Here is a 115,343-nt window from a genome sequence, read left to right as displayed (position 1 = left end):
CATACTTCGAACTTGGTTGAAAATCATCATTTGGACCATCAAGGAAAATTAAGAATTCTATTTACGGATGCATTTGACGAGTCATTTGAAGAAGGTCAAACCATTTTCACATTGGAGTTCGATGGATTCTTGTCTGACAAAGTGTTAGAGCAATTAAGTTTTAATACTGAAAGTGCAGAGGTGGCTCGAGAAAATGGAGAGACCCTTAGCATAGAGATCAGAAATGAAGAAAGGGAACCTGTAGTAACCATTGGTCAAAATGTTCCCAATCCCTGGAGCAATATGACCATTTTCGATATTTCGGTTCCTGACCCAGAAAAAGCTTATTTGCGAATTATGGATCTTTCAGGCAAGGTGGTGCACCAGAGGACATTAGATCTGAGCTCGGGACTTAACAAAGTGGAAATCGAGAATCGCCAACTGCCAGTGATAGGAGGTATGTACATTTACGAAGTAAGTACATCACTTGGAGTATTTGCTAAGAAGATGATGCTTTTAAGAAACTGAGTTTATTGATAAATACATCATAGCGAAACAAATCGAAGTAGAAGAGATTCGGATTTTCAGAATGAAGATTCTTGAGCATTTGATCTTTTCTACTTCTTATGATTATTTTTAAGAGGCTGTTAAAACCAATTTTTTTTATGTTTTCGTGGAAGGCTATCATCCGGGTATTATTTAATGCTTCTGAATGATAGAGAATTGCCAGGTTTTCAGCAGCAAGTTTAGACTTGCGCAGAAAGTCTTGAGTATCCTCCACACCTTTATGAATGAGGGGATTTTCAATGTGCTTAATGTTTATTCCCTCATTTTCTAAGGTTGCTGCAAACAGAGAATCTTCATAACCATAAGTGGAAATCTTTTCCTCAAAAGGAAACTTCATCATTAAATCTCGTGAAATCATAAAGTTATTAGAGTGGAAATATCTATATGGATTTTCACTTCTTTTTTTAACCGAAAGTGATTCTCTACGAGTGCCGTAGTACCAATGGAGCATTTTGGATTTTTCAGATGGTTTCTCCTGTGCATATTTCCTACCACCAGCAATAACCTTCCTTAACTCAATGGACTCAATGTACTTCCTAATAAATAAGGCATTATCTATTTCGCTGTCGCAATCTATGAAAAGTAATTGCTCATACCTTGCATTCTGCGCCAACATGTTTCTGATTTTGGATCTACCTTTATTCTCTCCGAGCTCGATGTATGAAACACCGAATTCTGCGTCGAGTTTGCGATTTTTTAACCTGAATTCCTCAACTGAAAAATCATCATAACAGACAATCTCGTACGGGATATTTGCTTCCTGGCACTGGTTGTTTAGCTGTCGAACTAGATCAACTACAACAAAATTATAAGTGGGAATTAAAATCGATAGCATAACTCTCTAATAACTTTCCGGTACTTTTCATTTTCTAGCCTAAAAATCCACGCAATATTCTATGATGAAGATAGTTTTGAAAATACGACTAGTGCTCTAATAAGATTTTCAAATAAAATATTACTTTTACAAAACTATTCCATTTTATTTGTTAGCACCTTATTTAAGTCAAATTATATCGCATAAAAGACTGGTATGTCTATGAAGGTAGTTGGTATTGGAGCTTCTGCAGGTGGAGTAGATGCTTTAAAAAAATTTCTCGACCATTTAGAACCTGATCTGGGAGCGGCATATGTTATTATACAACATCTATCGCCTAATTATAAAAGTGTGATGGAAGATCTTCTTCGAAACCACACTTCAATGCCAATACATCAAATTCAGGAAGATCAATTTATTGAGCCAAATCATGTTTATTTGATGCCTCCCAATAAAACGCTAACCTATCAATATGGCTTATTAAAATTACATGATCGCGACGAGACTGAGAAACTCAATTTGCCTATTGATAAATTCTTTCATTCACTTGGTCGTGGATTGAAAAAGAATGCAGTCGCGATTATTCTTTCCGGTTCTGGAACTGACGGAAGTCGAGGTGCACGCACCGTAAAAGAGAATGACGGAGTAGTAATGGTCCAGTCACCTGAAACTAGTGAATTTGATGGTATGCCAAAAGCCCTCTTAAATCTTGGAATTGTAGATATACAAATGGCTCCAGGAGACCTAGCTAAAAAACTTAAGAACGTACTGGAGTTAAGTAAATTTGATGATCAAAATACCCAAGATTACACTAGTGGAGAGAAAACCAAAGATGAACAATATGAAAGAATTGTACAATTAGCTAGTATAAAGTCTGACATTCCCTTTAAATCTTACAAAAGGCCAACATTGTACCGAAGAATTGAAAAGCAAAGAGTTTTTCATGAAATGGACAATCTTGAAGCCTATCATGAATTTTTGCTTGATAATGATGACCAACTAGAACTTTTGGCTAGAGAATTTTTAATCAATGTCACTAAGTTTTTTAGAGACTCAGAAGTTTTCGACACGATTGCATCTGACGTTCTAAAGAAAATTTTTGACAACCTTCAACCAGATGAAATTTGTAGAGTTTGGGTGGTTGCGTGTTCTACGGGAGAAGAAGCATATTCACTTGCGATCTTAATTTTAGAGTTTATTGAAGCGAACAACATTAAGAATGATTTTAAAATTTTCGCTTCAGATGTCAATAGTAAAGGAATTGATTTTGCCACTGTGGGATGCTACAATTCAAGTATTTCCTCAGATGTCCCGGCGAAATACTTGAATAAGTATTTCATTGAGGACGAAGGAAATTTTTATGTCAAACCCATACTTAGGGAGAAGGTGATATTTGCTATTCATGATGCAATAGTTGACCCACCATTTATCAATATGGACTTGATCACTTGTAGAAACTTCCTGATTTATCTTGAATCCGTTACACAGCAAAAGATTCTCAAAACATTTTATTTTTCACTGAAATCTGAGCGATTTTTAGTCTTAGGGCCAAGTGAATCTTTAGGCGAATTCGATACGGTATTCCATCCTGAAGATAGCGACCTAAACATTTTTGTTAAGCAAAATGTAAATTTTAAGAGTTCTAGTAGGGAGATTATAAAAGGAAAATCAACTTGGAAAAGGGTTGTAAATCGAAGCTTGCATTCACGTCAAAATTACTCTGCTACAACTGATCAGCTTGTAGAAGATGTCGTTGAACCATTTTCTAAGAATTTAATAGAAGAATATTCTCCTAGAACTGTCTTTCTAGATGAGGATCTTACGATTCTCTATCTAAAAGGCTCTTTTCAGGATATATTTAGTTTACCCAGAAATACCAGCGAGATAACATTACATAGTATGTTGCCACCATCGCAGGCGCTTCTTATTAGAGATGGTGTAAGGCTTGCAATTGAATCTGGGATTAAACAGGTATTCAAGGATGTGATTTTTAAAAGATCAGATCAGAAAATACGCACCGATATTACTTTTCAAAAATTTGAGTTTAAAGAGCTCAAAGATCCAGTCGTTAGGATGACTTTTAAGGATGAGAATTTTGATGAAATTGATTCGGGCAAAAGCATCATTATTGAAATTGATGAAGCCAACTATATATCTGAGAGATTGATTCGGTCTGAGAAGGTTATCGATGAAAAAAAACAAGAGTTAAAAGAATTAAAACTCAAATTAGAAGATTTAGCAGAAAAACTTCACAGCTCTAATCAAGAGCTTTTGGCCAGTAATGAAGAATTACAAAGCTCCAATGAAGAGCTTCAATCATTGAATGAGGAACTGCACACTGTAAATCAAGAATTGCAATATAAGAATAAGGAACTTTCGAATTCAAACAACGACATGAACAATCTGCTTACGAGTACTCAGATTGCCACTATTTTTTTAGATAGTGATTGTAGAATTAGGAAGTTCACGCCTGCAATTACAAAACAATTTCAAATAGAGAAAACCGATATTAATAGGCCTATTTCTACATTTTCTTCAAAATTGGTAGGGGTTGATATTATGGAAGTGTCGAAGCAAGTTATGCGAACTGAAAAGGAGTATGAACAAGAGATCTTAGACGATAGTGGCACCAGTTTTATTTTGAAGGTTATCCCTTATATTAAGGATATTGATATTGTCGACGGTGTAGTGGTAACTCTTGTTGATGTGGACAAAATCGTGAAAGCAAAAAATGAGGCTAATGAATTAGGTGTGTTCTTTAAGAAATATTTAGACATGCAAGTCTTGCCCTATTTACTTATTAAAGATTCTGGAAGGATTATATTTTCTAATTCTGCTTTTGAAAATAATCTGGCATCATTGGAAAGTAATGAGAATATTATTCGAATTTTCGACGAGCCATCTATTGAAAAAATTGAGAATGCTATTCAAGGCATAAAGAAAAGTAAAAAATCAAAAATACTTAAGAATGTTGAAATTAATATACAGGACCAACACGAGACCTTCAACTTGCATCTCGAACCCTTGTTTGAAGATGATTTAAATAAGTTAAAATTAATCCTCTTATCCTTCCATAAACTATAAACCATAAACCATAAACCATAAACCATAAAGCAAAAATCAAATCAACAGTAATTATTAATTATGTCGGAATATTCTAAAGATCCATTCAGTAATTATATTATTAATAGATATCCTACCAGCTTCTTTGTAAACGCTGAACTAGATGTGTTATATATGGTTGGAGAATTAGATACCATACTAAGTTTACCTTCATCTTTAGCAAATTTTAACTTAGAGAAAATGTTGGAGTCTTCTCAGGTAAGTTTTTTTAGGGAAGCTATCGCTAAAGCATTTAAAGAGGACAAGATTTTTCGCTATTCTAATGTCGTTTTTAAAAATGAACGTAAAAGCGCATTTGTTGATATGACATTTGAAAAAGTTGATATTGCTAGCATACAAAATGGAGTAATTGAATGCCGAGTATTCTTTAATGAAGTTAGACCCTTCAAACTAGGGGTTAATGTCAAGGAAACTGAGGACCTGAGTGTAATAAGCGCTGATGAAAGAATAGCCATGTTAGAAACAGAACTAGCAAAATATAAAGTGTCTCTACGTAAGTTGCAGAAAGATCAGAAAATGAGAGTGGATGAGATCAATGCACAGAATAGGGAAATGATGACTAATAATGAAGAATTACAGAGTACGAATGAAGAATTACAATCTGTCAATGAAGAATTACACACTGTTAATTCAGAATTACAATATAAAAACAAAGAATTAACTATAGCAAATAACGATATTAACAATCTATTGAAGTCGACGGATATAGGCACCATCTTTTTAGATAAGGACTTGAGAATCAGAAGATTTACACCTGCGATTAAAAGACAATTTGACCTGATCAAAGCTGATGAAGGAAGATTAATCTCGGCTTTCGCTAATCAATTTAATGAAGAAAAAATAGAGGATAGTTGCGAAGAAGTACTACAGACAGAAAAGCCTGTTAGAAAACTTATAAAGAATTTGGATGGTGAGGAGTTCATGATGAGGATTTCACCTTATAGAACAAGTGACAAAAGAGTTGAAGGAGTAGTCATTACATTTGTAGATTTAAGTAGGACGAAGTCTATGCTACAAGAATTTGACGAGTCCATACAGCAGACAGCTCATAGATTAAACGCTATATATGAAAACTCTAGAAATCCACTATTATTTATATCCCCATCATATATCGTTACGGATGCGAATCGAAAATGGGGTAAAACTAGTAAGCAAGAATTGATTGGAACTAAGTTAACTCAATTAGTTGATGAAGAGTATCAGCATTTACTTACTGCAAAGTTAGATGTTTTATTTGGTGACTATGAGCCACAGATGATAAATGTTAAAATTGATCAAGGTAAAGCTAATTACCAACTTATTTTAATCCCAATTCAAGATACTAAGAATGAAAGTAGAGTGGGCTCGGCATGTGTCATAGCTTTGGAGAATACCAAACAAGTTGCTTACCTAGAATCTCTTGAGCGAACTAAGGAAACCTATATGAGCTTCATGGAAAATGCTCAACATCAAATGGTTTTGCTTGATAAAAATGGAATCATCATAAATATTAATAACACGAGAAATTCCCCTTATACCAGGGATGAACTAATAGGCACTGTGATATATGACCAATTACCACCTTCTGAAGTGAAACAATATAAAAGTAATATTGAAAAAATTTTTAAGGGTGGGTCACAAAGTAAAATTAGCTTCAAATATGTGGGGGTAGATCAAATAGAGGTTGAAGCTACCGTTATCGCTTCACCCGTGCTAGTAGGAGATCAAATAGCATACGTTGCCCTTGTAGGTAATCCTATTTAATTTCTGGTGATTTCAAATTTTCTCATTTTACTGAATAGTGTTTGATCTTTTAACCCTAACAAACGAGCAGCTCCATGATCTCCACTAATTCTCCACTTCGTTTTCTCCAGGGCATCAATTATGTGAACTTTCTGTATCTCATCTAATGTCATTATATCATGATCTTCCTTATCACCATTAGCTAAATTTGGACTCCAAAAATCTAAATTTAACTCACGACCTTGAGTTAATATGACCGAACGCTCAATAATATTCTCTAATTCTCTAATATTTCCAGGAAAGTGATAAGATCGAAGTCGATTTAGATCATCAGGTTTAAGTGTTGTGATGGTTTTCTTCAGCTTTATACTATATTTCTTTATAAAATGATTAGCCAGTATTTCGATATCCTCTTTTCTTTCCCTAAGTGGGATATTAATGATAGGAAAAACATTGAGCCTGTAATATAGGTCTTTTCTAAATTTTTTCTCTTCCACCATTTCGAATAGACTTTGATTGGTGGCTGCTATGATCCGAGTATTTATTTTGATGGTTTTCTCGCTACCAATTTTTTCAACTTCCCCCTCTTGAAGCACTCTTAATAATCTGGTCTGCAGATCTAATGGTAGTTCTCCTATTTCATCAAGGAAAATGGTGCTATTATCCGCTAATTCAAATTTTCCTTTTTTACTCTGTAGGGCACCTGTAAAAGCACCCTTTGTGTGTCCGAATAATTCGCTCTCAATCAAATCGCGTGGAAGACTGCCACAATTAACAACTATGAGGGGATTTTTAGATCTTTGACTGCGGTTATGAATTGCCCTTGCAATTAATTCCTTTCCGGTGCCTGTCTCACCTTCAATTAACACTGTGGCATCAGTATTAGAAACTTGATCAATTTGGTGTAAGATTGGCTTATAACTTTTACTCACACTGATTATATCTTTAAATGCCTTCGAGTGTGTGGCCTCTTCTAACAAATACGACTTATCCTGTAAGAGTCTTCTCGATGTCAATTCTTTGTGTGCTAAGGAAGCATTTAATTGACTTTGTTGAATTCTTTCACTTGAAATGTCCCGAGCCCGCAGATACAATGATTTTGCATCCGATTCTTCATGTAAAATCACTTCAATCTCCAAAGGCAATATCTTATGATTTTTTCTGATAAAAATAGTTGTAAAGTTTGATCTAGTCAATTCATCATCTTGAGTCATTTGCTGATCGTAAAATTGCCTGGTATGTTCAATGTCAAAATCCATGATGTTCATTCCTTCTGCAAATTCTGACTTTGAGAAACCTAGTTTGGATACGGCTGCTAAATTTGCATAGCTAATGTTGAGCTCTTCATTTAAAATCAACACTAAATCTTGGGTTTTTTCAATTGCGTTTCGAATTACAGATTGAGGTTTTTCAGGAGCATTTTTGAATTTTTTAATAATGCCTTCGAAGCCTGATACTTTTTCACCAAGAAGCGTAGGCGCGGCATTTAACTTATATTGTTGCCCCTTAAATTGCCAGGTGAATTGCAAAGGACTTTTATTTCTTTTTGCCTTACTAATACTATTTTGAAGAGATAAAATTTCAGTTGTACTTAAAATTGGACTTAAGGCTTGTGAAATATTTGCCGGAAATGTATCTGAACTATTGGTGGGTATTGATAGAATTGTAGCGAAGTTTTTAGAAATAATCAATTGACCATTAATAAAATTCCAGTACCAATACGCGGAATCATTGGACTTCTCTAAAAATCTAGCAAACTTTGAATTTTGCCATGGGAGTATCTGTAGAAATAAGTAGGAGTTGTATTTTTCTGTAGCTTTGGCAGTAATATTGACTTTATATTCAACACTATCAAGGTAGATGTAAGTGTTCCATTTAATTTGACCTTTATTTAAGACATTTTGTCGTATTTTTTGAAGAATGGGTTTGTTTAAGCTTACATCTATCTCTAACCAGTTGAGTTTGCCAATCTTTTGAAGCTCCAAATTATAGGAATTCTTAAAGGATTCATTATAAGATACCACATTTCCATCAATGTCAATACAGACTACCGGGGATTCAAAGAGTAGGCCGGATATTGATTTCATATTGATTTGAGTAAGCATATAAACTGTATGTAAATATTTATTAAATTTAATAAAAATTCAAGAAATGGGGGTTTATTTCATTCAATTTCAAACAGCGTAGAATTCTAATTCAGAAAAAAGTACAATTAATGGTCTGTATTAATTCCTATCAGGATAAAACTTCTTGGCAAATATTATTAAATATAGAGAAAATTATTAAATAAAATAATTGTATGAATAGACATCTTTCATAAACGATTGATAACCAATCATGTATAAATTGGCTTGCTTTTGGCATAATAGTAATTAACCCCCGGTAAGGAACAGATGTTTCTATCAAGAAATGCCATGGAATAAAGAATAAATTACACCTTTTTAAAAGTATACTTGGTATACCGTAAAGCGTGAAGTCAACTCCTTTACACCTTAGTTGCTTCACGCTTCTTTTTATTCGCTTACACTACTAACTTATACTATGATACATCATGTCTCCTCCCATTCTCTCACCATACCTGATGATCCTGAAAATTTAATGCATAGATATTCTAATCTCGTTAGAAAAGTTTTAATTGACGATCAGTATATAATTTACATGATAGATGAAGAAAAGGTTACAGCAAAATTGGAAATGTTTCTGGAGCTAATGAATAGATTAAACAATAGGTTGTAATCAATTAAGTTTCGCAATGGTGTAAAAGGAATAGTACACCATGACAATAAGCAATATCCATAATGATGGATATTGCTTTTTTATATATTGTGCCTATGAATAAAGAAATCTTCATCATCAGACATGGTAGAACTGAATATAATAAACTGGGAATTTGGCAAGGAAGTGGAGTGGATTCTGTTCTGGACTCAGTTGGCCTTCATCAAGCTCAGCTCTTCTATAAAAACTATCAGAATTTTGGTTTTGACCTCATCATTCACTCCACTTTGCAAAGGTCTAAGCAAACGATTCAAAAGTTTATAGAACAGGGGATTGACAGTTTGGAAGTCCCTGAATTAAATGAAATATCCTGGGGAGTTTATGAAGGTAAACCGCATACAGAAAGCAGTTTGGCAGAGTATAAAAAAGTAACAGGTGAGTGGGCTATTGAAAATTATCACGTAGGATTTACAGGTGGTGAAAGTGCACAAGAACTGGCTGAAAGAATTAGGAAGTTTTGTGTTTTTCTCAAAAACCTGAATTATGACAAGGTTCTGATTTGTAGCCATGGCAGAACCATTCGTGCTCTATTATGCATCATGCAGAATGAACCATTGAAAGAAATGGAAAAATATGAGCACGCTAATACGGGATTATTTATAGCCAGGCAGATAGGTTCTAAGTTTATGATCGATGAGCTCAACAACACAGATCACTTAACCTCTTCGGTATAACCTTCGTCTTCAGGTAGTAAAAAATGCTGTTCGTTTTGACCGGGCAAGAGGTTGCTAAATTTACTTTGATTTTCTCTTATGTCAGCACTTAGAAGCATGGAAATAGCTCTGGTTTCGTCAAATTGCTCCAATATTATACGGGCTACTGATATCAATGGTAATGATAGAATAATGCCACCAATACCCCAGAAGGAGCCAAAGAACACCAAAGACAAGATAGCAACCAATGGATTAATATTGATCTTGCTACCAATCACATTTGGTGTGATAAAGTTTCCTTCAATCTGTTGGATAGAAGTGTAATAAATCAAAATGGCAACAGGCTGCCAGGTGGTGTCTGTAGTAGATAGCGCATATAAAAAGGGCAATAAGCCACCTAAAATAGAACCGATGTAAGGTATGATGGCAAGCATACCTCCTAAAGCACCCCAGAAAATGGGATATTTGATTCCTATAAAATATAATCCAATGCTATTCAGAACAGTCAAAATTAGTATGACGATTCCAAGACCTGTTATATATCCTTGTACTGTTTTTTTAATCTGAAGCAGTGTATCCTTTATGTCATTCCTTTTGTATCTCTTAAACTGATATATGATAAAGTTCTTAAAACTGTTTTTATAATACAGCAGAAAGTAAGTATACAGAAAAGTGAGTGACATCGATAGGATTAGCTCTGAAGACGTTAGAAGTCCGGAACCTATACTTTGTATGGGTCCTTTCGCAATATTGTCGATATTTTCATTAATCAGTTCCGAGGCTTTAAATTGCTTAAAAGGATTCAATGACTCTAACGTAACTATAATCTTCGCTACCCCAGCTTCTACCTGATTAGCAATTGAAGGTAAATTTTCTATCATCTCGACCAATTGAAAAGAGAAGAGTAACAGAATCCCAGAAAGAGGTATTAGTATTGTTAGAAAAGCCAATAGGATACTGACCCACAAGAACTTGATTCTCTTCTTATAAAATTTAGTCAGAGGCATCAAAAAAATAGCAAACAGGCAGGAAAATAGTAGGGGTAAGATTAATGACTTACCTATGTAAAGCAACCATCCGCAACCTATGATAATGATGGTCCAATAGGTCATATTGCGGAGGGTTGATCTATTTATCATCTGGTCTTGCTAGATCTTTTCATGGACTGCATGAGTATGAAGCTCATAACGCCTCCAAATACAAAAATTTCGAAAAGCAGAATGACGGATACGGTCAAAAAGTTTGCACCAGTCTCTGGTATGATCGCATATTTGCTAAAGGACAAATCCTTAGATATTAAAAACAGTATCAAATTAAAAATCAAAACACTAATCGCAGCAATCAAACTGAGTTTTAAACCGGTCGAAACACCAGAAGGAAAAACACTTTTTCCTAACGATTTAATCTTATTAAATGCTAAGGCGATGCATACTGCCAATGGAATCATAGCACTTATTTTCAAAACTGGTTCAAAATCACTTCCTGCCAATTGGAATAATAATAAAATAATACTGATACTAACACCAGCAATCACTCCATATCTTGTAGAGATATTTTTGGAGTCAATGATTTCATTGTTTTCTTGTTCTTTCATATCGTTTATCTGTTTAACCAAGCATCTAGCATCCAGCTATTCTTCTCTATCGATGCTAAGAATCCAGCTGTCATATCTATAGTACCTTCATCCTCAGCCTTAGCAGCTTTTTCAATTACGGCTCTTAAATTAGCAATAATTTTTTTATGGTCGTCTAATATATTGGCCACCATTTTCTTCGGATCGTCTGTTGACCGCTCCTTTACATCAGCTTGTTCGAGGTATTCCTTTAAAGTGGAAATGGGTTTTTTGCGTAAAGTTAAAATTCGCTCAGCAACCTCGTCAATATTAATTTTGGCTTCATTATACAATTCTTCAAATTTAACATGAAGATCAAAGAAATGCTCCCCGGATATATTCCAATGATAATTTCTTAAATTTTGATAGTAAATCTGATAATTGCACAAAAGCTTATTTAATTGCTCGCTCGTACTATTTACCGTTTCCGGCTTAAATCCTAAGTAGTTCATTAATTCTGATTGTTTGAAATAAAAAAGTCAACAACTTCCTTATATAAAAGTTGTTGACTCTGTTCGATGAATGGTGTATTTTTTAAATGCTGTCAATAAAGTCTTTTACCTCAGCTTTTGTTTTACCAGTTTTTTTCTGAATTTTTCCTAATAATTCATCTTCCTTACCTTCTTCGTAAGTTAAATCATCATCTGTTAATTCTCCATATTGTTGCTTAAGTTCACCTTTAACAATGTTCCAGTTCCCTTTCAACTTGTCTTGTAATGCGCTCATAATTATTATTTATTTAATTAGTAATTTTATTGCTCTTTTTATAAAAGATAAGTATCTGAATGTTCTTCTCACTATATTCCCACGCGATAAAATAGTTCTACTTACTAAATCACCACCAGTAATTACTTTCCCGGGATTTTCAGTTAAACCCTTCATGAAACCTGGTAATGTCCCGCTACCTGTTATCAGATCTGTCAATTTGAAATTTTCCAGATTGTTAATCAGCAACTTTTTTGCAGCGTGATTTTCCAATTTAATTTTTTTTCTTCTCTCATCGTACAATGACGTCATTTTTTCCTTTTTGATTCGTATCTATTAAACATGGCATATGCAATAGGTTCAAAAAATAGTTTTCTTCTAAATATTATAATTAGAAACACTGCGATCGCGAGAATTAAAGTCGTGATTAAAACACCTAATACAGCCGAATTCAATAAACTGGAAAGATAAATGGCCAATGTTATCAAGAGACCAACAAGCACTAGCAATGAACCTAATAGAATTAAGACAGCTAATGCTACAAAACCCAGAACCTTCGCTGTTGTTTCAGAAGCATTTATCTTAACCAACTCTATTTCATTACTTACGATCGTACGTACATATTCGTAGTTTTCACCAAGTTCTGTCAGAATGCTTTCGTTATTTTCCACTTGTATGTTTCATGTTAAAAAAATACCTATGTCACAGAAGTAACATAGGTATTTATTCTTTAGCCGATATTTATGTTGTGCTATTTAATTTCGTTTTTGCTTTTTTAACACCACTTTTCACTTGAGAGGCCTTTGTTTCTGCAACATCTTCAATATGGTCTGCCGTATCATCAACAGTGTTAATAAATCTTGATTTTACGCTATCAATTGTGCTGTTTGCAGAATCAAGTGCGGATCGAGCTGAATCTTTTACTGATTCAATCGTTCTATTGGCGCCTTGTAACACTGACTGTCCTGTTTCCTTTGCTGTATTAGCAAATTCATTTGCTCTCTCAGAGACATTGGTTTTTACTTCGTCTGCTTTTTCTACAATAGCATTTCTTACTTTACGCCCATGTGGTGTATTAAAGTAAATAGTCGCCGCTGCTCCCGTTATTACTCCCGCAATAAAGAGAAACTTATTCGTATTATTATTTCTGTCGTCGCTCATAATTTTAATTTTTAAGATTTACAAATATTCTGATAATAATCTTACTTCGAACCATCATAAATGTTCGAAAATTGTGACTATGCCGCTAATTTTTCAACTACTGACATATTTTGCTTCAGTTTTGTCCGCGCAAAATTAATACGAGACTTCACTGTTCCAATTGGAATATTTAAAATTTCGGAGATTTCATTGTATTGATATCCCTCTACAAACATTAAGAAAGGAAGTTTACTCTTGTAGCTTAATTCCTCAATAGAAGCTTCGAGCTCTTTAAACCTCATTTTAGATACAGCATCGTTTCGCACTGAATATTTGTTTTCTAATGCAAAAGTAAAATCTTCGATAGGGTTGTTAACTACATTCCTTCTTTTCTTACGATTGTATTTACTAATAAAAGTATTTTTCAGAATGGTAAACGCCCAACTTTTGAAGCTCGTACCATCTTTAAAAGTGTGTAAGGCCCTAAATGCTTTAATTGCAGTTTCCTGGACTAAGTCTTCAGAATCAACCTTGTTTCGTGTCAATTTTCTAGCAAAGTTGTGTAAGGCATCATTATACTCATTATACTTTTCTACAAATTGTGACTCTGTCATGTTAATACTTTTTATTGATTAGTTAATTCGTTAATTATAACAACAAATATAAGGCATATATTGCACAATAGCAAATATTTTCACAAAACAATGTGAAAAATAATAACATTATGGTCTTAATTAGCTGATAGTCAATGACATATATCGGTTAATTTTTATAAAATGATAAATATATGATTAAAAAGTAGCGACTTTTATGAGATAGAATGTGATGGGATAGATGTAAAAAGGGAATTTTAATAACAAAAAAAACACCTACCTGGATAGTAAATGCTGATAAAATGCTACAAAATTTAAGAAATGGTGTTTCAGTTACTCGATAGTGGTGCTTGAATTTGACATGGCTTTAATCACATTTTCATTATAGTTGAGCAGATGCTCCATTAATTGAATGAAATTGTCGATGTCAAATATGATTTTCTCTTTCTCGGGGCTATCTGCCTCTATGCCATTTTTTCTAAAATTATAAAATGCTTTGAAGCCCTCTAAAACTTTTCTGATTTTAATGGATTTTTCTATAAAATCTTGCAACTCCCCATTCTCCCTTATATCAAGATTTAACTCAGTTTCAGAAGGTGTGTTGGTAGTATTAAAAGGCTTGTAGGCACTATCTGGTGTTAATCTAATTTCGATTAGTGTAGCTACATCGATGTCGAAAATTTTGGCTATTTCCATAATGATTCTAAGTCGGGGCTCTACATTTTTACTCTCGTATGCGGCAATATTCGATCGCTTGATATCAAGAAGGTTAGATAGTTCCTCTTGGCTTAAGTTGCGTTCTTTGCGAAGAAATCTTATGTTATGTGCTAATGTAGACTTTTCTATTGCCATTGGTGCTGCTTAATTTTAATCACATTTCCTACTCAACTTAAAAAATATTCAGTATGTTCGTTTTGTTGACATTATCTCCATAAAGACGTGTATTGTTTAAAATATGATATAGTCAACATCCACTTTATAGAAATTATTCACAAAAATATAAATATTTCTTCCATTTATGGTGAAGAAAAAGAAAAATATTCCCAAACCTACAAATTTTGGAGCCAATCTGAAATTTTTGAGGAGGTTGAATGGGATTAGCCAAGGAGGTTTCGCTGAAAGAATTGGTATCAGTAGGAACAGTATTGCGTCGTATGAGAACGGAATGGTAGAACCCAATGCTGAAAATTTTCTTAAAATATGTGAATACTTCGGTGAGAAGCCACTTTCTATGATGGTAGAGGACTTGAGTGTTAGGTCCAATGGACAGTCAAAAAATAAACCTAACAATCTCAAAAAATACGTTTTTGAATCTTTTAGTGAATTTCTTTCCCAAACTAATGAGATCACCAAGGTTTTTGAAGGCTATAGTGCTTTTTACGAGATGCGAAAGACTAATAGTGATAGTGAAGATCATAAAGAATTGTACATGATCCTGGATGATCTGTTTGTTCTCCTTAAATCCCTCATTAAGGAGAATTGGAATCTCATACAAAACGTGTACCCACATTATGCCAGCGATGAGTTAACAGATGAAGAAGCCGCTGAGCTAGATTAATCATCGAACATCTTAAGCATTTATTCTCTATGTCAATAGATACTAAATTCTACCATTAAATTTTATCACATGGATATTGCTAAAATAAAAACAGCGCTACAGGATTTGATTACCAGGTTGAAAGACGCTGAAGACGGTTTTGATACCATTGCAGATCATACAGAAGACAAAACATTGGCTAAATGGTGTCGATCTTTTGCTGCAGACAGACATAATATGCACCTGGAACTGCAGGAACTCTCTGAGTCTCTTGGAGGTGATCCAGAGGTAAGCAGTACCGTTTTAGGCCAAATGCATAAGATGTTTATTAATTTCAAACTCAATTTTGTGGATAGTGACATTCCGGGATTGGTCGAGGAGATCGAGCGGGGCGCCAAAGTTCTAATCAAAGACTATGAAAAAGCACTAAAAGATGTCGAAATGCCTACTAATATCGTATCCAAACTTATTAGTCAGAAAACCACCGTTGAAGTAGAGTTACAAAGATTGCTTGATTTAAAGAAAGAATATACAAGACCTAAAACTTAATATTTATATATGGAAGTACTGAATGATTTACAGGAACAAATTGTAGGATACTATGATCAATTTATTGTTCTGTTGCCAAAGGTTGCGCTTGCGATTGTTGTATGTGCCCTACTATTTGTCATCCTGGGTTTTTTTAGAAGAAGAATTATCAAATATGCCCGTCTGAAGGCAGAGGACCAGCTGCTCATCAATTTCTTTGATGGTGCGATCAACATTGCCATAGTTATCCTTATTTTTCTGGTCTTCCTCTATATCATAGGCATGGCCGCTATCGCTGGTTCAGCACTTGGAGCGGTAGGTGTATCGACCTTCATTATTGGTTTTGCATTTAAAGATATCGCTGAAAATTTTCTGGCAGGAGTCATTATGGCTTTTAAAAGACCATTCAGAATAGGGGACTATATTAAAAGCAATGACGTGGAAGGTTCTATTTTAGAAATGAATTTAAGAGATACCCACATCAAAACCGTTGATGGTAAAGATGTCTATGTTCCTAACGGTCAAATTTTAAAAAATCCGTTATATAATTACACCATCGATGGATATTTACGCGGTAGCTTTATCGTTGGAGTGGACTATGAATCTGATATTGAAGAGGCTCGAGAAATCATTCTTAGAGAAATCATGAATATAGAAGGTATCCTTAAAGAGGATAAGCTCCCTCGCACACATGTGAAAAATTTAAACACATCTACGGTAGACATTGAGGTTTTTTATTGGATCAACACATTTGACGATAAGTTCAGTGGCTTGGAATTGAAATCTATCGCACAATCCAAGGTAGTCGCTGCACTAACTGAAGCCAACATTGGCATGCCTGCGGATATCGTTGAATTGAAAAATTATGACGATGGATTATCGCTTAAGGAAAGAAAAATGCTTGAAAATTGAGTAAAATAATCACATTAAATCCGGCCACGGAAGAACAATTAAAGGTCTACAAGGAATTTACCTTAAATGAAATTGAAAAGACCATCAACGATGCGCATGAAACTTTTCTGGTTTGGAAATCAACTACTTTCGGGAAGCGAGCGGAATTGATGCATAAAGCTGCTGATATTCTTGATGAAGATATAGGAGAGCTGGCAAGCATGATTACGACCGAAATGGGGAAGACCCTTCAATCAGCAAAAGCAGAAATAGAAAAATGTGCCTGGGTATGTCGGTACTATGCAGACCATGCAGAACGTTTTTTAGAAGAAGAAATCATCGATACCGATGCCAGTAAGAGTAAAATATGTTTCAGACCATTGGGCGTGGTGTTGGCCGTTATGCCCTGGAATTATCCCTTTTGGCAAGTCTTTAGATTTGCCGCACCTGCATTGATGGCTGGAAATGTAGGTCTGCTAAAACATGCCAGCAATGTGACAGGTTGTGCCTTAAAGATCCAAGAAGTTTTTAAAAAAGCCGGGTTTCCAGAACATGCTTTTCAATCTTTGATCATATCCAGCTCGAAAGTTGAAAAAATCATCAATCATAACTATGTTCAGGCTGCTACGCTGACAGGAAGTGAACCGGCAGGTGCAGCCGTGGCTTCAGAATCGGGAAGCAATATAAAGAAAACGGTTCTGGAACTTGGAGGGAGTGATCCTTACATTGTATTAAAGGATGCCAATCTAGATTTAGCGGTGGACCAATGCACTCAATCACGATTATTGAATTCAGGACAAAGTTGTATCGGAGCAAAACGCTTCATTGTTGTGAAAGATATTTACAATCAGTTTTTAGAGCAATTTATTAAAAAGATGGCTTCTGCATCCGTTGGTGACCCTATGGATAATGTTGATTTAGGGCCAATGGCAAGAAAAGATCTACGAGATCAAGTGCACCAACAAGTCACTGATAGTGTCAAGAAAGGAGCAAGGCTTGAATTAGGAGGACAGATTCCCAATCGTCCAGGCGCCTATTACCCTCCAACAATACTGACCAAGGTGGCACCTGGTATGCCGGCGTATGAAGAAGAAATATTCGGACCTGTCGCATCAGTCATCAAAGTAAAAGATGAGAAGGAGGCTATCCGAATTGCCAATGACACTAAGTTTGGGTTAGGTGCATGTGTTTTTACAGAAGATTTGGAAAAGGGAGAAAGAATAGCAGAGTACGAATTAGAGGCGGGCTGTTGTTTTGTGAATCAGTATGTAAAATCAGATCCCAGATTACCTTTCGGAGGAATAAAAACCAGTGGCTATGGGAGGGAATTGAGCTATTTTGGCATTAGGGAGTTTACAAACGTTAAAACTGTCTACATCAAATAGACTGCTTACTTCTCAGGCTCTTTAAAACCTGCCCCCTCGATTTAGAAGATTTGATTCTTAAGCGATCGGTCATACTTAGCTTTCGAATCATAAACTTGCCCTCATTTTTCAGAGCGTGTTTTTTGCCTTTTATGGTTCTATACTTTCTCATCGGAGACGCATTCTTTATTTAGGGACATGAAACTCGACATTAACTGGATAATGATCAGATCCGATATCTTCTAGCACTTTAAAATCTATCAGTTCTAATCCCGGAGAGCAAAATACGTGATCTAATGGAATTTTAATAGGAAACCAGGTAGGAAAAGTAGAATAGAAGCCACGACCCACCCTTGGATCCTTCATTCCAGATGCTTTCTTATAGTATAGAGACGCTCTTGACCAAGCAACATCGTTTAGGTCTCCTATCAGAATTTGATGGTCATCTTCTTTTTGAGCTTTAAAGTATCGTGCGGCCTGAGCTAGCTCGCGATCTTTATAATGAGTGGTTTCAGCCTCACCCGGGAATGGTGGCTTTGGATGCAAACCCAGAATCCTTACTTTAACACCCTCGATGTTAAGTAATGCTTCTGCTGAGGGAATGGTCGGTTTGACCAGATAGTTGATTCCTCCTTCTAAGAGTTCTCTCTTCGTAAAGAACATCAAACCGTAGGTATTCTCTCTAATCTCGTCAAAATGGTAAGGAAAATGTTTCTTCAATGCATTTACCCCTTTAGCCCAATCTGTATTGGTCTCGATTAGGAAAACAACATCAGGATCAATTCTCAAAACAAGGTCTACTAGGTTTTGATATTGATCATTAAATTGATATACATTGAAAACAAGGATATTCAAACTGTTTTTTGCATCCTTCTTATCTTTAAAAGGAACTTCGATTGAATTTAAAGGAGTAAATGGTAAAACTGAAATGAGGCAAGCAACAATGGCGGCCACTAGCAAAAGGATAGCAGCAATCGTGAGCCATGTAAAGGGAAGAAATATCAAGGTGATAACCAGTAATAATGCGTTTAGGCCAAGATACACCGCCCTAAAGTAGGACTGTCCTCTGACGATCCAGTGAGAGCAGTCTAAATAAGGCAGAAATGTGCCCACGACTGAAAAAAGGATAAAGCAATAAACAATTATAGTCATTGGATTCATGAGATATGGTTACCTTACGTAAGAATCGAACATATGTTCGCGTCGATATGTATTAGTTGAAATTTAATTTTTTCAATCAAAATAAAACAAAAATGAACAAAGCAGTTGGTGGAATTTTAATCGTACTTGCCATCGTACTAGGATACATGGGTTACAACAAAGTTTCAGAAAGCACGGCTTCAGCTGAAATTCTGGGTTTAGAGGTTTCTGCTTCTGATGAGAGTGGAAAAACATCAGGTTATATCATGTTGGGTTTAGGTGTGGCATGTTTAGTAGGTGGAGTAGTGATGCTGGGAAGAAAATCGTGATTTTTATATATTAGCAAAGTGGATGGCAATAACTTACTTTATTGGATAGCGCTAATTTGCTTTGCTAATTTCTTATCTGCCCAGAAGGTTGAGACTGGCCGGGCTAACTATGATATCGAGGTAAGCTTAGACACCAGGAAAAAAAAGCTAACTGCTAATTCTATGATCACATGGACTAACCCATCTGACCAAGCAGTATCCGAATTGCAATTTCACCTTTATTACAATGCCTTCAAAAATACATCCTCCACTTTTATGCAGGAAAGTGGGCGATTTAGTTTATTGACTAAATCCTTGAAGGAAGAGTGTCATTGGGCTTTTTCAGAAATACTGGAATTAAAAGATGAGGCAGGAAATATCCTAACAGGTGAATTCATTGCGCCTGATGATGGTAATGAAGCAGATCAAACGGTTTACCGTGTTGCTCTGATGCAGCCGGTTCCTCCTGGAGGAACAAGCAAGTATTTTATGAAGTGGGAAGCGAAAATTCCCAAAAGCATGGTTCGCACTGGATATAATCAGGATTACTACTTCTTCGCTCAGTGGTTTCCCAAGTTGGGTGTCTATGAGCCCGCAGGAATGAGATATGAAAGACAGGGAGCATGGTCGTGTCATCAATATCATGCACTTGGTGAGTATTATGGTGAATTTGGCGATTACAAAGTCACCATTGAAATTCCGGATACTTACATTGTCGGTGCCAGCGGTCAAAAGGTGGAGGAGGTAATCAGAAACGGGCGTAAGGCTGTCACCTTTGAAGTTAAAAATGTAATTGATTTTGCTTGGACTTGTTCACCTCACTTTCAGACCCATGAAGAAAAATGGCAGGATGTGGATATCAAATTGTTTTACTATCCTTCACATGCAAAATTTGTGGACAGATATTTTACTGCTGTAAAGCAAGCGTTGACTTATATGCAGGAATATGTGGGAAATTATCCATATTCCAGTTTAACGATGGTCGATTCTCCTATTCACGGCTTGTTCGCGGGTGGAATGGAATATCCCACATTGTTCTCTTCATTGAGTTCCAATTTACTTCCTTCAGGATTTAAGGCTCCAGAAACTCTGGTCGTACATGAGTTTGTTCATCAATATTTCATGCAGATGGTCGCTACCAATGAACAAGAGGAGCCTTGGATGGATGAAGGCATCACCACCTATTACGAAGGGAGAATTATGGATCATTACTACGGGGAAGAGCAATCGTTATTTCAGATGGCTGGTATTCAAATGGGCAATCAGGAATATAATCGATATGAGTTTTGGTCCAGCGATAATCCCCAGGTGGCTGACAATAGTTTCATGGCCAGAGAATTTGTCCATGGAGGATATGGGCCTATAGCTTATAACAAGACAGCCATGATGCTTAGAACATTAGAAGGAATTCTTAGTCGGTCCAAGTTTGATGAAATCATGAAGATTTATTTCGAAACCTGGAAGTTTCATCATCCGTGTGGTCTAGATTTCATACAGATTTTCCAGGATAATATCAGCAATGAATATCTGAAGGAACTACAATTTGATTTAAATTTATTTTTTGAACAAGCCCTTTATGGCACTGCAATTTGTGATTATAGGGTTACAAGTATAGAAAATGAAAACCAGCTTATTACCGGTGGTTTAAGTGAAAACCTTGATGACTGCGAGCCTTTTTCGGTTGAAAAAAATAAAAACTACTACAATGCCTCTTTTGTCCTTGAAAGATTAGGAGATATGATTCTACCAGTTGAAGTGAAGGTAGAGTTTGAGAGTGGAAGGCAGGAATTCATAGTCTGGGGAGGAAAAGAGCGCAGTAAAGCATTTAGTTTCTCAGGTACTGGTAAAATTAGCAAGGTACAGTTGGACCCCAATCGTAAATTAATTCTTGAGAAAAATTTCATCGACAACACCTTAAGCTTAGAGCAAAACAAGTCATATAGAAAATATACTTCCAGATTTAAGGTAGGGATACAGAACCTTCTGGATTTTCTAAATTTTTTAAGTTAAATGAAGGCCCTGAAAATATACGCTAGGGCATGGCAAGGCGTCTTAAAGTACAGATGGCCTATCCTTTTTTTGTATGTGGCTAATCTGGCGACCACCTTCATTGTCACTTCACCGATCACGTTTTATTTTAAAAGTAAGTTTGAAAGATCAGATGTGCTAAACCAAAAAGAGGGCTTTGATGTAAGTATGGTCTTGGAATTCTTAAATAATTATGGTTCTGCTTTGGGTCCAATGTTATACTTGTTAATCATCGTCATAGTATTCAGTTATATATTCAGCATCTATACAAGTTCTGCCATTCTTTATGCTGTAGTGAGTAACAATCAATATATCGTTCTAAGATCATTTTGGAACGGAGGATTAAATTATTTTTGGAGAATACTTCGGTTAAGTTTGTACTATCTGATTACCATAATGATCATAGGATTCGTATCTTATCGTTTTTCCTTATTCATGGGTATAAATATTCTGGAGGTTCATAGTGATTGGGAATTTATTCAGAAATTGTCCATCAGCGCTATCCTTTTTGTGCTGCTTGCATTTTTAGTATTAATGGTTAAACAGTATGCGAAGCTTCAAATTGCAGCTTACAACCAGCCTTTTATTACTGGCGCTGTGATGAAGGGGAGCGGATTTGTATTTAAAAATCTAATATCTGCTGGTTTATTATCGGGATTGAACATTGTACTTATGATCGTTGCAGTCTTCATCCTGATTCAATTGAGAAATGTGATTCCAACCCATCTGTGGGCATTGACCTTCCTAATTGCCCAGGTGATATTGATCCTAAAAATAGCTGCCAGAATTATTCATCTAGACAGCTGTTTTAAACTTTACCTTGACCTGGAAGGAAGGCAGCGTACTGACTAATGGTAAAGATTATACTCTATCTCAGTTCTCTACGTATGACCAGTTTCAAAGCAGACCATTGAGGACTAACAGAGCAAACTTTAATATCGACTAATTTTAAGGCCAATGCCGTACTTCTTATGATATCTTCATCGAGTTCAGAAGGGAGTTTAGCGCTTTTCTTGTACCATGACACCCAGATCATACCATTCGGAACTATGCTATTTTGTAATTGCGGTAGTTGTGATTCTAAATCTTCTATGTCATTGGTAAAAAAATGGATGAAATCTAATGGCTCATTTTGAAATGCTAAATTTTCAGGTAAAGGCTCACCCAGCCATTGAAAGTAATCTTTTGGTTCATTGATAAATCTTACATTCATTCCTGCTTTAATCCCTAATTTCTCCAGCAGTGTACGAGACATCAGTTCATGTACTTCTGAAGTTTTTGTAGCAATTCATTTTCTGGTAGCTTTCCTTCTATATGGTTTTGAACGGATAAAATAAGATCGTCTGTCATTTGCTGCCTGAATCCAAGACGGAACCCCATCTTTTGAACCAGTTTTTTTTCTTCCTCGGTGACTTGACGATCGATCTTCATGCAAAAGAGGAGGTAATAAAGAACAGTCATTCGTTCCTGCTCATTTTGTGGAGGACGAAATTGATAGGCATCCAAATTTAGTTGTATTTCCCTCATTTCTTCGGCAGAGATATCCATTGCCGCACAGACTTGTAGTATAAAGGAAAATTCTTTTTCATCCAGTTGTCCGTCTTTTCGCGCTAATTTGATGAGTAGTGCAACGATCTCTCGGCTTAAATTTTCTTTATTGGTGTCGTAATTCATAAATCTAAAATAAAGATTTATTTCCCACAATGCTCATCGAAATTCATAAAAACAACTAAAAAGGGAAGTAGCTGTCATTAAGAATTCATAAATTAAGGATTCTTAAATGGAACTGTATGTATTCAACGAAAATAGCGGGCATAGGAAAGTATGTGCCTGACAAAGAAGTGACGAATCATGACCTGGAAAAAGTCATGGATACCTCCGATGAATGGATTCAAGAGAGAACAGGAATCAAATCCAGAAGGTATGGCGAAAAGCACAAAGAGACCACTACAACCATGGGTGCCAGGGCGTCAGAAATTGCCATAGAAAGAGCGGGTGTAAGCAAAGAAGATATCGACTTTATTATTTTCGCAACACTTAGTCCTGATTACTATTTTCCGGGTTGTGGTGTTTTGCTTCAAAGAGAACTGGGCATTACGGGGACCGAAATCGGTGCACTTGATATCCGAAATCAGTGCTCAGGCTTTGTATATGGATTAACAGTTGCAGATCAATTTATTAAATCCGGTATGTACAAGAATATTTTACTTGTGGGAGCAGAAATGCATAGCATGGGTTTAGATTTTAGCACAGAGGGTAGGGGAGTAACAGTGATTTTTGGTGATGGGGCCGGTGCTGTAGTGCTGCAGAGAGGTCCTGAGGGGCATGAAGGAATCCTTGCATCTCACTTACATTCCGATGGTACGCATGCTGAAGAATTGGCTATGATTAACCCGGGTTCGCATGGTGGATACCATCTGGGAAAGGAGAATTTCGGATACCCTGAGGATAAAGAGTACGGTGGCATTTTTCTGACAGATAAAATGGTGGAAGAGGGAATGATCTTTCCTAATATGACGGGACAGTTGGTCTTTAAAAAAGCAGTCCAGAAATTCCCTGAAGTCATTTTAGAAGCGCTTCAAACTGCAGGTCTTAAAACTAAGGACATTAAGATTTTAATTCCTCATCAGGCGAACCTTCGTATTGCGCAGTTTGTTCAGAAAATATTAAAGTTGGAAGATCGACAAGTATATAATAACATTGACAAATTCGGAAACACCACAGCAGCATCTATTCCGATCGCACTTTGCGAGGCCTGGGAAGATGGAAGGATTGACAATGGAGATCTGGTCTGTCTGGCAGCCTTTGGAAGTGGATTTACTTGGGGAAGTGTTTTATTAAAATGGTAAGAGACAAATGGAGGTAGATATTTTAGCGATTGGCGTTCATCCGGATGATGTCGAACTGAGTTGTTCTGGTACTTTACTGGAACAAATAGAGAATGGGTATTCAGTAGGATTAGTGGATTTGACCCAGGGAGAATTAGGGACTCGAGGTACTCCTGAAATAAGAATGAAAGAGGCTCAAGATGCAGCAGCATTAATGGGAGCTGAATTCAGGGTTAATCTTAATATGAAAGACGGACTTTTTTCAATTACTGAAGAGAATCTGATTAAGGTTATTGAAGTCATAAGAACCTATCGGCCTAAAATTGTATTGGCCAATGCCATTCAAGATCGCCATCCTGATCACGGTCGTGCTGCACAATTGGTGCATCAGGCCTGTTTTCTTTCCGGGCTAAGGAAAATTAAAACGTCTAAAGACGGTGAGGTACAAGAAGCATGGAGACCTAAAAATGTTTATCACTACATACAGGACAGAGCACTTGAGCCTGATTTTGTCTATGACATTTCTAATGTCATTGATATGAAAATGGAAGTCATTAAGGCATTTAAGTCCCAATTTTATGATCCGGATTCAAAAGAACCTTCTTCTCCCATTTCCGGAAAGGATTTTATGGAATTCATCATTGCCAAGGCCAGAGACTTTGGACGGGAAGCCGGATTTCAATACGCCGAAGGCTTTACCACTTACAAGAAAATAGGCGTTCAGGATCTATTTGATATCCGATAATGATTTGAAATTTACCTACTGCTTCATCGCAGTAAAATCACAAGGTAAAGCAGTTCCAAGCAGTACAATTTTTATATTTAGTTGGCCGCCTAACAAATCTTCCGCAATGGTTGCTTCTCCAGAAAATTCCACATCAGTAAGCATAGTAGGTTCCATTGGATTCAGCGCCACGGAAACTTGTTCGGGATCAATAAATAATTGATCTCCTTCTACTCTCGCCACTAATTCTGGTAACGGTGTATTCAAATTTTGGAAACTTACCAAAACCTCACTATTGCTGGTCAGACTTTCTGAAATAACCATCGTGAATTCCTCTCCGCTGGGCAAAGGTGCTTGACAGTTTAGGACGCCGGCGTAAGTGCCGATAAATTTATCGCGTGCATAAACACATGATCCATCGCTTACATCCGCATCCGGATCGTAATTTTCTGCTGCCTCATCGGTACATCCTTCGACCTTTCTGCAAGAATCCAGGGAAGTTATTGTTCCCATTCCTACCATTACCAGAAATAAAATGTTAAGCAGTGATCTCATGTCTATTCATTTTTAGTGTTTGTTAAATGCCAATTCGGCTTTTGCTCCAGGTAATTCACATAATCTAAAGAACCCAACCTAAACCTCATATTGACTTTGGACTGCCTGGCGACTTTTTCCTCAAACTTGCAGAACAATGCCAGCTTATCAAATTGGTACGCCAACGGAAGGTTGACCTGGTAATTCGTAAACGTTGAATCATACAGAAAAGTGCTGTGTGTGACGGTAAATTCAAACTTTTTTGGCGTAACAAAATGTTGCTGAGCACTGACATGGCCACAAACTAAAATCAATGATCCAAGAATACTAAGACTTTTTACGACTTCCTTCATACAATTCGAATTTATGAAACTTAGCCGGATTAGGTCCATTGTAAAGACTAAATTTCTTACTCGGTTTCAAGCCTAACAATTTTAATGCCTGAATGTTAGAGGAAATTATCCAAACTTCAGTTCCAGGCATGTTTTTTTTCATGTGATCGCCGATTTCCTTAAAAAATTCGATGATATTCTCTTGCTTTAATCGTATGTCATAGGGAGGATTTATCATTACATGCGCCCCAGAAGGTATACTGGAATTTTCAAAGAAATTAGCATTGTGGACTTGAACCAGTCCTTTTAGCCCGGCTTCTGCTATGTTATACAATGATGCCTGGACACTTTCGGGATCTAAATCGAAGCCAACGATATCGACATCTAACGGTTTTACTTTTTCTTTGCTTTGAGCTACAATTTTTTCCCAAATCTCGCCATCATAGCCTTTCCAGTTCATGAAGCCATAGGTTCTGTCATAAAACTGAGGAGGGTGGTGAATGGCCATCCTCGCTGCTTCACATAAGAATGTGCCCGATCCGCACATTGGATCATAAAAAGGTTTTCTAAGATTCCATTCGCTAAGCAAGATTAATCCTGCAGCCAAAACTTCATTGATTGGTGCTTCCACTGTTTCTAGTCGATAGCCTCGCTTATGAAGAGAAGAGCCACTGCTGTCTAAAGAAATGGTCACTTTATCCCGATGAATGTGCGTATTGATTCGAATATCAGCATCATCCACGTCAACGTCCGGCCGCTTTCCCCATCGGTCTCTTAATTGATCGACAATGGCATCCTTGGTTTTAAGTGCCACATAATGAGAATGGTTAAAGAAGTCTGATGAAATGGCAGAATTAACGGCAATGGTTTGGTCTTTTCTGATGTACCGGTCCCAATAAACGCGTTTGACCCCAGAATAAAGATCATTTTCGTTTCTGGCTCGGAATCGACTGATAGGCATTAGGATTCGCAAGGCCGTACGTAATTCTAAATTGGCTCTGTACATCACTTCCTTGTCACCAAAGAAGGTAACCGCTCTTTGGCCTATTTCAATTTCTTCCGCACCTATGGCTCGAAGTTCATCAGCCAGGATTTCTTCCAATCCAGCCATGGTTTTAGCAACTAATTCCACTATTTTAGGTTTGGATGACACCAACATTAAACTTTTCAATTGGTGTATTTGATGACGCCTTGAGGCAATTAGAAATAAATTTTCTGGTTTCTGCAGGATTTATAATGGCATCTACCCATAATCTTGCTGCAGCATAATAGGGTTCTGTTTGGCGATCATATCTGTCTTTAATCTTTTCAAACCATTCATTTTGTTTGTTTTGATCGACCTCTTCACCTTTAGCCTTCATTGAGCTCATTTGAATTTGAGCGAGTACTTTGGCAGCTTGTTCACCACCCATCACTGCGATTTTTGCTGTGGGCCAGGCTGCAATAAACCTCGGATCATATGCTTTTCCACACATGGCGTAATTACCTGCACCATAGGAATTGCCTATAATGATGCTAATTTTTGGCACAGTGGAATTGGACACTGCATTGACCATTTTGGCGCCATCCTTAATGATACCACCATGTTCTGATCTCTTACCAACCATAAAACCCGATACGTCGTGTAAGAAGATCAATGGTATTTTCTTTTGGTTGCAATTCAGTATAAATCGAGTTGCTTTATCAGCTGAATCTGAATAGATCACTCCGCCAAATTGCATTTCCCCTTTACCATTTTTGACGACCATTCGATTATTCACTACTATACCTACTGACCATCCGTCTATTCTGGCGTAGGCACAAATAATGGTTTTCCCATAATCGTCCTTGTAAAAGTTTAAGGTGTCACGGTCCACAAGACACTTCAACAGTTCTTTAGTGTCGTAAGGTTTCGACCGATTGGCCGGTATGATCCCTATCACATTTCTTTCCTCAATCTCAGGCTTTTGTGGCTTGATTCGATTTAAATAATTTTCAGATGAAAGATTCATTTTACCCACTAAATCTTTGATTTTATCCAGGCAAGATTTATCATCTGCACAGTTATAATCGGCAACTCCCGATATTTCATTGTGGGTTTTAGCACCACCCAATGTTTCTTTGTCCACATCTTCTCCTATAGCAGCTTTGACCAGATAAGGTCCGGCTAGAAAGATCGATCCTGTTCCCTCTACAATCAATGCTTCATCCGACATGATCGGCAAGTAGGCTCCTCCTGCCACGCAGCTTCCCATCACTGCAGCAATTTGTGGAATTCCTAAACTGGAAAGCCTGGCGTTATTGCGAAAAATTCTACCAAAGTGTTCCTTGTCGGGAAAAATTTCATCCTGTAATGGAAGGAAAACCCCTGCACTATCAACCAGATAGATGATGGGTAGTCGATTTTCCATAGCGATTTCCTGAGCCCTCAGATTCTTTTTACCTGTGATGGGAAACCAGGCTCCAGCCTTTACGGTAGCATCATTAGCAACAATAAGGCATTGCACTCCAGAAACATATCCCATCACCACAACCACACCTCCCGAAGGACAACCGCCATATTCTTCGTACATGTCCAAACCAGCAAAGGCTCCTATTTCAATGACATCACTCTTTCGATCGATCAAATATTCAATGCGCTCTCTAGCGGTTAACTTTCCTTTGGCGTGGTGTTTTTCTATTTTCTTGAGTCCGCCTCCTTTGTGAACTTCATTCAGTTTGCGCTCTAATTTGCTCATGGCGAGCATCATCTCATCTTCGTTCTTATTAAAATTCAAGTCGGTCATTCTTTGTATCTGTAGCCGTAAATGTAGTGAATAACTCAGTATAGAGCTTCGATCTGTTCTCAAACCATGATATTATAGGTAGGAAACATTGACCATGACAACACTACAAACCAATACAGTGTTTGATAAATAGATGAAATTTATGGAGGACTTGATACTTATTCCATGATGAAAGCATATGGAAATTCACCTGGATAATTTTCATAGAACCCTTCGAGTACGACCATACCCTTGTGATCCTCCAGTTCCTTAAGCAGATCCTGCACATTTCTCACAGGTTTCTCATTGATCTTTGTAATGATATAGCCCGGATCCATATTTGTCCTTTCTATTTTGCTACCCCTGGAAACACTGACAACGTAAATACCCTCAGTGTCCAATCGCTTTTTCTCTGTTTGATCGAGATCCCTCAATTCAAAACCCAGGTCGGTGAAAATCTTATCTTTTCTGATGGCAACGTAGTCTGTACTGTTGATCTGATTTCTCAAAGTGACCTCTGCAATTTTTTCCTTACCATTTCTGATATAGGAAAGCTTGATATTATCTCCAGGACGAAATCGGCCTACCTGCTCCATAAATTCAGGAGTACTGAGGGTAGGAATATCGTTTACGCCGATGATTACATCACCTCTCTTCAGACCAGCTTGACTAGCAGCCTCACCGTTATTGACCCTGTCCAAAAAGACACCTCCCACGACTTCTAGATCGAGCTCCTTGGCTCTTTTATCATTTACATTCAAAATTGTGACACCCAACCAGCCCCTTTGAACTGCTCCAAATTCTATAATATCATAAATTACTTTTTTAGCCAGATTAGACGGAATGGCAAACGAGAAACCTTCATAACGACCTGAATAAGTCATAATGGCAGTATTGATACCAATCAAATCACCGGCAGTATTAACTAAAGCTCCTCCTGAGTTACCGGGATTAACTGCCGCATCAGTCTGAATGAAAGACTCGATGCCTTGTTGCTCCAGAATATTTATATTTCTGGCTTTGGCACTAACAATACCAGCTGTAACCGTAGATTGCAGTCTGAATGGATTTCCAATGGCGACTACCCATTCACCCACCATTACGGAGTCTGAATCACCGAAAGTAAGGAAAGGTAAGTCGTATGTATCGATTTTGATGATGGCTAAATCTGTAGTAGGATCAGTTCCAATTAGTTTTGCTTCATATTCACGGCGATCGTTTAGCATAACGGTTATGGTGGAGGCTCCTTCTACCACATGATTATTGGTCGCAATATATCCATCAGCAGAAATAATCACTCCTGAACCGGTCGACCCTCCCAGATTGTCTGCCATTGATCTGGCTTTTCCGGACTTTTGCACAGCACGTATAAAAACGACGGCTGGTCTTCCCTTGTCTGCAGCAGAAATAAAATTAGTCGGAGAAGATGAAAAATACTGCTGTTTACTGATATTCTCCTGCATAATCCGCTCTGCAGCCAATACAGCAGGTTGGCGGTACTCAATTATTTTCTCAGTAGGTTGAAAAAACTGGTTATTAACGTATACAGCAGCGAAGGCACATACGAAGCACAATAGTAAAGTGAATATATTCCGTCTCATTGAAAACTTTTCCGGTTTCATGTATAACAACGAACAATTTACCCCTTAATAATATGAAATGCTCAGAAATTGTTGAATTTATTACGCGATTTTTTCTTGATTCGGATTGATCCAGACAGCAACAAAAATCAAAACACTGATAAATATAGGTACCAACATCAAATAGGAATAAGGTACCTGGATGAAAGAATAAAAGAAGACAAAGTAAACTTTTAATGACGCTAAGAGGAAGTAAGGAGTGTAGATCGATTTACTTTTCCAAAAGTAAAGGATGGCCATTGGAATAAGACAACCCATAGAAGTTAGGTAGTGCCAAACTTTTAGTAATTCAATGCGCTCTATCAAACTTCCATCACCAAATTCATAAAACAATCCAGCAAGTCCGATTCCCCGGAATAAGTGATGTGGTTTTTCTCCCTCTGCCTGCCAGGCTGGGGCCCATTCACCTACTGCTGCAACAGTATAGCTTGATAGACTGTCCATAAACATCGAAGGATCTTTGGTTAAAAAGGGCACGATGTAGATTAAAATCAGAAGTCCAGCACTTATCCCTATAATGGTCAAAGCTCTGCGATGGTTTTGTTTTAATAGAATGATTCCCATCAATGGAAGCCAAAGCACAAAACTAAATCGAGCCATCAGGCAAAGTGCGATTGTTACTGCTATCCACCAATATTTTCGAGATATCAATGCCATGCCGAATAGCAGATAATAAGCGGCATTCATATTTTCAATAGAAACGGTAAATAAGTCCGTATCATCCAATATTATGTAGTACCAAACCAACCAGGGTGCTATGGTTGCAATAAGCAAATAAAATAGGTTCTGCGCATACTTGACAATGTAACTTTGCAGTAGCAACAAGCTTAAAGAAAGTATTGTAAATGGTATCCATCGATAATCAAAATCTAGTAGTTCCGCTAGCGTAAATGGGAGCCAGATCATCGGTAGATAGGTAGGTCGGAGGGTGTAGCCCCAGATCGAAACTTCACTGTAAGGAAAATCACCTTGTAGAAAACGCTCCACCATCACCATGACCAGTGGAATGATGTCAGACTTGGAATTGTCTGTCATTGATAGCGGATTCATCAGAAAAGCCGGTTGAAGTATACTGATGTTCATGTACAGAAAAAAAGAAATTACAATAATGGACAGTATATATTTCAAAAACTTATACCGTGATACGCTTAATTCCTTCGAAGAACTTAGCTCGAACGAGGCTGCAATCCCTAGTAATCCGATGAGGAATGAGGTGAATGCCAAGAGTATGGCACTATTTAAAGGCCCTATAATTTCTCGGTAATAGGTGACCAGGAGTACTTCTGATGCCAACAATAAAACAATAGAAATTTTTAAAAACCAATTCACAGCGCTAAACTAATTCGAAATTTTATTTTTACGTTCATGAAGTATCAATTTTGGAAATATCAGGGGACAGGTAATGATTTTATTTTTTTTGATGGAAGAGAAGATGTTTCCGTAATAAAGGACAATAAAGAAGTCATTGCCAGATTATGTCACCGCAGATATGGTATCGGGGCGGATGGTTTAATTATCTTAGAAAAGCACGAAACCAGCGATTTTCGAATGGTTTATTATAATTCCGATGGCGGAGAAAGTACCATGTGCGGAAATGGCGGTCGATGCTCGATTTCATTTGCACATTTTATGGGATTGGCGGGGGAAAAAACAAATTTCCAGGCCATCGATGGACTTCATTCCGGAGAAATAGCAAATGAAGGCTGGATTAAACTCGGCATGAATGATGTCTCAGATATGAAAAGATTAGACGAAAGAACGTACCTTCTGAATACAGGTTCACCGCACTATGTCAGATTGTTAGACCAAGGTGAAGACATTGATATCGTAGCCTTCGGGCGTGAAATTCGATATAGTGCTCCGTTCGCTCAAGAGGGTATCAATGTCAATGTTGTTCAAGAGATGGATGGCAAAATTAAGGTCAAGACTTATGAGCGGGGTGTGGAAGATGAGACCTATTCGTGTGGAACCGGAGTTACAGCAGCCGCAATTGTATATCATCGCAGTATGAACAATCTTCCGGTTGGCGATATAGATGTGATGACCAAGGGCGGAGCACTAAAGGTAAGTTTCAATGCACATAAAAACCGATATACCAATATCGTTCTGCATGGACCTGTCCAAATGGTTTTTACCGGCCAAATAGAGATCTAAGGATCTGCTTTTTCCCCAATCATGAGAATGGATACTCCAAAAGGAAAGCGTACTCCGCGTTTCAAAAAGAATCTTTCTGTCTTAAATATCCTGTATAAAACTTTATCGGATAAACTGCCCGGAGTATATTTTTCGAAATCTGATCTGTTCTCTTGCGATTCTGTATTTTTATTTGGTAAAAGCTTTGAAAGTGTTCTGACCAGGGCAATTGGAGGAAAGAGAATGGCATTAAAATAGGATTTTAGATTTACACGTAAACCAGCCTCAGAAAATAGTTTTCCTAATTGAGTCCTGGTGTATCTTCTGAAATGATAATTCACTTCGTCGTGTTCACTCCACAAGAATTGGTATGCTGGAACGGTTACGAAAAATTTCTGATCTTGCTTCAGCACCCGCTTGATTTCATGAACTGCTTTTTGGTCGTCTTGAATGTGTTCAATGACATCGAAAGCACAGACCAGATCAAAACTATTATCTTTAAAAGGAAGATCAGTTAACGATCCTTGGATCACATCCATTTTCAATTCCTCTTTGAGAAAATGACAACAGTCTTTATCGTATTCGAGTGAGGTTACTTCCCCAAATGATTCCAGCATCTTAGAGGTTGCACCGGTAGCTACGCCGGCGTTGAGTATTTTAAGTGATTTGCCTTTGTAAATCCTATTGCTGATCATTGAGCTCAAAATCTCAAGCCTAGCCCTGAACCACCAATGTTCTCTTTCGAGTTGGTAATATGCTTTGTAGTAGTACGCTTCCATTAAGTAGCCTTTGACTTCATATAGGCATCAGCTATATGGTTCCATTCTTGGTCAATGGTGCCCATGAATCCATCTTCACCTGCCTGTGTGTACCAATAGGACGCATTCCATTTGTCTCCCTCAATTCTGTGCAATAAGCCATGAACATAGGATCCCCATTTTGAAGGAATATCCTGCGCTATGTCATGTGCCATCTCCCATTGGCCGGCTTTGATATGGTGTAAACTTTGTAAGATAGGATCACTAAACTCTTGATCGGTCTGGCCGGCTTTGTCCTTAAATTCTTCTATATCCAATGGTGTCATTTTATAATTCTAGCTCTAAATTTAATTTGGCTCCTTTCAGCTCCGAAAGCGCATGCAAGTCTTTGAGATCTTCTGCGACCTGGATTCCTTTCTCATATATGGCCAATGCTTCCTCGGTCATGTCCAGTTCTGCATACAAGCCTGCCAGGTGATAATACAAGCCCACATATTTTGGATCATCTATTCTCAATTTTTCGTAATATTCTAATGCTTTCTCTGCTTCTCCAATATTTTCATATTCTTTTGCAATGGCAAACAAGAGAAATCCATCATTTGGTGAATCTTCTATGTGATTTAATAAAGTTTCAAGACGCTCAGTCATCTGGACAATTTTTTGACAACAATGGCTGTTCACAAATGTTATCTGTTATAATTATATATATTTGTGGCAAAATTAAGGAAATAAGTTATGAAGTTTTTAGTGTGTATTAGCAAAACGCCTGAAACTACAGCGAAAATAGCTTTTACTGAAAATAATACCGAATTCGACACCTCTGGTGTTCAGTTCATTATGAACCCCTATGACGAATGGTATGCATTGGTAAGAGCAGTGGAGTTGAAGGAAAGTTTGGGAGGTGAGGTTGTGGCTATAAATGTTGGGCCTGCAAGCAATGATATCATCATTCGTAAGGCGCTTGCCATTGGAGCAGATAGAGCTATACGAATTAATGCAGAACCTGAAAGTGCACTGGGCGTTGCCAAGTTGATCGCAGATCATGCAAAAGATGAGCAATATGATATTGTATTTACGGGTAAAGAAACCATAGATTTTAATGGTAGCGAGGTTGCAGGAATGGTTGCAGAGTATCTTGATTTGCCATTCATATCATATGCCAGCAAGTTGGAAATGGAAGGTCAGACTGCTACGATCAACAGAGATATAGAGGGTGGTGTCGAAGGAATAAAAGTAGATACACCTTTTGTCATTTCCGCGGCTAAGGGTTTGGCCGAGCAAAGAATTCCTAACATGAGAGGGATCATGATGGCTAAGCGGAAACCGCTAGAGGTCATAGAGCCTGGAGACATTCCCGCACCGGTAAGTGTGGTCAAATATGAATTGCCTGAAAAGAAAGAAGGTGTAAAACTGGTTGATCCTGAAAACATGGATGAATTAGTAAGGTTGTTACACGAAGAGTCGAAAGTAATTTAAATATAGAAAAACTAGAATTAGATGTCAGTATTAGTATTTGCTGAAACGATAAAAGGACAATTTAAAAAGGCCGCATTTGAAGCGGTGAGCTATGCCAGTAAGGTAGCTGAGAAAATGGGTGCTGACTGTATTGCACTCTGTTTGGGTGAAGTCAATGGTGCCGGAAATCTAGGGAAGTATGGGGCTTCAAGAATTTTGAATGTGAACGATGGGGCTTTGAATCACTTTAATAGCCAGGCATATACTTCAGTAATTGCTCAGGTTGCCAGAGATATCGGCGCTCAGGTCATCATCTTAAGTCATAGCAGCAACGGAAAATCCTTGATTGGAAGATTGGCTGTCAAAATGGAAGCTGGCTCAGTTTCCGGAGTCAACGCCTTACCTGACGTGGATGGAAGTTTTAAAGTGACCAAAGGTGTTTTCTCTGGTAAAGCATTTGCTACTTATGAAATCAATACCGATGTTAAGATTCTTTCATTGATGGGAAATTCCTTTGGTGTAGAAGAAACAGGAAGTGCTGGTAATGTAGAACAGATGTCAGCTGAAATACCATCGAGCAGATTGCAGGTTACAGAGGTTGAAGTCTCAGAGGGTACTGTCCCTTTACCCGAAGCTGAACTTGTCGTTTCTGCTGGCAGAGGAATGAAAGGTCCGGAAAATTGGGGAATCATTGAAGAACTAGCGGACATTCTTGGAGCAACGACAGCATGTTCCCGACCTGTGGCCGATTCTGACTGGCGACCTCATCATGAGCACGTAGGTCAGACAGGTATTGCCATAAGACCTAATTTGTACATTGCTATCGGAATATCAGGAGCAATCCAACATCTTGCAGGAGTGAACAATTCAAAGGTTATTGTCGTAATTAATAAGGATCCCGAAGCACCATTTTTCAAAGCAGCAACTTACGGTGTGGTGGGTGATTTATTTGAAGTGGTTCCGAGGCTTAACGAGGCATTGAGAAAATTTAAAGCCGAAGCTTAATGAAAAAAATAGAACTGGACATAGTTGCGTTATCTCATAGCGTTACTCAGTCGCATAACTATGCAGTTGTACTGGGTGAAATTTTAGGATCAAGGAGACTTCCAATCGTGATTGGTGGATTTGAAGCACAGGCCATTGCCGTTGCAATGGAAAAAATGTCACCAAATCGCCCATTGACTCACGATTTATTTAAGAATACCCTCGAAACATTCGATATAGAGCTTAAAGAAGTTGTCATCAGTAACTTGCTAGACGGTATTTTTTATGCGAAGCTGGTGTGCCTCAGGAATGGAGAGTATTTTGAAATTGATTCCAGAACCTCAGATGCCATTGCTATGGCAGTTAGATTTGATTGTCCCATATATACTTTTGAGTTTATCATGGAGCAGGCAGGAGTAGTGCTTGATGAAGCGGAAGAAGAAAGAATGGCTTCATCAGCCAGCAGACCTGCCCGACAACAGGAAAAAGATGAAGATGCACCACTACATACTTACAGCAAGGATGCACTTAATAAGCTGTTGGAAGAAGTTCTCAAAAACGAAGACTATGAGCGTGCAGCTGAAATTCGTGATGAATTAAAATCACGTGAAGGTAAGGACAGTTGAGAAAGTACGGTTTTCAGCCGGTCCATCATCTCTTTGGTAATGTCAAGATGAAAAACAAATCTAATGGTTTGTGGTCCAAATTGCACCGCTAGTATGTCATTTTCTTTTAGCTTTTTGAGCAGCTCTTGAACGTCATATTTACTTTTAATATCAAAGATGAGTATGTTGGTCTTTACAGGTCGAATGTCGTCCACAAAATTACATTGACCTAAAATTTCAGCAATTTCCTTTGCTCTGTCATTGTCGATCTTTAATCTTTCTACATTGTTTTCCAATGCATATATGCCTGCGGCGGCAAGAATTCCAGCTTGCCTCATCCCACCTCCCATCACTTTTCTAAATCTTCGGGCTTGGCTGATAAAATCGGTATCACCGATGAGCAAAGACCCAACCGGCGCTCCCAATCCTTTACTCAGACAAATGGAAAGGCTGTCAAAATAACGACCCACCTCTGCAGTGCTTTCGCCCGTTTCTACCAAAACATTGAATAATCTGGCACCGTCAAGATGCAGTTTAAGTCCTCGCTCTTTACAAAGGGCGCTAATAGTTGCAATTTCTTCTAATGTATAATAGCTTCCGCCCCCCTTATTGCAAGAATTCTCCAGGACGACCAAGCTAGATTTAGGTAGCCAATCGTAGTCATCTTTAATTGCAGCTTCAATTTGATCAGCCGTTATTTTACCATTGTTTCCTTTAATGAGGTTGATAGCGACTCCGGAATTGAAGGCATACCCTCCGGTTTCATATTGATAGATATGAGAAAGCTCATCACAAATCACCTCATCTAATGGTTGAGTATGGACTTTAATCGCAATTTGATTGGTCATGGTTCCTGAAGGACAAAAAAGTGCACCCTCTTTTTCGAAAAGGTCTGCAGCGAGCTTTTCCAGACGATTGATTGTGGGATCTTGTCTGAAGACATCATCACCTACCTCTGCACTCATCATAGCCTTCAACATGGCCGTGCCTGGCTTTGTCACCGTATCGCTCATCAAATTAATCACCTTATCCATTTTCTTAGTTTAGAAAATGAAAATAAAGAAAATTAAAGGATTGTACCGTCAGAAAAATACATGGTAAATTTTAAGTCAGGATTCTGAGTTTTAAAAGTCGAAAGATTATCCTTGACTTTGGTCAGATCGATGTTATCAAATGCAATCTTTTCTATGCTACCAGAATAAGGCAAATCATCAATGATGACATTTCCTTCTGAATCAATACTGAAATAAGAATAGAAACCGGGTTTAAGGTGAACCAATGGCCTCACTACCAAGTTATTTTCGCGTAAAAAAGATGAAATTAAATCGCTTGATCCATTGGCAGTATTTTGGTAATAACCCCAGGCAAAGGAATTAGGGATCTTCTGAAGATTGTTTCTGGTTAGGACCAGTCCTTTAGAATCCTCCATCGTGATGATGTATTCTTCCTCCGACACATTCAGCATTCCAAAGTGGCTATTCAGCTCTTTCACCTGGATACTCAATTGGTAATCTCTATTTCTTAATTTAAAGTCTGCCTCGCCATATGGATAACTCATACCAGAATTGCAATTATCCATGACCGCAATCTCATTAATCTTTATATTTATAGCATTGCTACTTTTAGCGGTCTGAAGTACGAGCTCAGACTCTTCGCACATCACTTCATTAATGGAGGACATAGCAAATCGTAAATCTCGCCCCTCAGGTTGAAGATGCTCAATAATGTCTACTTCAAACTCATTGTCGACATTCAAGATCAATTCGGAACCAGGTTCATTGAAAAGTGAACACCCACCAAATAATAATAAAACTAGGAATAGTCCTACACTGCTACGCATTTCATTCTAATTGTTATGGTAAGAAACGGCATGGTTCTGCTTATGCTGCTTCCGTGTACAAAGTTATTGTTTTTAAAATTCTGTGAGTGCTTTTTAAGACAAATAGAACACTAATACAGAATAAAAAGCATTTACCTCAATTGTCGGAAAAAACATGGACTCCAATATATCTCAAATGTAATGGGAAAATTCAATTTTAATGCCAAGAAAAAAGGTATGATTTAATCCAGTTACATATTATGTGAAAAAAATATATATGATTTTTTTAATATATTTAATGCTTGTATAGAAATAGTTTATATATTTGTCATAGGTCTAATAAGACTCAACCAAAACTGTTACTCGACACCTCTCAAAAGAATAATATAGAATCCTTCTGTATTTAAGAAAACTATTGTTTTAAAACAACTCGATTTAAACGACTTACATGAGAATAACAAGCGAATTCGGCTTAAAAACCGGCAACAATTCTTTGAGATCAGCATTATTTTTAGCACTACTTTTACTTGGATTGCAGAGCGCAACTGGACAGTGTAATACCATATCTGGAAGTGTTATTGAAGAAGGTGCAGGTGAGGGAGTGGCTAATGTTTTGGTAAAGGCTTTTAATGCTGATGGAGAATTAGTAGAACAGGAAATGACTGATTTTTTTGGAGCATATAGCTTTTCAAATTTACAGTCAGATGTAGATTATAGAATAGAATTTGTCCATGGCGGAAATTACAGTCCTGCCCCCAGTAGCTCTGGTAATGGGACCAGCGTGCAATTTGTATCCAGCCCTAATTGCGATGTCAATTTTTCACTCGTAGACCCGGCATCATACTGTGCTGATAATGCAAGGGTTGCATTGACCTGTTTTGTGCAAGGTGGAGTAGGAGAGAACGACAACATAGAAACGCTTGTTTTTACAGATTATAATTTTTCTCTAGATAGCGAGGTGCGAAAGTTTGCGATGAAGAGCCAAACTGGTTCCGTTTGGGGACTAACCTGGAAGCCTTCCACTCAAGAATTGTTTTCAGCTGCTTTTATCAAGCAATATGCGGGTCTTAGTGAGCACGGACATGGTGCGATATTTAGTACCAATACGAAGACAGGTGTAACCGAATTACATGCGAGATTAGATCAACTGGGTCAACCCATTGGAACGATCTTAACTGATCCAGATGTGCCTGAATATGGCGCACAAGTAGGAAAAATGGGGCTCGGCGGCATTGAGATCTCAGAAAATGGTGAAACATTATATGTTATTAATATATATAATAATACATTGGTCAGCTTGTCCTCTACTAACCCAACTACATCGACAACCAGAGCTTTTCAAGTACCAGACCCGGGTTGCAAGGGAGCTGACTTATATAAAGCATTCGCTTTGACCAGGTCAGGAAATAAACTATACGTTGGTACAACATGTACTGCTTTCCAGCAAAAAGATAAGGGGGAAGTGAAAGTCACTGTATTTGAATTTGACTTGACTACTGAGCAATTCAGCGAGATATTTAGTTCGGATTATCCAAGAGGATTTTGGAGAGATACTCCCGCAGATTCGAGAAAAACGCAACACTGGCTGACAGATCTGGCAATCACCGATGAAGGAAATATGATCTTGTCCCTATCGGATAGGATCGCTCACCGATATCACAGTGTTGTGACTCAGGGAAGACTGGATGATCAACATCCTGATATATTATTAGCATGGAATGATAACGGAACGTGGAGGTTGGAGAACAACGCCCAGGCAGGTCCTTTGACCGGTAGTCACCCTAATGCTGCTAATGGAGAGGGACCTGGCGGTGGCGAGTTTTTCGGCTATGATTATTGGATATCAGGTCCTGAGTATCATTCAGAAATTGCGACCGGAAGTGTCATGGTACTCCCTGGTGATGGCTCAGTTGTAGCCACCGTTTTTGACCCTGATTTCGATTCTTACACCGGTGGTCTGCATAAGTACAGTACTTCTACGGGAGAAAAACTTGGCGTAGGAATTATTTATGAACATACAAACGATCCTCAGTTTGGTAAAGCTTCTGGGCTTGGAGATATGGTTACGATTTGCGGTGACCTACCTTTAGAAATTGGCAATCTTTTATGGGTGGATACTGACAACGACGGCATTCAGGATGCTGGGGAACCACACATGCCAAATGTAGATCTTAAATTGTACAATGAGCAATGTGAAGAAGTAGGCAGTACAACCACAGCTGCCAACGGTAATTACTATTTCAATGAAAGCAATGTAGATCTTAATCATGATGGGATTTTTGATGGACCTGCCTCAGGAGCGATGTATTATATCGTTGTAGTGGATGAGGATTTTAACATGGACTCCGGTATCCTTACGACTGAAAGTACATCCTATACTCTGGCCAAAGCAGACGTTGGTTTTGGTACTCAACCAGATATCAATGACAGCGATGCGACTATCTCAGATGCATGTGAAGTTTTTGAAGGAAAGCCTGCAATCAAAGTAACTACAGGGAGCGCTGATGAGTCAGACCACACCTTTGATATTGGATTTACTCCAGCCGGAGGTTTTGATCTGGCACTCAGAAAGGAGTTGATCAGTGCATACGCGGTTAAATATGGCAGTGTCGTCACTTATAAAATCACGGTTTTCAATCAAGGTGGCATTGCGGCAGATGAAGTGATTGTCAATGACTATTTGACCGAAGCATACACTTTTGATCCGGGCCAAAATCCAGGATGGAAATTAGATGATGGTATTGCACAAACATTATTGGGCGAACCGTTGACTCCTGGTTCTAAGCACGAGCTTTATATCAAGCTAATCGTAAACGAGGGTGCAACCACTAGTCAATTGGTAAACTATGCAGAAATAGGAGCTGCATTCGATGCAGATGGCAATCCGCTGGAAGATGTGGATTCTACCCCCGATAATATCGTTGATAATGATAATGGTGGCGTTGTAGGACAGGCAACAGATGATGAAATTAACGATGATGGTACAATAGATGAAGATGACCATGATCCTGCAACTGTAGGTATATTTGATTTAGCATTAAGAAAAGAACTTACAGATCCTGGAGAACAAGTGGTATCCAATTCCTCTGTGGAATTTAAGATCACCATTTTCAATCAGGGTTCTATTGCTGCCCAAAGTGTTACGATTTCAGATTACTTACCTGAGGATTTAATCTTTAATCCTGATATCAATGATGGATGGAAGTTATTGGATGATTCGACTGTTACCTATTTAATCGATGAAAGCATCAACCCATTGACCTCAAGAACCATAAGCTTAACCCTTGAGACTGGAAATTTAATTCCTGGAAATGAAATCATCATTTATGCGGAAATTAGTGCCGCTGTTGATGAATACGGGAATGAAAACTCCGACGTAGATTCCACGCCAGATGGCATCAGAGACAATGATAATGGCGGAAACCCATATGACGGTACTGATAACGAGATTAACGATAACGGAACCATAGATGAAGACGATCATGATCCCGCCATCTTAAATTATCAGCTCTTTGACCTGGCTTTGATTAAAACAACCATATCAAATTCCGTAAAAGCGGGGAGTGATGTTGAATTTGAAATCAAAGTCTTAAATCAAGGTGAAATCGCCGCCAAAACTATTGGTATTGTAGACTATATACCTGAAGGCATGACATTAAATGATCCTGAGTGGTTGATGGACGGCGAAGGAATGGCCAAAAAAGAAATCACTATTCCAGGAGGATTGCAGCCAGGAGACAGTATTACAATTAAGGTCACTCTGAAAGTGGGCGAGGATTTCTTTGCCGGAACCTTGGTCAATTATGCCGAGATCGATCATGTAACAGGAATGGATGATCGTGACCTAAGCGATAGTGATGTTGATTCTCATCCTGATGATGAAAGAAACAATGACCCAGGTGGACTTCCTGGTGGACCTACAGATAATCAGGTCAATGGAGAGAATGGGGAGGACGAAGACGATCACGACCCGGCCTTTGTATTTGTGTTTTCATCTCTTGTCAATGAGTCATGCATATGTCTTGAAAATGCTACAAATACGGAAGAAGGTCAATTTGGAGAACTTATTCAGATCATTGCTCCATCTGGACTGACTTGGTATATAGAACAATCAAACGGACTTTTCGACGCAGGTTTTACTACAATGAATCCTCCGACTGGAGATGATTTTGCAAAGGGCTCTCAATATCCAATGACCGAATTTGCAACAGGACCAGATGGCTACATATTGCCTGAATATCCGATCGGCGGAACAGGCAATAGTGAATACTACATTTTTGGTGTGAGACAAGATGGGGAGGACTACGAGGTAGTGGTGAGAAACACGGTTGGTGATCAGGAAATTATTAGTGATGAAGCTTGCAACTATGCGACCAACAATTTTGAAGCTGCGGAAGGGGTGTGCACTGGTGCTTTAGTTACCTATTGTGTCGACGATTTTGACGGCAGTGCAGAGAATGAATGGATCGTGGATGGTGATGCTGCAATAGTAGGTGCTTCTGATGCTGAGTGTGTGAATGTACAGTATGGAAACACCGTTGGCTCACAAGTAGATTTGGTTTTTACCAGTAATGACGAGTCTGCTTGTTATTCACCTGCAATGAGAACCGTAACGATAGGTGAAAGCGCGGGTACTTTATCTTGCTTATCCAATATGAATGTTTCTTTGGATAATAATTGTATGTTAAGCATTAGTCCGGATGCGATATTAACTACTCCGGTAAATGTGGAGGCTGTTTACTCGGTCATTTATACAACTCCACAAGGTTTTATGCTGGGAAACAACGTAGATTGGAACAATTATGTAGATCGAGAGGTAGTGGCGAAAGTCATGGATAATTGTAGTGGTAATTCTTGCTGGTCTACGATTTATGTGGAAGACAAAAGAGCTCCTGAGATTGAGTGTTTCGACCTTACAGTATCTTGTATTGAGATGATGGAGTATAATGGACCTTTCGTACTTGATAATTGTTCAGAAGATATCATTTTGACTGCCACTGGACAGACTCAGACCCAATTAGATTGTGATCCTGATTATTCCTATATACTAACAAGGTCATTTAAGGCTCAGGACGAATATGGAAATCAGTCAGATGAGTGTACGCAACAAATCTCAGTTTTAAGACCAGATGTGGATGCTATTGTAGGACCTGAAGACCGAACGGTTATGAATGATAATGCCTTGACATGCAATTATCTTGATACGCTAGAGAATGGAGGTGAGTTGGACCCTTTTGAATTTGGTGTGCCAATGCTAGAAGGCCAACCTATTTATCCATCAAGCGGAGAATTCTGTAATCTAGGTGTGACTTATAAAGACAAGGTGTTTCCAACTAATGGATGTGTTACAAAAATCATGAGGACCTGGCTCATATTTGAGTGGTATTGTGATAATGTCACCCCGGATACTATTATACAATTTATCAATATTGCGGATATGGAGGCACCTCAGATTACTTGCCTCGGTGACATGACAGTAAGTTCAAATGGATCTACTTGCGAGGGTGTGGTCAATTTGCCACAGGCATTAGTGTCTGATGATTGCACTACAGATCCAAGAGTGGATATCAGTTATCCTGGTGGGTTCTTAGAAAATTCCAACGGCGGAACCATTTTGTTGCCTCTAGGAACTCATGAGGTCACTTACACTGTTACTGATGATTGCCTGAATTCCAGTAGTTGTTCGATTACAGTGACGGTTGAAGATAGAACACCTCCGATTGCCATTTGCCAGCAGCATACTGTTTTAAGTGTAAGAACTGATGGAACTACTTATGCTCTTGCGAGCTCCTTCGACGATGGTAGTTATGATGATTGTGCCTTTGGTGGCCTGGAAATCCGAAGAATGGATGGAGGAGAGGCATGTGGAATGGATGACGGAGGATTGTTTGGCGACAGAGTGGAGTTTTGTTGTGAAGATGTCGGGGAAGAAGTGATGGTTGTACTCAGAGTATATGATGCTTCTGGAAATGCTAACCAGTGTATGGTCAGTGTTCATGTTCAGGATAAAAATCCTCCTTCAATTGTTGCTCCTCCGAATTTAACAGTTGACTGTCTTGAAGCCATCGATCTGGATGACTTATCGAGATTTGGAGAAGCAGTAGCCACGGACAACTGTAATAATACAGAAATCCAGGAAACTGTCTTTTCAGGATTGAATGAGTGTCGGACAGGTATCATTCAGCGTAGATTTATTGCTACAGATGGAAATGGTACTGCGACAACCTCACAGTTTATAACTGTTATAACAGAAGATACTTTTGACCTTGACAACATCATCTGGCCTCAGGATTACTTCACTTCTGCACAATGTGATGCAGGTTCTTTATTGCCTGAAAACCTGCCAGAACCCAATGGCTATCCAAGATTTATAGGAGAAGGTTTCTGTACTCAGCCTGCCTATTCTTATTCTGACAAAGTATTTGACATTCTAAATTCAGAAACAACGTGTCAGAAAATCATCAGAAGTTGGTTTGTAGAAGACTTCTGCCAATTTGATGAAAATGGTGAGTTTATGTTTTGGAGATATGATCAGGTCATAGAAATTTTCAACGATGTACCACCAGTATTAACATCGACTTGTGAGGATGTTACCATCTGTTCTTTCAACGAGAATTGTGAAACAGGGACAGTTACTTTATCAGCTGGCGCTTCTGATGATTGTACTCCGGGAGATATGATGCGATACGCTTATTATATTGATTTCGATAATGATGGTGATTTTGATCTGGAAGATTTTGGTGCCGGAGATACCGTTACCGTCATGGGTGAGTATCCATTGGGAGAGCACTCTATTTTATTTAGATTTTCAGATATATGTGGAAATACAGTGTCCTGTCGACAGAAGTTTACGATCGAGAATTGTGTCGAGCCAATTGTGGTTTGTCATGATGGTCTTAGTGTAGGACTTACTGCTATGGATTTAGATAATGATGGTGAATTTGATGATGAAATGGCCATTGTCAAAGCCAGGAGTTTTGACGCCAGTAGTTACCATCCTTGTGGGGATAGTCTCATTTATAGTTTCACCGAGAATCCTGCAGACAGTTGCAGAACTTATGATTGTGACAGCATTGGCATGAGAACCGTTAGAATTTATGCCATTACTCCTTCAGGTCAGGTTGGATTTTGTACAACTACTTTAGATGTCCAGGATAACAATGATGTTGATATTTGTAGAGATGTTGAGGACTGCATTGTTATGCCGGTTGACATTACCATCACTGAGTGTGTGGTCGACTTGAGTCCTGAAACTATAGGTGGGGGACCGATGATTGACCCGGAATGTATTTGCACCATGACTAATATTGAGTTCGATGATCGTGATTCCAGTAACGTGAATAATAGTTGTACGACCATCATTCGAGATTGGACTGTAACCTTCATGTGTGGAGAGCCCATGGTATTTACATCAACTCAAGTCATTACTATTTTTGACAACAGGCCACCGATCATCGAATGTCCTTCAAGTGTCACGGTAAGTTCTTCAGATGATTCCTGTGAAGGAAGAGCAGAATTGGGAATTCCAAGTGTGTTGAGTGACTGTACTACTGAATTTACCATTACCAATGATTCTGAATTTGCAGATTCTAATGAAGGTGATGCGTCAGGGATCTATCCAGTAGGTTTAGATACCGTGGTGTATACAGTAACAGATAAGTGTGGGAATATTGCAACATGTGCAGTGACAGTATTGGTTACTGATAACGCAGATCCTATTTGTGATGTGAATGATATTACCATCAACGTTACGGATACAATAGCGGACATAACAATTGATCCCTTCTTAATAGATAATGGAAGTTTTGATGAGTGTGGAATGGTGGTTGATCGCACGATAACTCCTTCTGTATTCGGTTGTCCGGATGCTGGGACCGTTCAAGATGTCGTGCTAACCATAACTGATGAAAGTGGGAATACAACTGAGTGTATGGCTCAGGTCACTGTAAGAGATAGTGTTGCACCTATATGTGTAACCAGAACTACCAATGTCAACTTGTTTGATGATGCAATGGTGACCATTCCGGCGAACCTGATCAATAACGGAAGTTTTGATTTATGCGGCGAATTAGCCGACCTAGAGATCATGAATAATGGCTTTAATTGCGAAAGACTGGGAACTCAGACGGTAATTCTTCGGATTACTGACGACAGTGGTAACTTTACAGATTGTGAGCAGGATGTCACTGTTGTCGACAGAGGTGAACCTGTCTGTATTCTTCAAGATATTACCGTACAACTGGATGGAAATGATCAAGCTGTGATAACAGGAGATGATATTGATAATGGAAGTTTTGATATTTGTTCAGGTCTAGATAGTCTAATATTAGATCGTACTAGTTTCGACTGTGATGATATAGGAGATGTCACCATTAATGTTATGGCGGTAGATAGTGCGGGAAACACTACAGATTGCCAGGCAGTTGTCACCGTAGAATCTGGTGGTATGCTCATGTGTATTGCTAATGATGTAACAGTTTACCTTGGTGAAGACGGACAAGCGACCATTGAAGTTGCAGATGTAGACGGAGGCAGTGGTGTGCCATGTGCTGAAGATGCTACAAAATCCATCGACAGAAATATGTTTTTCTGCAATGATGTAGGTATTGAAAACCCAGTGACATTGACGATTTCCAGTTCACTTGGTGATACCAGTTGTACGGCAATGGTCATGGTTCTGGATACCATTTCTCCTGTCGTGAATTGCCCTGCTGATATGACTATAAATTGTGTGGATATTGTCGATGATTTAAGCGTTTTTGGCAATGTAAATACGATAGGTAGTAACTGTTCTGTTTTAACGGAAGATGTGATTGATACAGTGGCCTTTAATTTGAACGAATGTGGAACAGGATCGATCGTGAGAACATTCACAGCCACTGATATTAACGGAAATTCAAGTCAATGCTCGCAAATATTAACCGTGCAGACGGGCTCCTCTTTTGGAGGGGAAAACATAACCTGGCCGGCAGATACTTTGGTCATAGAGCAATGCATCAGCATTGATCCGGATACCATCGATAGCAGACCTACTGTGATGATACCGGATTCTATGTGTACAAACCTTGGGTTTGCATTTGAAGATCAATTTATCACATCAAATTCGAATTGTCAGGATACGGTGGTAAGAACCTGGATGGTCATTGACTCATGTCCAGATCCATTCAATGTTTTCACTTTTGAGCAAGTCATTATTGTTATTGACGAGATGGCGCCAATGATTACATTAGAAGACTCACTGTTCCTATGTGATACACTGGTTTCCTATGAGTTTGAAGTTGCAGACTGCAATGAGATTAGCGTGGTGTATACTTCTGATACTACAGTAAGTGGAATGGGAACTACGATAATAGGGGACTTCCCGGAAGGAAATACAACGGTTAGAGTAACCGCAACGGACCGATGTGGCAACACAACGGAGGACTCAATAGTATTTAATATCGTTTTGGATACAGTACCTCCACAACTAATGTGTAGAAATAGAAATATTGCGATTGAAGAAGACGGCGAAACGGTTGTGCTTCCTTCTGATGGTCAATGGTTCTTCGGAGTTTCAGACAATACCACGGATTCTACAGATTTAATGTATTCATTTAATCCTGACTTTGACATGACTAATGACACCATTGTGTTCACATGTGATAGTGTTATCCTTAAGTCTCACACCTTAGATATATATGTGAAGGACAAGGGTGGTAATGTTAGTACTTGTATCGTTTCTTATGTGACCACTGATCCTAATGACGTATGTCCTGACAACTTGAATGGAATTGAAGGAACAGTAGCTACCGAAAGTAAACTCCATGTTCCGGATGTACGTATGGACCTGATCAATGGTGATGTTTATGAAATGACGGATGCTTCAGGATTCTACAGATTTGCTGGAATGCAAAGTGAAAAAGTATACGAGCTAAGACCTGAAAAGAATACAGATCATATGGCTGGTGTATCTTCTCTGGACTTGATTTTAATTCAGCGTCATATTTTGAATATTACGAAGCTGGCTTCGCCGTATCAATTGATTGCCGCGGATATCAATAGATCAGGCAAGATTACAGGAAAGGACTTGCTGGATTTAAGAAAGAACATTCTTGGGCTAGTAAACTCATTCCCTAATAATACGAGCTGGAGATTTGTGGATGCGGGATATTCATTTGTGGATGCATCTAATCCGTTTAGTGAAGTATTCCCAGAGTCATTCATGGTTTATGATATGAACAAGAGCCACAAGGTTGACTTCATAGGAATGAAAGTTGGTGATGTTAATGGATCGATTCAGATGAACAAGTTGAATGATGTTGTCAGAAGAGGAGCACCGTTGGTTTTCAATATCCACGATCAAAAAATAGACGCTTTGGATGAATTGCTTGTACCTGTGAAATTATCTCATAACCTTGAGTTGGTGGGAGGACAAATAAGCTTTGTGCTGCATCCTTCTATCAGTGTTGTGGATATCACATCAGAGTTGTTAGATATCAGTGTCTCAGATTGGTCCGTTAGACAAGAAGGAAGCAAAACTTTGTTGACCTTGCTGATTTTACCACAGGAAAATTTGAACGTGGGAAGTGACGAAACACTCTTCAATATCAAGTTGAGTAGTGCAGAGCCAATGCAGTTAGAAGATGCTATCTCCTTTAATGTATCTTTTGATAATGAACTATACGACGAGGCTTTGAAAATTCGACCGCTTTCGTTGAATATCATTCCAAGAGAAATGATCAGTAACTCCGATATGATTTCAATGGTTAATACACCTAATCCTTGGAAGGATAAGACGACGATCAGTTTTGATCTACCATCGAACCAGAAAGCAACCATCAATGTTTACACGGTTACTGGTGCATTGGTGAGATCTATTTCCGGCGACTATATCAAAGGCAGAAATGAGGTGGTGCTGAAGTCGAGTGATTTTGATCAAAATGGTGTGTTCTACTATGAACTAGTGACGGACAATGAAAAGATTTCGAGGCGAATGATATTACTAAAATAGAATTTTGATAATAATGTGTTAAACGGTCTGATTATTGATATAGTCAGGCCGTTTTTAGTATTTTCGTGCATTATTTAAACAAATACAAAATTATGAGAAAAATATTCAATTTAACTTTGTTGATGTGTGCATTGGCAATGACTACAGCCATGGGTCAAATCAGGACTCCGGCTCCAAGTCCAAAGGCCACAGTAACTCAGGAATTTGGAATCGGTGAGATTAATCTTGAGTATTCAAGACCTAGCAAAAAGGGAAGGGACATATTTGGTACAAATGCTCTTGTTCCTTATGACAAGATTTGGAGAACTGGTGCGAATCAAGCCACCAAAATCAGTTTCTCTGATGATGTGATGGTTGAAGGAAAGAAGCTCGACGCCGGTTCTTACGCCATCTTAACCAAGCCGGGACAATCACAATGGGCTGTTCACTTCTACCCTTATGAAGGTGGAAACTGGGGTGCCTATGTGGACAAAGATCCTGCAGCTGCAGTAATGGTTAAGCCTGTCAAATTGCAAATGTCTTTTGAAACGTTTACCATTATGTTTGGAAACTTGACGAGTGATGGTGCAACAATGGGTATGATGTGGGATGATGTATATATCCCTGTGAAGATTAGCACTGATGTAGATGTAAAAGTCATGGCTGCAATCGATCGCGTTTTAGCTGGTCCTACACCAGCTGATTACTATGCTGCGGGAGTATATTATCTGAATGCAGGCAAAGATCTGGACAAAGCTCTTGAATATGTGCAAAAGCAAACCAAGGTTGGTGAGCCAAGATTTTGGCAATTGAGACAAGAATCTTTGATCCTGGCAGAATTAGGCAGGTATAATGAAGCCATTAAGGTTGCTGAGAAGTCACTAGCTCTTGCAAAAGAAGCTGGAAATGATGACTATGTCAAGATGAATAACGATTCCATAGCAATGTGGAAGAAAAAATAATGGCGTCAATTATATTTAGTTGACAAAATTATTTACGGATTACATGGGTTGAAGAACATTTCTTTGACCCATTTTTATTGATGAGATGCCCTTCAAGATACAAAATGTATCTGGGATTGTTTTTATGCAGTATTAACGCGAGTTAAGTCAAGGTAGGTAGGGTGGTTAGGTGGCTATTTAATGGTTCTATTCTCCACTCATCAAGCGATTTCTCACTTCAAGCGCCGAAAGTACATCATCGGTCATGATGGCATCTACCCCTTTACTAATAAAATACTCAAGCTCTTCTTCGACACTATTAAATCCGCTCACGCCTAATAATTTAAGGATATCATAATCGCTTTTGAACTGAAGATCTCGAAAGGTGTAAAGATGGAATCTTAGATTTTTTTGATGTGCCAGATCAATAAGAGGTACCTGCTTTTTTTCAAGTATGTACTTTGTAGGTACTTTCCATAGATGTATGAACTCTAGATTCCGGTCCACGACTTTGCGCTGTAGATATTTTTTAGCTTTTTTAGGTTTTCGGAAACTTCGGATTTCACTCAGATTGTCAAATGCTAATTGAGATTTAGCTATGTTTTTCAACTGTGGATTAGCAGCCAGGACGTCCATCATTTCAAAATCAAATGACTGAAGCCACACATTGGCATCATCCAACAGATTTCTTTCTTCTAAGGCTTTCGTAATCAAGAAAGATATTTGGTTTAGGCTCGTGGTATTCATATAACCCTTTTTCGTTTTGACTTCTATATAAATGACCAGGTCAGGTTTTTTCTTCCTTTCACGCAGGTCAATAAGCAGATCCAAAGCCTCCTCCAAACTTGGCATTCTATAGTCTTCTGTCAGAGATACATAATCGTACCTATCTTTGCCTGGGGCCGGGTAAGTTACTTTTAGTTGCTTCAATTCATCTTGAGTAAATTCAGTGACATAATGTCTGTTATCCAACGGAAAGACTGCTTCGAGTTGATCTATACCAACGAGTCTTGTCAGGTCAAAATCGTGGCCAACGATTAGCTTTCCATCCTTAGTGGGTATGACATCTAATTCAAATCCATCTGCACCCAACTCGACAGCTTTTTGGAAACCCCAAAGCGTATTCTCTCCACCATAGCCAGGTGCACCGCGATGTCCAATAACTTTACATTGGTTTACCATGCTATGGATTGATTGACCTGAAAGGCAACTCAAAGCAAGTAGAAAGATAAAAATGGTTCTCATGTTCCATGATTAAAATTGAGCTGAAATCACAATTTAAGATTTTTGTGCCAATGGTAATATTATATTTGCTCCATGGAGGAAAATAGATATCAGACTCTGCTGAGGGCCATCGAAGCAGAGCGAGAAGCTGAAGAGAGATATTACGAAAAGTTGAGAGCGAACGACTCCAGGCAAGACAAGATCAAATCAGGGATATTGTTATATCCTTTAAGTCTTGAAAGAGCCAGTTACAGTATTGGTGAAAGGGTTGAGTTGGTTTTATTCAGAACTAAGAATTTAGATCAAAATCATAAATTTAAGGTAGGTGCTGCGTGCACATTAAGTAGAGAAGGTGGCGAAGATGAAGTATACAAGGCAAGTGTTGCCTTTGCAAAGAAAAACGAGTTTCGCATTATTTTATCTAACACCAATTTAACCGTTGACGAGTTCAAGAGTGGAGGATGGTATATGATGGAGTTAAGCTACGATGAAAAGCCTTATAGGGTGATGCGAGAGGCTATTTTTTCGTTGATTAAAACAAAGTCAGTCCCTCACCAGGAATTGCGAGAAGGCGTTCAAAACTTAGATGATTTCTCCTATTCCCAAAATATTCAAAGTGCATTTTCTTCTGACAAATTAAACGATTCGCAGAATGAAGCTATTCGTGGGATGCTTCAGGTAGATAGGATGGGTATCATTCATGGCCCGCCGGGGACAGGAAAGACAACGACCATCATTGAATTGGTAAAGGTGTTGCTGAAGTCCGAAAAAAGAATCCTGGTATGTGCACCGTCTAATAATGCTGTGGATCTTTTGGCATATAAGCTGGATAAAGCGCTGGTCAATGTTTTAAGGATAGGCAATGTGACCAGAATCGATGACGACATTTCTCATTTGACCCTTGATGAAAAAACTAGAAATCACTCAGATTGGAACCATATTAAAAAGGTCAAAATTGAGGCGGAAGAAGCCCGAAGAATGGCTGGTACCTATAAACGTAAATTCGGTTCAGACGAGCGAGCGAATCGTCACCTGATGTATCAGGAGGCTAAAGAACTAAAAAAATGGGCAAGAGATCTGGAAGATCGGTTAGTGGCGAATTTAGTATCTGGAGCGCAAGTCATTGCAGGAACTTTAATCGGCATCGAAAGTCAACATCTAAGGGACCTGGAGTTTGAGACCGTTATTATCGATGAGGCTTCACAAGCCTTGGAACCGGAATGTTGGAACGCCATTTTGAAAGCCAGGAGAGTAATTTTAGTTGGCGACCACCTTCAATTGGCTCCAACGGTGAAAAGCTCGAAGGCACTCCAATTCGGGTTAGGAGAAACGTTGTTACACCGTATGGCAGACCATATTAAGCATAGCTATCTTTTGGATGTGCAATATCGGATGAATGCTACCATCTTAAAATTTCCTAATCAAAAGTTTTATGAAGGAAAATTAATCGCTGCGGACAAAGTGGTGGACTGGACTTTGCCAAATGATCAAGAGCCTCTGGTTTTGATCGATACCAGTGGTTGTGGTTTTGATGAGGACTACAATTATAAAACGAGAAGTATATCTAATGAAGGAGAATACTTCATTTTAAGAGAATATTTACTAAGCCAGGCAGAGAAATTGGCTGGTGCCTCCATTGGAATCATCAGTCCTTATGCAGAGCAAGTGAGGTTGATCAGACGATTGATTTCTGATGATGAAACATTGAAGGTCTTTGACATCCAAGTTGATTCTATAGATGGATTTCAGGGACAAGAACGGGAGGCCATTTTTATTTCTTTGGTAAGATCTAATACGACCAATGAAATTGGATTTCTAAAAGATGAGCGCAGATTAAATGTAGCCATGACTCGAGCTATGAAAAAGCTGGTTCTCATTGGAGATTTTGCTACTTTGGCTACCTATGAACTTTTTGCAGATTTAGCGGATCACGTTGATCAAAACGGCAACTATAGATCGGCCTGGGAATTCATGGGATAATTAGGATATAAATTATTTTGTTTAGATTAGAGATTCAAGTTATCAGTATGAAGAAAAAACTCAAAATAGCAGGTTTGGTTGCTCTTGCAGCCCTTATTATCATTCAATTCTTTCCAATCGACACGACCAATCCGGTTTCCGATCCTTCGCAGGACATATTTGCCAACTATGAGGCAGAAGATGCACTGGTGATCAAGGTAAAAGAAGCATGTTATGATTGTCATTCCAATAATACAGAATATCCTTGGTATACACGCCTACAACCGGTTGGGTGGTGGTTAAAGGGCCATGTCAATGAAGGTAGAAAGCATTTAAATTTTTCGGAATTTGCCAATTATTCTGAAAAGAAAGCGAAACACAAATTTGAAGAAGCGGTGGAATATACGGAAAAGGGTTGGATGCCTATATCTTCCTTTAAAGTTACACATCCGGAAGCTCGTTTGACGGACCTGGAGCGTTCTGCCATGGTGGATTGGTTTAAGGAGCAGTATGAAAAAATATAAAAAAAAGCTTCCTCTCATTGAAAGGAAGCCTTTTTTGATGAGGTAATTTGGTTTATTTTTGAATTACTGTACCACAAACTTTATTGTTTTAGTACCAATGTCAGTCGCAACTCTTGCCAAATACGTTCCGGAAACATAGTTGCTGACATTAATTGATAATGTTTCACTCTGAACCTTTGATAAGTTTTGATAACTAATCACTCTACCAGTGACATCTGCAATCGTAATAGTTGCATCAGAATTGGTTTCTAAATTTAATTCTAAATTGATTAAGTCACTAGTGGGGTTTGGATATACTTTAAAGGCCTCAGCAGATAAAGGTATATCATCAACTGATGACTCTAATTCTAATTGTAATCTTAAAATCGGCGCAGATTTAGTATCAGAAAATCCACCAAACCATCCACCTGAGTAGAAAAGATCTGTGGTGGTATTGACATCTGATACAAATAAATGTAAAGGCGAAGTGGATCCATCAGTACCCCAATGAGCAAAGATACCATAGGTTTCTCCTGGCTCTAATTGTGGATTGATGATATCTCCATCGATACTTAGGAAAGGTTCATCAGATACAATTATGTTTGCTGCTGCATCTTCTTCATCAATTTCATCTAGAGAAAAAGCTACAAATTCCATTGAAGGGTGAGAAATATTGATGATATCTTCTTCATAATTTGTTGAAGTATCAAAACTATCCAGTGGAACTGTTAATTTCCATAACCAGAATTGAACTGGTCTTCCAACTAATGGAGACAGAGTATCCGCACCTACTTGTCCCACAGCATAGTCTACAGAGGATATCGTGTAATTTTCAGCACAATCTGGACCTAATTGATAAAATGCTCCAACGGCATAAAATTCTCCATCATTCCAGGTTCCAAATCTGCCATTTCCTGAAAATTCTTTTGCAAACGTTGTAGATGAAACTTCAAAAAATTGGATCGCAACGTTATCAGCAGGATTGAAGTCAGCAGAATTGTTTGGATTTATGAGTTCGTGCTCGATTCTGTAAATTCCGGGTACAAGTCCTTCAGGTGTCCAATTATCTTCTATGAAAATGGTGCTATCTGAAATAGTGGGAGCCCACACATCATATACTACGCTATCACTGAATATGAAATCTTCCGTATCATTATTATAGATAGATACTTTATAAGTCATATTAAAAATAGTATCGGCACCTGAATTGGATGCAGAAGTACTGAAGAAGAAAGGATCATTTTCTATGGCGCAAACTGGTTGTACAGCAGAATGAGGTGTATAAAATGGACTTGTTTCATCATCGATGATGGTTAAATCGTTATTAGGTAGCCTCGTAATTGCTACATCATCAACAATCCAATAATAGTAATCACCCGACCAGGTAAACTTTATCACAACCTCAGATTGACCTCCAGCAACTTCTGAAATATTAATTGCCTGAAATGTGCCCGTACTTGTAGCATTAAGTGCAACATCAGAATTTATAGGAAAAGGTGTAAAAGTTGCTCCTCCGTCTCCAGAAACATTGATCACAGTTTCGGCAGAAAAATTTCTGAATTTTTGATAAAATGTTAAAACTACATCTTGTTCTCCGCTCAAATCAATTAAAGGAGAAATAAGTTCACTAGTTTGTGGTGAAGGTGCAGGTCCCTCGCCAAAAGCACCCTGAGTACCTCCATTATCGTAAAAATCGGAATCAAAGTATGCAGCTCCGTTTGCCGCAGATGGCGATTCTAAAATGGTGGCATTTACACCATATGCACCTCTATTGGGTATGGCATCTTCATCCCAAATCCACACAGCGTTTTCAACTGAGTCTGGGTTTAATGAAGCAATTGCTACCGTGGTCCAGTCATTTAGACCGCCGGCAAACTCACCGTTTGGATCACCAGGGCCACCCCAGATCACCTGCGATTGAAGGCTTAAAACCGCACATAACGCCGTTAATAAAGAAAGTGTAATTCTTAATTTCATATTCAAGTTTATTTAATAATTAAAGCATTTTTCCCGGCGCCTAAGAAACGCCTTCATTTAAAATCGTCAAATATATACAATTATATTATTCAAATACTATCGGTTACAAAACACTTTGTACTCTATTTGACTTTTTCTATAACGTTCATTATCATCTCTTTGTCTACTACTGCCACTCCGGGAATTCGGCAAACCGCTGCTCCACCAAAATTAGCCAGTTGGGCGATTTCCTCTATGGAAGCCTCCTCATTACAGTACAAAAGCGCTACCAGGCTCATCACAGTATCTCCCGCTCCACTGACATCTACAATAGACTGAACACTCGTGGACTCCCAATGCGCACCCTCCTGATTCGCCACATAAATTCCCTCTGCACTTAACGTTAAAATCAGCATGTCAATACTTAATCTCTCTTGTATGGCTTCATTTACCTTTGCCAATCCTTCCAGGTTGACAGAAACTTCACTCCCCAAGTAAGTTTTCACTTCTTTCAAATTAGGCTTAAATATATCGACCCCTTTGTACACATCAATGTGATTAACCTTAGGATCCAATGCTGATTTGACGCCATTCTCTTTTGACCAATTGATTACAGCCCGAATCATCGCCGGACTGAAGAAACCTTTGTTGTAGTCTTGCATCACTATGATATCTATCCTGGTATTGTGGTGGATATACTTAAGCATACTTTCCACTTTCCCTACGATTTCATCATCTACCTCGTATTCATCTTCATTATCAACCCTGAGCAAATGTTGGTTTGCCGCAAGAATTCTGGTTTTGCAAGTAGTTTTCCGACCCACATCCTTGATCAGAAAAGTATTCATTTCTTTATTTTCATCCGTGAGAGATGTCAACAATCTTCCGTTAAAATCATCTCCAATCAGACCTATAATAGAAGTTTTAGCTCCTAACGCGAACGTATTCATTGCTACATTGGCAGCACCCCCCAGCCTGTAATGCCTCTTTTCTAAATTGACAACCGGAACAGGAGCTTCCGGGGATATTCGTTTTGTATTACCAAAGATATACTCATCCAGCATAATGTCTCCCAAGACCAAAACATGGACATCTGAAAACTGCAATAATTGTTCTATTCTTTCCCTTTTCATATAGCGTTGTTGACAGCTGTTACGATTTCATCGGAAATATGATCCACTCCATCAAACAGGTCATGATAAAATTTGTCGATCTGTTTTTGTTCCTTCCCTGAGGCTAAATCCAACATAGCAGGACCAATTTCTTCGACGGTGTTGACAACTCTGACAAATGGTTGAGTCGCCAACATTCTTGCCTCTGGAAATTTCTGATATTTAGGTCCAAAAATTAAAGGCCTTTTATAAACCAAAGGTTCAAGCGTATTGTGTATTCCTTTATTGAATCCTCCACCGATGTAGACAACATTTGCGAAGCGATAGGCATCTTTAAGTAATCCGATGCGATCAACAATCATCACATGTAGGTCTTTCGGGTTCAAAGCCTCAGGTGATTTAGAATACAGCACACCTTTTTTTCCCAGTTCGTCACTAAGCTTATATACAGCTGACAGATCAATCTCGTGAGGAAAAATTAAAATTTTAAAGTCTTTGAGTACTGTGCTTGTCATTTGTGCCAATTCACCATGTTCTTCCGGATAAGTGCTGCCAAATATGACCACTTTTTCTTGGCCCACGAAATCTTCAATGACTCGATCCCTTATATTTTGGCGTTTACGATTCAATACACTTTCCAATCTGGTATCAGCTGAATGTCGAATGTTGGAGAACCCATGGTGATCTAAAAGTTGAAAAGAAAGGTCGTCAGCAACAAAAATTGCATCGACACTTTTCAGAAGTCGTAGAAACGGCTTCGCCCACCAACGAAATAGATAATGATTTTTACTCAGAACAACCGATATGAAGAAAGTCGGCACGTATTGTTGAATCAATTCATTGACATAATTCCACCAAAACTCATATTTGACGAATATCGCTGCATCCGGAGATATTTCTTCAATGAATAGCTTTGTATTTGGTTTGGTATCAAAAGGAAGGTAACCGATCCATACTGCTTTATCGTAGTGCTTCTTACTTTCATAACCAGATGGAGAAAAAAAGGTTAAAACTACTTCAAATCCTTGTTCAACTAATTTTTCTAAAACAGGCTTGCCTTGCTCGAACTCTCCCAGTGATGCACAATGCATCCATACTCTCTGATGCTGTTTTTTAGGAACACTCACTTTTACCGCGCGTCCTTCAATACCTTTTCGGGATTTATTTGAGATCCATGCATGAAAACGCATAAACCGTTGTAATGCAAAAACAAAAAGTTGATATAATCTCCACGTCATAGGCATTGGATTACACCATGATTGGACTTTCATCAGTCAAATGACCACCTACTTTGCATTCATATATCATTTCGCGCTATAATTCTCTGTAGACGGGATATCTTCTGTAAGTTTTTTCATAGTAGGGAGAATTCATGTATATGAAATTAAGTTGTTCGCTGGCATTTTCTTTGAATTTACGGTCGTCCCTTCTCTTTTGCTCAAAGCGATTTCTTAAATCCCGATCATCTTCTAGTAGTTCCTCTGCTATTTCCTCAAACACATAAGGTGAAAAATATTCCTTCTGCATCAAAATGCCGTCGAAAAAATTCCATGAAAAATAAGAATCTGCAGCTTGAGGTTCCAAAGTATGTACAATTAATCTGTTTTGTGCCTGATCCGTCTTAACCCTATAATCACCCTGATAGATCTTTACTTTTTCTATGTTTTTCACCACTTGAACCTGCGAATGGGGGTAATGTCCCTCGTAAGCATTGTCACGTGTAACGTAATCTTCAATTCTGTAAACCTCTAACTCTATTTCCTGGTCTTCCTGAATCCTTTCCATACTTACACCATTAGCTTTGAGCCTATCGATCACTTCTTGATAGGCCTGCGGTATGATGTAAGCCCTTGGTTTTTCTACGGATAGTGTTGCTTGATAAGTATTGTAAAAAGGCACCTCTTTTTCAAAAGGTCGGCTTCTATCATAATAATTTCTGTCTAATCCTGTGACCTTGCTTTTCTTTTGACGATACTCGTAACCTTTAAAGATCAGTTTATCTTCCTTGTCAAAATCCAGGGTCCAATTCAAGTCAAATTTTTCCTGAATTTTCGTGTTTTCAATGGCCCTTTCTCTTACATCTATCAGTTCTTGCTTGTGATTTTGAATAAACTCCAGCATACTTTCCATCAAAAAGTAGGTGGATTTCACTCGATCCTTATACTCTTTGAACATGTGGGTTTCAGGCATGAAGGAAATAGTGTTGTGTAAGGCAGCGTAACCGGACGAGTATCTCGGCAGATCCAAAAAACCTGCAATTCCTTGATCAGGACTGGACCTGCTGAACACATAGGGTGTCATTTCATAGCCTTTGGACTCCATTTTAGGATAGATTTCTGTTAGCAGCTCGTTGGTCATGAACCTGGAAAGGTTCGCTTCCAATTTATCTTTCTGAGTAGCGATTAACGTAATGACATATTGGTAATCTGCACCATTCGAGGTGTGATTGTCCATAAAAATATCGGGATTCCATTTTGTGAAAAGTTGATTAAAGGATTTGGCATTATCAGAATCCTGCTTGATAAAGTCACGATTCAAATCAAGGTTTTTGGCATTGCCCCTAAATCCATACGCAGAGGGACCATTTTGATTTGCCCTACTATAACCTCCTCTGTTCAGCACACCGCCGATGTTGTAAACAGGAACAATAACCACGATGGTTGAATCCAGTAACGATGCTTTATCCTCCAACAGATCTCTGGCCAACATCATAGAGGCATCGATTCCACAGGGTTCGCCGGCATGGATGCCGTTATTGATCATTAGTACCGCTTTACCAGCCTTTCTGGCCTCTTCAGGGGTGAAAGATCTAGACTTGTCCAGGATCACTTCATGTAAGGGTTTTCCGCTATCGGTCATGCCATATTCATTGACCTGAATGTTTAAAGAAGTCCGATCCAATAGTTGATAATAGTCGATCACTTCATGATAGGAGGCTGAGTAGTTGTCATTTTTTTCAAATGGTGTTTGCAGTGGTGACATAGAATCCACCAGACCTTTGGTGACGTTACAAGATGTTATTAAGCCCAGGCTCAATAATAGTAAGAGTTTTTTCATTTGATATTCTTATGCCGGTAAAGGTAAAATCTTATTTTAATAATGCTTGAATCTTGCCCATATCAAATCTATCGAAGGTAAAGTCCAATGGTTTTTTTCCTGCTCATCGAGTAATACTATGCCTCGGGACTTTTAATTCCCTTTTCAAGCTGACAATGAGGCTTTAAACTTATTGACCCTTGAAGCTATCAGATAGCAGTTGTAGTTTAGTTTCAGCATTTCTTTGGATTTGTTGGTGAATTATGAGGTTTATTGTACATCCCATCTACAAGCTATCAGATAGCAGATTCACTCTTGCCTTGGAACTCGTAATTCCATTTGCAAGCTGCCAGATGAGGCCCCAAACTTCTTGAACATTGAAGCTATCAGATAGCAGTTGTCATTTAGTTTCAGCATTTCTTTGGATTTGTTGGTGAATTATGAGGTTTATTGTACATCCCATCTACAAGCTATCAGATAGCAGATTCACTCTTGCCTCGGGACTTTTAATTCCCTTTTCAAGCTGACAATGAGGCTTTAAACTTCTTGACCTTTGAAGCTATCAGATAGCACTTGTAGGTTAGTTTCAGCATTTCTTTGGATTTTCTGGCGAACTATAACGTGACTTGTAAAAGCCATCTACAAGCTATCAGATAGCAGATTTTTTCAAATCTGAAAATGAATATGATCATCATGACGCACCGCCCAACAGCCTGTGCTTCTCACCTTTTCACTAACAATACCCATCCTTTGCTTCAAATGTTCTTCAATGTAAATTCGATTGGTCTCTTTATTTTCAAGCAGCTTTTCAATGATCAATCTGGTATGATACGGATCAAACTCATAATCCCTTCTTTTGCCAAAACCAGCATATTTACTGGCATCGTACAAGGTGTGTCCATTTGCTAAACATTGCTCTACCTGATTGTATTCTCCATCTTTCGGCTCTACGAAATGCCCATAACCCAAAATTGAGGATCCTTTGTTGGTCAACTTTCCATTCTTTTTGTATGCAAAACACAAATCCACCTTCCTCCCATTGCTATGACTGATATGCGGGGGCAGAGGCATTTCTTTTGAAAAGGGAAAGGAAGCATCTAAATAAACCATTTTCAATTCCGGATTAGCGATCGCGACTTCATCGGCTGTCTTCAATAAAATTTTCAGTGTTTGTGGAGTGACATAATTTCTATTCAATATCGGATAAAGTGCATTGTGCGGCACAAGGTTGCCACTCATAGAGCTCGGCATAGGAACCTTGCCAAATTTCCTGGCCAAAGAAGGAACGATCGTCATCACAGCAAGTAAATAGATGCCCAGAAAACTCACTAATTTGAGAACAAACGGCGTCTTATAACGCACTACCAACCAGGTAAAGAACACCACGAACCAAATGATACCGCCAACCTGTGAGGTCAACGACAGCAAGATGATCATGAATCCATGAAAGATCAGAATAAATAAAACCTTGAGAAATTTAAGCATGTAGTTCTCTATAAAAACGCAATACTGAATTCATTATTGCTGTAGTAATTCATAGACCACCTCGCTGGTTATAGCGTCAATACTTTGATCTATATCCACTGTGATGGCATTGACAGGTTCCTCTAAATCCGCAAACTGAGAATCCAATAATTCTGGAGGCATAAAATGACCTTCGCGATCATTCATTCGGTCTAAAATCAACTCCGCACTTCCTTTCAAATAAACTATCTGAAGGTCTATATTCCTGGCAAGAATGCTGCGATATTTTTCCTTTAAAGCCGAACAAGCCACAATTAATGATGTCTCTTTCACCTTTTCTCTGGCAAACTCATTGATGGCCTCCAGCCAGGGACGTCGGTCAGTATCGTTCAAAGGGTCGCCGGACTTCATTTTTTCGATGTTTTCTTCAGGATGGAAGTCATCTCCGTCATAAAAAGGAATGTTGAGCCGCTTACTCATCTCTTTACCAATGGTCGTTTTACCGCAGCCTGATACGCCCATTACCACAATTAGTTTTTTTTTATCCATAGTCATTCAGTTCATCCAGCAGGATACCTTTACTCTTTAAAAGAGATAAGTAGTCATTAATGTTTTCTTTTGCCGGAAGAAAAAGTGAGCCTTAGTTTTCTAAAATTGGAATCAACTTATAAATCGCTCCTGGTTCTTCCACACTAACGTAGATATATCCTTCCCGGTCCAATTTGACATTTCGCACCCTGCCTATGTTTTTCAACATAGAAACTTCACTCATATCTTCCGAAACTTTGGTGACATACTTAAAGCGTAATGAACCGATCAGTAAATCTCCCTTCCACTCAGGGTAAAGGTCTGAATAGACCAATGCCATTCCACAAGGAGCAATTGAGGGTACCCAGTATTTCTCAGGTTCCGTCATTCCTTCCATTTCAGTTTTATTGGTAAAGGTGGTTCCATTATAATTGATGCCGAATGAAACCACAGGCCATCCAAAGTTTTCCCCTTTCCTGACAATGTTTAATTCATCCCCACCTCTTGGTCCGTGTTCATGTTCCCACATGATTCCCCTGTCTGCATCATATATCAATCCCTGTGGATTTCGATGTCCATACGAGTAGATACTTTCCATAGCATTGGCTTGCCCAACAAAAGGATTGTCTTGTGGAATACTTCCATCTGAATTGATTCTATGCACTTTACCACAATGGTTTTCTAATGACTGTGGGTTATCATCTCTCCTTCCGCGATCACCGACAGTTATCATAAGGTATCCATCGGGATCAAACTCAAGCCTTCCTCCATAATGATGTCTGGTAGATAAGTAGGGCAGCGCCTCAAAAATTTCAGTCACATCTTCTAACTGTTTCTCTCCAAGCTTTGCTCTGATAACAGCAGTGGTTTGCTTGTCATCTTTTCCTTTAGAATAGGAAATATAGACCAGATTATTAGTCTCAAAATCAGGATCCAGCTCAACATCCATAAGTCCACCCTGACCGGCGTGAACGACTTCGGGTACGTTTCCAATCTCCTGGAGTTCACCTTCCACCGACCTGTGATAGAGTTCACCTGAAATATCCGTTATCAACATCGAGTTGTCCGGAAGAAAGGCATATCCCCATGGAACGTCCACTTCATCACTAATCAATTCCAACCTATATTTTAAGCCGTCAGTCTCAAAAATAGTATCGGGATTAAAGGGGTCGTCAAAAGAAAAACTTTCTCTGTTGTCAATACCATATGTGATGTATTTGACGAGTTCCTGTACTTGTTCTTCACTGAATAGGGCTTCAAATGCTGGCATGCCATCGTCAGGATATCCTTTTTTTATTGAGAGGGCCAACGAGTCTGGGTCACTTCCGTGTTTCCAGTTTCGATCAACGAACATCGCCATCTGCTGGCCGTGGCAAGATGCACAGTTAGAGGCATACAATGACTTGGCCTCTGCAAATTGGTCTTTTTCAATCTTGTTTAATTCTGAATTGGCCCCGCATGCATACAGTCCAATCAATATTAAGGTCACTAAATAGTACTTCATGATAACGAAGATAATTATTACACTTGAAACATTGACAAATAACGTGACCTGAACATATCCAGTATAAAATTTATTATACTTGCATATACAACTATTTGATTATGCCACTATATCATCGACTGGGAAAAATTCCTGCTAAAAGACACACACAGTTTAAGAAGCCAAACGGTGATTTCTACTACGAACAACTATTTGGTACCATAGGATTCGACGGTATGTCGTCATTGATGTACCATGAACACAGGCCTACTCAAGTAAAAGAAATTCGAGGTGCGAAAGATGTTGCACCCCAGGCGGTTTTGGAAAAAAATATGCGTTCTTTGAAATTAATCGGCTTCGACGTTGAGCCGGAAAGTGATTATCTGGACAGTAGGAAAACAGTTCTATTCAATAAGGACTGCCATATTTCTCTTGCTGCGCCAAAGTCTTCTTTCAATGATTATTTCTACAAAAATGTAGATGCAGATGAATTGCTTTTCATTCATAAAGGGAGTGGAACACTTAAAACCATGTTGGGAGAGATCCCATTTGAGTATGGTGATTATCTGGTCATTCCACGAGGTGTAATCTATCAGCTGGAGTTTGATTCAGAGGACAACCGACTTTTTATTGTGGAATCTTTTCACCCCATCTACACGCCTAAGCGATATAGGAATTGGTTTGGTCAACATCTTGAATCCAGTCCTTATTGCGAACGCGACTTTAAGCTACCTGGAAACCTTCAGACGCATGATGAAAAAGGTGAATTTTTGATGAAGATTAAGAAGCAGGGCGTATTGCACAGCCTCGTTTATGCCACGCATCCTTTTGATGTCGTCGGATGGGACGGTTATAATTTTCCTTATGGCTTTTCTATTCATAACTTTGAACCCATTACAGGTAGAGTTCATCAGCCACCTCCCGTACACCAGACATTTGAAACATCCGCGTTCGTTGTCTGTTCCTTTTGCCCAAGGCTTTATGACTATCACCCTTTGGCAGTTCCAGCGCCTTACAATCACTCAAACATTGATTCAGATGAAGTCCTTTACTACGTCGATGGTGATTTTATGAGTAGAAATGATATTGATCAAGGTTATATTACCCTTCATCCTGCGGGAATTCCACATGGACCTCATCCGGGTTCTATGGAAAGGAGCATTGGAAAGAAGAAAACAGAAGAACTGGCAGTGATGGTGGATACTTTTGCGCCATTAATGGTCACTCAGGCGGCCCTGGATATTGACGATGGGAAATACTATAAAAGTTGGTTGCCGCACGACTAGGTTTACGGAGTCTTTCGCATAGCAATCATTCTTTCCACATCATAAATATCTGTACCAGGCAGTATAAAATGTTATGTATATCCTTGGTTAAAAAGCGCTAAAAAATAATATCATTACACTAAATTGGATTTCACATCGAAAAATACAAATCAATATGTTGGAAGAATTACAATGGGAAACCGTCAAGGAGTACGAAGACATCACCTACAAAAAGCTTAATGGGGTAGCCAGAATTGCGTTTAACAGACCTGAGGTCAGAAATGCTTTCAGACCTACTACCGTATTCGAGTTGTTCGAAGCATTGTCGGATGCAAGAGAAGACCGATCTATTGGTGTTATCCTCATTTCGGGTGAAGGCCCTTCGCCAAAAGATGGCGTCTATGCATTTTGTTCTGGGGGTGATCAGAGGGTGCGTTCCAAGACAGGGTACAAGGGCAAGGACGGAATCAATCGCTTGAATATATTGGAAGTCCAAAGGCTAATCAGATTTATGAATAAGGTGGTCATCGCTGTAGTGCCGGGCTGGGCTGTAGGAGGAGGACACAGTTTACATGTAGTTTGTGACATGACACTTGCCAGTAAAGAACACGCCATCTTTAAGCAAACGGATGCCGATGTGGCAAGTTTTGATGGAGGTATGGGTTCGGCCTATTTAGCGAGACAGGTTGGGCAAAAGCGGGCGAGAGAAATATTCTTTTTAGGTCGCAATTATTCCGCTCAAGAGGCCTTCGAAATGGGAATGGTCAATGCAGTGGTAGCTCACGATGAATTAGAACACACAGCTTATCAGTGGGCTCAGGAAATTATGAAGAAGAGTCCTACAGCCATTAAAATGATCAAATATGCGTTTAATCTGATTGACGATGGGCTGATTGGTCAACAAATTTTCGCTGGTGAAGCCACGCGATTAGCATATATGACAGATGAAGCCGAGGAGGGACGCAACGCCTTTCTTGAAAAGCGTCCGCCTAATTTTGATCAATTTCCCAAATTTCCATAGAAATGTCAAAAATTTAAGTGTGCAAGGCTAGGATCATTGAGTTTAAAAAGGCAATTTATGATTTTATTCATTTGTTGCGATTGAATTCATTTGTTTGCTGAGCTCATAAAGCGCCACGGATAAAGCAGTACCTACATTTAGGGAGCCGGTTTTTCCGAACTGTTCAATATGCAATTCCGTATCAGCTAATTTTAGGCTAATGTCATTGATTCCGTGCCTTTCGGATCCCACTAGTATGGCTAATCTTGCTCCATTTTCTACTTGAAATTGAGCTATACTTGTACTCTCGTCCGTAATTTCAAGGGCTATGATTTTGAAGTGTTGACTGATTAATCCCTGAATCACAGAGACCGTATCTTCATCTTTGATGATTTCAATATACTTTTCTGCTGATCTGCTTGCCTTTTTAAATTTTGACGAAGGATTACTATATGGACCTGTAAAATAAAGGGTCTGAACTCCAAAGGCTTCACAGATTCTGATGATCATACCGACATTCGTTGGAGAATGAATGTTCTCTGCAATAACGACTATTGGAAATGTACGATTTTCCCAGTTAAGCTGCTGGGACGGGACTTGAAGCGCCATTAAGCTTTATAGAATTGATGACTTTACGAATAGTTTTCCTTCTGATTTCCCTTTCCATATTTCGATCATCACTCTTTTTCAATTCATATTGAAACCTGAAACTAATTTGATCTTTGTCGACTTCCATGACTTTCAGGTAGTAACTTTCAGGTACAATGTGCTCAGAAAAATCTTTAATCTCTTCTGTTAATTCATTTTCAAGGTCTTCAATGGCTTTAAATGAAGCTGAACTTAAATCGAAATTGATGTGAATTTTACGAATATTCCCTTTTGTATAATTGATGATATCAGAAAAATAAGCTTTTTCATTGGATATGGCGATGAGTTCATCTTCATCGGACAGGAGCTTCAACTTGGTCAACCTAATATCTACTACCTTTCCTTTAAGCTCACCGATCTTCACGTAGTCATTGATACTGATGGTGTTAGACAAAGCGATATGAAAACCGGCTATAATAGGCGAAATATATTCTTTAGATATGATAGCAATGGCAGCAGCAATAATGCTTAGTGAGGTAAACAAAGTACCAAATTCAACGCCAATCAAACTCAGGATCAAGCCAATCGTGCTCAGTGAAACAATGAGGTAATAGATATTCCGGATACCTAAAGTGACATTATTGTTGCCACGCCCCAGTAAACCCTTGCGCCGCTTGTAAACGTGCAGAAATATGGATAAGACTACGTTAAGTGCAAATATAAAGATGAGAAAGTCCAATATAGTCAGGATCCGCTCATATGGCAGTGTCGCCAAGGTTTCAAAATAGCGCATCGCTATCAGGCCAGTAAGAATTAAAATTTTTACAACGATGTTCAATCTAGACATGGTGCAAAGCTACGCTTTCTTCTTCTGAATAACTCCCCAAATCATAGAAATAATCAACAATATTCCACCCGTCGCTGCGGCGATAGCGACCGTATCCTGATAACTTGAAATGTCGTTTCGCTTGATAAATATGCCCAGAAATGCCCATACTAAAACCAATACATATGCAACGTCATGTCTTTCCGAAAAGACTCGCAATCCAACCAGTGTGGCAACAAAGATCATGATCATGGCCCAGACACTCTCGGGAAGTCCAAATCCATTCCAACCCCAGTCTACTAACAGTGTGGTCGCATTAGCAATCGTGGCCACAGTGATCCATCCGAGATAAATGCTAAACGGAATGTGAACGAACCATTTATTACTAAATCTAACTTTCCTTTGGCCTATTTCCAGCCTCTGATAGATCATAATCAAACTGCCCAATATAATCAACATGACCAGAAAGGATAAGAAAACCATTCGGTGATGCCACAACAAGATCCATCCCATATTCGCCAGACAATTGATAAAAAACAGAAAAGATATTCTGGACAGAAAATGATGAGGAGGCGTATTTTCAAAATCAGTTTTGACAAATTGATAAATCACGAAAGCAATAAGAAAAAGATAAATGAGACCCCAGATGGAAAAAGTCAAACCTGCGGGCACAAAAAGATTCGGGTACATATCAGATAACTCCCCGGTATCATAACCATTAATAGGAAGAGCGTTGGCCAAATAGTTGACGATTAAAACACCAATTAATCCGACCGCATTGAGAATGGCTAAGAGCTTGTAAATATTCATTTATTTGGTTTTATCACAGTTATCTTTTATCCTGGTATCCATCAGGTGTATGATTTTCCAATCTTCTTCTTTAATAAGTTGGAAGGCATCGATTCCGCAATGGCTGAAAGTTTCACCAATATAAAAAGCGTATTCCGTCCAAATCTGAGCTACTCCCATTTCTACATCCACCTTGGTGTTCCATATTCTTTCATCCCACATCTCTTCATGTGGGGAGCCTACCGCATTGAGAAATGCATTCAAATCACCTTGTTGAATCTGTATTTCTCCATTTTTATCTTTAAAGCAAGTGTACATCCTTACATCGTCAGAAAATACTTCGTGCACCATAGTGGAATCGCCAGCTCTCATGCCATCAAATAGTTTTACAATCACATTGTAAACTTCTTGTTCTTGGTCGCTCAATACTTGATTCTGCCCAAACAACCATTGACCCAACACCACAAAAAAAACCATCAGAAATGTTCTCATCTTTCTATTTTCTATAAATATAAGTATAGCCAAGCGAAATGGTATGATAATCAAAGTCATTTAGTCCCGTCTGTGTTCTGATCAGGATTCGATTATTATCATTTATTTTAAAGGAAAGGTCAACCCTTATCACACTTGGTTTGTCGCCAATGTCAAAATAACCTATATACCCGGCCCATTCTAATTGAATTTCGTATCTGTGTTTATTAAAATGAGTACCTATGCCGTATAAAAAGGCGTCATTCTGGTAATTCCGGGTACTAAAAGTTTGATATACGTATAATCCAGAGGCAATATACGGCCGGAAAGCGCCATATGTCTTGGCCGCCAGCAAGTCAAAATAGTAACCAGGGGTGTCGGTGTGCCTCCCGCCACCTAGATTATTACCTGAAGCTGTCTTGAGATTGGCACTGAGAAGAAGGGTAGGGCGATTTTGATTTTCCTGTAAAATGTTGAGGTAGGTGGATAGATAAACGTCACCGGATACAATGCCTTTGGGCTCAAATTCCCTTAATTTTCTTTGATTTCGCAAAGCAATACTGGTATTATAGTACTCAGCTGTGACCATCCAGGCTGCAATTCCTATTCTGTTGAACAATTGGTAATCAATCCTGATCTGATGATCAAAGGTTGGATCATCCGGATTGTGATGGTAACGCAACTGATTGTCAATGGAGTAGCCATCTTTAATTTCACGACTATTGAAAGTGGGAACGGGCAGAGCATTCGGACCTAATCCACTGGTAGAAAGTTGAATATATCTTCTCCAGGGGGTGACGCCGTTCCAATCATGCAAGTCATTCCACCATTGAAAGCCTTGCGCATTAACGGTGGTTAAAGAAAATAGACCAAGTAAAACGAAAACGGTATACTTCACTATTTTACGATAAATTTTATGGTCTTTGATTTTATATTTTGGTTGACTTTTAAATAATAGCTACCCGTTTCCAGATTGGCAGTATTGAAAAAATAATTTGAACTATTGATGCGATCGACTATCAATAATCGGCCGGATACATCATAGATAGCAAGCCGCTTTTGCGCATCAGATGGAAATTCAATGTGCATCATAGATCCCCGCTCAATTGGATTAGGCGACAGTCTAATAGCTAAATCACTTTCAAGGGCTACCGAACTCACAACCAGGCTAGCCAGTGCTTCATACGCATTGACCCTGCCATGTCCATGAAACTTGTCCCAACCTGCACTGTCCTCATTAGCTCTTCCCACCTGATCTTCGCTTGTATTGATTAAGGTTGCACGCACAGATTCGAGGTTGAGGGTTGGATCTAGCGCCAACATCAATGAAATGAGGCCAGCAACATGTGGCGTTGCCTGTGATGTCCCGGACCAATATGAATCAAAATTATTTTCATCATGGTACGAAAGTCCATAGATATAATTGCCAGGTGCAGTAAAGTCAATGTGTTGACCATAATTGCTTCCCTTCTGTTCGTTCCATGGAAACTGGTTGGAGCGGGTGTCATCGGCACTTGTTGCTCCTACAGCAATGGTATTGTCGTATCCTGCAGGATAGTAAGTTCTTTCATTGTTTTCGTTCATCATACAAGCGACAATGATCACCCCATTTCTATAAGCATAGTTTACTGCATCTTCGAGAGCAGACGAGTAGCTACTGCCACCAACAGACATGTTGATTACTTGCGCTCCATGATGAACCGCATAATAAATGGCTTCTACCCACCAGGAATAATAACCATAATTGTTTTCGTCCAGTATCTTGAGTGGCATGATTTGGGCTTGCCAATTCACACCTGCAAATCCCTTGGCGTTATCACCAGTTGCTGCCAAAATACTGGTCACATTGGTACCATGTCCCAGGTCATCGGACGCATCATTGTCGTTATTAGCGTAATCCTTTCCATTGTTAAACGCGCCATCCGACCAGATCCTGCCTTCGAATTCCGGATGATCAAGTTTTAAACCCGAATCTAGCACAGCAATGATGGTTTCACTACTGCCTGTTGTGATTTCCCAAGCCCTTTGCATGTCAATATCTGCTCCGGAAGTCGGACTGGGACCAAGCGGAAAACTGCCATCATTGTTTAGACTCCACTGCCTAGCATACCGAAAGTCATCAGGTACAAGTCCGCCACCTCCCTCGCCCTGAAAATCATGTTCTACGTATTGGAATTGTCTCGTCTCTGAGTATTCCAGAATGATTTTTTCTAACTCTGATTTTCCACTGAATTCTAAAGCGAAGATATCGCTACCTGCATAAGGATTCATCGGTTTAATTTTCCGAAGACCATGCTTGGAAGACAACCGATCAAGATTATTGATATTGAACAACTGTTTATTGAGGTCAACTGTATTCAGGTCGGGAGGTGTGTTAAATTTTATTAATAGTCTGTTGGGGTGGTAATTCAAATTCATCTGAGCAAAGCAGAACTGACCAATCAATACCAGGATGGTGAGTTGCCAATATTTCATAAAATAAGGTTTAGTTTGCTCTTAAAAGTCTGGCTATAATGCCATTATAAATACTAATATAAAGCAAAACGTATTGAAGTGCACGTCATTTATCGCTTATTTTGTAGGTTTATAGAGGAATGAACAACACACGGGAAATTAAAGATGAAATCTTTTATCATGTTTTTCAACGAAGCTTTTACGATAGTAAAGGAGATCAACATGGTGACTTTCAAGGATTGGCCTCTAAACTGGATTATATACAGGAGTTAGGGGCAAGTTCTATTTTAATCCTGCCCATTTATGATTCTGTCTTCTATCACAACTACTTTGCAACTGACTTCAGAAAAATTGATCCCCGCTACGGGACACTGGAAGATTATTTTAATTTGATTCGTGCTGTACACGCAAGAGGCATGAAATTATATTTAGATATGGAAGTACAGTATGTGACGGAAGATCACATATGGTTTAAAGAAAGTTATGGAAATCCCGAGTCACCCTATGGTCAACATATTTTGTATAATGGGCCCAATAATACCGAACCGGAATCTATCATATTTGACTTAGCAGAGATACATTCGTATGATGGAAATATCAGAAAAGTAGCTTGTCTAAATTTATTTAATCCTGAGACACAGGATCAGATTTTTAAAGAATTCGCCTTTTGGGTGGATCCACATGGGGACGGTACACTTCGAGATGGAATAGATGGTTTTCGTTTAGATCATATGATGGATGACTTAGACGACAAAGGTCGATTGGTCGGTGTATATAGTAAGTTTTGGAAGCCATTGATCGGTCGAGTCAAGGAGATGAATTCAGATGTCAAGTTTATTGGAGAACAGGCAGATTGGTCTTCACACGGTATAAAGGCTTATAATGAGGCTGGTGTGGATTTTATGTTTGCTTTTCCACTTAAATATGCCATCAGTAATTTTAACAAGGGGGAGATAGAGTGGGCACAGGAACAAGGTGTTCAAGGGACACCCGAAGGTAAAAAGCAGATCATTATTATTGAAAATCACGATACAACGCGATATGCATCCTCGGTTAGCAGTCATCCTGCCAAGTTAAAAATTGGGGCAGCGTTAAATATTCTTCTAAAAGGTGCTCCAGCTATCTACTATGGTCAGGAATTGGGTATGGAAGGCGAAGGAGGTTTCGGAGTTTATGGGGTTTCAGATGGTAATGACATTCCTCGCAGAGAGGCATTCCCATGGCAAGCCAAGATGGTAAGCCCAGGATCTACACTTTGGTACAAAGATAGTGGTCCCTGGTGGAATGACAGCAAATTAGCAGATGATAATGGCATTTCTGTTGAAGAGCAAATCTCGAACCCGGATTCACTTCTCAACTTTTATAAAAAACTAATTTTCATTAGGAAAACGTATTTGTGTATACAGGAGGGTGAAATTGAATTTTTGGATGTTGACAATGATTATGTTCTGTCTTTCCTCAGAAAATTCGAACAGGAACAAATTTGGGTTGTTATAAGTTTGTCAGATCAGAACCAACACATTAACTTCCCGACACTCGAGGTGGAAAATGAAATTTTGACCTATCCTCAGGAAAATAAATTCAGTAGCGAATTGGTTCCATACTGTATACATGTTTTAACTCTAAAAAATTGACATAACAAACTAAAATGAAATATCTAACATAAAAGACGTTATATCAAGAGAATGAACATATTACGCCTGATCACAGTAACATTATTGATGAGTATCATAAGTCAAAAGTCTATTGCCAACAATCACATTATTCCAGACGAAATTAAGGATGAAGCGCTCAAAGCGTTAAGTTATTATCCTGAATTGCAAGATGCTAATATTGAGTTTAGATTTAAAGACAGTATTAAGCAATCTACCATGCAGGCTCGTCCAAAGTTCAGTAGTTTTTTTAAGCATAGAAGAGATCGGGAGTATGTAATATTAATCAGCAAAGTCTTTAAAATCTCAGGAAAAAGATATTTGACTAAAGACCTTCCACGTGATGTTATGATCGGTTGGTTAGGTCATGAACTGGGTCATATCATGGATTATCAGAATCGCAGTCGATACAATTTAATCGCTTTCGGAGTCAAATATTTGTTCGTGGACAATCATATCATGCGTGCTGAAAGAGCAGCAGATGGTTTTGCTATCAGGTCCGGAATGGAGAAATACATTCTTAAGACCAAGCAGTTTATTTTGAACCATGCAGATATCGATGAGAAATATGTGGCTAGAATTAAGAAATACTACCTATCTCCTGAGGAAATAATGGAAATGGTCAGAATTAGAGAAGAGAAAATGACTTCTTCAGCTCTGTGATTGAACAAAAGCTTCCCATTCTTCGAATTTTTCCTGGTTCATTACTTTTTCCATCTTTACCTGGCCCCCTTTTTTCTTTTGTGCACCGCTCCAATCATAGAACACCTCAGGATCAATGACGTGCACCTTAACACCTTTTAAAGCTTTTGATCTCGCTACGCTATAGTTTTTGTTAGCCGACTTCAAGTAACTATCTAGGGCTTCGGAAAGTGTTTCAGGTGACTGGTTCAAGTCTTCTGCACCTAAATACCAGACATGATAGAATTCACCATCTATTTTTTGTGCACAAATAGTATACTCAGGTATTTTGGCATCGAACTTAGTTTCTAATTCCTTAACTGCGTCGTTCAGTTTATTGACTGAAAGCTGTGAACCGACTGTATTTAGAAAAAATTTGGTTCTACCGGTAATTTTGATTTCTGTCCTTTCAATATCAGTGAAGGCGATGGTATCTCCAATCAGATATCGCCATGCTCCACTGACACTACTGAGGATCAGTATATAATCTTGATTCAGTTCTACTTCTTTCAAGCTCAGGCTTGGAGCATCATCCACGATGGAACCATCCTCCTTAATGTAATCAGGATTCATGGGAATGAATTCAAAATAGATGCCGTTGTTGGTCAGAAGTTGCATTGAGTCTGTCTCCGGCCTGGTTTGGCAGGCGATAAAACCTTCAGATGCAAGATAGGTGTCTATGATGGTCACCGGCTTACCACAAAGTTCAGCGAAACTTTTAGCATACGGCTCGAAGGCTACGCCACCTGAGGTATAGACTTGCAAGTTAGGCCACACATCATGAATGTTATCAGCCTCGTGATATTTGATCACTTCTTTCATCATCAGCTCCATCCAGGAAGGAATACCGCTTAATCCACTGATGTCCCAATTTTTAGCATTTTTAGCGATCTCATGCACTCTGGAATCCCAATCATCGATCTGCGCAATTTCTTCACCTGGTTTATAGTAAGATCGAAACCAAAAAGGTATTCTGCTGGCACTTATGCCGCTGATTTCACCTTCTTTATGATGTTCTTTTTCTTCTAAATCGGTGGAGCTTCCAAGCATCATGAATTCCTTCTCAAAAAATTCAGGTGGTAAATCAAAATTTCGAAGAGAAGTAATCTGTATGATACCACCTCGTCTGATCGCGGCGATCATGTCATCTGTAACAGGTATCCTTTTACTTTCACTACCTGTAGTTCCTGAGCTCAATGCAAAGTAACCTGGTGATCCAGGCCAAGTAATATCAGGTGTTCCATCATGCATCTTACTCCACCACCTGGCATTTATCTTATCATAATCATGATAAGGTACAGCTTCCACAAAAGCTTGGCGTATATCTTCACTTTCGAGTAACTTATCAAATTTGTAGTAGCGGCCAAAAACCGTATCCTTCGCTTTTTCAAGCAAATTTTCAAGTACTTTTTCCTGATTACTAACGTGATCTTGCTGAGGAACCAATGCTTCTGTGAAGTCAAGAATTCTCTTTACGATATTGCCTAATATTGCCATGACTAGTAAACTTTGATTCTTTACAAATTGATCGGTTTATTTATCAATATTAATATCCAGGTCAGGATGCATATCTTTGCCACTGATGGCATTGAGTACCTCGAAACTTAAAGATATTTGCTCACCTTCGTGATCTAAAGTTCTGACTAATAGTAATTTATCGGAATGAGGAGCGATGGTCACAATGTCTGAATGCTTTTGCAAACTATAGTCAGATGTATTTTTCAATAAATAGGTTGCATCAGAATTGTTGGTGACTTTGACCTGTAGCACAGATGAAGGACCGATGAATCCTTCACTGTCAAAAGAAAGTGAAGATGCTATAATTTTATCTAACCATTGCTCTTCTCCGATGAGTAAATCATTGTACCAGGCTACCGTTCTGCCTTCAAACAAAGCCTCTTTTATACTCTGAATGCTTCTTTCTTCTGCAAAAACCAGCGTAACAGGTCGATGTCCACCTTCTGCCAATCTATATTGATAATCCACCAGGCCATGAATATCAGAAGTGCCGATGGCGGTAAGGCCTTCTTTCTTTGCCAGTTCTAATGCTTCTTCTGAGTAGGTTAAGTCATTGACAACTTCTATTCCATGCAAGTAGTCCTTTTCTACTAAAAGTCGATGAAAGTCCGTCATTCTGGCAACTCCATCTGCTCTTTGCTGAATCCAATCTGGATGATTCCAGAATACAAATGCACCCTGGCGATGTGCTTCTGCGAATACTTCCAATGAATCTTCGATCATCAATTTATTGGCATCTTCGATAAAGAGCGCATTAGAATGACCTGGCGGCATTTTTCGTGTAATTTCTGCACCGTGAATGATTAAAAGGTCATGCGGTTTAGCTTGCTCCACTGCTATTTCATAGGATCTGTTTCGGTCAGGATGAGGGATGTCTTGCTTATGAGGCTGATACTCTAAATGTTCTGTTAGTGAAATGGCATCCAGTCCATCCCTGACCGCTTCCTGAATTCTGATATTGGGCCATACTGACCCATCTGAAAATACAGTATGAATGTGGAGATCAACTTTTAAGGTTTTAAAGCCTTCCACATCAGGGAATTGAATTTTTCGGTCCGTATCCTGGGCTTTGATGATCAGGGTAGCTAATGAAAAGAATAGCAATACATAAAGTGACTTCATTTTTTTGATTTTTTTATATCTGAATAATGCGTATATACGGTTTGAATAAAGGTTAGTATCATTCCTAATCCGATCAATACATAAAACATAGTAAAGATCTTGCCACCGGAAGTTTGTGGTGAAAAGTCACCATAACCGATGGTTGTTAATGTAATGATAGCAAAGTAGAACGAATCAATGAAATTCCAGCCTTCAAGATAATGATAAGTAAGCCCTCCGATGATAATGATCAAAGTGGAGGTAAATAGTAAATCACGATATTCTTTATCTCTTAGGAATGAGATGATGGTTTGAATAAATAGCATAACGACGGATTCTGACTAATTAATGATGGAATAAGTAAATTCTAATTTAGGGTAAAATTATTTTCTTTATATTGATTGGCATAAGTAAGTCTAATGAATAGAAGAAATTTTATACAAACATCGACACTCGCTGCGCCAATGGCCGTTGGAGGATTTTCAATCAAAGAAATTTTTAATAAGTCTGGAGGTAAGCATGACTTTCAACTAAAGTATGCGCCACATCTTGGGATGTTTAAACATCATGCAGGTAGTGATCCTGTGGATCAGATCAATTTCATGGCAGAAATGGGATTTCGTGCTTTTGAGGATAATGGGATGTCTAACCGCGATGTAGATGTTCAGAAGAAAATGGGTGATGCCCTGGCGAAAAATGGAATGGATATGGGTGTATTCGTTGCCCATAAAATTTACTGGAATGAACCCAATCTGGCCGGAGGTGATGAGGATTTAAGGGCTGAATTTCTGGATTACATTAAGAAATCGGTAGAGGTTGCCAAGCGTGTCAATGCTAAATGGATGACTGTCGTTCCGGGTCATCTGGACCTTAGAAAGGAGATGGGTTACCAGACTCAGAACGTAGTAGAGTCTTTAAAGCAAGCAAGTGAGATCTTAGAACCCCATGGGCTGGTCATGGTCTTAGAACCTCTTAATTTTATGAATCATCCCGGACTATTTCTGACTAAATCGGCTCAAGCATATGAAATCTGTAAACATGTAGATAGTCCTTCATGCAAAATTCTATATGATATTTATCATCAACAGATTACAGAGGGAAATTTAATTCCTAACATTGAACAATCTTGGGATGAGATCGCCTATTTTCAAATTGGAGATAATCCAGGCAGAAAAGAGCCTACCACAGGTGAGATCAATTATAAAAATGTATTTAAGTATATACATTCCAAAGGGTACAATGACATACTAGGAATGGAACACGGAAACTTTTATGAGGGCAAGGAAGGAGAAGAAAAATTGATTCAGGCTTACGTTGAATCCGATAGCTTCTAAAAACTGGTCACAGGCTAAAAGATGCCATTTGGCATTTATTGGGTGTCAAATGACCCTCTGCAAGCAGAGTTCACCAATTATCCTGTAAACCAGCTATTTTAAAAGCGAGCAAGCACATTGCGCCTGCTCAAATTTTTATTTAGTTTGTGGAAATAATATATCCCCAAGGGTTCAGCACGATTTCATTTTCACTCAGATCAGCTGATTCACTCATTTCAATTTCGTTCATCTGCGATCTGATATCTTCGGCTAAAGATATTGTTTTTTTCGAATTTGTGAAATTGATACATACGGTGACTCTGTTTTCGTCTTTCTCACGATAGAAAAAAAGGACATCCGGGTCATTGGATATTCTGGTAGGGGCAGCCCCATATTCACCGTTCCACAACGCCGCATTTTCCTTTTTTAACTTCAACAAGTCCGTATAGAAATCCTGATAAGCGTAATTCTCGAACCCGATATTATCTTTTTCAAAAAACTCCAATTGTTTCCTTAATGGTTCTTCTTGCCCTCCATAAATGAGCGGCATGCCATCGAAAGTGGCCGTAAATACTGCCATGGCCTTATGGGCATCTCCCATTCTGTCAAATACAGTACCGGCCCATGTGTTTTCGTCATGATTAGAGGTAAACATCATATGGTAACCCTTTTCAAATTTGCTGGTGTCCTCCATATAATATGCCCAAATGTCGTCTGCATTCTTTTCTCCTTGTGCTACTTCATTGAGCAAATGATGGACTGACCATCCATAATCGGCATGAAAACCTCCTTCATTTCTCTGTTTAGGGACTTCACCTTCTGCTAATAGAAAAATATCTCCTTGTTTTTTTAACTCCTCATTGGCAGCCTTCCAAAAATCATCCGGAACGCCATGGGCGACATCCATTCTAAAACCATCAATATTGCGCTCATTAATCCACCACTTTAAAGTTTCGATCATTTCCGCCCTCATTTCAGGATTATCATAGTTCAAATCTGCCACATCGGTCCAGCCCCATGATTCTCCCGTGTTATAGTCGATAGGGTCTATGATTTCTCCTTCATCATTTTTCGTATACCATTCAGGGTGCTCTTCTATCCAGACGTTATCCCAGCCTGTATGATTGGGCACCCAGTCGATGATGACTTTCATTCCAAGATCATGAATTTTATTAACCATAGCATCGAAGTCTTCAAGCGTGCCGTATTCAGGGTTGACAGCTTTATAGTCTGCTACAGCATAGGGTGAGCCTAAGGTCCCTTTTCGTTTTTCTTTCGATATAGGATGAATGGGCATCAACCATATGATTTCGATTCCCATGTCCTTAATCCTTTGCAGATGGTTCGAGAAGGCTTCAAAGGTCCCTTCTTCCGTAAACTGCCTCATGTTTACTTCATAAATACTGGCATCCTTAGCCCATTCTGGAATATAGGTTTCTTCTGAGTCAACATGGGAGTCAATCTCTTGTTTGTCGTTATTGACTTCACAAGCAGTCAAAAAAATGCTAATGAATAGGAGCTGGTATAAGTGGTTAATCTTTATCATCATTTATATAGTTTCAAATTCGTATTGATCTTGTTTATTTGAAAGTGATTGTACCTTTTCTTTCACTTTGATCTTTATTTCTGGTCCACTAATGTGTTTGAATTCCGTTCTGTTATTTGATATAAACACCTGTACAACAGAACCTCGGAATTTTAATTTGAATGAAAAGCTCTTCCACTGATCTGGTATTTTGGGATCAAAATGCAGTACACCATCTCTCACCACCATGCCACCGAAACCTTTAACTATGCTCATCCATGTTCCTGCCATAGATGTGATGTGTAGACCATCTTCAGTATCATTGTTATAATCGTTCAAATCTAATCTTGCAGTGCGCACATACATTTCATATGCTTTTCTGGGCATATCCAGCTTAGACGCTAAAATAGAGTGGATACAGGGAGAAAGGCTAGATTCGTGAACAGTTCGAGGTTCGTAAAACAAAAAATTTCTTCTGATGGTTTCGAGATCAAATTCATCCTGAAAGAAGAAAAGTCCCTGTAGCACATCAGCTTGTTTGATGAAACAAGATCTTAGAATGCGATCCCATGACCAGTTCTGATTGAGGGGCAGATCTTCTTTTCCGAGTTCGCTTACCAGGATTTGTTCTTTATCCATGTAATTGTCCTGCTGGAGATGGATTTGGTATTCTTCATCAAAAGGATAGTACATCTTATCAATGATGTCTAACCAATGAGCTGTTTCTTTTCCTTCGTCAAAGTTGATTCGCTCTGATATCGCTTGATAATGGTTTGGGTTTTCCTCTTTTAATCCTATAATGGACTGTATGGTATATCGCATTGTCCAGCAAGCAATATAGTTCGTGTACCAATTATTATTGACATTGTTTTCGTATTCGTTGGGTCCTGTAATACCCATCATCACGTATAATTGTCTCTTTTCGGAGAAATGAATTCTCTGTGACCAAAATCGAGAGATAGCTATCAATACTTCCAGGCCGTGTTCACCCATGTATTGATCATCTCCGGTATAATTGATATAATCATAGATGGCATAAGCAATGGCGCCATTTCGATGAATTTCTTCAAAAGTGATTTCCCATTCATTGTGACATTCTTCACCATTCATCGTCACCATAGGGTAGAGTGCAGCTCCATTCTTGAAGCCTAGCATTTCTGCATTTTCAATGGCTTTTTGAAGATGTTTATATCTGTAAATCAACAGTGCCTCCGCTACTGATTGTTCAGCGGTACTCATGTAAAAGGGGAGACAATAAGCCTCTGTATCCCAATAAGTGCTTCCGCCGTACCTTTCACCTGTGAATCCTTTAGGCCCGATATTTAATCGGTAATCATCACCGGAATACGTTTGATGAAGTTGGAATATATTAAACCTTATGCCTTGCTGAGCACTTTCATCTCCCTGAATGGTAATGTCAATGTCGTTCCATTTATCACTCCAAATTTGTCTCTGCGCATTTAGATAATAGTCATATCCGTTGTTAAAGGCCGACTTGAGTACTTCTAAAGCGTTCTTATTCATATCCTCCTTGGGATGATTAAGGGAAGAGAGCATGGAAACGAATTTGGTCACTATGATTTCATCACCTTTCTTTGCTGATGTTTTGACGAAATGACCAACCTGCCGCTCTCTTTCTTCCAATGGAGTTAAAGACTGAACAACGTGGTTCTGTAGTATCTGAACCTTCTGGGCAACGGTTACTTTAAAGCCTGTTTTCTTCGTGGTCGCTGAAATTATGCTCACATCCTTTCTGGTCTCAGCTTTATACTGATGCCAGAAGTTTTCTTCGTAATTAGAATCCTCATTTCTGACATCGAAATCCACTTCAGCTCTACATTCCACCTCAGCCGCTCCTTCAATTACATTTATTTTGTAATAAATTAGCCCTAACTCTTTATTTTCTAATGAGTTAATTCTTTCAGAAAAGATTTTCAATTGTGTGCCGTCGCTTAATTCAATCCAACAAGTTCTGCGCAAGGCACCCTCTTTCATGTCAAGTTCCCTATGAAATTCAATCACTTTTGCGGTGGCCAGGTCTACCCTAATGCCATTGACATAAACATCAATGATGTTCCAATTTGCTGTATTTAATACCTTAGCATAATACTCCGGATACCCGTTTTTCCACCAACCGACTCTTGTTTTATCAGGATAGTAGACACCGCCGATATAGTTGCCTTGTAATGTTTCACCTGAAAAGTGTTCTTCAAAATTCGCTCTCTGCCCAAGACGACCATTCCCAAGACTGAATATACTTTCAGATACTTTATTAAACTCCGGATGAAAACCTTCTTCGATGATCTTCCACGGATGTACGATTAAATAATCTTTCATAATTGCTCTAAAACGTCCATGCTTTCATCAGCAAGACTGGTTAAATTGATATCTGCGATTTTTAGAATTTCAGGATCCCCAATCCCGATGGAATAAAAACCACCTTTTCGCGCTGCCTCAAGTCCTTTATAGGCATCTTCGATGACTACGCATTCCGATGGCTCTACATTCAAGGCTTTGGCTGCAAGTAGAAAAACCTGTGGGTGGGGTTTCGTTTCAGTGGTGTTTGTACCGTCTATAATAGCATCAAAGTGATCCGTTAGGTTTAGACCATCCAGTATTCTTCTTGCATTTTTACTTGCAGATCCTAAAGAGATTTTGATGCCATTTTGCTTACACTCTTGAATCCAATTCATGGTACCCGGTAAAATGTCACTTTCATCAAGCTCTTCAATTAATTCCAGGTAGTACAAATTTTTACTGGCCGCTAGTTTCCTCTTATCATCTTCCAGCATGTTTTGCAACTCACCTAAAGACAGAATATAATTGAGCGAATCCATTCTGCTCATTCCTTTCAGATTTTCATTCTGCTCTTCTGAAAAATCAATTCCCAGCTTGTCTGCTAATGCCTTCCAGGCCTTATAATGAAACTTGGCAGTATCGACAATAACACCATCTAAATCAAAAATAACACCCTTAATATTCTTCTTCCAATCCATATTTATCATACTTAGTGTAAATTTAACACATTAGATGAGAAAGGCAAGTATTGATGCTTTAAATTTGTGCTGTAAGCGTTGGTTATTGGAATTGTTTTTGCAACACAAAAGCATATGACACAAGAAGTAGGACTAAGTAGGGCTCAGATTTCAAGAGCTGCTTTACAAAGACTGTCTCTGGCTATGAGACATCTTTTCATCAGGGGGAGTTATAAACCGCTCGGTGTTTCTGGAGAATCAATGATCAGTTCGATGCTGGCGCTCAACCCTGAAATTTATGGCAGCATGAGTGATTCTGAAAAAGTCGAACTCAATGGTATGCTTTATATATTTCAAAGATTACCCAAAGGAATTGAGCAATGCAGGTACATCAAGTTGATCAGCAGAGAAGGATTAGAAGACACGGACTTTGAACCTATTGTACCGAGTAAACGAAGGCGTAATTGCTATCGCATCGACGAAGAGCAAATGTACATCGAGATGACCAGAGGAAGAAGTGACATTTATGATGTTTTAACGCATCTAACCTTTATGTACATAGAAGCCGAAAAAATCAGAGCTAATAGCCTGGATGCCAAAAACAGAAAAAGAAGGTCCTGGAATATGTTGGAAGCCATGGTCATGGAACTGAGAGCTGGGAATGAGATCGATACCAATGTAGGGTGTACTTATCTATCTGCCATTTTAGGCAGAACATTTAAAGAGACCATGGCTGCAGCAGAAATGTTTGAGCAAGATAAAAATGTCAATTCGTTGGTGGAAATTGTTTATGAACTAGGGAGACTAAGCATGCAGGAGTTTTTCGATGATATAGACAGAGAAATCAGCTTTTCTTCTCCACTTCGTGAAAAACTGGGGCATCACTTTTTTGGAGAAGAATGGGCGAATCAGATCAAAAAGACGATATGGGAAAAGCAATTGGAGCATAAGGAAATTCACATTATCAGTGCAAATCTGCATTCAGTCATGAATACACTTTATGCGAATGGGGCATTAGGTACTAAGGTAAAAAATAAGTCACTGGAAGAGATCGCACTAGAACTGAATAGCAGTAGTGCCGGAAGGGTGAAGGTCAGAGACTACGCTTTTGCTAATGGGATGATAGAGATTCATAACCAAAGTGGTACCAACATATCCGTGCAAATTATTGATTGTGCCAATTTAAAGCCAGACCAATTGCCTAAAGAATTAGGAAAAGATATTGATGCCGAAACCCTAAATAATAAGGTGATCGTAGTCATGGATTATGCTTTCGGGGAGCAAGCCTACGAGACCATGGATGAATTGCTCAAACCATATGAAATCAATGGTCAAAAACACCGAATGAACGTGGCATCGATCAATATTATGGGAAAGGCCGGTATTCTGGAAGGTAAGAAAGGAGACATTATGATAGCCACGGCTCATATCTTCGAAGGAAGTGCTGATAATTATCCTTTTGAAAACGATCTGACCACTGAAGACTTTCAGGATAGTGGGCTAGGAGTATATCAAGGCACAATGATTACAGTGCTGGGTACATCATTGCAGAACAGAGATATACTACAATACTTTCTTAAATCCTCATGGAAAGCAGTAGGACTCGAAATGGAAGGGGCACACTATCAGAAGGCCATTCAGGCTGCGTCGCTCATCAGAAATAATATATCGGAAGAAGTCAAAATCCGCTATGCCTATTATGCCTCTGACAATCCATTGGTAACAGGAAGCACATTGGCTTCAGGTTCATTGGGCATCAGTGGTGTTAAGCCCACCTATTTGATAACTTCCAAAATCCTGGAGAAGATTTTTGCATAGCTTTATTTATCTTGTCTTCTAAAAAATAATGACAGTAGAGGAAGTAATGACTCAATTAGAGTCATGGGGTAATCCACAAACCAAGAAAGTCCTCATGAATCATGGAGCGAGGGAACCTTTCTACGGAGTCAAGGTGGCAGATCTAAAAAAGATCGTGAAAAAAGTAAAGAAGGATCATGAACTGGCCATGGCGTTGTACGAGACAGGAAATTCAGATGCCATGTATCTCGCAGCGCTGATCAGTGATGAATCCAAAATGACCAAGAGTGACTTGCAGAAGTGGGCGGAAGGGGCTTATTGGTATATGATAAGTGAGTACTCTGTTGCCTGGGCAGCTGCAGAAAGTCCCTATGCTGAGGAGCTTGCAGATGAGTGGATTGAATCTGAACAAGAAAATATTGCTTCAGCAGGGTGGGCTACATGGTCTAACATTGTTTTATTGAAACCCGATGATGAATTGGATTTAGATAAACTGAGAAGATTAATGTCAAGGGCAGAAGAAAATATTCATGACAGAGAAGACAGAGTTAGTTATGCTAAGAACAACTTTATCCTGGCAGTTGGCGGATCTGTTAAGGCACTGACAAAAGAGGCCATGGCAGCAGGAAAAAGAATTGGTAAGGTTAAGGTCAATATGGGAGAAACTGCCTGTAAAGTTCCTTTCATTCCTCAATACCTTCAGAAAATGGCAGATAAGGGTAAAATAGGATACAAGAAGAAAACTGTGAAGTGTTGAGAATCATTCATACGGCAGATTGGCACATCGGGAAGAATCTGCACAAAGTTCCTATGCAGGATGAATTGAGAGCCTTCTTCGATTGGTTGATCAAAACCATTATTGAACGCGACATCCAACTGCTTTTGGTCTCAGGCGATATATTTGATTATGCCAATCCTTCAGCGGAAGATCGTAAAATGTATTTTCACTTTCTGAAGAGGTTGATTGATACTGATACCAAAATCATTATTACCGGTGGAAATCATGATTCAGCGGGCTTTCTCAATGCTCCCAAAGAAATTCTCGGAGCTCTGGATATTAGTGTGATCGGTGAGGCTACGGAAAACATGGAAGATGAAATAATTGAGGTTTTTGATGCTGAAGGAAGTCTAAATTTAGTCGTAGCTGCTGTACCGTTTCTTAAAGACAAAGATTTAAGACATCGCGATCAAAGGCACCAATATAATAATAGAACAGATGAGATTAGAGCAGGAATTGCACGGCATTATGAGCAATTAGGTATTATTTGCGCAGAAAAGTATGCTGAAGTTCCATGCATTGCCATGGGACATCTTTATGCCATTGGGGCGGATCCGAGTGATAGTGAAAGAGATATCCATATGGGCAATGAGGCTGCAGTAGATTCCGCGATTTTCCCTGAAGTGTTCGATTATGTGGCACTGGGTCATATTCACAGACCTCAGATCATTGGCAAAAATGAATACATCCGATACTCGGGCTCCCCTATTGCATTAAGTTTTTCAGAAAAGAAAGACCTAAAAAGCGTGGTATTGTTTGAAGTTAGTGATAAAGCGATTACTGAACCCCAAGTGATCGCTGTCCCGAAACGAAGAGCATTGATTCGGATCACAGGAAGTTTTGAAGAAGTGAATAGGGAGTTGAATGATTTTGAGTCTTCACACCCTTTGCCTGCTTTTATAGAGGTGATTCTGAAAGAGCCGTCATTTAGTTCAATGATTATTTCCAAGTGGGAAGAGGCCAAGCAGGAGTTCCAGGAAAACCCCTATTTTAAAATCATTAGGGATAAAATTGAATTTAAAAAAGGGGCGAAAGATATTTCAGAGCTGTTTGAGCCTTCAGTAAGCATTGAAGAGTTAACGCCTATTGAGGTGTTTAATAAAAAGATAGAAGCGGAAGAATTAGACGCTAAGCAACAGACCATTTTGAGAAATGCATTTACGGAATTGTTGGAAATGATGAATGATGAGGATTAGAAGGATTACTTTTTACAACATCAATAATCTGAAAGGTGGGCCGCATGAAATTTCATTCGAAAGAGAGCCTCTTTCATCCACTGCTATTTTTGCCATAACAGGTCCGACAGGTTCTGGAAAATCGACCATACTAGATGTCATAACATTGGCACTTTACAATAGGATTCCCAGACACGGTAAAGTCTCAAAAAATGCCATTCTGGATCAAGGATCTGTCATTACTCATCATGCCCAATCAGCCTCTGCTGAAGTCGAATACGAGGTAGAGGGATTAAAATATATTTCTACGTGGTCTGTAGAAGTCGCTCGTACAGGAAATCTAAAAGATTATGAAATGTCGTTGATTGATCCTTCAGGGAATTACATTGACATTAAGAAGTCTCAAGTGCCTGATAAAAATGCAGAGATCATCGGTTTAAATTACGATCAATTCGTGAAATCGATTATTCTTTCTCAGGGTGAATTTGCGCGATTTCTAAAATCTGATAAGAATGAGCGAGGTGAAATGCTTGAGAAACTTACGGGCACCGACATTTATCGCAAATTAGGATCCAAAGCGTATGAAAAAGCAAAGGAGATCAAAAGATTATTAAGATTTGAAGAAGATCTGGTAGGAGAAATGAAATTAATGGATCAGGAATCCTTAAAGCATTTAGAGCAGGAACTTTCAGAAGCAAAAGAATATAAACGCTCTCTTGATAAGAAAATTACCTTCACTTCATCTTTGGTTCAAACAAAGGAACGACAGCAGGTTCTTCGCAAAAAGTTAAAGGTTGTGGAAAGTGAACTGGCTCTGTGTGAGGCTCGATTAACAGATCTTAAAGGACAGAAAGCTGCACTGCATGTTCACGATGAAGTTTCTAAACTTGCAAAGGAAATCGCGCTATTCCAAAAGTCCGAGCAGGGAATCAGAGAAAGCGAATTATTTATTAAGGATCAACAGATGATGCTGTCAAAAGCACAACTGGCGTTGAAAGATGCACTCAAAGAAATGAGTGAATTTGTTCATGAACAAGTGGACCTAGACACCTACGTCTCCGTAAAAGAGCACTTCGAAAAATTAGTACAGGACTATGATTATGAACTAAAAGCCACATTGCAAGAAGGCAAACGTTTGCGAACTGAAATTAATCAAAAACTCGCCGACTTGTCTTTAGATATTGAATTTGATAAAGATCCAACTAAGGCTAAGAATCAAATTCTAGAACATCTTGTGAAATTAGAGACCATTTTTTCTGAAGCTGGTTTGAGCCAGGAAGATGACCATCAGGCTGTCCATCATGAGATCAAAAAATTGATCGAGCGTACCACCCGGTTGGAAAAGTTGGTTCAGTTGGAAAAGAACATGAGAGAACTGGAACTTGATATCAATGTAAATCAGAAGGCAAGTGAGATAGATTCCAGGCAGCTTTCTTCTCTACAAAATTTGTTTGACAAACAATCAGCACTTTTAAATTCTTTCAGGCAAGAGATGAAGCTTCTGATGAAGCAAAAAGAAGATGCCATAAAAATTGCAAGCTTGGAAAAGCTTCGTTCAGAACTGAAAGATGGAGAAGCTTGCCCATTATGCGGTTCTCTGGAACACCCTTACAGCGATCATGTCGATTTTCAATTAGAGGATGAGTTATCTCAACGTATTTCAGAAAAAGAGAAAAGTATTGCTGTACAAGAGCAAGAGTGGAATACGCTTTCTAGAAATATAAATCAGCTTATTGCCAGGTTAAAAATGAATACCGATCAGGTCGATGCATCTCGCAAAAAATTAAAGGACTTGACGAACCAATTTGATAAAGTTCGAGAAGATCTAAGAGAAGATTTCGAAGATCCAGAAACATATTTAAAAGAGGTTCGTGCTTTACTTTTGAAAAAGGAAGAGGGGCTTTCTGCTTTAATGGACTGGAAATTACTTAATCAGATCATATCGCTTTATGATCAACTAGGAGTGACCATTAATTCTTATAAGAAATTAGATCAAAAGCGGAAGTCAAAATTTAAAGGCGACCAGGTCTCTGTTGAATCGAAAAAAATTGAGCAGAAAATTCAGGAACATGTGAATTTGTCCAATAAAGCTGAGGCTTTTATAGAAGATAGAAAACGTTCGATGGTCAATTTCGAGAAGCAGAAATCTGAGCTTTCTAAGAAGTTGAATGCAGAGATTCAGGAGAGAGGATTACATAAGGTTGAAGAATTAGCAAAGTTACTTCTGTCGAAAGAGGAAGCAGAAAAAATAAGGTCTGAATTGAAGTCGGCGCATGAGCGAAAGTTGATGATGACTGCAGAAAAGCAATCGATTGAAAAAGAATTGGATCAAGTGATTTTGAGAGATACTAAGCAGTATGAAGATTTGGAACAATTGAGACAAGAATTGACAATGAGCGAAATGGAACGAGACAAGATAAGTGCCTCTTTGGGAGAGTTTCAAGCTATGCTAAAGCAGGAAGCGACCAAAAGAGATCAAGTGCAGGAGCGACAAAAACGGATTTCACATTTGAGAAAGGAAAATGAAAAATGGGCTTTGCTGAAAGATTTTATTGGATCTGCCAAGGGTGATGTCTTTGCTAATTTTGCACAAGGTTTGACACTAAAAAATCTACTGGCCCATGCGAATCGTAGGCTGCAAGACCTGACAGATCGTTATTTGCTAAACAAGCCTGGGAACGATGGTACTTTAAGTATCATAGATCGTTACCAGGGAAACATAGAGCGTGCAGTGACCACTTTATCAGGTGGGGAGGTGTTTATCATCAGTTTAGCCCTTGCTTTAAGCCTTTCTGATATGGCATCTAAGAATATAGCGCTGGAGAGCTTGTTCATTGATGAAGGTTTTGGAACTTTGGATCAGGAAACCTTGGATGTTGCGATGTCCACTCTTGAATCACTCCAATCAGAAAGCAGAAAGATAGTGGGCGTCATTTCACACGTAGAAGCTTTAAAAGAAAGAATAACGACCCAGATACAACTGAAGAAGAACGCACAGGGCTATAGTACGATTGAAATTACGAGCTAACTCTGAATATGTGCCAGATGGTGTTTGCAATGCCATTGATAATGAAGTAAATTTTCTCCAAGGTTGGTTTCGGCATTCCTTTCAGGGTGATAATATGACCTCTGAAAGTCGTCATCGGTCATGTTTCTAAGTACCAATGTCCATCTTTCATGAAGTGCATCAAGCAATTGCATCGACGGACCTATAAAAGATTGGTAGTCTGGTTGCTCAGCCCAAGCTTTTTCATTGTATGCTTTAATCGTAGGAGTATCCTCAGTCAGTGCCCACTTAAAGCGGATGTAAGCATTCATGTGGCTGTCTGCGCAATGATGAACCACTTGTCGCTTGGTCCATCCTCCAGGACGGTAAGGGCGATTTAATTCTTCTTCAGACAAACTGGCGCAGGTTTTTCTTACTTCTTTAGGAAACGCTGCAATTGTTTGAATGGCTTCTTTTTTGCTTTCTGGCGTAAAGGGTTTGACCACATGAACTCCGATCGGATATCTAAGTTTATCTGTACTCATATTAAAAGTCTTGTATTTCTGTTTGTAAACTTTGCCGATCTTCATAATCCTTTAAAAGGTGGCGTTGTAAAGTGTTCAGTTCCTTTTCCCAATTGTTCTTTCTCAGAAAAACCAGAAGTTTGCGCATTTCATTTGAACTTTCCTTTCCAAGATATTCACTTAGATATTGATCAGATAATCTGATTAGAACTTTGGATAATTGATTGCTATTTCTTTTGATAAATGCGGCTCTGTCATAGATGTGTCTTAATGCATATCTGCTGTCGATTAAATAGTCTATCAACTCTGCTGTACGTTCATCATGAGCCAGCAAATCCAGATATAAAGATTGATATTCGAAAGATCTTTTACTTGCAATTTTTTCCTGAATATTCTCAAAGAAGTTCGAGCTGCTTTCAGGAAATTTGCGTTGAACAGTCCGGTAGTAAAATATGTCTTTGAAAAGGAATAAACCAGCGTGAGCGTGAGCAATCACTTCATCTTGATCCCCAATTTTCAAAAGTAGCTTCATGTATGATTTAGACAAGTAAGAATCCTTTAAATGCCCATTGACCTCGAATAATTCTATGAAATTTTTCAAGCCTTTATAAGCCTTAAATTCCATAAGACGATCCACGATACTGTAAACTGCTTGGCTACTCAGAACCGGAGCCGTGGTCTTTTTCAAGTCAATATTTTTTTCGATATAATATTGACGAATGATCCACAATTTTTGAAGTTCTCCATCATGTAATAGCACTGAATTTAACTTCGACATTAAAATCTCTTGAAGTCTCGATCGCTTGCTCTGAAGTCCAGCTGGATCGAGTAAAATTAATAGCAGATTATGCTCTGCGTGGGTAACATGATAGTAAGACCTACCTGCTAGTTCTGACCCGAAATCAATAATGCTGCGACGAAGAGACGGTGCAATTGGCATATCCAATAGCAGCCTAAACTGCTTGTGAAAATGTCTTACCTTGTCGAGTATTTCTTCATGCTCACTTGCAGTCCAATGATTCACATAAGAGACTTTGCTAAGTAATGCTTTGATGATATAAAATGCTTCCGTATACTGTTTGAGTGAAATAGAATCTTCAAATTGTGCATCAAACTTATCTGCAACAGATATAAATTGTCGGATTCTTTGATGTGAAATTTTATGATCAACCTCGGTTGCAGGTTTAATGATGCTGTTTAGAATGCCTTCATATTTTTCTTCATTATTTTCAATATCTACTTTTCTAGCAAAGCTCGCCTTTAAGGCCGTCGAAAACTTTTTATTCTTTCTGGAATAATTTCTGATGAATACTTTTAAGTCATCTGGTTCAATTTGATTGAGCAGATTCGGAATGCTCAATTTTTTTGGGACTGATCTGACTACCTGAGGACCTCTGGTAATGGGTTTAGTTTTCGCCATCCTCAAATCAAAAAGTGCGGAAGCGATATGTTTGCATTCCTGATTGGCTTTAAATTTAGAACAGTCACAAGAATAATTCAGGACTTTTTTGGGAGATACAAGAATTTCGATCTCATATACTTTCCGCTCCCTCACTTCGAAGGACCACAAATTCTTTTCGACTTCTTCCTTATGAATCACAGCATTTTTCTCATAGAGTTTCTGTCCTTGGGCTATCAACTCAGGAGAAATGTGTAAATCAAAATTTTCTAGTAAAAAAGCCATATTAAAACTTAAGTGAGAACATTAAAAATACAGCCTTTCGGTGATAGCGGAAGCATAAAGATCACTTTTTTTATTTTATCTTTGTGATCTTATATACCAAAGGCAATAACGAGCGTACATATTGTGAAAAAAATTATATTTATAAGGCATGCTAAGTCTTCATGGAACTCGGGGGCAAGTACTGATTTTGACCGACCATTGAATGACAGAGGTAGAAGAGATGCTCCAATAATGGCTAATAAATTAAAGGATATTATACCTGAAGTGGATGGTATAATCAAAAGTCCTTCCAGGCGTACAAACCAAACGGCTGAATTTTTTATCGATGCTTTTGGTTTAAATGAACAGCAGGTGATATCAGAGCGCGCATTGTATCATAGTTCACTAAGTACGATCATGGATCATGTGCAGAGTTTGCCAGCAGAATGGAATACAGTATTGCTTTTTGCACATAATCCTGGAATGACCTATATCGCAGAATATTTCGGCATGTATGACGTGGAAAATGTACCCACATGTGGCATGACCTTGGTGGAAAGTAACGTTAAGGATTGGGCAGCATTAAATAATGAAAATTCTAAAATAATCGCATTTGAATATCCTAAGAAGTATAGTCGTTAATTCTTTTTTTGTTTTAATGATCTCATGTCAAAGTGGCAAAAGTGAACTCAGTGACGAAAAATTAGCGAAAATCATTGCGGATATGCACATTTCAGAATTAGCTTTAGAGCGGTATAATGAATCTTTTCAGGATAGCTTAAGTGAAGTTTTTATAGAGAAACTTTCCGTTATTCACGATGTGCCCAAAGAAACGATAAAGAAAGAAGTTGAATTATTGATGCAAGACCGGACAAGGCAATCAGAAGTTTATACTTTAGTGATTGATATTTTGCAGGATATAGAAAAGGAGTCTAAGCAAGATAATATGCAAATACCTCCTAAACAAAACTAAACCAATGGGAAAATCCAGAATACTTCTAGTAGATGATGAACCAGACATCTTAGAAATGTTAAGTTATAATCTGGAGAAGGAAAAATACAAAATCATGACCGCTTCTAATGGCAAGGAAGCATTGGAAAAAGCAGTTGATTTCTCTCCTGATTTGATACTGCTTGACATCATGATGCCTGAAATGGATGGGGTGGAAGTATGCTATCAGTTGCGGGAGAAACCTGAGTTTTCGGACACTGTGATTGCTTTTTTAACGGCTAGAAGTGAGGATTTTACTCAGATTTCTGCTCTTGAAGCCGGCGGAGATGATTTTATTGTAAAGCCCATAAAACCTAAAGTATTTAATAGTAGGGTGAAAGCATTGTTACGCAGAAATGAAAAGAAAACGAAGAAGATTAAAACAAAATTTAAATTCGGTCCTCTTTTAATCAATACTGAAAAATACAATATTAGAATTCACGGTCAAAAGGTAAAGATGGCTAAGAAGGAATTTGAACTACTGATGCTCCTTACTTCCAGTCCGGGTAAAGTTTTTAAAAGAGAAGAAATTTTACAGAAGGTTTGGGGCAGGGGAGTAGTCGTGGGCGATAGAACCATCGATGTCCATATAAGGAAATTACGAGAGAAAATAGGGCCTGAATTTTTCAAAACGCTCAAAGGGGTGGGGTATAAATTCGAATTTTAATGTTTAGGAATCTCTCCCCCAGAGCGCTCACGATATATATCGCTGTCTTTGTTTCACTTTTTAATGTTGCCATTCAGGTTGTTTTTACATTAATCAATGGCTTGGAGCTAAATGTACTATTGCTCGTTGTTTCAGGGTTAGGAAGTTTAATCATTTGCTATCTGATCGTTCGATTCTTCATAGTGACCTACCTGATTAAAAAAATAAGATTGATTTATAATATTATCCAACAATCTAAATTTGGCAAATCGTCCGATATTAAAAACGAGAGTAGTTTGATTTCTGGGAATGTTTGGAAATCCGTAGAGTCGGATGTTAAAAAATGGGCCAATCTTACAGAGGAAGAAATTAAGAACTTAAAAGAACTGGAAAAGTATAGAAAGGAATTTGTGGGAAACATATCCCATGAATTAAAAACACCGATTTTTACCATTCAAGGATACATTCATACCCTCCTTGAAGGGGGATTGGAAGACAAGAACGTGAATGTAAGATTCTTGAATCGGGCTGCTATAAATGTGGATCGACTCATCACTATTGTAGAAGATCTGGAGGTCATATCTAAATTAGAGTCAGGAAGTGATACATTGGAAGTTGAAGTTTTTGATCTTAAGAAATTGACTTACGAGGTGATTATGGACCTTGAAGTGCAAGCCAAACAAAAGGGGATCAAGTTAAAATATGATACCAAGGCACCTAATTTTCAAGTGAAAGGAGATCGAGAGAAGTTTCGTCAGGTGTATAACAACCTCATTTTTAATTCCATTAAATATGGAAGAGAGAAGGGAACAACAAATATTGAGTTTTTTGATCTCGAAGAATATATTTTGGTCGAAGTAAGTGACAACGGGATCGGCATACAACAAAAACACCTGAATCATCTTTTTGACAGGTTTTATAGAGTCGATAAATCAAGATCCAGGGATGTTGGTGGTTCCGGCTTAGGTCTTGCTATTGTCAAACACATCGTAGAAGCACATAATCAAACCATTAATGTCAGAAGTAAGCAAGGTGAAGGATCTACCTTCGGCTTTACCATTGCAAAAGCTTAAGTAAGTAGGAAGAGGGCCCACATAAGTGGTCAGGACTAAAGTAGGTGTTGTACTAAGAACGAAGTTTAATAACAGTCGTTTCGGGCTGATTCTCTGAAATCTGAGATTCATCTTTGAAGTGAACGTGGTCCAACTGCTCAATAATGTGATCTCGGGTTTCGAAAAATTCAGGAAGTTGTTCTTTTGGCATAGGTTCAGGAGGAGGAAAATTTTCTTTCAGGTGATTAACCTGTCTGCCATTTTTCCAGAATCGGAAACACACATGAGGTCCCGTTGCAAGACCTGTGGATCCAACATGTCCTATTACTTGCCCTTGCTTTACATGAACACCTGGTTTAATCCCGGCTGCGAATCTTTGCATGTGCAAATATTGGGTTGAATAAGTCTTATCATGCTTGATCTTAACGTATTTGCCATTGCCCTTTGTATATCCAGCTTTGGTTACCACACCATTTCCGACCGCAAGGATAGGAGTACCATATGGTGCCGCATAATCCGTTCCTAAATGCGGTTTTCTACGCTTTAAGATCGGATGTAATCTATTCATGTTGAAGCTGCTGCTTATTCTTGAGGCTTTGACCGGGGATTTTAAAAACCCTTTCTTAGTAGGACGACCCTCCAAATCATAAAAACCTGAATACTCGTCATTTTCAAAATAGACAGCATAGTACTCATTGTCAGAATTCTTGTAGTAAGCACCCAGTAATCTGCCAATTCCCACCGGATCACCTTCTATATACTTTCTTTCAAACATGAGTTTGTATCGATCGCCGTCCTGAATATGATAAAAATCAATGGACCAGGCCAGCGCATCTTCCATTTTCTCGATCAACATAGGACTGAGACCTTGTTCTTTCATAGACAGCCAAAGAGAAGACTGTACAATACCAGCAGTTGTTTCCACGGAAGTGGTCACCTCTCGTTCAACGATCTGAACATCAACACTGTCTCTTAAATCGTAAACCACGTACCGAAATGGATCGGGCTCATAAACAAAGTATTCAGCAGCTGAGCAGCTATCGCTTCGCACAATAGCATATTTCTTCCCAGCTCGAATGTTTCTGACGCTAAAAACATCCTTGGCCTTATTTTCCAGTTCGAAGATTTTAGGCAGTGGAATATCATACCCCATTAAAATATCTGCAAGGAATTGATTGGGAAACAAAACATGGTCCTCTACGGTATACAATTGTTCATCGAAGCCATATTTTAAAGACTCTGAAGTTATCATTTCTTCAGGTGTGACGGGCTCACTTTCTATCACTTGATCAAGATCTATAAAATTGTAGGCTGTGATAAGAGTACCCAAAATGATCAGGGCACCTACCAGATTGTAGAAGGTTTTTCTTTTCTTATTGATATTGCTCACTCCATCCGTTTTTTAATAGGCTGCTGCTCTTACAGCGATAAATTTAAGTTTTTCAACACAAATAACAAATATAAAGCATTATATATATGATAATTATTTATAATTTGTTTTTCTGAGTCTAGAACCGTTTATTGAACGCAAATATAGCAATGAACATTATACTTAGCGCAATATTGTTTTGGTGTTATGATCTTATTCACAACTACTTAATGACAGCTAAGTGTCATTTTCACCCTACTTCATTACTGCAATATTTTATTTAAATTCGCACACTGCATGAAATCAATCAACATCCACGGTAGGCTCCTGTCATTCGATTACCCCAAGATAATGGGTGTGGTCAATGTCACCACAGATTCGTTTTATCGCGCATCTCGGGTACAGTCCATTGACGCAGCCATGGAGATGGTGGGTGAAATGCAAAGTGAAGGCGTGGATATCATTGACATTGGTGCTGCTTCTTCCCGGCCTGGTGCAGAGCTGAAGGAGGCAGAGGAAGAATGGAGTGAATTAGAGCCCACATTAAGGGAAGTGATACATAATTTTCCTGAGATTCCTATTTCAATAGATACCTATCACAGCTTTGTCGCCAGAAAAGCCATCGAAATGGGTGCGGGTATCCTGAATGATATCAGTGCTTTTGAATTGGATCAACAGCTCTTGGACGTCATTTCGGAAACCAAAACGCCTTATGTATTAATGCATATGAAAGGTACTCCGACAGATATGCAGAATCATCCAAGCTATGAAGATGTCACATCTGAAGTCTTGCAATTCTTCATCAAGAAGTTACGACTATTGAGAGATTGTGGAGTCAATGATGTTATCATAGATCCGGGTTTTGGCTTTGGAAAGACGGTCAAACAAAACTACGAGCTGTTCAATCACATTGAGGTTTTTAAAATTCTTGAGTGTCCAATTTTAGTGGGGGTGTCCCGAAAATCAATGATTTACAAACCCTTGAATATTGATTCTTCGGAATCTTTAAACGCTACTTCTGCGTTACATTTAAAAGCACTTGAATTGGGTGCCAATTTACTGAGGGTGCACGACGTTAAAGAAGCGAAGGAAGTAATTGGTGTTTATAAGTTGCTTAAAAATCAATAGCACCGAAATTTTTCGATTTATTATTGAATGAAAGAAGAACCGAAAGGACAGGGTAAAAGTAAGAGTACATGGTGGTCAAGACTGCTTATGTATGCCCTTTCCTTGTTGCTCTTTCTACTCTTCACGATTGCTTTAATTCTTTATGTACCTGCTGTACAAAACTTTATGGTTGATAAATTGGCCAGCAGAATATCGCAATCGATAAATGGCGATGTGAAAGTTGGAAAAGTGAAGTTGAACGTATTCAAAGGTCTGGTCATGGAGGACTTTGTAATCAGCAATGAATTTAGTGGAGATACCGTTTTGTATGCAACTTCGCTAAATGCTGGACTTGACGATAACCTTTTATCATTATTTAGTCGCAAAGCCAATATCAATCAAATAGAACTGCGTGGATTGTCTTTCAGCGATGTAAGAGGAAATGCACCCACCTATTACAAGTTAGCGGATCTATTTCAGAAGAAAGATGTTGTACAGCAGACAGGTGTTGCGGGCAATCCTCCACCATTCAATCTCAATGTAGATGATGTAATTTTGCATGATTTTACGTACACTTATATCGATAGTATCAAAGGCGAACAGCGTTACTTGCTATTGAATAAGGCCGTCATATCGATAGACAGCATTAACCTGCAAAAGCAGGACTTTTATATATCAGATTTAGATGCAGATGGAATGAAATTCGATCTTACCTTTTTTGAAAAAATTCCATCAGAAGAAAGAATAGAAGAGATAAGGGTTCAAGACAGCATATATTCAATTCCAGATACTTTTGATCTGTATGTAGAAAATCTTAAAATCATAAACGGCGAGTTTGCTCAAAGAGATCTGACCAGACAACTTCACGGAGTTGCAAAAGAATTTGATCCTGCTAGGATACTTGCCGATAACATCAGTATAGAAGCAACGAATTTTTATACGAATTCCATGGCTGAGATTTCTACAAAAATCGAAAAAGGGAGTCTCGTATCCCAGGACGAACAGATTCATATCAATGATTTTATATGTGAGGAATTTTCTCTAAGCTCAAGAAAGATGATCTTTGAAGGACTGAAAATTGAAACAGATAACAGTGTCATCAGGGACAACCTCATTTTCAAGTTTAGAAATATTAAGGATTTCAATGACTTTAATAACAGAGTCATCATGGAAGGTAATATTGCCAATAGTAAAGTGGGAATCGGTGAACTCTTATATTTTGCGCCCGCAATGAAAAAGAGTGAATTTTTTACCAGGAATCTGAAAAGGCAGATCTCTCTTAATGGCCAGGTAGTGGGGAGGGTTAATAGCCTTTCTACTCCGGACATCACCATTAATGTGGGTGAAGAATTATCCGTAAAAGGGCGGATGATCTCGAGAAATCTTGCCGATGTTGATGATGCTTTATTAAACCTGGATCTCAAGGAATTTTCTATGACGGTTGCAACCCTTAGTGAACTGATCCCGGGATTCACCCCACCTCCTAACTTCTACAAGTTAGGGCGATTGAAGTTTGACGGAAGATTTGATGGTTATTTCCAGGACTTTGTAGCATATGGAGGCCTGAGTTCTGACTTAGGCTATGCCGACCTGGACATGAGACTGGATTTGAAAGAAGGAAGTGAAAACGCACAGTATTCAGGGGCAGTGGAATTACGAGAATTCGACCTGGCCCAATGGTCGGGAAATGATCAATTTGGTATTCTGGAAATGGAAGCGGAGGTAGCAGATGGAAAAGGACTCAGATTGGAGTCGGTATATGCTGAATTACAAGCTAATGTAAACCAACTGGAGTACAGGGATTATATCTACAGGGATTTCAGCATGGAAGGGAAGTTCGAGCAAAATTTGTTTGATGGTGATTTTTTGATATCTGACCCGAACATCGACCTGGACTTCAGCGGAACCATTGATTTTACAGATTCTATTCCGGTCTATAATTTTATCGCAGATGTGAATGCTTTAAAATTGAAAAAGTTAAACATACTGGAGGATGATTTTGCCCTTGAAGGGAACTTGAATATCAATGCTAATGGTACAGATATTAATAATGCTCAGGGTATTGCTTCAGGTACTTCCTTTATATTTTATAAGGATGGAAATGAATTTAGACTGGATAGTTTTGATCTGACAGCTAAAGGAGCTTATCCGGAAAGAAGAAATTTTAAACTGGAATCTTCACTTGCAGACATTGAACTCAATGGAACATTTAAATTGGAAGAGTTGCCGGACGCCTTCTTGTCTAGTTTAAAAACCAATTATCCAAATTTCACCCAACAAATTACTCACTTTAGATATCCTGAACCCAGTCCCGGATATGATTTTGATATTGACTTAACGATTAGAGAATCCGAAGATATTTTTGAGGTTCTTTTAGGTGAATCCATTTTCATAAGAGATGCCACTGTTCTGGGTAGAATCAGCGATGAGACCAATAGAAGTGCATTAGACATCAGTTTTCCATTCTTGGAAGTAAATGGCAATGTATTTGGAGGAATAGTGGGTGACTTATTTGCTCAATCTGATGTAGGAACCTTGAATCTCGTGGTAGAATATGCTAATATAAGCAATGTGGAATTCTCACCTGTTAAAGTGGAGGCCATTGCAAGAGAAGAACAGATGCAGTTCACCGTGTCCAGTGCAGAGCTTTTAGATAGTTTTACGGATATTTATGTCAATGGTATTTTGAAGACAGAAGGTGATTTGTTCAAAGTTCGATTTGAGAATACCAGTTTCGAAGCATTTGGCAGTTCCTGGAAGTTTAATCAAGATAATAATATTCTTTTTGGGACGGACTACATTTCAATTGATGATCTGGTCTTGTCTGACGGTCAACGAGCATTAAGTTTCGATGATATTAACGAGAAAGGGGTAGCGGTTAACATTAAGTCTCTCAATACAGCTTTCTTCAATAGGTTGACGAATGCCCGACTTCGTGGAAACATTGATGGTGCTATAGAAGTGGAAGACGTTTTCAAATTTAGAGGCATCAACGCATCAATTAATATACCTTCCTTTGGCTTCGAAGATCATGAGTTCGGAAGGGTTAATCTGGAAGCAAGAACCAATCATTTAGATGAACCGGTAAGTTATGAATTGGTGGCCTATGACAAGAATAAAAACCTACGTTTAGATGGAAATTATGACATCGGCCTGAAAGAGAATAGTGGGGACTTGCGCATCAATAATTATCCGTTGGATTTGCTGGAGTACATCATCACAGATGGCTTGTCTGAGACCAATGGTCAATTTAATGCAAGCGCTAAATACCATGGTAAGTTGGCTTATCCGGAATTAAATGGAGAGGCAGAAATAGTAAATGGTAAAGCTAAAGTAGATTATTTGGGGACACGATATAAAATTGGAGAAAATAAAGTCAAGTTTACAGATGGATTTATTGATTTCACAGACGGCGTCCTGATAGATTCCAGAAATCAAAAGGCAACAGTAAGGGGTGGAATGAGGCATTCAGCTTTTCGGGATTTTTCACTGGATTTAACCATCAGTTCTGAACAGTTCATTGCACTCAATACCACTAAAGATGATAATCCGTCTTATTATGGATTTGCACAGGGGGCTATAATCGTCAACTTCACAGGGCCTTTTGAGGCCATTGTCATAGATGTTACGGCTACCACCGGTCGGGATACAGAACTCAATTTACCTGTAGAATATACTGCGGAAGAATACACGACTGATTTTATTGAGATCATTGATTATAATAAAGAAGAAAGGCGCATTGACAGAGGCGAAATCAATTTGGATGGTTTGAGTCTCGATATGAAGGTTAATGTGACTGAGGATGCACGAGTGGTTATATTGTTTGATGAAACAGCTAAAGACATACTGGAGAGTGAAGGAAGAGGAGCTATACGTCTGACGATCAATCAGGAAGGTCAGTTTGAAATGAATGGAAACTACGAGGTGGTAAGTGGACAGTATTTATTTACTATACCATCCTTATTGGTCAATAAGTCTTTTAACATTCAAGATGGTGGAAGTATTGAATGGAGGGGAGATCCATTAGATGCTAATCTCAATATTGAGGCTACTTATCGGGACATACAAGCACCCTTGACCATATTTTTGGAAGAATACATACCTCAAAGTCCTGATGGCTTAGGATCAAATAGGATTGCTGATCTGGCCAAGCAAAGAACTGACGTTTCGTTGACGATGGATCTCGGAGGAACCATGTCTCAACCGGACATTGATTTTGATATTTCGTTTCCGAATTTAGTGGGTGAACTAAAACCCCTGACTGAAGGAAAATTAAGAACACTGGAATTGAATCAGGATGCGTATAATGATCAGGTTTTTGGATTGATATTGCTTAGAACATTTTTACCCACTAACTCTAATCAAGTTGGAAACAATATTTTGAATAGCAATAATTTAATTGGAACGGGCTACAGTACCATCAGTGAGTTCGTATCCAATCAATTTTCTATTCTACTATCCAGTTTGTTCGATGAGGCATTGCAAGGTAATGGCTATCTTACAGGTGTGGATGTCAATTTGTCTGCCAATAAAAACCCCATTGGCATTGCTCAGAGCACGAATTTCCTGTTACCTGATGAATATGACATCAATTTTGTATCCAGCTTTGATGAAGACAAGTGGAATATTCAATTGGGTGGAAGCTACGTGGTTAATAGCGTATTCGATGTAGGGACATATTTTGCACCAGACTTTGTGGTGGAATATTATATCACTGAAGATAGACGGCTGAAACTTAATCTTTATGCCAGATCGGACTATGACGCCTCGAGAACTCGTAAAATTCAGTCCGGGATTGGGATTGCTTATCGCAAGGAATTCAATGATCTTTTTGCCTTTGCCAAAGCCATCAAGCAAGAGGCTCAAGTGAATACCGAGGGAAAGTAACCGAAGTAGATATTTATTTGCCGTTCGTACTATTTATAACACCGAAGGTCGGATTTTGGTAGTCACACAATTTAGAATTTATTATATTTAAATTGTTAATACATTAAAACCTAAAACCTTGTTAACCCTAATTGCCTTTACACCATTATGTTCGCCTCACTGAATGGTGGTTGAAGCATCTAAAGGTCCAGCACCTTTAACCCTAGTAAAGAGCTTATTCATTCTGAGTAAGCTCTTTTTTTTATCTTTGCTCGCAAAATTTGGTGGCGATGAGTGTGCAGTTTATACCTTCAGACGGTGCGAAAAAATTGGAGTTTGACAAATTACTGGAGCTCTTGGGTAAATACTGCTTAAGTGCTAAAACTGTGGAACAAATTAGAAATCTCCAACTAAGCACGAGTGTTTCTTCGATCCAAAATATGTATGCTCAGATCAGAGAATGGAACTTATCAGTTGACGAAAAAGAATCGATACCTATCAGCGCAGTTTCTGACATCACCGAAGATGTTTATTTGCTGAGAAAAGAAGGATATGTACTGACTGTAGAGTCTATCCTCAGGATCAATGAAATTATTCAAAACCATCGTCGAATCACCGAACATATTACAGGTGATCGTAGCAAGAAATATCCACTACTGAGTGGATTGCTGGAACAAGTTGAAATTTCCAGTGAAGTTTTCACGCTCGTAGATCAGGTTTTCACTGAAGAAGGGGAGGTAAGACCTAATGCCAGCCCGGACTTAGCCATCATCAGTAAGCAAATCAAATCAAAGCAGAAGGCCATAGATTCAGAATTCAATGCCCTGATGTCCAGGTATCGAAAACAAGGATTACTAACGGACAGCTCAGAGAGTTACAGGAATGGAAGAAGGGTTTTAAGTGTACCGGTTGAAAATAAAAGGAAGATAAAGGGCATCATACATGATGAATCACAAACTGGAAAAACAGTGTTTATCGAGCCAGATACCATTATACCTTTTAATAATGATCTCTTTGATTTATATGCTGACCGCAAAAGAGAGATTTATCGAATCATTAAGCAACTTTGCGCTTCCCTACGGCCACATGCCTCAGACTTTGTAGATGCTTTTGATCTGCAGATTCAATACGATTTGATCCAATCGAAAAGTAACTTTGGAAGAAGTTATCAGGGCACCATTCCAAAGATTTCTGCCACTCCGCTGTTGTCCTATAAATCGGCCTATCATACGCTATTATTGTTAAAGAACAATAAAGAGGAGAAGAAAACGGTACCATTCGATCTGGTGCTGCACGGACAGAACAAAATGTTGATGATCAGCGGACCGAATGCCGGAGGTAAATCGATTTTGATGAAAGCAGTGGGACTTAATCAACTGATGTTTCAATGTGGAATGCTATTGCCTGTAAACAGCTATACGGAGATGGGTGTTTTTTATAAAATCTGTATCGATATTGGTGATCAACAATCCATTGAAGATGACCTGAGTACTTACAGCTCCCGTCTAAAGAATATGAAAGCATTCTCAGAAGAGCTTGATGATCAGAGTTTATTACTTATCGATGAGTTTGGTTCCGGTACGGATCCGCAGATAGGAGGAGCAATAGCTGAGGCCCTGCTGAAAGACTTTATGCGCACAGGCTGTTATGGAGTCATTACCAGTCACTATTCCAATCTCAAAATGTTTGCCTATAAGACCAAGGGTATTGTAAATGGAGCTATGATTTTTGATCAAAAGGAATTGCAATCCACCTACGAAATGAAAATAGGTAAGCCCGGTAGCTCCTTTGCCTTTGAGATTGCTACAAAAACAGGGCTAGCCAAGAGAATTCTCGATGACGCTAAATCTAAAACTGGGAAAGACAACGTGAAGGTGGAACACTTGCTTACTGACCTTCAAAAAGAAAAGAAAATGCTTGAGAAAAAGGTAGATAACCTTGAGAACAGGCAGAAAGATCTGGAGCGTCTCATTAAGAACTATGAAAACCTGCATGGAGAGTTGGAATATAAGAGGAAAAAGCTCAAGATGGAACAGAAGGCCCAGAAGCTTTCGGAAAAAAATGAAGAGAATAAGAGACTGGAAAAGTTGATTAGAGAAATAAAGGAAGAAAAAAACCTGGAAAAGGCCAAGCGGTTATCGAAAGAGATTAAAGCTGATAAAAAAAGTTTGGGAGGTGATATAGATCGTCTTAAGAAAGATGTCTACTACCACAAAGACATTGACGTCAAACAATTTAAAAAAGGGGACTATGTCAAGTTGAAAACAGGAAGTGAAATAGGTAAGATTCTTGAAATCCAAAAGAAAAAGGCAGAAATTTCTATTGGTATCATGCGAATGTTTGTACCTCTCACTGAATTGGTTCCTGCAAGAGAGCCTATTGAGACCAATAGACGGAAGAGTGTAACTTCACAGTTTACCAGCAATCATCAGGATGTAGATAGCAAATTGGATATTCGAGGATTTACGAAAGGAGAAGCCTCTAAAATTATCGAAGACTTTCTGGATAAGTTTCTACTTAGCAATAATTATGAGGTAAAGATTATTCATGGGGTAGGGAATGGTGTTTTACGAAAGGTCGTGTGGAATAAAGCCAAAGAGTACAAAGATTTTGAAAAGATCTTTCACCCTGCCGAAGAAGCCGGAGGGGAAGGCGTAACCATTATCCAAACAGAAGTATAACAAAAAAAACCGATAAGCAGACACTCACCGGTTTTTTCTTCAATCAAGCCATCGCTTAAAATATCTCTGTGCCCGCGAAGTGAAAGTTTGCTTCGATCACTGCGTTTTCATCGCTATCTGATCCATGGACCGCGTTTTCTCCAATGCTTTTTGCATATTTCTTTCTTACGGTACCTTCAGCAGCCTCTTCTGGATTTGTAGACCCAATTAACTTTCTGAAATCCTCCACAGCATTATCTTTTTCAAGAATAGCTGCTACTATAGGACCTCTGGACATAAATTCGACCAATTCACCATAGAAAGGTCGCTCCTTGTGAATTGCATAAAATTCACCGGCTTTTTCAGAAGAGAGCTTGGTATATTTCATTGCTTTTATTGTAAAACCATCTGCTTCGATCATCTGAAGAATGTTTCCAATGTTTCCAGCCTCCACTGCATCCGGTTTAATCATCGTAAATGTGATATTTCCTGCCATTATTACGTTTTTAAAATTTGGTGCAAAAGTAACATTTCAATCGTATATGCCTAAACTTTAAACTTTTAAACTTTCAACTGTCATAAAAAATTATAACCTTCGCCCCAGAATGATGGAGAATATAGATAAACTTAAATCTTACCTGGAAATGCCCAGGGAAATACTAATTGTTTCACATAGAAATCCTGATGGTGATGCCATTGGGTCATCACTTGGCTTAAGCCTGTATCTGAAAAAGAAACGGCATAATGTAAAGATCATTTTTCCCAGCGAGTTTCCGGATACTTTCAATTACTTACCTCAGTCTGATGATATTTTAATTCATGATAATGAGCCGGACGAATGTGATAAAGTTCTAGAGAAGTCGGAAGTAATTTTTTGTCTGGATTTCAACTCACTAGACCGAATAGATCGCCTGGGAGAGAAGATCCATGAGAAATCAGGGGTTAAAGTGATGATTGATCATCATATTGACCCTGAACCTTTTCCCGATTATATGCTTTCAGATGTTTCTGCCAGTTCTACTTCAGAATTGGTCTTTGACTTCATATCCGATTTAGGCGATCAAAAGTCAATCGACCCTTTAATTGGAGAGTGTTTATATACAGGTATCATTACAGATACCGGGTCTTTTCGGTTTTCCACAAGTGCTAAACTTTTCAGAATAGTAGCCCATTTGAAAGAAATAGGCGTAGATGATAAGAGGCTTCAGGACTACATTTTCAATTCCATGCCCATTAAAAACATGAAGTTGCTTGGCCACTGCCTGAACAACAGAATGGAGATCCTGGAAGATTATGGTGTGGGGATCATTGTGCTCAATAAATACGACTATCAAAACTTCGATATACAGAGGGGAGACACAGAAGGTATCGTTAATTATTTATTGATGATGCGAAAAGTGCGCTTAGGAGCTTTTATAACTCAGCAACCAAACATCATTAAATTATCTTTACGATCAAAAGGTGATCTGTCAGTGCAGCAAATCGCCAGGGACCACTTCAAGGGCGGAGGGCATAAAAACGCATCTGGAGGATCTTTTCATGGTTCCTTAAAAGCAGCCATCAATAAATTCAAATCTGTCTTGCCTGATTATATAGACAAATATTGAAGATGTGCATAAATTCCGTACATTTGCACTCTTTTAGAAACATTGACAAATAATACCTTATGAAATATCAAATTATAGCTATGCTTTCAGCTTTGATTTTGGTTGCCTCGTGTGCAACGGAAAGCGGTGAGCAAATGACGGATGGTGGCTTTAAATATAAGCTTATCAACGAAGGCGAAGGAGAAACTCCGAATGAAAATGACTTCGTTTTTTTTCATGTCAATATGATGGCAGATAACAACGAGCAATTTAATTCTAGAGATACTGGTCAGGAAAGCATGATTCAACTGAAGGAGCAACCTAATGCCAATATCATCACACAGGCCATGCAAGAGATACTTGCGACTGCATCTGTCGGTGACTCGGTGGTATTAATGGTCCCTACTGATAGTTTAAAAAATTTGGGCTTTCCTCCAGGAGATACAACAAAGATGCTGTCTTATAATATTCGAATCACCAATATAATGGATGAAGACAGTTACAACAATCAGGTAGAAGCAGAAAGAATAGAGTCTGAGACCAAGGCAGAGGAGGTGAGACAAAGACTTCCTGAAATTGAACAATTTGTGCAAGAAACTTACAGGTACATTGCTTCAGGAAAGGCTGGTGACAATATTCAGGAAACAGAATCCGGGCTTCAATATATTATCCATGAGGAAGGTACCGGTGAGGAATTAGACCCTGGAGACATTGCGACCGTTCATTACTATGGGGTTTTGAAGTCGGATGGTTCTATGTTTGACAATTCTTTTCAGAGAGGACAGGAATTTCAGTTCAAGATTGGTTCAGGTCAGGTGATAAGAGGCTGGGATGAAGGATTGGCTCTTTTAAGAGGAGGTAGTAAAGCGACATTGATTATACCATACGAGCAAGCCTATGGTGCTGCAGGAAGACCCCCGTCTATTCCTGAGAAAGCTGATTTAATTTTTTATATAGAAGTTCCGGAGGAATAATATGACAAGCGATCAATTAAGTGAACTAAAAGACAGGCTGGCCCAACTCAAGGGCTATCTTTGACGTAGATCGACGCAGATTACAAATTGAGGATTTGACGGGTAAGACCATGAATCCTGAGTTCTGGGATGATCCCGACAGGGCGCAGAAGATTCTAAAAGAACTGAATGGGCATAAGCGTTGGATTGAGCAATACGAAAAAACGTATGCAAAGCTGGAAGACTTAGAAGTGTTGTATGAATTTTATCAGTCAGATGATGTAAGCGAGGAGGAGCTTGATCTTGCCTACGAAAAGAATCTGGAGGCTATCGATGATCTCGAGTTCCGTTCCACATTGAACAATGAGGAGGATGAACTATCATGTATTCTCGAAATCAACGCCGGAGCAGGAGGAACGGAAAGTTGCGACTGGTCAGAGATGTTACTGCGCATGTACACCATGTTCGGTGAAAAAGAAGGGTTTAAGGTTTCAGAATTGAATAGAGTTGATGGTGATGTTGCCGGGATAAAATCAGCTTCAATTGAAATCAAGGGCGAATATGCTTTCGGATTGATGAAGGGGGAGAATGGAGTGCACCGTTTGGTTCGAGTGAGTCCCTTCAACGCACAAGGGAAAAGGATGACGTCGTTTGCTTCCGTTTTTGTGCACCCCATGGTCGATGATACCATTGAAGTAGAAATTAACCCTGCTGATCTGGAATGGGATACTTTTCGAGCAAGTGGGGCAGGGGGGCAGCATGTCAACAAAACAGAATCTGCCGTAAGGGTCAGACATTTGCCGTCAGGTCTGGTCGCTGAATGTCAGCAAGAACGATCTCAACATATGAATCGGGAGAAGGCTTTACAAATGCTTAGATCAAGGTTATATGAATTGGAATTAGAAAAGCAAAGGGAGGCAAAAGGCGAAATTGAGGCGGGTAAAATGGCGAATGAATGGGGTTCCCAGATCAGATCCTACGTTTTAGATGACCGCAGAGTAAAAGATCATCGAACCAATTATTCAACCAACAACACGGATGCCGTTTTAGATGGAAACATAGAACCATTTCTAAAGGCCTACTTGATGTGGGATGGGAAGTAGGTTAGCTTATTGAATCTTCTTCAATACCGGAATTTTGTAATAATTCAGTGCTTCGAGGATGACATGTGGATTAATATTATTTCCCTCCTTTACTGCTACATCGTAACCCGAAGGAGTAAAGAACGTTTTTTCAAAATAAATAATCAACCAGAGTTCATTAAAATGGATAATCTGCCACTTGCTTCTTAGGAATCGAAGGATTCCACTACCTCTCCATAGAAACTTTTTATCTTGAAGTGAAACAACTTTGTTTGTACCGTTGATGGTTTTAAGCTTGCCGCTTTTTCTATATTTAACCTGATCATTAATGATATACTCCTGATCTAAAGAATTAAGTGAATAGTTTAGGCTTGGATTTTTTCGTTTCCTATTTGTCCACATAGGAAAATTAGAGTATATAATGTTCCATTGGCCTATTAAGGCCGTAATTTCAAACGAAGTATTTGGATCTTCAAATGGATTATTAAAAGGCATAGAGTGAAATCAATCTTATGGATACACAAAAGGCTTCTCTTTTGGAGAAGCCTTTTTATACTAATAAATACTATGTATTATCTGATTTTGACAAACTGTTTGTGTACCAATTCGGTTCCTAATTTGGCTTCTAAGAAGTAAACGCCATTAGGAAAATCTGATACATTCAATTTGATAAAGTTTTCTTTATACTCTGAAGGCGGGATCATTTTCACGATCTGTCCAACCTGATTGGTAACTGTAACAACATCGTACGATCTATCAAAAGTAATGTTCACGAAATCAGTCGTTGGATTCGGAAAAACCTTAATGTCACCTTCTGAACCGTCTCTAAAGTCGACAGTTTCTATTTTCGTATATTCATACTCTCCATTAAAATCGACTTGCTTTAGTCTGTAGTAGTTGACACCCGCAAGTGGTGCTCTATCTACAAACTCATAGTTCTGAGTTACTGTAGTTGTCCCGTGACCGGCCACTTTTCCAATTTTCTCGAATATTCTTCCATCTGCAGAACGCTCTATATCGAAGTATTCATTATTAATTTCAGACGCAGTCTGCCATTTAAGCAAAGAAGTTTCTTCTTGTGCAGTAGCGGTGAAAGACGTTAGTTCGACGGGGAGGAGAGCAGAAATTTGATTGGCATCAACCAAAATAATTTGCGACCCACCATCCATGAATGGTTCATTGATATCAGTTAACACTGCATTTGCTAAATTTAGGCCAGGAAATGTGAAACTAGCAACCAAAGACTTTTCAGATCCAATATTCGCTAAATCATATTCACCTATTTCTGCGACAAAGGATATGTAGTAAAAACCATTTAATTCTCCTTGAAAATCAATAGTATTAAATTGAAATACATTTGTTCCAAAATTTATTGCTTCACCGTCTGATGGACGATTGGCACTTGGTGCATCACTTGCGGGTATTTTTAAAGTAAATCTTGTTGGAGTTGCATTTGAGCCACTGCTATAATTAGAAGTACTTCGTAAAAAAACCTGTCCTTCAGCTCCATTCATTACAGTAACTGTCTCGATTGACTGCGCATAAAAATAACTGCAAGAGATCAATACAACAATAAGTATATTTATAATTTTCATTTTTATTCTTTTAATTTTCAGGAACTTGTTCTGTTTTCTGTCCATCAACATCACCCCCAAGAGCAACATTAAGGATAATATCTCTTTCTGATGGAATTACAGTTAAATTGGGAAATACTCCAACTGTTGTCTGTTTAGCTACTACATAACCATCCAAATTTACGTCGTACAATGAGTATGTTTCTTGTAATATACCATCTACATTGCCCCCTAATCCACTATTTAGAACAACATCTCTATCAGAAGGAACAACAGTTAGATTAGGGAAAACACCTACCGTACCTTGCTTAGCTCTTACATAAAGGTCATTGTTAGCGTCTCCAGGATATAATGCTGATGTTCCACTAAAATTTTTCTGGGTATCAGTTCCAAAAGTACCTGTCAAAGGATTCGTAAAATCTAAAGGATTACTACCAATAAGGAATGAACTAGATGTCATCACTCCTAAATGATTTCTGTGGTCAACTACTACAAACGCATTTTCCGGAGCATCTCTGAACACTGCCGGAGTGGTGCCATCCAAGTTCGCTACCGTTCCATCACTTAAGAGAAATTTACTATAAGTAGAGACACTACCGGTTCCATCCGCATTCTCTCTCATTTCTATTTCTACCCAGTCTACTACCGATCCACTTGCTATACCTTTTACCAATCCAGAGATTGATACTGAATTATCATAGGGGCTGGTCGCTGGAATCAATCCATCTGTGGTAGCATCGTTTAATCCTGTATTCATGGTAGAACCATTGTAAGGTCCTGCTAAGAAAGCCTTTATAGGTTGTCTTCTAAATAGATTCGTTCCTGTCAATAAAGCTGAAGAATTACTTTCGCCAGTATTTACAGTCCCAGTCACCTCATTGTTTGTGGCATCTGCTGTACCATAAGACCATTCCATACCGGCATCTAAAACAGCTCCAACAATACTTGCTTCTGTTCCTTGGATATCATCAGGATCAATGTAGTCACCCGTTACGGTAAGATCTGTATTATTATTAAAATTGTTATAAGCTATGGTCCAATTTCTTTCCAGGTATGAATCAACATCACCCGGATTTTCAGAAACCGCCAACTCTTCAACGTTAACTCCCACAGTGGCATCAGCATCAACCGCTGGCGCACTTACTGTAATTGGAGAATATTGATCTCCTCCAATTGGAAATTCATAAGAAGTCACTGAAGAATAGGGTTTAACAACAACTCCTACGCCATTAGCTTTAATATAGTTACCACTTGTAGAATTTACGGTTGCACCGTCCTCCAAAGTCAGATTAAATGCACCTATATCCAGCAAACCATCTGTCAATGCTAACTCAGAACTGATTCCAAGATTGTCTGTCAAGTTTACTTTGCCAGCAGTCTTATTAACTGTTACTTTATTAACGGTAACATCACCAGAATCAAAATTCTGATCTCCGGATGAACCATTAAATACGATTTCTGATGTGCTGGTGTTAGAATTTAATGTTCCATCACTCACAAAATCTCCTTTCACCTCTATCGTTCCAGAATTGGTAATTGTTCCTGTGGTATTGGAAATATTTCCTTCGACCACCAATTTGGCACCCGATTCAATGACAATGGTGGCCCCATTGTTAGTCAACTGTGCGCTCGCAAAAAATGGAAGCAGTCCCAGTAAACCTAAAAATTTGTATTTGTTTTTCATATCTCTTTATAGATAAATGAGTAATTATTTCAAATATAATAATATAATGGGCAATTTTCTGCCCAAATGAGTAATTGGTCGTTGTTAATTATTATTTGACAATATCAAAATGATATTTTAAGGTCAAATAGTAAGGTAAACCATCCTCTGGATTAATATTCTTCAATTCCATGGCTATTTCTATGGTTTCTTCTTCATCCTTGGTTGAAGAATCAAAAACCACATCAAACGTCATCTTTTCTCCCGGTTTTAAGACTTTTCCTACCGGATAATCAACTTCAGTACATGCACAATAGTCAAGGTATGATATTTCGATGTCTTCACTTCCTGTATTGACCATTGTATAATCAAATATCTTTTTATCACCTTTGGTTACCTTACCAAGGTCTATAAATTCTTTATCGAATTTGAAAGAGGTGCTTTGAATGGTTTGAGGAGGCTCAGAATCAACCGATTTTTGGGCATTCAAACCAGTCACGATTCCTAAGAAAAGTATAAACAATCTTATCTTCATTACTTCATGTATTTAAAGGACAACATTTCTCCAAAATCAACCTATTGCCAAAGTGTTAAAATTTTATTGGATTTATTTCAAAGATGTCAACGAGCTAGTAGGAAAATATTATTATGTCCTAACCACTTAAATTGCTAAAATGACTCCAGTGGCAACAAGGTTAATAGTCTTTTAGCTTCGTTTTTGTTCATTTTATCTACTATAAATTAGATAAACAAAAAGCAAAATGATGCGATTCGCAGCTAGTTCTTGACCTTGGTGAAAATTAATAAGTATTCACCATTCCAGTTATATATTATAATAATATTATATATTTAACCCTTAATTACTCTATGAAAGTTATGTTAAAGTGCCTAATACTTAGTTTATCACTGTCCATTCTGACCATTTTCTCATTGTCTGGACAGAATCTGGAGGTTGTGGTACTGGGAATAGCACAGGATGCTGGATATCCACAGATTAATTGTGACAAAGAATGCTGTATTGCTGCACGTAAGGTCACAGCAAGCCCTACTTATGTTTCGAGTTTAGGTATTGTAGACTTAAATACCAATGAATATTTCTTAATTGACTGTACACCGGATTTTAAGGATCAGCTTCATATGATGTCTTCCTATTCCAGACAGAGAAACCAATTGCCCAAGGGCATTTTATTAACGCATGCCCATATAGGACATTACCTAGGACTCGCTCAACTTGGTAAAGAGGCCATGAACGCAAATCAAATGCCGGTATACGCGATGCCCAAAATGGCAAAGTTTATCAAAAATAACGGACCGTGGGAGCAATTGGTCAAACTGAATAACATTGACCTTAAGCCTCTCAAAGATGGTCAGAAAATAAATTTGACTGAAAACCTGGCTGTTACTCCTATGCGTGTGCCTCACCGTGATGAATATTCTGAGACGGTAGGCTTTCTAATTGAAGGGAAGGAAGAATCTTTGCTCTACATTCCGGATATTGATAAATGGGAAAAGTGGGAGCATGATATCAAAGCCTTGATTCAGGATGTGGATCATGCATTGATAGACGCAACTTTTTATGATGGTGATGAGCTACCAAACCGGAAAATGTCGGAAATACCACACCCATTTGTGGAGGAAAGTATGAAGAAATTCGCTGATCTATCACCATTGAACAAGGCGAAAATTCAATTTATCCATTTTAATCATACCAATCCTTTGCTAAATAATAAATCAAAGGCCTATAAGACGGTTTTTGTCAATGGTTATAATGTGGCTAGTCAAGGTCTATCCATCTATTTAGATTAGTGCTTTTGAACACTTTCAAGAAAAACGCCTCTGGCATTATTGCTGCGCAACGTCTAGCTTCCCACCGCGTAGATGTGCTACGCGTTAATGGTTTAAAACGACTCCGTCGTTTTTCCTCCGGATCAACCATTAACCTTCCGGGTAATCGTCATCTATCCATGCTTCGATCTGATCGATCTTGCATTGAGCCAATTTTGCACCATTTTTTGGCATCGGTGAAAATCCAGCTTCTCTTTTAATCGCCCCCAAGATTCTGCCTTGTTTTGCGTAATTAACAGCATCTGCATAGTTGGCCATACTTCTACCCGTATTGCTACCATGGCAACTGGAACCCGTACATCCACTCAAAATCGATTTAATCTCACCTTCATAGGTCACACCCTCTGTATCACATTCATTCATCATTTCCTCTTCTTCTTCCTCTTCCATCTCCATTTCTTGCTTTTCACATGCCGTTACACCTATCATGAATGCAGCCATTAATAGCAAAAGATAATTTTTCATTTATTTTCAATTTTAATTTGTTGGTAACAAGTTTCGTTTAAAACGAAATTCATACTCAAAGTGTATCTATGTTGTCCAGATATTTTGTCGCCTGTGATAACAAACTTTCTTTCTTATCACCATCCATCTTATCCCATGTAGCTAACATCATGCCCATTCGAGCATTATTTTTAAATTTCTCATAATGTTGATCTATAAAATTCCAGTACAGACTATTAAAAGGACAGGCGCTTTCACCTGTCTTTTTGGTGTGACTATATTCGCAATTAGAACAATAATCACCCATCTTATTGATATACGATGCAGAAGAAACATATGGTTTTGTCGCTACTATGCCGCCGTCTGCAAATTGTGACATACCCCGTGTGTTCATCAGTTCTACCCACTCAAAGGCATCGATGTAAATACCCAGATACCATTCGTCTACTTCATCTGGGTTGATTCCAGCCAGCAAGGCAAAATTTCCTGTGATCATCAGTCTTTGGATGTGGTGGGCATACGCGTGATCCAGAGATTGACCTATGGCCTTGCTTAAACAGTTCATTTTGGTATCTCCAGTCCAATAAAAATCTGGTAATTTCCGCTTATTATTGAAATGATTTAATGTCTTATAGTCCGGCATTTTAGCCCAATACAAGCCTCTCATGTATTCTCGCCATCCCAATATCTGACGAATAAAGCCTTCTGTTGTAGCAATGTCAATTTCATCACGCTCGTAAAAGGCTTCCTCCACCTTTTCTATGACCTCTCTGGGATTCAACATCTTAGTGTTCATGGAGAAGGAAATTCTACTATGGTAAACACTCCAGTATTCATTTGACAAAGCATCCTGATAATCACCAAAATGCTCAAGCATGTTCTTAACGAAAAAATTGAGATAGGCCAAAGATTCCCTCCGTGTTAAGGGCCAAATAAATTTCTCGGGTTCAATATTTCCTATGCTTTCGAGTCCTGCATCCTGAACCTCCTGATAAATATCGGAAACATCATGGCTGTAGGTCTTGGGATCGGTTACATCGTGATCCTTCGGCAATTTATTTCTATTGGATTTGTCATAGTTCCATTTATCACCGATATGCTCTCCATCCTCCATTAAAATATCATGCTTTTTTCGCATATGTCTGTAAAACCGTTCCATTAGGTAGGAGTCATTATCCTTGAAGAAGGTTTCTACTTCATCGCGATCGGTAAAGAAATGCTCACTTGATACCATGGTGCCTCCTGAAATATCTGCCAGAACCTCGTCTAAGCGCCATTCGTCGGGCTCTTGATATTCAAACTCCTCCACCTCGTACTTTTCATAAAGCAATTGGATGTTTTTTTCAAAAGACTGCTCATTTCCGTCGTCGTTAATTTTGAAATACGCTACCTCAAAATCCTTGTCTTTAAGATCTTCCGCAAAATTCCTCATGGCAGCGAAAATGCCCACAATTTTCTGTATGTGATGTTTGACATATTCGCTTTCAGGTTTGATTTCCATTAAAACATATACGTAATCTTTCCCATCATCAAACCACGAATGGAAAGGATAGAGCTGGTCTCCTAATATTAACCTGAGACCCTTGAATTTTTGTTTCTTCGACATTTTTCGCTACAATATTTAACGTTAAGCCAGTTCTTTTCCCACTTCTTCCTCCACACGAAAGGAAGTTTGCAAACCGGACAAATTTTACTTGGTAGATTGTGGCCTGGCATAGGGAAGTTTATCGATAAATCTGGCCTCGTGATAGGTGTCCAAACCAGTGGCCGTTACGGTTGTTAGTAATGAATAGTCTAGTGAGCCATCTTCCAGCAGTAATGAATGATCTATCTCAATTAATTTAATTTCTCCAATAATGAAGTAGGTCCCGTTTTGTTTGATAGGAATAATCTCTACCAATTCCAGTCCCATCTTGACTTCGCTTTGATCCACAAACGGAGCTGGAAAGCCATTAATACTTACAGGCGTCAAATCAGTTTGGGTGAACTCCGATACAGTGGCACTGTACTTCGCTGAAGTTTGATGACCTGCCTTGTAAATTTCCTTATGAAGGTGATTGATGGTGTAGTGTGAGGTGTTTCTTATGTTTGTCAATGTATGGCGGGGAACCGAGTCCGGCCTTGAAACCATTCCAATCAAAGGTGGATTCGCGCCTAGATGAACTGTAGAGGTGAAAATAGCAAGATTGTTAATGCCTTCGACAGACTTGGTCCCAATTAGATTGGCAGGTTTATAGCCTAAAATACTATTGATCAGGTTCGCCCTGTATCTTTTTTCAAACTGACCGATTTCCTCCCCTGAAACAATCATTTTTCTTTTTCCAGTTCAATCATTTGTTCCTCAATTTCATTGGCCTCCGCATACTTAGCATCTGATTTTTTACGATCGATTTTACTCAATTCGAAGGCTTCCTTCAATACTTGCTGGTGTTTTTTTTGAAGCTTTTCCAGTTTGCTTTTCCCAAATCCGAACATATTAAAATTTTTATATAGTTATTTATTTACATGTAGCCAACGCTACTGTTATTATGGTTTCAAGGTTGACAAACCTGAATCGATGCCGATCACCTGGCCTGTCATGGTCCTGGCATCTTCAGAAATCAAAAAGACAGCCATTTTGGCAATGTCTTCCGCTTCCATTATTCTTTTGAGTGGGTGACGATCCTCTATCCTTTCGATGGCTTTTTCATCTTTTAGAATGCCCTTGGCCAATGGGGTATTGGTCATACTGGGAGCGATACAATTAACGCGTATTTGTGGAGCCAATTCAGCTGCCAAGGACCTGGTTAGACCTTCTACTCCTGCTTTGGCAACCGCCACTGAACTATGAAATGGCATACCTTGCTGTACAGCTACAGTTGAAAACAACAAGATCGATCCATTTCCATTGCGCTTTAAATCTCTGACGTATTTTTTAATTACCCGGACAGCTCCCAACACATTGACCTTAAAGTCATTCAGAAAATCCTCTTCTTTCAAAGAATTGATCGGCTTTAAATTGATGGTTCCCGGACAGTAAATTATTTTATTGATACCATCTATTTCCGGTATTTCATCTTCCAGAACATCCACTTGATGATGGGTCAGATGATCATGGCTCAAGTCCGGTTGGCTCCTAGAGAGATTGTGCACCTCATATTTGTCAATTAGCAATTCTAATATGGATTTTCCTATTCCACTGCTTCCTCCTACTAATAATAATTTATCCATTACG

102 protein-coding genes (2 of these 102 running past the window's edge) are annotated in these 115,343 nt (G+C 38.7%); 42 read left to right on the top strand and 60 right to left on the bottom strand.

What is annotated here, in order from left to right:
* Positions 1-507, top strand: the 3' end of a protein-coding gene (locus tag L2567_RS02695) for an HYR domain-containing protein (protein ID WP_235296150.1). The gene continues 4,098 nt to the left of window position 1, outside the view; 507 of the gene's 4,605 nt are visible here — the last part of the coding sequence; the start codon falls outside the window, past its left edge; the stop codon is at positions 505-507.
* Here the strand turns inward: L2567_RS02695 and L2567_RS02690 are convergent.
* Positions 479-1,381, bottom strand: coding sequence for a glycosyltransferase (locus L2567_RS02690; RefSeq protein WP_235296149.1), 903 nt, complete (start codon positions 1,379-1,381; stop codon positions 479-481). The two genes, L2567_RS02695 and L2567_RS02690, sit on opposite strands and share 29 nt — an antisense overlap.
* A gap of 195 nt (positions 1,382-1,576) precedes the next feature.
* On the opposite strand from L2567_RS02690, the gene L2567_RS02685 reads away from it, so the two are divergent.
* Both L2567_RS02685 and L2567_RS02680 read left to right on the top strand, forming a co-directional pair.
* Positions 1,577-4,444 (top strand): chemotaxis protein CheB, encoded by a 2,868-nt coding sequence (locus L2567_RS02685; protein ID WP_235296148.1) that lies wholly within the window; start codon positions 1,577-1,579, stop codon positions 4,442-4,444.
* Between the two features lie 60 nt (positions 4,445-4,504).
* Positions 4,505-6,226: a PAS domain-containing protein gene (locus tag L2567_RS02680; protein ID WP_235296147.1), complete on the top strand. Its 1,722-nt coding sequence runs from the start codon at positions 4,505-4,507 to the stop codon at positions 6,224-6,226.
* Here L2567_RS02680 and L2567_RS02675 read toward each other — a convergent pair.
* Positions 6,223-8,292: a sigma-54 interaction domain-containing protein gene (locus L2567_RS02675; RefSeq protein WP_235296146.1), complete on the bottom strand. Its 2,070-nt coding sequence runs from the start codon at positions 8,290-8,292 to the stop codon at positions 6,223-6,225. The genes L2567_RS02680 and L2567_RS02675 overlap by 4 nt on opposite strands.
* A gap of 454 nt (positions 8,293-8,746) precedes the next feature.
* On the opposite strand from L2567_RS02675, the gene L2567_RS02670 reads away from it, so the two are divergent.
* Both L2567_RS02670 and L2567_RS02665 read left to right on the top strand, forming a co-directional pair.
* Positions 8,747-8,941: a hypothetical protein gene (locus L2567_RS02670; RefSeq protein ID WP_235296145.1), complete on the top strand. Its 195-nt coding sequence runs from the start codon at positions 8,747-8,749 to the stop codon at positions 8,939-8,941.
* A 95-nt stretch (positions 8,942-9,036) separates the two neighbouring features.
* Positions 9,037-9,654 (top strand): histidine phosphatase family protein, encoded by a 618-nt coding sequence (locus L2567_RS02665; RefSeq protein ID WP_235296144.1) that lies wholly within the window; start codon positions 9,037-9,039, stop codon positions 9,652-9,654.
* Here L2567_RS02665 and L2567_RS02660 read toward each other — a convergent pair.
* The 9 genes from L2567_RS02660 to L2567_RS02620 form a co-directional block, all read right to left on the bottom strand.
* A complete protein-coding gene (locus L2567_RS02660; protein ID WP_235296442.1) occupies positions 9,633-10,745 on the bottom strand; it encodes an AI-2E family transporter in 1,113 nt (370 codons plus the stop codon). The two genes, L2567_RS02665 and L2567_RS02660, sit on opposite strands and share 22 nt — an antisense overlap.
* 23 nt (positions 10,746-10,768) lie before the next feature.
* Positions 10,769-11,227, bottom strand: coding sequence for a hypothetical protein (locus tag L2567_RS02655; RefSeq protein ID WP_235296143.1), 459 nt, complete (start codon positions 11,225-11,227; stop codon positions 10,769-10,771).
* 5 nt (positions 11,228-11,232) lie between these two features.
* Positions 11,233-11,697, bottom strand: a complete 465-nt coding sequence (locus tag L2567_RS02650; RefSeq protein WP_235296142.1) for a Dps family protein — start codon at positions 11,695-11,697, stop codon at positions 11,233-11,235.
* 82 nt (positions 11,698-11,779) lie between these two features.
* Positions 11,780-11,971, bottom strand: a complete 192-nt coding sequence (locus L2567_RS02645; protein WP_235296141.1) for a CsbD family protein — start codon at positions 11,969-11,971, stop codon at positions 11,780-11,782.
* 9 nt (positions 11,972-11,980) lie between these two features.
* Positions 11,981-12,262: a hypothetical protein gene (locus L2567_RS02640; protein ID WP_235296140.1), complete on the bottom strand. Its 282-nt coding sequence runs from the start codon at positions 12,260-12,262 to the stop codon at positions 11,981-11,983.
* Positions 12,259-12,621 carry a hypothetical protein gene (locus L2567_RS02635; RefSeq protein ID WP_235296139.1) on the bottom strand — a complete coding sequence of 121 codons (363 nt, stop codon included), beginning with the start codon at positions 12,619-12,621 and terminating at the stop codon, positions 12,259-12,261. The genes L2567_RS02640 and L2567_RS02635 overlap by 4 nt, the downstream gene beginning before the upstream one ends.
* 70 nt (positions 12,622-12,691) lie before the next feature.
* Positions 12,692-13,111: a YtxH domain-containing protein gene (locus tag L2567_RS02630; RefSeq protein WP_235296138.1), complete on the bottom strand. Its 420-nt coding sequence runs from the start codon at positions 13,109-13,111 to the stop codon at positions 12,692-12,694.
* Positions 13,112-13,188: 77 nt separating this feature from the next.
* The gene (locus L2567_RS02625) at positions 13,189-13,704 is read right to left on the bottom strand and encodes an RNA polymerase sigma factor (protein WP_235296137.1); all 516 of its coding nucleotides are present in this window, start codon (positions 13,702-13,704) and stop codon (positions 13,189-13,191) included.
* Between the two features lie 312 nt (positions 13,705-14,016).
* Positions 14,017-14,535 (bottom strand): helix-turn-helix domain-containing protein, encoded by a 519-nt coding sequence (locus L2567_RS02620; protein WP_235296136.1) that lies wholly within the window; start codon positions 14,533-14,535, stop codon positions 14,017-14,019.
* Positions 14,536-14,701: 166 nt separating this feature from the next.
* On the opposite strand from L2567_RS02620, the gene L2567_RS02615 reads away from it, so the two are divergent.
* The 4 genes from L2567_RS02615 (at position 14,702) to L2567_RS02600 (ending at position 18,024) form a co-directional block, all read left to right on the top strand.
* Positions 14,702-15,241, top strand: a complete 540-nt coding sequence (locus tag L2567_RS02615; RefSeq protein WP_235296135.1) for a helix-turn-helix domain-containing protein — start codon at positions 14,702-14,704, stop codon at positions 15,239-15,241.
* 69 nt (positions 15,242-15,310) lie between these two features.
* The gene (locus tag L2567_RS02610; protein WP_235296134.1) at positions 15,311-15,769 is read left to right on the top strand and encodes a ferritin-like domain-containing protein; all 459 of its coding nucleotides are present in this window, start codon (positions 15,311-15,313) and stop codon (positions 15,767-15,769) included.
* Positions 15,770-15,778: 9 nt separating this feature from the next.
* Positions 15,779-16,660 carry a mechanosensitive ion channel family protein gene (locus tag L2567_RS02605; RefSeq protein ID WP_235296133.1) on the top strand — a complete coding sequence of 294 codons (882 nt, stop codon included), beginning with the start codon at positions 15,779-15,781 and terminating at the stop codon, positions 16,658-16,660.
* Positions 16,661-16,665: 5 nt separating this feature from the next.
* Positions 16,666-18,024 (top strand): NAD-dependent succinate-semialdehyde dehydrogenase, encoded by a 1,359-nt coding sequence (locus L2567_RS02600; protein WP_406626648.1) that lies wholly within the window; start codon positions 16,666-16,668, stop codon positions 18,022-18,024.
* A gap of 165 nt (positions 18,025-18,189) precedes the next feature.
* Here L2567_RS02600 and L2567_RS02595 read toward each other — a convergent pair whose 3' ends face one another.
* Positions 18,190-19,164, bottom strand: coding sequence for an endonuclease/exonuclease/phosphatase family protein (locus tag L2567_RS02595; RefSeq protein ID WP_235296131.1), 975 nt, complete (start codon positions 19,162-19,164; stop codon positions 18,190-18,192).
* A gap of 92 nt (positions 19,165-19,256) precedes the next feature.
* Between L2567_RS02595 and L2567_RS02590 the strand changes: the two genes are divergently transcribed.
* From L2567_RS02590 to L2567_RS02580, 3 genes are all read left to right on the top strand, one after another.
* Positions 19,257-19,472 (top strand): hypothetical protein, encoded by a 216-nt coding sequence (locus tag L2567_RS02590; RefSeq protein WP_235296130.1) that lies wholly within the window; start codon positions 19,257-19,259, stop codon positions 19,470-19,472.
* A gap of 162 nt (positions 19,473-19,634) precedes the next feature.
* Positions 19,635-21,461, top strand: a complete 1,827-nt coding sequence (locus L2567_RS02585; protein WP_235296129.1) for a M1 family metallopeptidase — start codon at positions 19,635-19,637, stop codon at positions 21,459-21,461.
* Complete coding sequence (locus L2567_RS02580) at positions 21,462-22,331, top strand: hypothetical protein (protein ID WP_235296128.1); 870 nt, start codon at positions 21,462-21,464, stop codon at positions 22,329-22,331.
* A gap of 16 nt (positions 22,332-22,347) precedes the next feature.
* Here L2567_RS02580 and L2567_RS02575 read toward each other — a convergent pair whose 3' ends face one another.
* Both L2567_RS02575 and L2567_RS02570 read right to left on the bottom strand, forming a co-directional pair.
* Entirely contained in the window at positions 22,348-22,734 is a 387-nt protein-coding gene (locus L2567_RS02575; RefSeq protein WP_235296127.1) for a DUF3052 domain-containing protein, read from the bottom strand.
* Entirely contained in the window at positions 22,734-23,153 is a 420-nt protein-coding gene (locus L2567_RS02570; RefSeq protein WP_235296126.1) for a tellurite resistance TerB family protein, read from the bottom strand. The genes L2567_RS02575 and L2567_RS02570 overlap by 1 nt, the downstream gene beginning before the upstream one ends.
* Positions 23,154-23,269: 116 nt before the next feature.
* On the opposite strand from L2567_RS02570, the gene L2567_RS02565 reads away from it, so the two are divergent.
* Both L2567_RS02565 and bshB1 read left to right on the top strand, forming a co-directional pair.
* The gene (locus L2567_RS02565; protein ID WP_235296125.1) at positions 23,270-24,328 is read left to right on the top strand and encodes a 3-oxoacyl-ACP synthase III family protein; all 1,059 of its coding nucleotides are present in this window, start codon (positions 23,270-23,272) and stop codon (positions 24,326-24,328) included.
* 7 nt (positions 24,329-24,335) lie between these two features.
* On the top strand, positions 24,336-25,052 hold the full coding sequence (gene bshB1, locus L2567_RS02560) for a bacillithiol biosynthesis deacetylase BshB1 (RefSeq protein ID WP_235296124.1): 717 nt from the start codon (positions 24,336-24,338) through the stop codon (positions 25,050-25,052).
* A gap of 15 nt (positions 25,053-25,067) precedes the next feature.
* Here the strand turns inward: bshB1 and L2567_RS02555 are convergent, their stop codons facing one another.
* From L2567_RS02555 to L2567_RS02530, 6 genes are all read right to left on the bottom strand, one after another.
* Positions 25,068-25,586 carry a hypothetical protein gene (locus L2567_RS02555; RefSeq protein WP_235296123.1) on the bottom strand — a complete coding sequence of 173 codons (519 nt, stop codon included), beginning with the start codon at positions 25,584-25,586 and terminating at the stop codon, positions 25,068-25,070.
* Between the two features lie 2 nt (positions 25,587-25,588).
* A complete protein-coding gene (locus L2567_RS02550) occupies positions 25,589-25,918 on the bottom strand; it encodes a hypothetical protein (protein WP_235296122.1) in 330 nt (109 codons plus the stop codon).
* Entirely contained in the window at positions 25,893-27,029 is a 1,137-nt protein-coding gene (locus tag L2567_RS02545; protein WP_235296121.1) for a THUMP domain-containing class I SAM-dependent RNA methyltransferase, read from the bottom strand. The genes L2567_RS02550 and L2567_RS02545 overlap by 26 nt, the downstream gene beginning before the upstream one ends.
* A 4-nt stretch (positions 27,030-27,033) precedes the next feature.
* Positions 27,034-28,662 (bottom strand): acyl-CoA carboxylase subunit beta, encoded by a 1,629-nt coding sequence (locus L2567_RS02540; RefSeq protein ID WP_235296120.1) that lies wholly within the window; start codon positions 28,660-28,662, stop codon positions 27,034-27,036.
* Between the two features lie 158 nt (positions 28,663-28,820).
* Positions 28,821-30,242, bottom strand: coding sequence for a Do family serine endopeptidase (locus L2567_RS02535; protein ID WP_235296119.1), 1,422 nt, complete (start codon positions 30,240-30,242; stop codon positions 28,821-28,823).
* A gap of 81 nt (positions 30,243-30,323) precedes the next feature.
* Positions 30,324-31,610, bottom strand: a complete 1,287-nt coding sequence (locus L2567_RS02530; RefSeq protein ID WP_235296118.1) for a hypothetical protein — start codon at positions 31,608-31,610, stop codon at positions 30,324-30,326.
* Positions 31,611-31,646: 36 nt separating this feature from the next.
* Between L2567_RS02530 and dapF the strand changes: the two genes are divergently transcribed.
* Entirely contained in the window at positions 31,647-32,435 is a 789-nt protein-coding gene (dapF, locus tag L2567_RS02525) for a diaminopimelate epimerase (RefSeq protein ID WP_235296117.1), read from the top strand.
* Here the strand turns inward: dapF and L2567_RS02520 are convergent.
* From L2567_RS02520 to L2567_RS02510, 3 genes are read right to left on the bottom strand one after another with little or no spacing between them, the layout of a single operon-like run.
* The gene (locus L2567_RS02520; RefSeq protein WP_235296116.1) at positions 32,432-33,193 is read right to left on the bottom strand and encodes a class I SAM-dependent methyltransferase; all 762 of its coding nucleotides are present in this window, start codon (positions 33,191-33,193) and stop codon (positions 32,432-32,434) included. The two genes, dapF and L2567_RS02520, sit on opposite strands and share 4 nt — an antisense overlap.
* Positions 33,193-33,498: a hypothetical protein gene (locus tag L2567_RS02515; protein WP_235296115.1), complete on the bottom strand. Its 306-nt coding sequence runs from the start codon at positions 33,496-33,498 to the stop codon at positions 33,193-33,195. The genes L2567_RS02520 and L2567_RS02515 overlap by 1 nt, the downstream gene beginning before the upstream one ends.
* A gap of 1 nt (position 33,499) precedes the next feature.
* On the bottom strand, positions 33,500-33,820 hold the full coding sequence (locus L2567_RS02510; protein WP_235296114.1) for a tetratricopeptide repeat protein: 321 nt from the start codon (positions 33,818-33,820) through the stop codon (positions 33,500-33,502).
* A gap of 87 nt (positions 33,821-33,907) precedes the next feature.
* Between L2567_RS02510 and L2567_RS02505 the strand changes: the two genes are divergently transcribed.
* From L2567_RS02505 to L2567_RS02495, 3 genes are read left to right on the top strand one after another with little or no spacing between them, the layout of a single operon-like run.
* Positions 33,908-34,648: an electron transfer flavoprotein subunit beta/FixA family protein gene (locus L2567_RS02505; protein WP_235296113.1), complete on the top strand. Its 741-nt coding sequence runs from the start codon at positions 33,908-33,910 to the stop codon at positions 34,646-34,648.
* Positions 34,649-34,669: 21 nt separating this feature from the next.
* Positions 34,670-35,632: an electron transfer flavoprotein subunit alpha/FixB family protein gene (locus L2567_RS02500; RefSeq protein WP_235296112.1), complete on the top strand. Its 963-nt coding sequence runs from the start codon at positions 34,670-34,672 to the stop codon at positions 35,630-35,632.
* A complete protein-coding gene (locus tag L2567_RS02495; protein WP_235296111.1) occupies positions 35,632-36,237 on the top strand; it encodes a bifunctional nuclease family protein in 606 nt (201 codons plus the stop codon). Before L2567_RS02500 ends, L2567_RS02495 begins: the two co-directional genes overlap by 1 nt.
* On the opposite strand, the gene L2567_RS02490 is transcribed toward L2567_RS02495, so the two are convergent.
* Entirely contained in the window at positions 36,177-37,250 is a 1,074-nt protein-coding gene (locus L2567_RS02490; RefSeq protein ID WP_235296110.1) for a threonine aldolase family protein, read from the bottom strand. The two genes, L2567_RS02495 and L2567_RS02490, sit on opposite strands and share 61 nt — an antisense overlap.
* A gap of 32 nt (positions 37,251-37,282) precedes the next feature.
* A complete protein-coding gene (locus L2567_RS02485; RefSeq protein ID WP_235296109.1) occupies positions 37,283-38,056 on the bottom strand; it encodes a hypothetical protein in 774 nt (257 codons plus the stop codon).
* A 427-nt stretch (positions 38,057-38,483) separates the two neighbouring features.
* On the opposite strand from L2567_RS02485, the gene L2567_RS02480 reads away from it, so the two are divergent.
* Positions 38,484-49,025, top strand: a complete 10,542-nt coding sequence (locus L2567_RS02480) for an SdrD B-like domain-containing protein (protein WP_235296108.1) — start codon at positions 38,484-38,486, stop codon at positions 49,023-49,025.
* Between the two features lie 92 nt (positions 49,026-49,117).
* Positions 49,118-49,966, top strand: coding sequence for a DUF2911 domain-containing protein (locus L2567_RS02475; protein WP_235296107.1), 849 nt, complete (start codon positions 49,118-49,120; stop codon positions 49,964-49,966).
* Between the two features lie 186 nt (positions 49,967-50,152).
* Here L2567_RS02475 and L2567_RS02470 read toward each other — a convergent pair whose 3' ends face one another.
* Positions 50,153-51,190, bottom strand: a complete 1,038-nt coding sequence (locus tag L2567_RS02470) for a glycerophosphodiester phosphodiesterase (RefSeq protein WP_235296106.1) — start codon at positions 51,188-51,190, stop codon at positions 50,153-50,155.
* 72 nt (positions 51,191-51,262) lie between these two features.
* Here L2567_RS02470 and L2567_RS02465 point away from each other — a divergent pair, with 72 nt between their 5' ends.
* Positions 51,263-53,149, top strand: a complete 1,887-nt coding sequence (locus tag L2567_RS02465; protein WP_235296105.1) for an AAA domain-containing protein — start codon at positions 51,263-51,265, stop codon at positions 53,147-53,149.
* A 47-nt stretch (positions 53,150-53,196) separates the two neighbouring features.
* Positions 53,197-53,652, top strand: coding sequence for a heme-binding domain-containing protein (locus tag L2567_RS02460; RefSeq protein ID WP_235296104.1), 456 nt, complete (start codon positions 53,197-53,199; stop codon positions 53,650-53,652).
* A gap of 63 nt (positions 53,653-53,715) precedes the next feature.
* Here the strand turns inward: L2567_RS02460 and L2567_RS02455 are convergent, their stop codons facing one another.
* The 7 genes from L2567_RS02455 to L2567_RS02425 form a co-directional block, all read right to left on the bottom strand.
* Entirely contained in the window at positions 53,716-55,608 is a 1,893-nt protein-coding gene (locus tag L2567_RS02455; RefSeq protein WP_235296103.1) for a T9SS type A sorting domain-containing protein, read from the bottom strand.
* Between the two features lie 122 nt (positions 55,609-55,730).
* On the bottom strand, positions 55,731-56,720 hold the full coding sequence (locus L2567_RS02450; RefSeq protein WP_235296102.1) for a bifunctional heptose 7-phosphate kinase/heptose 1-phosphate adenyltransferase: 990 nt from the start codon (positions 56,718-56,720) through the stop codon (positions 55,731-55,733).
* The gene (locus L2567_RS02445; protein WP_235296101.1) at positions 56,717-57,937 is read right to left on the bottom strand and encodes a 3-deoxy-D-manno-octulosonic acid transferase; all 1,221 of its coding nucleotides are present in this window, start codon (positions 57,935-57,937) and stop codon (positions 56,717-56,719) included. Before L2567_RS02445 ends, L2567_RS02450 begins: the two co-directional genes overlap by 4 nt.
* 76 nt (positions 57,938-58,013) lie before the next feature.
* Positions 58,014-59,756, bottom strand: coding sequence for a M14 family zinc carboxypeptidase (locus L2567_RS02440; RefSeq protein WP_235296100.1), 1,743 nt, complete (start codon positions 59,754-59,756; stop codon positions 58,014-58,016).
* A 645-nt stretch (positions 59,757-60,401) separates the two neighbouring features.
* A complete protein-coding gene (locus tag L2567_RS02435; RefSeq protein ID WP_235296099.1) occupies positions 60,402-61,220 on the bottom strand; it encodes a hypothetical protein in 819 nt (272 codons plus the stop codon).
* 33 nt (positions 61,221-61,253) lie between these two features.
* Positions 61,254-61,748, bottom strand: coding sequence for a gluconokinase (locus L2567_RS02430; RefSeq protein WP_235296098.1), 495 nt, complete (start codon positions 61,746-61,748; stop codon positions 61,254-61,256).
* A gap of 91 nt (positions 61,749-61,839) precedes the next feature.
* On the bottom strand, positions 61,840-63,231 hold the full coding sequence (locus L2567_RS02425) for a PQQ-dependent sugar dehydrogenase (protein ID WP_235296097.1): 1,392 nt from the start codon (positions 63,229-63,231) through the stop codon (positions 61,840-61,842).
* Between the two features lie 101 nt (positions 63,232-63,332).
* On the opposite strand from L2567_RS02425, the gene L2567_RS02420 reads away from it, so the two are divergent.
* Together L2567_RS02420 and L2567_RS02415 are read left to right on the top strand one after the other, a co-directional pair.
* Complete coding sequence (locus tag L2567_RS02420; protein ID WP_235296096.1) at positions 63,333-64,496, top strand: homogentisate 1,2-dioxygenase; 1,164 nt, start codon at positions 63,333-63,335, stop codon at positions 64,494-64,496.
* 154 nt (positions 64,497-64,650) lie between these two features.
* Positions 64,651-65,496 (top strand): 1,4-dihydroxy-2-naphthoyl-CoA synthase, encoded by an 846-nt coding sequence (locus L2567_RS02415; RefSeq protein WP_235296095.1) that lies wholly within the window; start codon positions 64,651-64,653, stop codon positions 65,494-65,496.
* Positions 65,497-65,559: 63 nt separating this feature from the next.
* Here L2567_RS02415 and L2567_RS02410 read toward each other — a convergent pair whose 3' ends face one another.
* Genes L2567_RS02410 through L2567_RS02385 form a run of 6 tightly spaced genes read right to left on the bottom strand, consistent with a single transcriptional unit; the run spans position 65,560 to position 70,624 of the window.
* Positions 65,560-66,084 carry a TrmH family RNA methyltransferase gene (locus tag L2567_RS02410; protein ID WP_262913086.1) on the bottom strand — a complete coding sequence of 175 codons (525 nt, stop codon included), beginning with the start codon at positions 66,082-66,084 and terminating at the stop codon, positions 65,560-65,562.
* Positions 66,053-66,910, bottom strand: coding sequence for a mechanosensitive ion channel family protein (locus L2567_RS02405; protein WP_235296093.1), 858 nt, complete (start codon positions 66,908-66,910; stop codon positions 66,053-66,055). Before L2567_RS02405 ends, L2567_RS02410 begins: the two co-directional genes overlap by 32 nt.
* 9 nt (positions 66,911-66,919) lie before the next feature.
* Positions 66,920-67,699 (bottom strand): hypothetical protein, encoded by a 780-nt coding sequence (locus tag L2567_RS02400; RefSeq protein WP_235296092.1) that lies wholly within the window; start codon positions 67,697-67,699, stop codon positions 66,920-66,922.
* Positions 67,700-68,170, bottom strand: a complete 471-nt coding sequence (locus tag L2567_RS02395) for a nuclear transport factor 2 family protein (RefSeq protein WP_235296091.1) — start codon at positions 68,168-68,170, stop codon at positions 67,700-67,702.
* 4 nt (positions 68,171-68,174) lie between these two features.
* Positions 68,175-69,047: a hypothetical protein gene (locus L2567_RS02390; protein WP_235296090.1), complete on the bottom strand. Its 873-nt coding sequence runs from the start codon at positions 69,045-69,047 to the stop codon at positions 68,175-68,177.
* Positions 69,047-70,624 carry a S8 family peptidase gene (locus L2567_RS02385; RefSeq protein WP_235296089.1) on the bottom strand — a complete coding sequence of 526 codons (1,578 nt, stop codon included), beginning with the start codon at positions 70,622-70,624 and terminating at the stop codon, positions 69,047-69,049. The genes L2567_RS02390 and L2567_RS02385 overlap by 1 nt, the downstream gene beginning before the upstream one ends.
* 119 nt (positions 70,625-70,743) lie before the next feature.
* On the opposite strand from L2567_RS02385, the gene L2567_RS02380 reads away from it, so the two are divergent.
* Together L2567_RS02380 and L2567_RS02375 are read left to right on the top strand one after the other, a co-directional pair.
* Complete coding sequence (locus L2567_RS02380) at positions 70,744-72,237, top strand: alpha-amylase family glycosyl hydrolase (protein WP_235296088.1); 1,494 nt, start codon at positions 70,744-70,746, stop codon at positions 72,235-72,237.
* A gap of 51 nt (positions 72,238-72,288) precedes the next feature.
* Positions 72,289-72,918 (top strand): hypothetical protein, encoded by a 630-nt coding sequence (locus L2567_RS02375; RefSeq protein ID WP_235296087.1) that lies wholly within the window; start codon positions 72,289-72,291, stop codon positions 72,916-72,918.
* Here the strand turns inward: L2567_RS02375 and L2567_RS02370 are convergent.
* Genes L2567_RS02370 through L2567_RS02360 form a run of 3 tightly spaced genes read right to left on the bottom strand, consistent with a single transcriptional unit; the run spans position 72,907 to position 75,881 of the window.
* Entirely contained in the window at positions 72,907-74,433 is a 1,527-nt protein-coding gene (locus tag L2567_RS02370; protein ID WP_235296086.1) for a GH3 family domain-containing protein, read from the bottom strand. The genes L2567_RS02375 and L2567_RS02370 overlap by 12 nt on opposite strands.
* A 36-nt stretch (positions 74,434-74,469) precedes the next feature.
* Positions 74,470-75,576 carry an Sb-PDE family phosphodiesterase gene (locus L2567_RS02365; protein WP_235296085.1) on the bottom strand — a complete coding sequence of 369 codons (1,107 nt, stop codon included), beginning with the start codon at positions 75,574-75,576 and terminating at the stop codon, positions 74,470-74,472.
* The gene (locus L2567_RS02360) at positions 75,573-75,881 is read right to left on the bottom strand and encodes a potassium channel family protein (RefSeq protein WP_235296084.1); all 309 of its coding nucleotides are present in this window, start codon (positions 75,879-75,881) and stop codon (positions 75,573-75,575) included. The genes L2567_RS02365 and L2567_RS02360 overlap by 4 nt, the downstream gene beginning before the upstream one ends.
* A gap of 93 nt (positions 75,882-75,974) precedes the next feature.
* Here L2567_RS02360 and L2567_RS02355 point away from each other — a divergent pair, with 93 nt between their 5' ends.
* The gene (locus tag L2567_RS02355; protein WP_235296083.1) at positions 75,975-76,889 is read left to right on the top strand and encodes a hydroxypyruvate isomerase family protein; all 915 of its coding nucleotides are present in this window, start codon (positions 75,975-75,977) and stop codon (positions 76,887-76,889) included.
* Positions 76,890-77,028: 139 nt separating this feature from the next.
* Here the strand turns inward: L2567_RS02355 and L2567_RS02350 are convergent, their stop codons facing one another.
* From L2567_RS02350 to pgmB, 3 genes are read right to left on the bottom strand one after another with little or no spacing between them, the layout of a single operon-like run.
* Positions 77,029-78,417 (bottom strand): alpha-amylase family glycosyl hydrolase, encoded by a 1,389-nt coding sequence (locus L2567_RS02350; protein WP_235296082.1) that lies wholly within the window; start codon positions 78,415-78,417, stop codon positions 77,029-77,031.
* Complete coding sequence (locus L2567_RS02345) at positions 78,418-80,730, bottom strand: family 65 glycosyl hydrolase domain-containing protein (RefSeq protein WP_235296081.1); 2,313 nt, start codon at positions 80,728-80,730, stop codon at positions 78,418-78,420.
* Positions 80,727-81,389, bottom strand: a complete 663-nt coding sequence (pgmB, locus tag L2567_RS02340) for a beta-phosphoglucomutase (protein ID WP_235296080.1) — start codon at positions 81,387-81,389, stop codon at positions 80,727-80,729. Before pgmB ends, L2567_RS02345 begins: the two co-directional genes overlap by 4 nt.
* A 114-nt stretch (positions 81,390-81,503) precedes the next feature.
* Here pgmB and L2567_RS02335 point away from each other — a divergent pair, with 114 nt between their 5' ends.
* From L2567_RS02335 to L2567_RS02320, 4 genes are read left to right on the top strand one after another with little or no spacing between them, the layout of a single operon-like run.
* Positions 81,504-83,186: a DUF6909 family protein gene (locus L2567_RS02335; protein ID WP_235296079.1), complete on the top strand. Its 1,683-nt coding sequence runs from the start codon at positions 81,504-81,506 to the stop codon at positions 83,184-83,186.
* A 28-nt stretch (positions 83,187-83,214) separates the two neighbouring features.
* Positions 83,215-83,922, top strand: coding sequence for a DNA alkylation repair protein (locus L2567_RS02330; RefSeq protein ID WP_235296078.1), 708 nt, complete (start codon positions 83,215-83,217; stop codon positions 83,920-83,922).
* Positions 83,919-85,139, top strand: coding sequence for an exonuclease SbcCD subunit D C-terminal domain-containing protein (locus L2567_RS02325; RefSeq protein ID WP_235296077.1), 1,221 nt, complete (start codon positions 83,919-83,921; stop codon positions 85,137-85,139). The genes L2567_RS02330 and L2567_RS02325 overlap by 4 nt, the downstream gene beginning before the upstream one ends.
* Positions 85,129-88,146: an AAA family ATPase gene (locus tag L2567_RS02320; RefSeq protein ID WP_235296076.1), complete on the top strand. Its 3,018-nt coding sequence runs from the start codon at positions 85,129-85,131 to the stop codon at positions 88,144-88,146. The genes L2567_RS02325 and L2567_RS02320 overlap by 11 nt, the downstream gene beginning before the upstream one ends.
* Here the strand turns inward: L2567_RS02320 and L2567_RS02315 are convergent.
* On the bottom strand, positions 88,143-88,649 hold the full coding sequence (locus L2567_RS02315; RefSeq protein WP_235296075.1) for a YfiT family bacillithiol transferase: 507 nt from the start codon (positions 88,647-88,649) through the stop codon (positions 88,143-88,145). The genes L2567_RS02320 and L2567_RS02315 overlap by 4 nt on opposite strands.
* 1 nt (position 88,650) lies before the next feature.
* Complete coding sequence (locus tag L2567_RS02310) at positions 88,651-90,312, bottom strand: SWIM zinc finger family protein (RefSeq protein ID WP_235296074.1); 1,662 nt, start codon at positions 90,310-90,312, stop codon at positions 88,651-88,653.
* A gap of 123 nt (positions 90,313-90,435) precedes the next feature.
* Here L2567_RS02310 and L2567_RS02305 point away from each other — a divergent pair, with 123 nt between their 5' ends.
* Genes L2567_RS02305 through L2567_RS02290 form a run of 4 tightly spaced genes read left to right on the top strand, consistent with a single transcriptional unit; the run spans position 90,436 to position 93,001 of the window.
* Positions 90,436-90,933: a SixA phosphatase family protein gene (locus L2567_RS02305; RefSeq protein WP_235296073.1), complete on the top strand. Its 498-nt coding sequence runs from the start codon at positions 90,436-90,438 to the stop codon at positions 90,931-90,933.
* The gene (locus tag L2567_RS02300) at positions 90,905-91,264 is read left to right on the top strand and encodes a DUF4296 domain-containing protein (protein WP_235296072.1); all 360 of its coding nucleotides are present in this window, start codon (positions 90,905-90,907) and stop codon (positions 91,262-91,264) included. The genes L2567_RS02305 and L2567_RS02300 overlap by 29 nt, the downstream gene beginning before the upstream one ends.
* A gap of 4 nt (positions 91,265-91,268) precedes the next feature.
* Positions 91,269-91,949: a response regulator transcription factor gene (locus L2567_RS02295; protein ID WP_235296071.1), complete on the top strand. Its 681-nt coding sequence runs from the start codon at positions 91,269-91,271 to the stop codon at positions 91,947-91,949.
* Entirely contained in the window at positions 91,949-93,001 is a 1,053-nt protein-coding gene (locus L2567_RS02290; protein ID WP_235296070.1) for a sensor histidine kinase, read from the top strand. Before L2567_RS02295 ends, L2567_RS02290 begins: the two co-directional genes overlap by 1 nt.
* 52 nt (positions 93,002-93,053) lie before the next feature.
* Here the strand turns inward: L2567_RS02290 and L2567_RS02285 are convergent, their stop codons facing one another.
* On the bottom strand, positions 93,054-94,370 hold the full coding sequence (locus L2567_RS02285) for a peptidoglycan DD-metalloendopeptidase family protein (RefSeq protein ID WP_235296069.1): 1,317 nt from the start codon (positions 94,368-94,370) through the stop codon (positions 93,054-93,056).
* Between the two features lie 276 nt (positions 94,371-94,646).
* On the opposite strand from L2567_RS02285, the gene folP reads away from it, so the two are divergent.
* The 3 genes from folP to L2567_RS02270 all read left to right on the top strand — a co-directional run bounded on the left by folP (position 94,647) and on the right by L2567_RS02270 (position 103,003).
* The gene (gene folP / locus L2567_RS02280; protein WP_235296068.1) at positions 94,647-95,477 is read left to right on the top strand and encodes a dihydropteroate synthase; all 831 of its coding nucleotides are present in this window, start codon (positions 94,647-94,649) and stop codon (positions 95,475-95,477) included.
* A gap of 27 nt (positions 95,478-95,504) precedes the next feature.
* Positions 95,505-100,343, top strand: coding sequence for a translocation/assembly module TamB domain-containing protein (locus tag L2567_RS02275; protein ID WP_235296067.1), 4,839 nt, complete (start codon positions 95,505-95,507; stop codon positions 100,341-100,343).
* Between the two features lie 269 nt (positions 100,344-100,612).
* Positions 100,613-103,003, top strand: coding sequence for an endonuclease MutS2 (locus tag L2567_RS02270; protein WP_235296066.1), 2,391 nt, complete (start codon positions 100,613-100,615; stop codon positions 103,001-103,003).
* Positions 103,004-103,058: 55 nt separating this feature from the next.
* On the opposite strand, the gene L2567_RS02265 is transcribed toward L2567_RS02270, so the two are convergent.
* The gene (locus tag L2567_RS02265; RefSeq protein WP_235296065.1) at positions 103,059-103,478 is read right to left on the bottom strand and encodes a nucleoside-diphosphate kinase; all 420 of its coding nucleotides are present in this window, start codon (positions 103,476-103,478) and stop codon (positions 103,059-103,061) included.
* A 109-nt stretch (positions 103,479-103,587) separates the two neighbouring features.
* Here L2567_RS02265 and L2567_RS02260 point away from each other — a divergent pair, with 109 nt between their 5' ends.
* From L2567_RS02260 to prfB, 3 genes are all read left to right on the top strand, one after another.
* Positions 103,588-104,589, top strand: coding sequence for a DHH family phosphoesterase (locus L2567_RS02260; RefSeq protein ID WP_235296064.1), 1,002 nt, complete (start codon positions 103,588-103,590; stop codon positions 104,587-104,589).
* A gap of 59 nt (positions 104,590-104,648) precedes the next feature.
* On the top strand, positions 104,649-105,542 hold the full coding sequence (locus tag L2567_RS02255; protein ID WP_235296063.1) for an FKBP-type peptidyl-prolyl cis-trans isomerase: 894 nt from the start codon (positions 104,649-104,651) through the stop codon (positions 105,540-105,542).
* 1 nt (position 105,543) lies between these two features.
* Positions 105,544-106,624 (top strand): peptide chain release factor 2 gene (gene prfB / locus L2567_RS02250; protein WP_235296062.1). Its coding sequence is split into 2 segments (ribosomal slippage): positions 105,544-105,603 and positions 105,605-106,624, totalling 1,080 coding nucleotides; the frame shifts between segments, so codons are not numbered across the junction.
* Between the two features lie 6 nt (positions 106,625-106,630).
* Here prfB and L2567_RS02245 read toward each other — a convergent pair.
* The 4 genes from L2567_RS02245 to L2567_RS02230 all read right to left on the bottom strand — a co-directional run bounded on the left by L2567_RS02245 (position 106,631) and on the right by L2567_RS02230 (position 110,375).
* Positions 106,631-107,098: a hypothetical protein gene (locus L2567_RS02245; protein ID WP_235296061.1), complete on the bottom strand. Its 468-nt coding sequence runs from the start codon at positions 107,096-107,098 to the stop codon at positions 106,631-106,633.
* Between the two features lie 77 nt (positions 107,099-107,175).
* Positions 107,176-108,198 carry a T9SS type A sorting domain-containing protein gene (locus L2567_RS02240; RefSeq protein ID WP_235296060.1) on the bottom strand — a complete coding sequence of 341 codons (1,023 nt, stop codon included), beginning with the start codon at positions 108,196-108,198 and terminating at the stop codon, positions 107,176-107,178.
* A gap of 10 nt (positions 108,199-108,208) precedes the next feature.
* The gene (locus L2567_RS02235) at positions 108,209-109,861 is read right to left on the bottom strand and encodes a DUF4097 domain-containing protein (RefSeq protein ID WP_235296059.1); all 1,653 of its coding nucleotides are present in this window, start codon (positions 109,859-109,861) and stop codon (positions 108,209-108,211) included.
* Between the two features lie 91 nt (positions 109,862-109,952).
* Positions 109,953-110,375 (bottom strand): DUF1573 domain-containing protein, encoded by a 423-nt coding sequence (locus L2567_RS02230; RefSeq protein ID WP_235296058.1) that lies wholly within the window; start codon positions 110,373-110,375, stop codon positions 109,953-109,955.
* A 341-nt stretch (positions 110,376-110,716) separates the two neighbouring features.
* Here L2567_RS02230 and L2567_RS02225 point away from each other — a divergent pair, with 341 nt between their 5' ends.
* Positions 110,717-111,646: an MBL fold metallo-hydrolase gene (locus L2567_RS02225; RefSeq protein ID WP_235296057.1), complete on the top strand. Its 930-nt coding sequence runs from the start codon at positions 110,717-110,719 to the stop codon at positions 111,644-111,646.
* 129 nt (positions 111,647-111,775) lie between these two features.
* Here the strand turns inward: L2567_RS02225 and L2567_RS02220 are convergent, their stop codons facing one another.
* The 7 genes in view from L2567_RS02220 to L2567_RS02190 are tightly spaced (at most 55 nt apart) and all read right to left on the bottom strand, a layout consistent with a single transcriptional unit that may run on beyond the window.
* On the bottom strand, positions 111,776-112,150 hold the full coding sequence (locus L2567_RS02220; RefSeq protein ID WP_235296056.1) for a hypothetical protein: 375 nt from the start codon (positions 112,148-112,150) through the stop codon (positions 111,776-111,778).
* A 55-nt stretch (positions 112,151-112,205) separates the two neighbouring features.
* Positions 112,206-113,735, bottom strand: a complete 1,530-nt coding sequence (locus L2567_RS02215) for a cryptochrome/photolyase family protein (protein WP_235296055.1) — start codon at positions 113,733-113,735, stop codon at positions 112,206-112,208.
* Positions 113,699-113,845: a DUF2256 domain-containing protein gene (locus L2567_RS02210; RefSeq protein ID WP_235296054.1), complete on the bottom strand. Its 147-nt coding sequence runs from the start codon at positions 113,843-113,845 to the stop codon at positions 113,699-113,701. The genes L2567_RS02215 and L2567_RS02210 overlap by 37 nt, the downstream gene beginning before the upstream one ends.
* Positions 113,820-114,440 (bottom strand): flavin reductase family protein, encoded by a 621-nt coding sequence (locus tag L2567_RS02205; RefSeq protein ID WP_235296053.1) that lies wholly within the window; start codon positions 114,438-114,440, stop codon positions 113,820-113,822. Before L2567_RS02205 ends, L2567_RS02210 begins: the two co-directional genes overlap by 26 nt.
* Entirely contained in the window at positions 114,437-114,604 is a 168-nt protein-coding gene (locus tag L2567_RS02200) for a Lacal_2735 family protein (protein ID WP_235296052.1), read from the bottom strand. Before L2567_RS02200 ends, L2567_RS02205 begins: the two co-directional genes overlap by 4 nt.
* Positions 114,605-114,655: 51 nt before the next feature.
* On the bottom strand, positions 114,656-115,339 hold the full coding sequence (locus L2567_RS02195; RefSeq protein WP_235296051.1) for an SDR family NAD(P)-dependent oxidoreductase: 684 nt from the start codon (positions 115,337-115,339) through the stop codon (positions 114,656-114,658).
* Positions 115,332-115,343, bottom strand: partial view of a TIGR03643 family protein gene (locus L2567_RS02190; protein ID WP_235296050.1) — the 3' end only. Its footprint extends 288 nt past the window's final position; only the last 12 of its 300 coding nucleotides appear in the window; the start codon falls outside the window, past its right edge — the gene reads right to left on this strand; the stop codon is at positions 115,332-115,334. Before L2567_RS02190 ends, L2567_RS02195 begins: the two co-directional genes overlap by 8 nt.

Source organism: Portibacter marinus, from assembly GCF_021533195.1.
Lineage (GTDB): Bacteria > Bacteroidota > Bacteroidia > Chitinophagales > Saprospiraceae > Portibacter > Portibacter marinus.
The sequence above is the reverse complement of the archived record's forward strand: the minus strand, read 5'-3'. Positions and strand labels throughout refer to the sequence as shown.

Bases quoted from the DNA above. Each gene is read 5' to 3' on its own strand.
- L2567_RS02490 (WP_235296110.1), bottom strand. From the start codon at position 37,250: ATGGATAAGGTGATTAATTTGATGAGCGATACGGTGACAAAGCCAGGC.
- L2567_RS02680 (WP_235296147.1), top strand. From the start codon at position 4,505: ATGTCGGAATATTCTAAAGATCCATTCAGTAATTATATTATTAATAGA.
- L2567_RS02450 (WP_235296102.1), bottom strand. From the start codon at position 56,720: ATGAAAAGGGAAAGAATAGAACAATTATTGCAGTTTTCAGATGTCCAT.
- L2567_RS02440 (WP_235296100.1), bottom strand. From the start codon at position 59,756: ATGAAAAAACTCTTACTATTATTGAGCCTGGGCTTAATAACATCTTGT.
- L2567_RS02585 (WP_235296129.1), top strand. From the start codon at position 19,635: ATGATCACATGGACTAACCCATCTGACCAAGCAGTATCCGAATTGCAA.
- L2567_RS02605 (WP_235296133.1), top strand. From the start codon at position 15,779: ATGGAAGTACTGAATGATTTACAGGAACAAATTGTAGGATACTATGAT.
- L2567_RS02405 (WP_235296093.1), bottom strand. From the start codon at position 66,910: ATGTCTAGATTGAACATCGTTGTAAAAATTTTAATTCTTACTGGCCTG.
- L2567_RS02630 (WP_235296138.1), bottom strand. From the start codon at position 13,111: ATGAGCGACGACAGAAATAATAATACGAATAAGTTTCTCTTTATTGCG.
- folP (WP_235296068.1), top strand. From the start codon at position 94,647: ATGAAATCAATCAACATCCACGGTAGGCTCCTGTCATTCGATTACCCC.
- L2567_RS02410 (WP_262913086.1), bottom strand. From the start codon at position 66,084: ATGGCGCTTCAAGTCCCGTCCCAGCAGCTTAACTGGGAAAATCGTACA.
- L2567_RS02215 (WP_235296055.1), bottom strand. From the start codon at position 113,735: ATGTCGAAGAAACAAAAATTCAAGGGTCTCAGGTTAATATTAGGAGAC.
- L2567_RS02310 (WP_235296074.1), bottom strand. From the start codon at position 90,312: ATGGCTTTTTTACTAGAAAATTTTGATTTACACATTTCTCCTGAGTTG.
- L2567_RS02395 (WP_235296091.1), bottom strand. From the start codon at position 68,170: ATGAGAACATTTCTGATGGTTTTTTTTGTGGTGTTGGGTCAATGGTTG.
- bshB1 (WP_235296124.1), top strand. From the start codon at position 24,336: ATGGAGGTAGATATTTTAGCGATTGGCGTTCATCCGGATGATGTCGAA.
- L2567_RS02210 (WP_235296054.1), bottom strand. From the start codon at position 113,845: ATGCCAGGCCACAATCTACCAAGTAAAATTTGTCCGGTTTGCAAACTT.
- L2567_RS02500 (WP_235296112.1), top strand. From the start codon at position 34,670: ATGTCAGTATTAGTATTTGCTGAAACGATAAAAGGACAATTTAAAAAG.
- L2567_RS02345 (WP_235296081.1), bottom strand. From the start codon at position 80,730: ATGAAAGATTATTTAATCGTACATCCGTGGAAGATCATCGAAGAAGGT.
- L2567_RS02445 (WP_235296101.1), bottom strand. From the start codon at position 57,937: ATGACGTGGAGATTATATCAACTTTTTGTTTTTGCATTACAACGGTTT.
- L2567_RS02625 (WP_235296137.1), bottom strand. From the start codon at position 13,704: ATGACAGAGTCACAATTTGTAGAAAAGTATAATGAGTATAATGATGCC.
- L2567_RS02435 (WP_235296099.1), bottom strand. From the start codon at position 61,220: ATGCTTAAATTTCTCAAGGTTTTATTTATTCTGATCTTTCATGGATTC.
- L2567_RS02610 (WP_235296134.1), top strand. From the start codon at position 15,311: ATGGATATTGCTAAAATAAAAACAGCGCTACAGGATTTGATTACCAGG.
- L2567_RS02670 (WP_235296145.1), top strand. From the start codon at position 8,747: ATGATACATCATGTCTCCTCCCATTCTCTCACCATACCTGATGATCCT.
- L2567_RS02240 (WP_235296060.1), bottom strand. From the start codon at position 108,198: ATGAAAATTATAAATATACTTATTGTTGTATTGATCTCTTGCAGTTAT.
- L2567_RS02620 (WP_235296136.1), bottom strand. From the start codon at position 14,535: ATGGCAATAGAAAAGTCTACATTAGCACATAACATAAGATTTCTTCGC.
- L2567_RS02335 (WP_235296079.1), top strand. From the start codon at position 81,504: ATGACACAAGAAGTAGGACTAAGTAGGGCTCAGATTTCAAGAGCTGCT.
- L2567_RS02360 (WP_235296084.1), bottom strand. From the start codon at position 75,881: ATGCTATTTATTCAAACCATCATCTCATTCCTAAGAGATAAAGAATAT.
- L2567_RS02260 (WP_235296064.1), top strand. From the start codon at position 103,588: ATGATGGAGAATATAGATAAACTTAAATCTTACCTGGAAATGCCCAGG.
- L2567_RS02365 (WP_235296085.1), bottom strand. From the start codon at position 75,576: ATGAAGTCACTTTATGTATTGCTATTCTTTTCATTAGCTACCCTGATC.
- L2567_RS02555 (WP_235296123.1), bottom strand. From the start codon at position 25,586: ATGAGATCACTGCTTAACATTTTATTTCTGGTAATGGTAGGAATGGGA.
- L2567_RS02200 (WP_235296052.1), bottom strand. From the start codon at position 114,604: ATGTTCGGATTTGGGAAAAGCAAACTGGAAAAGCTTCAAAAAAAACAC.
- L2567_RS02685 (WP_235296148.1), top strand. From the start codon at position 1,577: ATGTCTATGAAGGTAGTTGGTATTGGAGCTTCTGCAGGTGGAGTAGAT.
- L2567_RS02660 (WP_235296442.1), bottom strand. From the start codon at position 10,745: ATGACCTATTGGACCATCATTATCATAGGTTGCGGATGGTTGCTTTAC.
- L2567_RS02230 (WP_235296058.1), bottom strand. From the start codon at position 110,375: ATGAAGATAAGATTGTTTATACTTTTCTTAGGAATCGTGACTGGTTTG.
- L2567_RS02370 (WP_235296086.1), bottom strand. From the start codon at position 74,433: ATGGCAATATTAGGCAATATCGTAAAGAGAATTCTTGACTTCACAGAA.
- L2567_RS02205 (WP_235296053.1), bottom strand. From the start codon at position 114,440: ATGATTGTTTCAGGGGAGGAAATCGGTCAGTTTGAAAAAAGATACAGG.
- L2567_RS02615 (WP_235296135.1), top strand. From the start codon at position 14,702: ATGGTGAAGAAAAAGAAAAATATTCCCAAACCTACAAATTTTGGAGCC.
- L2567_RS02195 (WP_235296051.1), bottom strand. From the start codon at position 115,339: ATGGATAAATTATTATTAGTAGGAGGAAGCAGTGGAATAGGAAAATCC.
- L2567_RS02650 (WP_235296142.1), bottom strand. From the start codon at position 11,697: ATGAACTACTTAGGATTTAAGCCGGAAACGGTAAATAGTACGAGCGAG.
- L2567_RS02465 (WP_235296105.1), top strand. From the start codon at position 51,263: ATGGAGGAAAATAGATATCAGACTCTGCTGAGGGCCATCGAAGCAGAG.
- L2567_RS02675 (WP_235296146.1), bottom strand. From the start codon at position 8,292: ATGAAATCAATATCCGGCCTACTCTTTGAATCCCCGGTAGTCTGTATT.
- L2567_RS02540 (WP_235296120.1), bottom strand. From the start codon at position 28,662: ATGACCGACTTGAATTTTAATAAGAACGAAGATGAGATGATGCTCGCC.
- L2567_RS02510 (WP_235296114.1), bottom strand. From the start codon at position 33,820: ATGACTGAGCGTCTTGAAACTTTATTAAATCACATAGAAGATTCACCA.
- L2567_RS02290 (WP_235296070.1), top strand. From the start codon at position 91,949: ATGTTTAGGAATCTCTCCCCCAGAGCGCTCACGATATATATCGCTGTC.
- L2567_RS02400 (WP_235296092.1), bottom strand. From the start codon at position 67,699: ATGAATATTTACAAGCTCTTAGCCATTCTCAATGCGGTCGGATTAATT.
- L2567_RS02480 (WP_235296108.1), top strand. From the start codon at position 38,484: ATGAGAATAACAAGCGAATTCGGCTTAAAAACCGGCAACAATTCTTTG.
- L2567_RS02385 (WP_235296089.1), bottom strand. From the start codon at position 70,624: ATGAAATATTGGCAACTCACCATCCTGGTATTGATTGGTCAGTTCTGC.
- L2567_RS02220 (WP_235296056.1), bottom strand. From the start codon at position 112,150: ATGAAAAATTATCTTTTGCTATTAATGGCTGCATTCATGATAGGTGTA.
- L2567_RS02595 (WP_235296131.1), bottom strand. From the start codon at position 19,164: ATGAATCCAATGACTATAATTGTTTATTGCTTTATCCTTTTTTCAGTC.
- L2567_RS02455 (WP_235296103.1), bottom strand. From the start codon at position 55,608: ATGAAATTAAGAATTACACTTTCTTTATTAACGGCGTTATGTGCGGTT.
- L2567_RS02570 (WP_235296126.1), bottom strand. From the start codon at position 23,153: ATGAATTACGACACCAATAAAGAAAATTTAAGCCGAGAGATCGTTGCA.
- L2567_RS02690 (WP_235296149.1), bottom strand. From the start codon at position 1,381: ATGCTATCGATTTTAATTCCCACTTATAATTTTGTTGTAGTTGATCTA.
- L2567_RS02515 (WP_235296115.1), bottom strand. From the start codon at position 33,498: ATGACACCATTGGATATAGAAGAATTTAAGGACAAAGCCGGCCAGACC.
- L2567_RS02320 (WP_235296076.1), top strand. From the start codon at position 85,129: ATGAGGATTAGAAGGATTACTTTTTACAACATCAATAATCTGAAAGGT.
- L2567_RS02565 (WP_235296125.1), top strand. From the start codon at position 23,270: ATGTATTCAACGAAAATAGCGGGCATAGGAAAGTATGTGCCTGACAAA.
- L2567_RS02575 (WP_235296127.1), bottom strand. From the start codon at position 22,734: ATGTCTCGTACACTGCTGGAGAAATTAGGGATTAAAGCAGGAATGAAT.
- L2567_RS02645 (WP_235296141.1), bottom strand. From the start codon at position 11,971: ATGAGCGCATTACAAGACAAGTTGAAAGGGAACTGGAACATTGTTAAA.
- L2567_RS02225 (WP_235296057.1), top strand. From the start codon at position 110,717: ATGTTAAAGTGCCTAATACTTAGTTTATCACTGTCCATTCTGACCATT.
- L2567_RS02665 (WP_235296144.1), top strand. From the start codon at position 9,037: ATGAATAAAGAAATCTTCATCATCAGACATGGTAGAACTGAATATAAT.
- L2567_RS02295 (WP_235296071.1), top strand. From the start codon at position 91,269: ATGGGAAAATCCAGAATACTTCTAGTAGATGATGAACCAGACATCTTA.
- L2567_RS02420 (WP_235296096.1), top strand. From the start codon at position 63,333: ATGCCACTATATCATCGACTGGGAAAAATTCCTGCTAAAAGACACACA.
- L2567_RS02270 (WP_235296066.1), top strand. From the start codon at position 100,613: ATGAGTGTGCAGTTTATACCTTCAGACGGTGCGAAAAAATTGGAGTTT.
- L2567_RS02350 (WP_235296082.1), bottom strand. From the start codon at position 78,417: ATGATGATAAAGATTAACCACTTATACCAGCTCCTATTCATTAGCATT.
- L2567_RS02470 (WP_235296106.1), bottom strand. From the start codon at position 51,190: ATGAGAACCATTTTTATCTTTCTACTTGCTTTGAGTTGCCTTTCAGGT.
- L2567_RS02235 (WP_235296059.1), bottom strand. From the start codon at position 109,861: ATGAAAAACAAATACAAATTTTTAGGTTTACTGGGACTGCTTCCATTT.
- L2567_RS02475 (WP_235296107.1), top strand. From the start codon at position 49,118: ATGAGAAAAATATTCAATTTAACTTTGTTGATGTGTGCATTGGCAATG.
- L2567_RS02580 (WP_235296128.1), top strand. From the start codon at position 21,462: ATGAAGGCCCTGAAAATATACGCTAGGGCATGGCAAGGCGTCTTAAAG.
- L2567_RS02315 (WP_235296075.1), bottom strand. From the start codon at position 88,649: ATGAGTACAGATAAACTTAGATATCCGATCGGAGTTCATGTGGTCAAA.
- L2567_RS02255 (WP_235296063.1), top strand. From the start codon at position 104,649: ATGAAATATCAAATTATAGCTATGCTTTCAGCTTTGATTTTGGTTGCC.
- L2567_RS02505 (WP_235296113.1), top strand. From the start codon at position 33,908: ATGAAGTTTTTAGTGTGTATTAGCAAAACGCCTGAAACTACAGCGAAA.
- L2567_RS02415 (WP_235296095.1), top strand. From the start codon at position 64,651: ATGTTGGAAGAATTACAATGGGAAACCGTCAAGGAGTACGAAGACATC.
- L2567_RS02590 (WP_235296130.1), top strand. From the start codon at position 19,257: ATGAACAAAGCAGTTGGTGGAATTTTAATCGTACTTGCCATCGTACTA.
- L2567_RS02380 (WP_235296088.1), top strand. From the start codon at position 70,744: ATGAACAACACACGGGAAATTAAAGATGAAATCTTTTATCATGTTTTT.
- L2567_RS02485 (WP_235296109.1), bottom strand. From the start codon at position 38,056: ATGCGTAGCAGTGTAGGACTATTCCTAGTTTTATTATTATTTGGTGGG.
- L2567_RS02550 (WP_235296122.1), bottom strand. From the start codon at position 25,918: ATGAAGGAAGTCGTAAAAAGTCTTAGTATTCTTGGATCATTGATTTTA.
- L2567_RS02375 (WP_235296087.1), top strand. From the start codon at position 72,289: ATGAACATATTACGCCTGATCACAGTAACATTATTGATGAGTATCATA.
- L2567_RS02265 (WP_235296065.1), bottom strand. From the start codon at position 103,478: ATGGCAGGAAATATCACATTTACGATGATTAAACCGGATGCAGTGGAG.
- L2567_RS02495 (WP_235296111.1), top strand. From the start codon at position 35,632: ATGAAAAAAATAGAACTGGACATAGTTGCGTTATCTCATAGCGTTACT.
- L2567_RS02460 (WP_235296104.1), top strand. From the start codon at position 53,197: ATGAAGAAAAAACTCAAAATAGCAGGTTTGGTTGCTCTTGCAGCCCTT.
- L2567_RS02245 (WP_235296061.1), bottom strand. From the start codon at position 107,098: ATGCCTTTTAATAATCCATTTGAAGATCCAAATACTTCGTTTGAAATT.
- L2567_RS02520 (WP_235296116.1), bottom strand. From the start codon at position 33,193: ATGGAAGCGTACTACTACAAAGCATATTACCAACTCGAAAGAGAACAT.
- L2567_RS02355 (WP_235296083.1), top strand. From the start codon at position 75,975: ATGAATAGAAGAAATTTTATACAAACATCGACACTCGCTGCGCCAATG.
- L2567_RS02535 (WP_235296119.1), bottom strand. From the start codon at position 30,242: ATGAGACGGAATATATTCACTTTACTATTGTGCTTCGTATGTGCCTTC.
- L2567_RS02275 (WP_235296067.1), top strand. From the start codon at position 95,505: ATGAAAGAAGAACCGAAAGGACAGGGTAAAAGTAAGAGTACATGGTGG.
- L2567_RS02330 (WP_235296078.1), top strand. From the start codon at position 83,215: ATGACAGTAGAGGAAGTAATGACTCAATTAGAGTCATGGGGTAATCCA.
- dapF (WP_235296117.1), top strand. From the start codon at position 31,647: ATGAAGTATCAATTTTGGAAATATCAGGGGACAGGTAATGATTTTATT.
- L2567_RS02640 (WP_235296140.1), bottom strand. From the start codon at position 12,262: ATGACGTCATTGTACGATGAGAGAAGAAAAAAAATTAAATTGGAAAAT.
- L2567_RS02655 (WP_235296143.1), bottom strand. From the start codon at position 11,227: ATGAAAGAACAAGAAAACAATGAAATCATTGACTCCAAAAATATCTCT.
- pgmB (WP_235296080.1), bottom strand. From the start codon at position 81,389: ATGGATTGGAAGAAGAATATTAAGGGTGTTATTTTTGATTTAGATGGT.
- L2567_RS02430 (WP_235296098.1), bottom strand. From the start codon at position 61,748: ATGGATAAAAAAAAACTAATTGTGGTAATGGGCGTATCAGGCTGCGGT.
- L2567_RS02425 (WP_235296097.1), bottom strand. From the start codon at position 63,231: ATGAAGTACTATTTAGTGACCTTAATATTGATTGGACTGTATGCATGC.